This is a genomic window from Halorubellus litoreus (genome assembly GCF_055378595.1).
In genome coordinates this window covers 2,838,135-2,951,782 of sequence record NZ_AP043836.1, presented here as the reverse complement: position 1 = coordinate 2,951,782, position 113,648 = coordinate 2,838,135, and the positions used below count along the sequence as shown (strand labels likewise).

General features: G+C 66.3%; 103 protein-coding genes, 2 tRNA genes, 3 rRNA genes and 1 other RNA gene (2 of these 109 cut by a window edge). 53 read left to right on the top strand and 56 right to left on the bottom strand.

Going from position 1 to position 113,648, the window contains the following annotated elements; genetic code table 11:
- Positions 1-642, top strand: partial view of an amino acid permease gene (locus ACZ48X_RS18950; RefSeq protein WP_336352023.1) — the end only. 1,689 nt of this gene lie to the left of the window's left edge; the window shows 642 of its 2,331 coding nt (coding positions 1,690-2,331); its start codon lies beyond the left edge, outside the window; its stop codon occupies positions 640-642.
- A gap of 43 nt (positions 643-685) precedes the next feature.
- On the opposite strand, the gene ACZ48X_RS18945 is transcribed toward ACZ48X_RS18950, so the two are convergent.
- Positions 686-1,360: a DNA methyltransferase gene (locus tag ACZ48X_RS18945; RefSeq protein ID WP_336352022.1), complete on the bottom strand. Its 675-nt coding sequence runs from the start codon at positions 1,358-1,360 to the stop codon at positions 686-688.
- A 142-nt stretch (positions 1,361-1,502) separates the two neighbouring features.
- On the opposite strand from ACZ48X_RS18945, the gene ACZ48X_RS18940 reads away from it, so the two are divergent.
- Complete coding sequence (locus ACZ48X_RS18940) at positions 1,503-1,877, top strand: CBS domain-containing protein (protein ID WP_227130630.1); 375 nt, start codon at positions 1,503-1,505, stop codon at positions 1,875-1,877.
- Positions 1,878-1,893: 16 nt separating this feature from the next.
- On the opposite strand, the gene ACZ48X_RS18935 is transcribed toward ACZ48X_RS18940, so the two are convergent.
- Positions 1,894-2,325: an FAD synthase family protein gene (locus ACZ48X_RS18935; RefSeq protein ID WP_336352021.1), complete on the bottom strand. Its 432-nt coding sequence runs from the start codon at positions 2,323-2,325 to the stop codon at positions 1,894-1,896.
- Positions 2,326-2,847 (bottom strand): Mov34/MPN/PAD-1 family protein, encoded by a 522-nt coding sequence (locus ACZ48X_RS18930; protein WP_336352020.1) that lies wholly within the window; start codon positions 2,845-2,847, stop codon positions 2,326-2,328.
- Positions 2,848-3,185: 338 nt separating this feature from the next.
- Here ACZ48X_RS18930 and ACZ48X_RS18925 point away from each other — a divergent pair, with 338 nt between their 5' ends.
- Positions 3,186-5,084 carry a DHH family phosphoesterase gene (locus ACZ48X_RS18925; protein ID WP_336352019.1) on the top strand — a complete coding sequence of 633 codons (1,899 nt, stop codon included), beginning with the start codon at positions 3,186-3,188 and terminating at the stop codon, positions 5,082-5,084.
- 48 nt (positions 5,085-5,132) lie between these two features.
- On the opposite strand, the gene ACZ48X_RS18920 is transcribed toward ACZ48X_RS18925, so the two are convergent.
- The 3 genes from ACZ48X_RS18920 to ACZ48X_RS18910 all read right to left on the bottom strand — a co-directional run bounded on the left by ACZ48X_RS18920 (position 5,133) and on the right by ACZ48X_RS18910 (position 9,039).
- On the bottom strand, positions 5,133-6,884 hold the full coding sequence (locus ACZ48X_RS18920) for a phospholipase D-like domain-containing protein (protein WP_336352018.1): 1,752 nt from the start codon (positions 6,882-6,884) through the stop codon (positions 5,133-5,135).
- Positions 6,885-7,002: 118 nt separating this feature from the next.
- Positions 7,003-8,265, bottom strand: a complete 1,263-nt coding sequence (locus ACZ48X_RS18915; protein WP_336352017.1) for a HEAT repeat domain-containing protein — start codon at positions 8,263-8,265, stop codon at positions 7,003-7,005.
- 51 nt (positions 8,266-8,316) lie between these two features.
- A complete protein-coding gene (locus ACZ48X_RS18910; RefSeq protein WP_336352016.1) occupies positions 8,317-9,039 on the bottom strand; it encodes a protein sorting system archaetidylserine synthase in 723 nt (240 codons plus the stop codon).
- Positions 9,040-9,219: 180 nt separating this feature from the next.
- Here ACZ48X_RS18910 and ACZ48X_RS18905 point away from each other — a divergent pair, with 180 nt between their 5' ends.
- Positions 9,220-9,645 carry a plastocyanin/azurin family copper-binding protein gene (locus tag ACZ48X_RS18905; RefSeq protein ID WP_336352015.1) on the top strand — a complete coding sequence of 142 codons (426 nt, stop codon included), beginning with the start codon at positions 9,220-9,222 and terminating at the stop codon, positions 9,643-9,645.
- A gap of 153 nt (positions 9,646-9,798) precedes the next feature.
- Here the strand turns inward: ACZ48X_RS18905 and ACZ48X_RS18900 are convergent, their stop codons facing one another.
- The 4 genes from ACZ48X_RS18900 to ACZ48X_RS18885 are packed head-to-tail and all read right to left on the bottom strand — an operon-like array spanning position 9,799 to position 12,365.
- The gene (locus ACZ48X_RS18900; RefSeq protein WP_336352014.1) at positions 9,799-10,458 is read right to left on the bottom strand and encodes a 30S ribosomal protein S3ae; all 660 of its coding nucleotides are present in this window, start codon (positions 10,456-10,458) and stop codon (positions 9,799-9,801) included.
- Entirely contained in the window at positions 10,455-10,691 is a 237-nt protein-coding gene (locus ACZ48X_RS18895) for a KEOPS complex subunit Pcc1 (RefSeq protein WP_336352013.1), read from the bottom strand. The genes ACZ48X_RS18900 and ACZ48X_RS18895 overlap by 4 nt, the downstream gene beginning before the upstream one ends.
- A complete protein-coding gene (locus tag ACZ48X_RS18890; protein ID WP_336352012.1) occupies positions 10,688-11,884 on the bottom strand; it encodes an exonuclease RecJ in 1,197 nt (398 codons plus the stop codon). The genes ACZ48X_RS18895 and ACZ48X_RS18890 overlap by 4 nt, the downstream gene beginning before the upstream one ends.
- A 7-nt stretch (positions 11,885-11,891) precedes the next feature.
- On the bottom strand, positions 11,892-12,365 hold the full coding sequence (locus ACZ48X_RS18885; protein WP_336352011.1) for a 30S ribosomal protein S15: 474 nt from the start codon (positions 12,363-12,365) through the stop codon (positions 11,892-11,894).
- A 276-nt stretch (positions 12,366-12,641) separates the two neighbouring features.
- Between ACZ48X_RS18885 and ACZ48X_RS18880 the strand changes: the two genes are divergently transcribed.
- Positions 12,642-12,713: transfer RNA gene (locus ACZ48X_RS18880), tRNA-Ala, on the top strand.
- A 338-nt stretch (positions 12,714-13,051) separates the two neighbouring features.
- A complete protein-coding gene (locus ACZ48X_RS18875) occupies positions 13,052-13,192 on the top strand; it encodes a hypothetical protein (protein WP_336352010.1) in 141 nt (46 codons plus the stop codon).
- 130 nt (positions 13,193-13,322) lie between these two features.
- Here the strand turns inward: ACZ48X_RS18875 and ACZ48X_RS18870 are convergent, their stop codons facing one another.
- The 9 genes from ACZ48X_RS18870 to ACZ48X_RS18830 all read right to left on the bottom strand — a co-directional run bounded on the left by ACZ48X_RS18870 (position 13,323) and on the right by ACZ48X_RS18830 (position 23,449).
- Positions 13,323-14,126, bottom strand: coding sequence for a CheR family methyltransferase (locus tag ACZ48X_RS18870; protein ID WP_336352009.1), 804 nt, complete (start codon positions 14,124-14,126; stop codon positions 13,323-13,325).
- Positions 14,123-14,644 (bottom strand): chemotaxis protein CheD, encoded by a 522-nt coding sequence (locus ACZ48X_RS18865; RefSeq protein WP_323677444.1) that lies wholly within the window; start codon positions 14,642-14,644, stop codon positions 14,123-14,125. The genes ACZ48X_RS18870 and ACZ48X_RS18865 overlap by 4 nt, the downstream gene beginning before the upstream one ends.
- A 13-nt stretch (positions 14,645-14,657) precedes the next feature.
- Positions 14,658-15,899, bottom strand: a complete 1,242-nt coding sequence (locus tag ACZ48X_RS18860) for a chemotaxis protein CheC (protein WP_336352008.1) — start codon at positions 15,897-15,899, stop codon at positions 14,658-14,660.
- Positions 15,896-16,501: a chemotaxis protein CheC gene (locus tag ACZ48X_RS18855; RefSeq protein WP_227130614.1), complete on the bottom strand. Its 606-nt coding sequence runs from the start codon at positions 16,499-16,501 to the stop codon at positions 15,896-15,898. Before ACZ48X_RS18855 ends, ACZ48X_RS18860 begins: the two co-directional genes overlap by 4 nt.
- 13 nt (positions 16,502-16,514) lie before the next feature.
- Positions 16,515-20,069, bottom strand: coding sequence for an ATP-binding protein (locus ACZ48X_RS18850; protein ID WP_336352007.1), 3,555 nt, complete (start codon positions 20,067-20,069; stop codon positions 16,515-16,517).
- Complete coding sequence (gene cheB / locus ACZ48X_RS18845; RefSeq protein WP_336352006.1) at positions 20,062-21,186, bottom strand: chemotaxis-specific protein-glutamate methyltransferase CheB; 1,125 nt, start codon at positions 21,184-21,186, stop codon at positions 20,062-20,064. Before cheB ends, ACZ48X_RS18850 begins: the two co-directional genes overlap by 8 nt.
- Positions 21,183-21,545: a chemotaxis protein CheY gene (cheY, locus tag ACZ48X_RS18840; protein WP_227130611.1), complete on the bottom strand. Its 363-nt coding sequence runs from the start codon at positions 21,543-21,545 to the stop codon at positions 21,183-21,185. The genes cheB and cheY overlap by 4 nt, the downstream gene beginning before the upstream one ends.
- Before the next feature lie 184 nt (positions 21,546-21,729).
- Positions 21,730-22,302, bottom strand: coding sequence for a chemotaxis protein CheW (locus tag ACZ48X_RS18835; protein WP_336352005.1), 573 nt, complete (start codon positions 22,300-22,302; stop codon positions 21,730-21,732).
- 253 nt (positions 22,303-22,555) lie between these two features.
- Positions 22,556-23,449: a prenyltransferase gene (locus ACZ48X_RS18830; protein WP_336352004.1), complete on the bottom strand. Its 894-nt coding sequence runs from the start codon at positions 23,447-23,449 to the stop codon at positions 22,556-22,558.
- 142 nt (positions 23,450-23,591) lie between these two features.
- Between ACZ48X_RS18830 and ACZ48X_RS18825 the strand changes: the two genes are divergently transcribed.
- From ACZ48X_RS18825 to queC, 4 genes are all read left to right on the top strand, one after another.
- Positions 23,592-23,939 (top strand): helix-turn-helix domain-containing protein, encoded by a 348-nt coding sequence (locus ACZ48X_RS18825; RefSeq protein WP_336352003.1) that lies wholly within the window; start codon positions 23,592-23,594, stop codon positions 23,937-23,939.
- Positions 23,940-24,093: 154 nt separating this feature from the next.
- On the top strand, positions 24,094-24,552 hold the full coding sequence (locus ACZ48X_RS18820; RefSeq protein WP_336352002.1) for a 6-pyruvoyl trahydropterin synthase family protein: 459 nt from the start codon (positions 24,094-24,096) through the stop codon (positions 24,550-24,552).
- Positions 24,553-24,554: 2 nt separating this feature from the next.
- Entirely contained in the window at positions 24,555-25,367 is an 813-nt protein-coding gene (locus ACZ48X_RS18815; RefSeq protein ID WP_336352001.1) for a 7-carboxy-7-deazaguanine synthase QueE, read from the top strand.
- 17 nt (positions 25,368-25,384) lie between these two features.
- On the top strand, positions 25,385-26,191 hold the full coding sequence (queC, locus tag ACZ48X_RS18810; protein ID WP_336352000.1) for a 7-cyano-7-deazaguanine synthase QueC: 807 nt from the start codon (positions 25,385-25,387) through the stop codon (positions 26,189-26,191).
- Positions 26,192-26,295: 104 nt separating this feature from the next.
- Here the strand turns inward: queC and ACZ48X_RS18805 are convergent, their stop codons facing one another.
- The 9 genes from ACZ48X_RS18805 to aroA all read right to left on the bottom strand — a co-directional run bounded on the left by ACZ48X_RS18805 (position 26,296) and on the right by aroA (position 36,353).
- Positions 26,296-27,237, bottom strand: a complete 942-nt coding sequence (locus ACZ48X_RS18805) for a DMT family transporter (protein WP_336351999.1) — start codon at positions 27,235-27,237, stop codon at positions 26,296-26,298.
- A 99-nt stretch (positions 27,238-27,336) separates the two neighbouring features.
- Complete coding sequence (locus tag ACZ48X_RS18800; RefSeq protein WP_336351998.1) at positions 27,337-27,903, bottom strand: FAD-dependent oxidoreductase; 567 nt, start codon at positions 27,901-27,903, stop codon at positions 27,337-27,339.
- 78 nt (positions 27,904-27,981) lie between these two features.
- On the bottom strand, positions 27,982-28,461 hold the full coding sequence (locus ACZ48X_RS18795; RefSeq protein WP_336351997.1) for an SRPBCC family protein: 480 nt from the start codon (positions 28,459-28,461) through the stop codon (positions 27,982-27,984).
- A gap of 173 nt (positions 28,462-28,634) precedes the next feature.
- Positions 28,635-29,063, bottom strand: coding sequence for an HTH-type transcriptional regulator LrpA1 (gene lrpA1 / locus ACZ48X_RS18790; RefSeq protein WP_336351996.1), 429 nt, complete (start codon positions 29,061-29,063; stop codon positions 28,635-28,637).
- Positions 29,064-29,192: 129 nt separating this feature from the next.
- Positions 29,193-30,128, bottom strand: coding sequence for a thiamine pyrophosphate-dependent enzyme (locus ACZ48X_RS18785; RefSeq protein WP_336351995.1), 936 nt, complete (start codon positions 30,126-30,128; stop codon positions 29,193-29,195).
- A gap of 3 nt (positions 30,129-30,131) precedes the next feature.
- Positions 30,132-32,051 carry a 2-oxoacid:acceptor oxidoreductase subunit alpha gene (locus ACZ48X_RS18780; protein WP_336351994.1) on the bottom strand — a complete coding sequence of 640 codons (1,920 nt, stop codon included), beginning with the start codon at positions 32,049-32,051 and terminating at the stop codon, positions 30,132-30,134.
- A 211-nt stretch (positions 32,052-32,262) separates the two neighbouring features.
- On the bottom strand, positions 32,263-33,414 hold the full coding sequence (gene aroC, locus ACZ48X_RS18775; protein WP_336351993.1) for a chorismate synthase: 1,152 nt from the start codon (positions 33,412-33,414) through the stop codon (positions 32,263-32,265).
- A 242-nt stretch (positions 33,415-33,656) separates the two neighbouring features.
- A complete protein-coding gene (locus ACZ48X_RS18770) occupies positions 33,657-34,970 on the bottom strand; it encodes an alkaline phosphatase family protein (RefSeq protein ID WP_336351992.1) in 1,314 nt (437 codons plus the stop codon).
- 66 nt (positions 34,971-35,036) lie between these two features.
- Positions 35,037-36,353 carry a 3-phosphoshikimate 1-carboxyvinyltransferase gene (gene aroA, locus ACZ48X_RS18765; RefSeq protein WP_336351991.1) on the bottom strand — a complete coding sequence of 439 codons (1,317 nt, stop codon included), beginning with the start codon at positions 36,351-36,353 and terminating at the stop codon, positions 35,037-35,039.
- 141 nt (positions 36,354-36,494) lie between these two features.
- On the opposite strand from aroA, the gene ACZ48X_RS18760 reads away from it, so the two are divergent.
- The 6 genes from ACZ48X_RS18760 to ACZ48X_RS18735 all read left to right on the top strand — a co-directional run bounded on the left by ACZ48X_RS18760 (position 36,495) and on the right by ACZ48X_RS18735 (position 41,721).
- On the top strand, positions 36,495-36,989 hold the full coding sequence (locus ACZ48X_RS18760) for a DUF8009 family protein (RefSeq protein ID WP_336351990.1): 495 nt from the start codon (positions 36,495-36,497) through the stop codon (positions 36,987-36,989).
- A gap of 31 nt (positions 36,990-37,020) precedes the next feature.
- Positions 37,021-38,202 (top strand): Xaa-Pro peptidase family protein, encoded by a 1,182-nt coding sequence (locus tag ACZ48X_RS18755; protein WP_336351989.1) that lies wholly within the window; start codon positions 37,021-37,023, stop codon positions 38,200-38,202.
- A gap of 67 nt (positions 38,203-38,269) precedes the next feature.
- Positions 38,270-39,103, top strand: a complete 834-nt coding sequence (locus ACZ48X_RS18750) for a prephenate dehydrogenase (protein ID WP_336351988.1) — start codon at positions 38,270-38,272, stop codon at positions 39,101-39,103.
- A gap of 39 nt (positions 39,104-39,142) precedes the next feature.
- A complete protein-coding gene (locus tag ACZ48X_RS18745) occupies positions 39,143-40,579 on the top strand; it encodes a small ribosomal subunit Rsm22 family protein (protein ID WP_336351987.1) in 1,437 nt (478 codons plus the stop codon).
- A gap of 83 nt (positions 40,580-40,662) precedes the next feature.
- Complete coding sequence (gene surE, locus ACZ48X_RS18740) at positions 40,663-41,457, top strand: 5'/3'-nucleotidase SurE (RefSeq protein WP_336351986.1); 795 nt, start codon at positions 40,663-40,665, stop codon at positions 41,455-41,457.
- Positions 41,458-41,490: 33 nt separating this feature from the next.
- Positions 41,491-41,721, top strand: coding sequence for a SelT/SelW/SelH family protein (locus ACZ48X_RS18735; RefSeq protein WP_227130591.1), 231 nt, complete (start codon positions 41,491-41,493; stop codon positions 41,719-41,721).
- Here the strand turns inward: ACZ48X_RS18735 and ACZ48X_RS18730 are convergent.
- The 3 genes from ACZ48X_RS18730 to ACZ48X_RS18720 form a co-directional block, all read right to left on the bottom strand.
- A complete protein-coding gene (locus tag ACZ48X_RS18730) occupies positions 41,718-42,674 on the bottom strand; it encodes a hypothetical protein (protein ID WP_336351985.1) in 957 nt (318 codons plus the stop codon). The two genes, ACZ48X_RS18735 and ACZ48X_RS18730, sit on opposite strands and share 4 nt — an antisense overlap.
- Positions 42,667-46,068, bottom strand: a complete 3,402-nt coding sequence (locus ACZ48X_RS18725; RefSeq protein WP_464379823.1) for a PKD domain-containing protein — start codon at positions 46,066-46,068, stop codon at positions 42,667-42,669. Before ACZ48X_RS18725 ends, ACZ48X_RS18730 begins: the two co-directional genes overlap by 8 nt.
- A gap of 181 nt (positions 46,069-46,249) precedes the next feature.
- Complete coding sequence (locus tag ACZ48X_RS18720; protein ID WP_336351983.1) at positions 46,250-49,888, bottom strand: methyl-accepting chemotaxis protein; 3,639 nt, start codon at positions 49,886-49,888, stop codon at positions 46,250-46,252.
- A gap of 324 nt (positions 49,889-50,212) precedes the next feature.
- Here ACZ48X_RS18720 and ACZ48X_RS18715 point away from each other — a divergent pair, with 324 nt between their 5' ends.
- The 3 genes from ACZ48X_RS18715 (at position 50,213) to ACZ48X_RS18705 (ending at position 56,757) form a co-directional block, all read left to right on the top strand.
- On the top strand, positions 50,213-51,505 hold the full coding sequence (locus ACZ48X_RS18715) for a hypothetical protein (protein ID WP_336351982.1): 1,293 nt from the start codon (positions 50,213-50,215) through the stop codon (positions 51,503-51,505).
- Between the two features lie 99 nt (positions 51,506-51,604).
- Positions 51,605-52,591, top strand: coding sequence for a glutathione S-transferase family protein (locus tag ACZ48X_RS18710; RefSeq protein WP_336351981.1), 987 nt, complete (start codon positions 51,605-51,607; stop codon positions 52,589-52,591).
- A 284-nt stretch (positions 52,592-52,875) separates the two neighbouring features.
- Positions 52,876-56,757: a vWA domain-containing protein gene (locus ACZ48X_RS18705; protein WP_336351980.1), complete on the top strand. Its 3,882-nt coding sequence runs from the start codon at positions 52,876-52,878 to the stop codon at positions 56,755-56,757.
- Positions 56,758-56,775: 18 nt separating this feature from the next.
- Here the strand turns inward: ACZ48X_RS18705 and ACZ48X_RS18700 are convergent, their stop codons facing one another.
- Positions 56,776-57,198, bottom strand: coding sequence for an MBL fold metallo-hydrolase (locus ACZ48X_RS18700; RefSeq protein ID WP_336351979.1), 423 nt, complete (start codon positions 57,196-57,198; stop codon positions 56,776-56,778).
- 407 nt (positions 57,199-57,605) lie between these two features.
- Between ACZ48X_RS18700 and ACZ48X_RS18695 the strand changes: the two genes are divergently transcribed.
- A complete protein-coding gene (locus ACZ48X_RS18695) occupies positions 57,606-58,433 on the top strand; it encodes a hypothetical protein (RefSeq protein ID WP_336351978.1) in 828 nt (275 codons plus the stop codon).
- 39 nt (positions 58,434-58,472) lie between these two features.
- On the opposite strand, the gene ACZ48X_RS18690 is transcribed toward ACZ48X_RS18695, so the two are convergent.
- Both ACZ48X_RS18690 and ACZ48X_RS18685 read right to left on the bottom strand, forming a co-directional pair.
- Complete coding sequence (locus tag ACZ48X_RS18690; protein ID WP_336351977.1) at positions 58,473-59,336, bottom strand: DUF2250 domain-containing protein; 864 nt, start codon at positions 59,334-59,336, stop codon at positions 58,473-58,475.
- A gap of 295 nt (positions 59,337-59,631) precedes the next feature.
- Positions 59,632-59,706, bottom strand: a tRNA-Arg gene (locus tag ACZ48X_RS18685).
- Between the two features lie 92 nt (positions 59,707-59,798).
- Between ACZ48X_RS18685 and ACZ48X_RS18680 the strand changes: the two genes are divergently transcribed.
- The 3 genes from ACZ48X_RS18680 to ACZ48X_RS18670 all read left to right on the top strand — a co-directional run bounded on the left by ACZ48X_RS18680 (position 59,799) and on the right by ACZ48X_RS18670 (position 61,967).
- Positions 59,799-60,656 carry a geranylgeranylglycerol-phosphate geranylgeranyltransferase gene (locus tag ACZ48X_RS18680; RefSeq protein ID WP_336351976.1) on the top strand — a complete coding sequence of 286 codons (858 nt, stop codon included), beginning with the start codon at positions 59,799-59,801 and terminating at the stop codon, positions 60,654-60,656.
- Positions 60,657-60,807: 151 nt separating this feature from the next.
- Positions 60,808-61,443: an RAD55 family ATPase gene (locus ACZ48X_RS18675; protein WP_336351975.1), complete on the top strand. Its 636-nt coding sequence runs from the start codon at positions 60,808-60,810 to the stop codon at positions 61,441-61,443.
- A gap of 113 nt (positions 61,444-61,556) precedes the next feature.
- Positions 61,557-61,967: a CoA-binding protein gene (locus ACZ48X_RS18670; RefSeq protein WP_336351974.1), complete on the top strand. Its 411-nt coding sequence runs from the start codon at positions 61,557-61,559 to the stop codon at positions 61,965-61,967.
- A 72-nt stretch (positions 61,968-62,039) separates the two neighbouring features.
- On the opposite strand, the gene ACZ48X_RS18665 is transcribed toward ACZ48X_RS18670, so the two are convergent.
- Both ACZ48X_RS18665 and ACZ48X_RS18660 read right to left on the bottom strand, forming a co-directional pair.
- Positions 62,040-63,020, bottom strand: a complete 981-nt coding sequence (locus ACZ48X_RS18665) for a PLP-dependent cysteine synthase family protein (RefSeq protein ID WP_336351973.1) — start codon at positions 63,018-63,020, stop codon at positions 62,040-62,042.
- Between the two features lie 86 nt (positions 63,021-63,106).
- Positions 63,107-63,487, bottom strand: coding sequence for a DUF5798 family protein (locus tag ACZ48X_RS18660; RefSeq protein WP_336351972.1), 381 nt, complete (start codon positions 63,485-63,487; stop codon positions 63,107-63,109).
- Between the two features lie 156 nt (positions 63,488-63,643).
- Here ACZ48X_RS18660 and ACZ48X_RS18655 point away from each other — a divergent pair, with 156 nt between their 5' ends.
- From ACZ48X_RS18655 to ACZ48X_RS18630, 6 genes are all read left to right on the top strand, one after another.
- Positions 63,644-64,087 carry a DUF7548 family protein gene (locus ACZ48X_RS18655; protein WP_336351971.1) on the top strand — a complete coding sequence of 148 codons (444 nt, stop codon included), beginning with the start codon at positions 63,644-63,646 and terminating at the stop codon, positions 64,085-64,087.
- A 136-nt stretch (positions 64,088-64,223) separates the two neighbouring features.
- Positions 64,224-64,536: signal recognition particle sRNA (ffs, locus tag ACZ48X_RS18650), an RNA gene on the top strand.
- Positions 64,537-64,673: 137 nt separating this feature from the next.
- Positions 64,674-65,264, top strand: coding sequence for an AsnC family transcriptional regulator (locus ACZ48X_RS18645; RefSeq protein ID WP_336351970.1), 591 nt, complete (start codon positions 64,674-64,676; stop codon positions 65,262-65,264).
- Between the two features lie 123 nt (positions 65,265-65,387).
- Entirely contained in the window at positions 65,388-68,060 is a 2,673-nt protein-coding gene (locus tag ACZ48X_RS18640; RefSeq protein ID WP_336351969.1) for a heavy metal translocating P-type ATPase, read from the top strand.
- A 4-nt stretch (positions 68,061-68,064) separates the two neighbouring features.
- Positions 68,065-68,445, top strand: a complete 381-nt coding sequence (locus ACZ48X_RS18635; RefSeq protein ID WP_336351968.1) for an SHOCT domain-containing protein — start codon at positions 68,065-68,067, stop codon at positions 68,443-68,445.
- A gap of 60 nt (positions 68,446-68,505) precedes the next feature.
- Positions 68,506-69,177 carry a DUF4396 domain-containing protein gene (locus ACZ48X_RS18630; RefSeq protein WP_336351967.1) on the top strand — a complete coding sequence of 224 codons (672 nt, stop codon included), beginning with the start codon at positions 68,506-68,508 and terminating at the stop codon, positions 69,175-69,177.
- Positions 69,178-69,215: 38 nt separating this feature from the next.
- On the opposite strand, the gene ACZ48X_RS18625 is transcribed toward ACZ48X_RS18630, so the two are convergent.
- The 3 genes from ACZ48X_RS18625 to ACZ48X_RS18615 form a co-directional block, all read right to left on the bottom strand.
- Positions 69,216-70,067, bottom strand: a complete 852-nt coding sequence (locus tag ACZ48X_RS18625; protein ID WP_336352249.1) for a mechanosensitive ion channel family protein — start codon at positions 70,065-70,067, stop codon at positions 69,216-69,218.
- Positions 70,068-70,105: 38 nt separating this feature from the next.
- Positions 70,106-70,354, bottom strand: a complete 249-nt coding sequence (locus ACZ48X_RS18620) for a YhbY family RNA-binding protein (RefSeq protein WP_336351966.1) — start codon at positions 70,352-70,354, stop codon at positions 70,106-70,108.
- Between the two features lie 118 nt (positions 70,355-70,472).
- Positions 70,473-70,751, bottom strand: a complete 279-nt coding sequence (locus ACZ48X_RS18615; protein WP_336351965.1) for a ribonuclease P protein component 4 — start codon at positions 70,749-70,751, stop codon at positions 70,473-70,475.
- A 200-nt stretch (positions 70,752-70,951) separates the two neighbouring features.
- Between ACZ48X_RS18615 and ACZ48X_RS18610 the strand changes: the two genes are divergently transcribed.
- The gene (locus ACZ48X_RS18610) at positions 70,952-72,013 is read left to right on the top strand and encodes a glycosyltransferase family 4 protein (protein WP_336351964.1); all 1,062 of its coding nucleotides are present in this window, start codon (positions 70,952-70,954) and stop codon (positions 72,011-72,013) included.
- Positions 72,014-72,081: 68 nt separating this feature from the next.
- Complete coding sequence (locus tag ACZ48X_RS18605; protein WP_336351963.1) at positions 72,082-73,182, top strand: glycosyltransferase; 1,101 nt, start codon at positions 72,082-72,084, stop codon at positions 73,180-73,182.
- Between the two features lie 343 nt (positions 73,183-73,525).
- On the opposite strand, the gene ACZ48X_RS18600 is transcribed toward ACZ48X_RS18605, so the two are convergent.
- The 5 genes from ACZ48X_RS18600 to ACZ48X_RS18580 form a co-directional block, all read right to left on the bottom strand.
- Positions 73,526-73,936 (bottom strand): hypothetical protein, encoded by a 411-nt coding sequence (locus tag ACZ48X_RS18600; RefSeq protein WP_336351962.1) that lies wholly within the window; start codon positions 73,934-73,936, stop codon positions 73,526-73,528.
- A gap of 456 nt (positions 73,937-74,392) precedes the next feature.
- Positions 74,393-74,514: ribosomal RNA gene (gene rrf / locus ACZ48X_RS18595) — 5S ribosomal RNA — on the bottom strand.
- Positions 74,515-74,630: 116 nt separating this feature from the next.
- Positions 74,631-77,557, bottom strand: a 23S ribosomal RNA gene (locus tag ACZ48X_RS18590).
- Positions 77,558-77,900: 343 nt separating this feature from the next.
- A 16S ribosomal RNA gene (locus ACZ48X_RS18585) occupies positions 77,901-79,373 on the bottom strand.
- The 16S, 23S and 5S rRNA genes sit together here, the layout of an rRNA operon.
- Positions 79,374-79,741: 368 nt before the next feature.
- Positions 79,742-80,512 (bottom strand): DUF2797 domain-containing protein, encoded by a 771-nt coding sequence (locus ACZ48X_RS18580; RefSeq protein ID WP_336348270.1) that lies wholly within the window; start codon positions 80,510-80,512, stop codon positions 79,742-79,744.
- Between the two features lie 199 nt (positions 80,513-80,711).
- Here ACZ48X_RS18580 and ACZ48X_RS18575 point away from each other — a divergent pair, with 199 nt between their 5' ends.
- The 3 genes from ACZ48X_RS18575 (at position 80,712) to ACZ48X_RS18565 (ending at position 83,839) form a co-directional block, all read left to right on the top strand.
- Positions 80,712-81,902, top strand: coding sequence for a S8 family peptidase (locus ACZ48X_RS18575; protein ID WP_336348271.1), 1,191 nt, complete (start codon positions 80,712-80,714; stop codon positions 81,900-81,902).
- 201 nt (positions 81,903-82,103) lie between these two features.
- Positions 82,104-83,336, top strand: a complete 1,233-nt coding sequence (locus tag ACZ48X_RS18570; protein ID WP_336348272.1) for a S8 family serine peptidase — start codon at positions 82,104-82,106, stop codon at positions 83,334-83,336.
- 170 nt (positions 83,337-83,506) lie between these two features.
- Positions 83,507-83,839, top strand: a complete 333-nt coding sequence (locus tag ACZ48X_RS18565) for a BsuPI-related putative proteinase inhibitor (protein ID WP_336348273.1) — start codon at positions 83,507-83,509, stop codon at positions 83,837-83,839.
- A gap of 71 nt (positions 83,840-83,910) precedes the next feature.
- On the opposite strand, the gene ACZ48X_RS18560 is transcribed toward ACZ48X_RS18565, so the two are convergent.
- Together ACZ48X_RS18560 and ACZ48X_RS18555 are read right to left on the bottom strand one after the other, a co-directional pair.
- Positions 83,911-84,849, bottom strand: a complete 939-nt coding sequence (locus tag ACZ48X_RS18560) for an NAD-dependent epimerase/dehydratase family protein (RefSeq protein ID WP_336348274.1) — start codon at positions 84,847-84,849, stop codon at positions 83,911-83,913.
- Between the two features lie 96 nt (positions 84,850-84,945).
- Positions 84,946-85,860 carry an SDR family NAD(P)-dependent oxidoreductase gene (locus tag ACZ48X_RS18555; RefSeq protein WP_336348275.1) on the bottom strand — a complete coding sequence of 305 codons (915 nt, stop codon included), beginning with the start codon at positions 85,858-85,860 and terminating at the stop codon, positions 84,946-84,948.
- A 178-nt stretch (positions 85,861-86,038) separates the two neighbouring features.
- Here ACZ48X_RS18555 and ACZ48X_RS18550 point away from each other — a divergent pair, with 178 nt between their 5' ends.
- The 8 genes from ACZ48X_RS18550 (at position 86,039) to ACZ48X_RS18515 (ending at position 92,911) form a co-directional block, all read left to right on the top strand.
- Positions 86,039-86,818, top strand: coding sequence for a TSUP family transporter (locus tag ACZ48X_RS18550; protein WP_336348276.1), 780 nt, complete (start codon positions 86,039-86,041; stop codon positions 86,816-86,818).
- A gap of 69 nt (positions 86,819-86,887) precedes the next feature.
- Positions 86,888-87,481, top strand: a complete 594-nt coding sequence (locus ACZ48X_RS18545) for a tRNA (cytidine(56)-2'-O)-methyltransferase (protein ID WP_336348277.1) — start codon at positions 86,888-86,890, stop codon at positions 87,479-87,481.
- Positions 87,482-87,640: 159 nt separating this feature from the next.
- Entirely contained in the window at positions 87,641-88,165 is a 525-nt protein-coding gene (gene tfe / locus ACZ48X_RS18540; protein WP_323675223.1) for a transcription factor E, read from the top strand.
- Positions 88,165-88,839, top strand: a complete 675-nt coding sequence (locus ACZ48X_RS18535) for a DUF2110 family protein (RefSeq protein WP_336348278.1) — start codon at positions 88,165-88,167, stop codon at positions 88,837-88,839. Before tfe ends, ACZ48X_RS18535 begins: the two co-directional genes overlap by 1 nt.
- 3 nt (positions 88,840-88,842) lie before the next feature.
- The gene (locus tag ACZ48X_RS18530) at positions 88,843-89,607 is read left to right on the top strand and encodes a DUF5803 family protein (protein ID WP_336348279.1); all 765 of its coding nucleotides are present in this window, start codon (positions 88,843-88,845) and stop codon (positions 89,605-89,607) included.
- A gap of 130 nt (positions 89,608-89,737) precedes the next feature.
- Complete coding sequence (locus ACZ48X_RS18525; protein ID WP_336348280.1) at positions 89,738-90,430, top strand: competence/damage-inducible protein A; 693 nt, start codon at positions 89,738-89,740, stop codon at positions 90,428-90,430.
- 219 nt (positions 90,431-90,649) lie between these two features.
- Positions 90,650-91,738: an ATP-NAD kinase family protein gene (locus tag ACZ48X_RS18520; RefSeq protein WP_336348281.1), complete on the top strand. Its 1,089-nt coding sequence runs from the start codon at positions 90,650-90,652 to the stop codon at positions 91,736-91,738.
- A 141-nt stretch (positions 91,739-91,879) separates the two neighbouring features.
- Complete coding sequence (locus tag ACZ48X_RS18515; protein WP_336348282.1) at positions 91,880-92,911, top strand: phosphate uptake regulator PhoU; 1,032 nt, start codon at positions 91,880-91,882, stop codon at positions 92,909-92,911.
- Positions 92,912-92,974: 63 nt separating this feature from the next.
- Here the strand turns inward: ACZ48X_RS18515 and ACZ48X_RS18510 are convergent, their stop codons facing one another.
- Both ACZ48X_RS18510 and ACZ48X_RS18505 read right to left on the bottom strand, forming a co-directional pair.
- Positions 92,975-93,370: a DUF7528 family protein gene (locus ACZ48X_RS18510; RefSeq protein ID WP_379761968.1), complete on the bottom strand. Its 396-nt coding sequence runs from the start codon at positions 93,368-93,370 to the stop codon at positions 92,975-92,977.
- Positions 93,371-93,586: 216 nt separating this feature from the next.
- Positions 93,587-94,825 (bottom strand): LEA/WHy family protein, encoded by a 1,239-nt coding sequence (locus ACZ48X_RS18505; RefSeq protein WP_336348284.1) that lies wholly within the window; start codon positions 94,823-94,825, stop codon positions 93,587-93,589.
- A gap of 160 nt (positions 94,826-94,985) precedes the next feature.
- On the opposite strand from ACZ48X_RS18505, the gene ACZ48X_RS18500 reads away from it, so the two are divergent.
- The 5 genes from ACZ48X_RS18500 (at position 94,986) to ACZ48X_RS18480 (ending at position 98,371) form a co-directional block, all read left to right on the top strand.
- Entirely contained in the window at positions 94,986-95,234 is a 249-nt protein-coding gene (locus tag ACZ48X_RS18500; RefSeq protein ID WP_336348285.1) for a DUF7525 family protein, read from the top strand.
- 48 nt (positions 95,235-95,282) lie between these two features.
- Positions 95,283-95,507 carry a DUF7123 family protein gene (locus ACZ48X_RS18495; RefSeq protein WP_227134887.1) on the top strand — a complete coding sequence of 75 codons (225 nt, stop codon included), beginning with the start codon at positions 95,283-95,285 and terminating at the stop codon, positions 95,505-95,507.
- A 6-nt stretch (positions 95,508-95,513) separates the two neighbouring features.
- On the top strand, positions 95,514-95,951 hold the full coding sequence (locus ACZ48X_RS18490) for an SRPBCC family protein (protein WP_336348286.1): 438 nt from the start codon (positions 95,514-95,516) through the stop codon (positions 95,949-95,951).
- A gap of 10 nt (positions 95,952-95,961) precedes the next feature.
- Positions 95,962-96,822 (top strand): carbon-nitrogen family hydrolase, encoded by an 861-nt coding sequence (locus tag ACZ48X_RS18485; protein ID WP_336348287.1) that lies wholly within the window; start codon positions 95,962-95,964, stop codon positions 96,820-96,822.
- A 328-nt stretch (positions 96,823-97,150) separates the two neighbouring features.
- The gene (locus ACZ48X_RS18480) at positions 97,151-98,371 is read left to right on the top strand and encodes a hypothetical protein (protein ID WP_336348288.1); all 1,221 of its coding nucleotides are present in this window, start codon (positions 97,151-97,153) and stop codon (positions 98,369-98,371) included.
- Positions 98,372-98,488: 117 nt separating this feature from the next.
- Here ACZ48X_RS18480 and ACZ48X_RS18475 read toward each other — a convergent pair whose 3' ends face one another.
- From ACZ48X_RS18475 to ACZ48X_RS18465, 3 genes are all read right to left on the bottom strand, one after another.
- Positions 98,489-100,009 carry an aldehyde dehydrogenase family protein gene (locus ACZ48X_RS18475; RefSeq protein ID WP_336348289.1) on the bottom strand — a complete coding sequence of 507 codons (1,521 nt, stop codon included), beginning with the start codon at positions 100,007-100,009 and terminating at the stop codon, positions 98,489-98,491.
- A gap of 234 nt (positions 100,010-100,243) precedes the next feature.
- Positions 100,244-101,041: an RIO1 family regulatory kinase/ATPase domain-containing protein gene (locus tag ACZ48X_RS18470; RefSeq protein WP_336348290.1), complete on the bottom strand. Its 798-nt coding sequence runs from the start codon at positions 101,039-101,041 to the stop codon at positions 100,244-100,246.
- Between the two features lie 93 nt (positions 101,042-101,134).
- Positions 101,135-105,094: a DUF4350 domain-containing protein gene (locus tag ACZ48X_RS18465; protein ID WP_336348291.1), complete on the bottom strand. Its 3,960-nt coding sequence runs from the start codon at positions 105,092-105,094 to the stop codon at positions 101,135-101,137.
- A 245-nt stretch (positions 105,095-105,339) separates the two neighbouring features.
- Here ACZ48X_RS18465 and ACZ48X_RS18460 point away from each other — a divergent pair, with 245 nt between their 5' ends.
- Entirely contained in the window at positions 105,340-106,482 is a 1,143-nt protein-coding gene (locus ACZ48X_RS18460) for an acyl-CoA dehydrogenase family protein (RefSeq protein WP_336348292.1), read from the top strand.
- A gap of 52 nt (positions 106,483-106,534) precedes the next feature.
- On the opposite strand, the gene ACZ48X_RS18455 is transcribed toward ACZ48X_RS18460, so the two are convergent.
- The 3 genes from ACZ48X_RS18455 to ACZ48X_RS18445 all read right to left on the bottom strand — a co-directional run bounded on the left by ACZ48X_RS18455 (position 106,535) and on the right by ACZ48X_RS18445 (position 109,346).
- Complete coding sequence (locus ACZ48X_RS18455) at positions 106,535-106,918, bottom strand: hypothetical protein (protein WP_336348293.1); 384 nt, start codon at positions 106,916-106,918, stop codon at positions 106,535-106,537.
- Positions 106,919-107,047: 129 nt separating this feature from the next.
- On the bottom strand, positions 107,048-108,304 hold the full coding sequence (locus ACZ48X_RS18450) for a Glu/Leu/Phe/Val family dehydrogenase (RefSeq protein ID WP_336348294.1): 1,257 nt from the start codon (positions 108,302-108,304) through the stop codon (positions 107,048-107,050).
- Between the two features lie 157 nt (positions 108,305-108,461).
- On the bottom strand, positions 108,462-109,346 hold the full coding sequence (locus ACZ48X_RS18445) for an HpcH/HpaI aldolase/citrate lyase family protein (protein ID WP_336348295.1): 885 nt from the start codon (positions 109,344-109,346) through the stop codon (positions 108,462-108,464).
- A gap of 148 nt (positions 109,347-109,494) precedes the next feature.
- Here ACZ48X_RS18445 and ACZ48X_RS18440 point away from each other — a divergent pair, with 148 nt between their 5' ends.
- On the top strand, positions 109,495-109,665 hold the full coding sequence (locus tag ACZ48X_RS18440) for a hypothetical protein (protein ID WP_336348296.1): 171 nt from the start codon (positions 109,495-109,497) through the stop codon (positions 109,663-109,665).
- Between the two features lie 57 nt (positions 109,666-109,722).
- On the opposite strand, the gene gdhB is transcribed toward ACZ48X_RS18440, so the two are convergent.
- The gene (gdhB, locus tag ACZ48X_RS18435; protein ID WP_336348297.1) at positions 109,723-111,003 is read right to left on the bottom strand and encodes a glutamate dehydrogenase GdhB; all 1,281 of its coding nucleotides are present in this window, start codon (positions 111,001-111,003) and stop codon (positions 109,723-109,725) included.
- A gap of 284 nt (positions 111,004-111,287) precedes the next feature.
- Between gdhB and ACZ48X_RS18430 the strand changes: the two genes are divergently transcribed.
- Positions 111,288-111,545: a DUF5789 family protein gene (locus ACZ48X_RS18430; RefSeq protein WP_336348298.1), complete on the top strand. Its 258-nt coding sequence runs from the start codon at positions 111,288-111,290 to the stop codon at positions 111,543-111,545.
- Between the two features lie 54 nt (positions 111,546-111,599).
- Here ACZ48X_RS18430 and ACZ48X_RS18425 read toward each other — a convergent pair whose 3' ends face one another.
- The gene (locus ACZ48X_RS18425; RefSeq protein WP_336348299.1) at positions 111,600-111,809 is read right to left on the bottom strand and encodes a hypothetical protein; all 210 of its coding nucleotides are present in this window, start codon (positions 111,807-111,809) and stop codon (positions 111,600-111,602) included.
- A gap of 132 nt (positions 111,810-111,941) precedes the next feature.
- Between ACZ48X_RS18425 and ACZ48X_RS18420 the strand changes: the two genes are divergently transcribed.
- The 3 genes in view from ACZ48X_RS18420 to ACZ48X_RS18410 are tightly spaced (at most 3 nt apart) and all read left to right on the top strand, a layout consistent with a single transcriptional unit that may run on beyond the window.
- On the top strand, positions 111,942-112,130 hold the full coding sequence (locus tag ACZ48X_RS18420; protein WP_336348300.1) for a hypothetical protein: 189 nt from the start codon (positions 111,942-111,944) through the stop codon (positions 112,128-112,130).
- A complete protein-coding gene (locus ACZ48X_RS18415) occupies positions 112,127-113,617 on the top strand; it encodes a sulfatase-like hydrolase/transferase (RefSeq protein WP_336348301.1) in 1,491 nt (496 codons plus the stop codon). Before ACZ48X_RS18420 ends, ACZ48X_RS18415 begins: the two co-directional genes overlap by 4 nt.
- A 3-nt stretch (positions 113,618-113,620) precedes the next feature.
- A protein-coding gene (locus ACZ48X_RS18410; protein WP_336348302.1) for an asparagine synthase-related protein crosses the window boundary here: on the top strand, positions 113,621-113,648 show its 5' end (the start). Its footprint extends 1,916 nt past the window's final position; 28 of the gene's 1,944 nt are visible here — the first part of the coding sequence; the start codon lies at positions 113,621-113,623; its stop codon lies beyond the right edge, outside the window.

Here is a 113,648-nt window from a genome sequence, read left to right as displayed (position 1 = left end):
GTCGCGTTCGACATCGTGCAGACCGCGCGCGACGAACGCGCCGACCTCCTCCTCATGGGATACCCGGAAGACCGCCCGGACCTCACGGAAGCGGTCGAGTTCAAGGCGCCCTGTGACGTCGTGTACGCGGGCCGCGAGACCACCGTCGAAGACCTCGGCACCGTCAACATCGGCGTCGGCGGCGGCCCGCACCAGCAGGCCCTGCTCTCGCTCGCGGACGCACTCGGACACGCCGGCGCCGACGTGAACCTCGTGAACGTCCAACCGACCGGCGACGGTGGGACGCGAGAGGACCCCGCGCAATCGCTCTCCGAGCTCTCGCGCGTGGACGCCGTGGAGGTGGCGAACGTCACCGCTGGCTCCGTCGCGGACGGGCTCGTGCAGACCGCTGCTGAGAACGGCGGCGTGCTCCTCATCGGCGCGTCGCGCGACCGCCGACTCCGCCAGTGGGTGTTCGGGAGCACGCCGGACAGGGTCGTCGACCGCGCGCGAGCGTCCGGGACGCCGGTCCTCGTGTACGCGAGCAAGCAGCGGTTCCACGAGCGCCTGGAGGACTACCTCTTCCCGGTCTATCGGTACGTCCGCAGGCGCCTGCAACAGCCCGAGCAGGACGGGCGCTCGGCACCGTCGCACGCGGACTGACAGCGGACTCGCGAGGGCGCTATCATCGGCCACGCTGACGGTTCTATCCCGTGGCGTTCGTGAACGTCAGGCAGTACGAGTGGTCGTAGCCGTAGCCGAACGTGCCGTCGCCGTGGTCGCGGTCGGTGCCCGCGTCCCAGCCGACGACGACCTCGCCGTCGTAGTGGAGGACGTTCGAGACGCGGTCGGCGACGTCCCACGCGAGCGTCGTCACCCGCTCCTCGTACTTCATGTTGGAGACGTCGAGGACGACGCGAGCGCCGGGCGCGAGGACGGACTCGACGCGCGAGAACGCGCGCTCGATGTCCTCGAGGTACTCGTCGTACGTGCTCTCCCCGGCGTAGTTCTCGAAGGGGTTCCGGGTGTCCGTTCGCTCCATGAACGGCGGCGACGTGAAGCACACGTCGCACGCGGGAACCCACGTGTCGTCGAGGTCGAGGACGCTCCCGTGATGGACGACCTCCGCGTCCCCCGCCGCGTCGCGAGCGTGCTCGACGCGGTCGGCGTCGTACTCGATACCGTAACCCTCGCGGTCGAGTCGCTCGGCGACCGCGAGCGTCGTCCCGAATCCCGCGAACGGATCGAGAACGCGGTCCCCGGGCTCTGAGTACTCGCGGAGGAACCGTTCGACGAGCGCGTGCGGCGTCCGGAACTCGTCGTCGTGGTCCGCGGGGAGCGCGGTGTCGTGTGCGTACTCGAGGGACAGGAACGTTCTCACGAGCCAGTCATCCGGACTCTGCGGAATCAGTGTTGTGGACGCGTGCTACCGCGCGACACGACTGGGCCTGTCGTCGTGCCCGTTCCACGAAAGCGCTGCCACCGGCGGAAACACCATTACGGTGGTCGCCGTGAGTGTTCGTATGAATTCGTCCGACCGAGTGACCGTCGAGGACGTGATGTCGTCACCGCTGGAGACCGTGTCGAAGGACGCGACCGTCATGAAGGCGACCAAGCGCATGCGCGAACTGGACATCAACGCGCTCGTGGTGCCGACGAACCCGCGCGGTATCATCAGTAGCACGGACGTCCTGGACGCCGTCGCCGAGGGCCGGAACGTCTCCGAGCTCACGGTCGGGGACGTGATGACCGAGGACGTCGAGACCGTCAGCCCGGACCTCTACATGGAGGAGGTCGCTGCGATGATGACGACGTACGGCATCAAGCACCTGCCCGTGGTCGACGACGACTACGTCGGCATGATATCGTCGACCGACGTCACTGGCACCATCTCGTGAACCGCTAGTCGACCGTTCAGTCGCCGCGTTCGTCGAGGATGCGGTCGATGATGCGACCCGTCGACAGGAGTTCGTCGTCGTACCGCTTCTCGCGAGCGCTCGCTCGGCGAACCTCGCAGTCGATACCGCGATCCTCGAGTGCCGCCTGGATGCTCGATTCGTCGTGATGCTGGTCGTGCCCGAGCACGACGTAGTCCGGGTCGATGCGTTCGATGGGCACGAAGATGTCCTCGCGGTCCCCGAGGTGCGCTTCGTCGACGACGTCGAGCGCGGCGACCATGTCCCGGCGCTGGCGGTCGGCGAGTATCGGTTTCTCCTTGTGCGTGACGTTCCCGCGCCGTGCGATGATGACGTGGAGTTCGTCGCCGTACGACGCTGCGTCTTCGAGGTAGTGCACGTGCCCCGGGTGGAGGATGTCGAACGTGCCCTGTGCGATTGCTCGTGTCATCTAGTAGGTGTCTCCTGACCGTAATTCGTCGTCGATGTCGTACTGGTCGAAGTCGAAGAACGCTTCCGGGTCGTCGAGGTCGACGTCGAGGACCGGGAGCGTCGCCGGTTCGCCTTCCTGGTCGAACGCGCGCCAGTCGCTCGTCCGGTACGGCGCGCCCATGATGACGTGCACGCTCCCGGACGTGAACGTCGCCAGGTCGGCGTCACTCGGCCGGAGGACGCCGTTCGGATGCGAGTGAATGGACCCGACGGTCCGCATGTCGTTGGGAATCATGTTGTTGTCGACGGTCGCACTCATCTCGTTCGACGTCGTCCCCGGGATGACGAGGACGTCCGTCACCACGTAGTCGTCCGGGTGGATCTCTTCGCCGAGGTCGAACTCGCGCGCCGGCGTCCCACGCATGAACCCCATGTACTCGTTCGGGTGCGTGTCCTCGGCCGACGAGAGCGCGAACTCGAGCGTGTCCCGCGCGATACCCGCGACGTTTCGCGACCGGAAGAACCGGTCGAACAACCCCATGCCCGCATCTCGTCGTCTCGGCTACCTGAACGTTGCGGATGCGGACTCCACGAGCGTACGGCGGCCACCAGGCCGCCGTTTCCCCGGCGCGGTGTCGTTCGCGGTGCGGTAGTCCAGTCGGCCACGTCGCTGTCGTCCCGGTTGCGGATGCGGACTCCACGAGCGTACGGCGGCCTCCAGGCAGCCGTTTCGGCGGTGTGGTCGGGCGTGCGGTGGCTGCTGTGGTGGCGTTGTGAGTGCGAGTGGGGAGTGGGTTTGCAGGGTGGAAGTGGCGGTTTCTGGCGGGGCGGGGCGTCTTGGCAAGGATTAAACGGCGGCGGAGCAAATCCGGGGTTAACATGACTGCTGAATCTGCCGGCGGGGCGGAGCGTCCGGTCGTCTTCGATCTCGCTCCGGCGTGTACCGTCGACGACGTGGATGCGGACGTGCCGTACCTGGCGACGGTGAACGGTGTCGTCGAGTACGGGGTGTTCGTTGACCTGTCGGAGTCGGTGTCGGGTCTCGTGCACGAGTCGAACCTGGACGGGTCGTATTCGGTCGGTGACGAGCTCGTCGTGGAACTGGAGTCGGTGCGGGACAACGGCGACCTGTCGTTCGTGCTCGCCGACATTTCGGGCGAGTACGACGTGGAGCGTGCCTCGGAGGACGTGGCGTTGACGGCGACGAGTGCGTTGTCGACGCAGCTCGGTGATCGCGTGCACGTCGAGGGCGAGGTCACGCAGATCAAGCAGACGGGCGGGCCGACGGTGTTCCAGGTTCGCGACGAGCACGGCGTGGTTCCGGCGACGGCGTTCGCGTCCGCTGGCGTGCGCGCGCACCCCGAGATCGAGGTCGGTGACGTGGTGCGTATCGCGGGCGAGGTGGAGAAGCGCGAGGGCACGCATCAGATCGAGGTCGAGCACATCGAGACGCTCGAAGGCGACGACGCGGACGCGGTCTACGAGCGCTTGGAGAGCGCGATGCTGGATGCGGCGGAGCCGAACGACGTTGAGCCGCTCGTGGAGTGGGAGGCGTTCGAGAAGCTCCGCCCGGACCTGGAAGCGGTCGCGCAGGAACTCCGGAAGACCGTCATCGAGGGCCGCCCGATTCGACTGCGGCATCACGCTGACGGTGACGGGATGTGCGCGAGCGTTCCCGTGCAGGCGGCGTTGGAGGCGTTCATCGAGGACGTCCACGAGGACGCCGACGCGAAGCGCCATCTCTTCAAGCGCTTGCCGTCGAAGGCGCCGTTCTACGAGATGGAGGACGCGACGCGCGACCTGAACTTCGCGCTCGAGGACCGCTCGCGGCACGGCCAGAAGCTCCCGCTCCTCCTGATGCTCGACAACGGAAGCACGGCGGAGGACGTGCCGGCGTACGAGACGCTCGCGCACTACGACATCCCCATCGTCGTCGTCGACCACCACCACCCGGACCCGGACGCGGTCGACGACCTGCTGACGCATCACGTGAATCCCTACTTGTACGACGAGGATTACCGCGTGACGACGGGGATGATGTGCGTGGAGCTGGCGCGCATGATTCACCCCGAGTTCGCGGACAAACTCGACCACGTCCCGGCGGTTGCGGGGCTCGCGGACCGGTCGAAGGCCGAAGCGATGACGGACTACCTCGAACTCGCGAACGAAGCGGGCTACAGCGAGGACGACCTGCGTGACATCTCGGAGGCGCTCGATTACGGCGCGCACTGGCTCCGGTACAACTCCGGGCAGCACCTCATCGACGACGCGCTGAACGTCCGCTGTGACGACCAGGAGCGCCACGAGGAGCTCGTGGACTTCCTCGCGTCGCGGTCTCGCGAGCGCGTACAGACCCAACTCGACCGTGCGATGGAGCACGTCGAGCACGAAGAGCTGGAGAACGGCGCGCAGCTCTACCGAATCGACGTGGAGAATCACGCGAAGCGCTTCACGTACCCGGCGCCGGGGAACACGACCGGCGAGATCCACGACCGGAAGGTCAAGGAGACCGGTGACCCCGTCATCACGATCGGGTACGGGCCGGACTTCGCGGTGTTGCGCTCCGATGGCGTTCGACTGGACATCCCGAACATGGTGACGGAACTCACCGAGGAGGTCGCGGAAGGCGGCGTCTCCGGCGGCGGCCACCTCGTCGTCGGCTCCATCAAGTTCGTGAAGGGCCGCCGCGAGGAGGTTCTCGACGCGCTCGTCGAGAAGATGGCGGATGCGGACATCGACGAGGACGTCTCCAGTCTCTCCGCCGTCGACGACGTCTGAATCGGAATCGGTGAAGTCGGTGCGTCTCGCGGTCTCTCTTGTTCGCGGTCAGTTCTCGAAGTGGATGCGTCGCGCGAGCGCTGCGAGGAGGACGAGGACGGCGAGGGCGGTGGCGGCCGCGAGCCACGTGGGGAGGGGTGTCTTCGTGCCGCCTTGCCAGTCGCGGTCGAGGGCGTCGGCGTAGTAGTCGGCGACGGCGTCGCCGTGGAGGGCGACGGCGACCTCGCGGTTCTCGCGGAGCGAGTGGTCGTTCCAGTTGATTGAGCCGAGAACGACGGTGTCGTCGACGACGACGCCTTTCGCGTGTACCTTCCGGAATCGGCCGTCGGGGTCGACGAGTCGTGCGTCGAGCGGGAGCGATTCGCGGTCGGCGATGGCGTTGAGGGCGTCGACGACGGCTTGGTTCTCTTCGCGTGCGTACCACGCCGAGGAGAGGAGGATGCGGACGTCGACGCCGCGGCGGGCGGCGGCGATGGTCTCGCGAACGAGGACGCCGTCGCGGGTGGCGGTCATCTGGAGGACGTGCACGCGGTCGGTCGCGTTCCGGAGGCGCGCGGTGAGCGCCGCCTCGGCGTTGTCGGGCGCGACGAGCACGGTTACGCGCTCGGCGGTGACGTTCCGCGAACGGACCCGCGTGGGGTACGTGGCGTTCGCGGGCCGGGTGGCGGGGTCGCCGGCGTCGACCGTGACGGTCGTCCAGTTCCGCGCGTCGGGCGCGGTCCAGTCGCCCTCGAAGACGTCTTCGAGCGCGCTCGCAGTCTCGGCATCTCGGAGGACGACGCCCCAGCCGCGGTTCGCGTGGCCGCCGGTCCCCGAGGGTTTCCAGTTCTCCGTGAGGACGACCGCGACGTCGTCGGCGACGAGGTACTTCGCGTGATGGTAGTCGTAGCGGGCGCGGTCGCCGCCGAGTGCACGGACCGTGATGCCGGCGTCGGCGAGGTCCTCGAGGACGTTCACCTGGCGTCGGGTGACGCCGCCGACGGGTGCGTCGTCGACGAGCACGCGGACGTCGACGCCGCGGTCGGCGGCGCGTCCGAGCGCGGTCGCGACGCGTTCGGACGCGAACGTGTACCCGGCGAGGGAGACGCTCGTCGACGCGTTCCGGATGGGTTCGAGGGGGACGGCGACGTCCGGGGTGACGAACGCTCGCGCGTCGACGCTCGCTGCGGTCGCTGGCGCGTGGTCGGTCGCGCCGAGCGCTCGGAACGTGCCGTCGACGTACCGTTCGCCTTCCGGCGCGTCCTCGTACGCGACCGCGTGCGCCGTCGCGCCGTTCGGTCGGGCGAGCACCAGACGTTCGCCGCCGTTCGACAGCGCGAACCCCGCTGCGGTGACGCCGGGAACGTGCGGTCCGCTCGCCTCGCTCCCGTCGCTCTCGTTCGCTCGGGCGTGACTCGACGCTGACGCGCTCGCTCGGAGGCGGCGGGCGGCGGAGACGTTCGCCGCGACGAGCACGAACCCGGAGACGGTCCGGTTCGGGAGCGAGACCGTGGTCTCGCCGTCGGTTAGCGCCCAATCACCGACGTGCGTGCGCTCGGGGAACGACAGCAGGACGTACTCGCCAGCGTCCCCGTCAGCGACCGGGTTCGGGTAGACCGCCGCGACGCGCGGCCCGGACTCGTTCTTCCCGGGGGCTCCTGGTAGCGAGGACGCACTCACCCCCCCAGACGCCGCGAATGCAGCGGCTGGCGCGGATGTCGATTCGACATCTCCCACGGGGCCGGGACCGGTGCCGGTCGCTATCGCTGGCGCGACGAGCAGCCAGACCAGGGCTATCGCGAGCGCACGCCGTCGTGACACGCCGACCGTGGCCGCGGCTCCACATAAGAACCCTCGGGCGTAGCGGACGCTGTCGGGGTCGATGCACGAACGCGTCGAGAACCGTCCGTCGAACGCGTGGTGAGAACGAGCGACGCGTTCAGGCGACCTTCTCGGCTTCGGCCTGCACGATGAACGCGCGGTCGTCGACGTACCCGGAGACCTCCTCGAGCGCGGCCTCGGTCCCGATCTGGTTGAGTGCCCACGCGGCGCTGGCGCGCACGCGGTCGGCCTCGTCCTCGTCCGCGAGGACGTCCGCGAGCGGGCTGATGGCGCGCGTGTCACCGATGAGGCCGAGTGCGCGAGCGGCGCGCGAGCGCGTGTCCTCGCTGTCCGCGACGAGCTTGTTCGCGATCGGCTGGGTCGCCTCTTCGGTCCCGATCTCGCCGAGCGCGCGGAACGTCGCCTTCTGGAGCTCGGGGTCGGAGTCCGCGTCCACGTAGTCGACGAGCGTCTCCACGGGCTCCTCGCTCCCGATCTTCCCGAGGATGCGGATCGCGGCCTTGTCGCGACGCTGTGCGCGCTGACTCATCTCGTCGAGCGCCTCCTCGGGGCCGAGCTTCTCCAGGACCTCCATGCAGTGACGCTCCATGAAGTCGGAGTCCAGGCGGTCGAGGACGACGAGCACGCCCTCCGCGTCGAAGTTCTTCTCGTAGACCTTGAGCGCGTGCCACTCCGGCGGGAAGTCCTTCCGGTGGTCGACCTGGTCGTAGACGCCGTGGTAGTCGAGTTGCTCGCGGATGGAGAGGTCGTCCCACTCCTCGGCGTCCTCGACCGCGGCCTGGAGCGTCTCGGTGGCTTCCAGGAGCGTGGCGATGAGTTCGGCGTCGTCGTCCGCGTCGAGGCCGGCGCTCTCGATGGCGTCGGCGACCGCTTCGAGCGCGTCCGCGAGCGCTTCGGGTTCCTCGTCGTCGACGTCGAACGAGTCGTCGAGTGCGTCTCCGGCGTCGTCGACGAACGTCTCGACGGCTGCGAGGACGTCCTCGTGGCCGTCCTCCGTCCAGCGCGTGTCCGCGACCGTGCTCGCGACGTCCCCGAGGTCGCTCGCGACGTCCTCGGCGTACGGGCCGCGTGCCTCCTCGAGGTCGCTCTGGACGTCCTCGATGTCCGCGACGAGTTCCTCCTCGGGCGCGTCCTCGTCCTCATCGTCGGGTTCGGGGAGGTCGCTCGCCTCCACGTCCGCTTCGAGCGACTCGACGTCGGCCTCCACGTCGTCGAGGTCGGCTTCGGTCTCCGCGGCGTCGAGGAGCTCCTGGAGTTCCTCGAGTCGGTCGCGGAGTTCCTCGACGCTGTAGTCCGTCTGTTCGGCGTCGTCGGCTGCCTCGCCGTCGGCGTCGCCGTTCTCGGGTTCGTCCTCGCTCATGGGCGAACACCAGCCGTGTGAGTCATACGGGAACGTCGGGCCAGCGGTTTCCTAAGCGTTTCCATACAGGTTCGCGACCGCGGGGTCGTCATCGCGCCAGTAGAACCACGGCCCAGCCACGAGGTACGCGACGCCGAGCGTGAGGATAGCGTAGGGAAACGTCCGCCCGAACGCGTACGGGACGAGGACGGCGAGCGCGTGCACGACGCCCATGAGGAGTGCGTCGCGCGCGAGCAAATCCGGGTACGTGACCGTGGACACCATGAGGTAGACGAACGCGGCCGTGGCGGCGAGGAGGACGCGCGGGTCGGTGACGCCGGAGAGGACGGCGGCGGCGAGGATGGTCGCGGCGAGCGTCGTCTGCACGCCCTCGGTGTGGTCGTCGGCGGTATCGTACGCGGTGTAGAGGCCGAGGCGGACGACGCCCATCGCGACGAACAACGCCGGGACGGCGAGGACGAGCGCGAGAAGCGGCTCGGGATCGGTGACGCTGAGCGCCCAGGCGTCGCGGACGGTCACGTACACGACGACCGCTGGCGCGACACAGAACGACGCGACGTCCGCGAGCGAATCCAGGTACGGGCCGGCCGCCGACCCACCCGAGTAGCGTGCGACGACGCCGTCGAGGCCGTCGGCGATGCCGGCGAGGAGGACGAGTCTCGCCGCGAGTTCCGGGTCCGCGAACGCCACGACGACCGCGACGAACCCCAGGCAGGCGTTCGTCGTCGTGACGGCGTCCGCGAGACTCAATCGCCCGACGAACCGCGGCAACATATCGAACGACTGCGTGAAGCGCACCAATAGGACTTGCGTTCTCCCCGCCCGCAGGCGCGTCACTCCCTGCCCGGGGCCAAGCCACGCCGGATTCGCTGACCGGGCGGACGCGGTGGTTCACGGGTCGAACGTGCCCCGGGAACCGCGGTGCATTTGTCCGGGAGGCCCCAAGCGGCGCGCATGAACCGCCGTTCGGTCCTCGCGTCCGGCGCACTCGCGACAGCGGGCGCACTCTCGGGTTGCCTCGCGGTCTTCAACAGCACCGGTAGCGCGAACGACGACTTCGACGTCGGGATGGGTGACAGCGTCTACGAGCCCGCCGAGCTAACGGTCTCCGTCGGCGACACGGTCGTCTGGAAGAACACGAGCGGTCGTTCGCACACCGTCACCGCGTACGACACCGGCATCCCCGACGGCGGCGCGTACTTCGCCTCGGGGGGGTTCGACGACGAGCAAGCGGCGCGGGACGCGTGGACGCGCGGCGCCGGCGGCATCGTCTCCGGCGGCACCTACGAGCACACGTTCGAGACCGCGGGCGAGTTCGAGTACTTCTGCATCCCGCACGAGCGCCAGGCGATGGTCGGCAGCGTCGTCGTCGAGGAGTAGCGCCGGTACTCCGCGGGGAGGCGACCGACCGCGTCGTCACTCACTACTCCACTCACCACTACTCGCACCACTACACGTAGCACTACCCACACCACGGTTGCACGTGAAGAAAGGTGCCTCGGGCACGCGAACGCCGCGTTCCCGGGAGTTCGATTACTCCTCGTCGTCGGGTTCGATCTCGTCCGCGACCTCCTCCTCGTCGACGTCGACCGCCGTCTCCTCCTCGGCGGCGACCTCCTCGGGACGCGCCTCGAGCGTCATCTTCTGGATCTCGACGCGGCGCAGCGGGTAGATCGTCTTCGCGTCGCTGTAGATCGCCGAGGACATCCGGCCCTCGACGACGCTGTCGACGAGCGCCTCGAACGTGCGCTCCTCGGCAGCGGCCTCGACCTGGTCGATCATCGTCCGACGGATGGCCTTCTCCTGGCTCGCGTCCGCCTTCTTCGTCGTGAACGCCACGGGCTGAATCTGGACGCGGTAGTCGTCCGTCGACAGCACCGTGATGTACGCCTCGACCTTCGAGGCGCCACGGCGCACGAGACTACGGAGGTAGTCTCGCGTGAGTTCGTGGGACACGAACTCGGTGTACGCCGCGTCGCTCCCGACGTCGTTGATCTTGAACGTGAGCTTCGTGTTGTTCTCGCTGGCGTCCTGCTTGAGGTCGCCGAGCGTGGTTTCGATGGTGCGACCGAGCACCTGGTCCGGTTCGTCTGCGGGCGTGGTACCGAGTTCCTCGCGACCGAACTGCTCGGGCGCGTGAATCGTGTACCAGCGTTTCTGGTCCTTCTTACGGGAGACTGATCGTTCGCTCATGTGTTGTGGTTGGCTGGTTGGTTGGCAGTCTGTACGACCTGCTCCGCGACGCCGACGTTCACGACGTAGTCGTCGACGGTCGACTGGAGACCGCTCGTCGTCTCGCGCTCGATACGCGTCACGACGCGGCCGTCCTCGACCGTCGTCTCCATCTCGCTCGTGTTGTCCGGTGAGAGCGCCGCCGCAACGAGCGCGGCGTCGTCGTGGGTCGTCTCGATGGTCGCGGTTCTCATAGTGCAGCCCTCAGCGAGTCGACGAACTCGTCCGTGTCGCAGTCGATGGTCGCGTAGCCAGCGTCGGCGGTGCCGTCGTGCTCGCCACCGGTCTGCGTGGTGACGCGCGCGAGCACGTCGCCGACGCCCACGTCGGGCGTCCCGGCGACTGCGACGGCGTCTCCAGCAGGGTCGATGGCAGCGACGGCGGGTTCCGGCGAGCGGTAATCGCGGACGAGGCGCGCGGTCGTCGCGAGCGGCGCGTCCACGTCGTGGACGACGACGACGCCGTCGTGACGAGCGCGCTCGCACGACTCGACCGCCTCGTGGGCGGCCGTCGCGTCCTCGCGCCACGCCGACAACGCGCTCTCGCGGACGTCGTGCCCGAGCGCCACCGCGACGCCCGTGCCCGGGGCGCTCTCCGCGAGCACCGCGAGCACGTCCGCGTACCCGGCGACGGTCGCGAACGGCGCGTCCGCGTCCGCGAGCACGTACGGGCGGAGTGCACGCTCGACGGCGTCGCCCGAGCGCGCCGGCGCCTCCGCGGCACCGGTCGCGGCGATGGCGACGAACGACGCGACCCGTCGACGGTCGTCGTCGGACAGGTCGGCGTCGCCCGTGACCGCGTCCGCATCCACGGATAACGCACCGAGCGCGTTCCGCGCAGCGTCCTCGTCGCCCGAGAACGACGCGTGCACGAGCGTCGAGTGCGCGAGCGCGTCCACGACGTCGTCGACGGGACCCGCGACGCCGGGGCGACGGTCGAGCCGTCCCCCGGCCTCCGCGGACTCGACGAGTCGCGCGCTCGAGCCGGCACCGGGCGTCACGCCAGCAGCGGCGACGCCGACGAGCGCCAGCACCGAGTCCGCGGTCGCACCGAGTTCGCCAGCGAGCCGCCACGCCGCGACGCTCGCCGGCTCCTCGTCGGGGTCCAGATGCACGGCGTCGCTCGCACGCGAATCGCCGACGACGACCGTCACGTCGCCCGCCGAGGCGTCCTCGACGCGGCGCGTCCGGTCCTCGATGGTGCGTCCGACACTCACCTGGAACGGCGTCCCGCGAGCAGCGAGCACGCGACCGAGCAACCCAGCAGCCGCCACCGCATCGCCGCTCGCGCGAGCGACGACGCGCACGAACGGCGCGTCGGCTACCTCGGTCGCGATGCTCGCCGCGTCTAGCCCGCCATCGGTACCACTGCGACCTGACTGCGACATTCGACGATTAGTCGTCGTACCCGAGGAGTTCCTTCACTTCCTCGTGCTCGTACGTGAAGTCCTCGTCGAGGACGTCACCGCGATAGTACGAGACGAGTCGGCGCACCTTCGACTCCGCGTTCTGGAGCGCGCGCTTGTTCGACGCGTCCAGCGGATGCTCGTTCATGTGATCGCGGAGACGCACGGCGCGCTCCATGAGGTTCCGGAGGTCCTCCGGGAGCTCGTCCGTCGCATCGTGCTCCTCGAGGATCTCCGTGACCTTCTTCCCAGTCGCGAGTTTGACGTCAGGCACCGGCGTGCCCTGAACGCCCTCGTCGCGTAGCTTCATCCCAATCTGGGACGGGTCGTACCCTTGTTCTTTCAGTTCGACGACGCGGTCTTCGACAGCGTCCGCGTCGACGTCGCTCCACTCCGGCGGTTCGTCCGCCGCGGGCTTGTCCGAACCGGACGAGCCTCGACGGCGCGTGTGCATTCGAGCCATTGTTGAGGATAGGAACCGCAGCGGCGCAGATAGTTACCCGACCGCCACCCCACGCTGCGCGCAGGGCTCGCGGTCGGGACGCACTATCGCAATCCCAAGCCACCCAAGCGGGCAGCGAGTCAGATTTGCGACCGTGCCGTTCCCGCCAGAACCTCCGACGAGCGCGCCCAAAAGGGTTTCCAAACGAATCCCAGCACCACGGCAAACCCTCCCACGACAGCAACGCGATTCGAGGGGTTTATCAATCACCCACGGACAACGTAGTCATGCGAACGCGGGCTTGTAGATCAGCGGTAGATCATCCCCCTGGCACGGGGAAGGCCTCGGGTTCAAATCCCGACAAGTCCACTTCCTCCGTTCACTACGTTCACGGAGTCAGTGGGCTTGTCGTATCCCCACTCGCTCGCTGCGCTCGCTCGCGGGGATCCCGACAAGTCCACTACTTTTCGCGACGCCAACCGACGAGCGTAGCGAGTCGTCGGAGTCGCGGAAATAACTACGACGCAGTCGGGATTTGAAGTCCTACCAGTCGCGCGCAGCGAACGCAGTGAGCGAGCACGTCTGGTTTCGGGTTCGAATCCTCGGCGGGTTCACTCGCATTTTCGCGACGCTAACCGAAGAGGACAGCGTCGGCGCCGAACTGTTTTGCCCCGACGTACTCGTGGTGGCCTCGCGTTGGTTCGGGTATGTTCGGTAGTAAGCTCGTGCGGAAGGCCGCGAAGAAAGGGAAGGACAAGTACGGCTGGAAGGGCCTCGTCGCTGCTGGCGTGCTCGCGTTCGTCGGGAAGCGGTTCGCGAAGAAGAAGCTCAAACGCAAGGTCGCCTGACGGGAACCGTATCGGGCCGCATCCACCGGGAACCTGTTGGTGGATGCGAACAATAGAACTGTTGACGTTACTTCGCCGCCTCGTGGAATAAATACGTTCGTGGGCCGACACGAGTCGGTTTTGTACCTGGTTACTCGCGCCGGTAGATGCGGAGTCGGCCGTCGAGGACCTCGAAGGCCGACTTGAGCTGGGGCGGGATCGTCTCCGCCTTCCCGATGACGAGATACCCACCGGGCTTCAGCGAGTTCGCGATAGTGCGGAGGATGGGTTGCTTGTACTCGTTGTCGATGTAGATGAAGAGGTTCCGGCAGACGACGAGGTCGAACCCGCTCTTGGCCTCGCCGTTGATGAGGTCGTGCTTCGCGAACGTCACCTTCCGACGCACCTTCTCGCGCATCCGGAACGAGTCACCGTCCCGGTCCACGTACGCGTGGAAGTTCGAGAGGAACGACAGTTGTTCCTCGATGTCCACCGTCCGCGAACTGTTGTACTCGCCGTACTGCGCGGTCTGCAGGGACTCGTCGTTGATGTCGGTCCCGTAGATGTGGAACTTCTCCTCGTCGACGCGCGGGTCGTCGATGGCGAGCATCGCCAGCGAGTACGGTTCGCGGCCGTCCGCACACGCCGCACTCCAGACGTGCACGCGATCGTTGTTCTCCGAGAGGTCCCGGAGGACGCCACGGATACCCTCCCAGACGTCCGGATTCCGGAAGAACCCCGTGACGTTGATCGAGAACGAATCCAGGAGCGCCTGGGCTTCCTCGTCGTTGTCCTTCAGGAACTCGAAGTACTCCTCGTAGTCCGACACGCCCGTGCGACGCATCCGACTGGAGAGGCGCCGTTTCAGGTAGCTGTCGTTGTAGTGGCTCGTCGCGAACCCGATCTCGTCCTCGACGTACGCGGTGACTTGCTCGTAGGCGGCGTCACCGCTCACAGCTCGACCACTCCGTGATCGCCGTCGGCGGTTCGAACGGTGAGCGTGCCGGTGCTCGTGTCGAACTCGACCGTGCGACCACGCTGCCCGCCCGTATCCTCGGCGATGATCGGGACGCCGAGCTTCCCGAGTTCGTCCTTCGCAGCGGCGGTGTTGCGTTCGCCGACGCCATCGCCGAAGGACTCGAACTCGAACATGTCGCTCCCGCCCGCGATCTTCGCCTCGACGCTCGTGTACGCCGCGCCCTTCTCGACCATCCGCCGAAGCATCGCGCGGATCGCGGTATCGGCGTACTTCCCGGGCTTCTCGTCCGCACCGTCCGCGGCGTCGCCGTCGGGCAGCATCACGTGCGCGAGCCCACCGATCCCCGAGTCCGGGTCCCAGAGCGCGACCGCGAGACACGACCCGAGCCCATAGGACTTCAGGGTGTCTTCGGCGTCCCTACCGCGGACGACGAACTCCGAGATACCGACCTGCACCGGTTCCGGCGCGCCCGGTTCGCTCCCGTACGTCTTCATGCGTCCTCCATCGTCATGCGTTCTCCAGTTCGTCGATCGAGACGTCAGCTTTCGTCTCCGCGTCGGCGACCTTGTCGACGTCGAGTTCGTTCAGCGCGCGTTCCAGGTCGTCCTGGTTCGGGATGGCGTAGATCGAGCAGTCGAACTCGCGGTCGTTCGCACGCATCACGGTGTCGAACACGAACGCGAACTCCTGGTCTTCGCCGAGCTGGATGACGACCGGGTCGATGACTGCGGCGCCGTAATCGTGGATGTACTCCGGCGGCGAGTGGTCGATCGTCGTCCCGAGGACGTTCGCCCACCCGTCGATGAACCCGCTCGCCATGATGTTCCCGAGTTCCTTGATCGCGGAGACGCCGAGGTCACCGAACTCGTCGTCGGGTGGGCTCGGCACGGTCGCCTCCACGACCTCGCGCGCACTCGACTCATCGAAGAGGAAGAGGAGGTACCCGGATGGGTTCCCGTCGAGTTCGTGCGCGACGCCGACGAGCATCTCGTCGTCGATCTCCTCGGGGATGGCTTCGAGACTCGCGAAGTTCAGCTTCCGGACCTCGACTTCGGTCTCGATGCCGGTGAGCGTCGTGATGTTCGACGCCACCTCCTTCGCGCCCTGTTTCGCCATCTCGTCGAACGCGGCGAGTTTGTCGTACTCGATCCCGATCGAGTTCGGGTCGCGATGCCGGTCGAGGACCGCTGCCATCGACTCGCGTTCCGGGAACAGGTAGTGCCGGAACTCGATCTCCGTGTCGACCGCCTCGATCTTGCTCTGGAACAGGAGCGCGAAGTCGTCCGCGTCCGGCGCCTCGTCGAGGTCGCCGATGAAGTCCATGGCGGTCCGGCCTTCGACGAACTCGGGCGTCTCCACGTCGATACCGGTCTCGAGGACGTCCGCCCAGCCGTCGATGAACCCGGCGTTCATGATCTGGCCGACCTCGGTGACGGCGCTCCGGCTCATGTCGTCGAACTCGTCGCCGGTGTCGTCGAGGAGCGTGGAGACGACGCGCAGCGCGCTCTCGCGGTCGAACACGATGACGGAGTGGCCGTCGATGCCGTCGGACAGTTCGACGCGGACGCCGACCTTGTCGGTGTCGTCGTCGAACTCCTTCTGGATCTCCGAGCCCCGCATGAAGTTCAGTTTCGTGACGCCGACTCGCGTCTCGACGCCAGTCATCCGCGTCAGGCGGCCTGCGGCGAGGCCGGCGCCTTCGCGCGCCATCTCGTAGAACGTCCCAAGTGCCTTGATGTCCAGTTTCATTGGGGCCGTGCCTCGATCGCGTTGACCATCTCCACGAACTCCTCGAGGTCTGGGAACGCGTAGATCTCGGCGGCGATGTCGTAGCTCGGGACGGTCAGGTTCGAGTCGAAGAACAGCGCGAGGTCCTCGCCGCCCAGTCCCGCGGTCCGTTCGACGATGTCGCCCGCTGGCGCGTACACGAGCTGCGGTGTCGCGATGTCGATAGTGCGGCCGAGGACGTCGGCCCACCCGTCGATGAACCCGCTCGCCATCATGTTCCCGAGTTCTTCGACTGCGGAGCGCGCCATCTCGCCGGACACGTCACCCATGTCGTCCACCATATCGGACAGCATGAGCGCGGTCACCTTCTTCGCGGAGGATTCCGGGAAGAGGATGAGTACGTGCCCGTGTGGCGGCTCCATCAGCCGCACGCGGACGCCGACGCGCTTGCCATCGTCGAGCTGGGACTTGATGTCCTTCACGTCGATGAAGTTCGTCTTCGTCACCTCCATCTGGGCGTTCTCGCCCGTGAGTTTACTCATGTTCTCGGCGACGCCGTTCGTCCCCACCTTTGCCATTTCGTTGATGAAGCTAAGCTTCCGGATGTCGACCATCAAGCTCATGGTTTGTTCTCTCTCATAGCGTTTTCACGTCGAGGATGTTCACGACCTCGCCCTCCCCGAGGACGGTCGCGCCCGAGAGCCCGGGGATACCCCCGAGGACGTCGTCGTACGGTTTCACGACGACTTCCTGTTGGCCCTGAACGCGGTCGCAGTGCAGCGCCACGTCCCTGACGTCCCCGCGGACGTGCAGGAGCATGCCGCCGCCGTCCGCTCGGGCGCTCCCCGGCGTACCGAGTGCGTCTCCGAGGCGTACGAGCGGGGTCTCGTCCCCGTCGTCGGTTCGAACGACCTCGCGGCCGTCGCCTTGTTCCACCGCTGCGGCGGAGCCGATGTCCCGGACGACTTTCGTCGGGATACCGAACTCTTCGTCGCCGCATTCCACGAAGAGGACGTCGTCGATGGCGACCGACACCGGCAGCACGAGCCGTATCGTGGTGCCTTCGCCGAGTTCGCTCTCGATCTCGACCTCGCCGTCGAGGTCTTCGACCGTCGACCGGACGACGTCCATCCCCACCCCACGGCCACTGACGTCGGTGACCTCCGAGGCCGTCGACAGCCCCGGATGGAACACGAGTTCGTGTGCGTCGTTGTCGGATAGTTCGTCTGCTTCTTCGCGACTGAGGATGCCCTCCTCGACGGCTTCGTCGCGGAGGACGTCCGGGTCGAGGCCGCGGCCGTCGTCGCTGACTTCGACGACGACGCGGTCCCGTGCGCGTCGCGCTTCGAGCGTCACGGTTCCCGTGTCCGGTTTGTCGAGTTGCTCGCGTTCCTCGCGGGATTCGATGCCGTGGTCGACGGCGTTCCGCACGAGGTGCACGAGCGGGTCGCTGATCTCGTCGAGGATGGTGCGGTCCATCTCGACGTCTTCGCCTTCCAGCTCGAAGTCCACGGACTTCCCCTGTTCGCGCGAGACGTCACGCACGACGCGGGGGAGTTTGTTCGCGGTCATCTTGAGCGGGACGAGACGGATGTCCATCACGGTGTCCTGGAGTTCGCCCGTGATGTCTTCGAGTTCGTCGAGGTCGTCGTCGAGTTGCGCTGCGCCCGCGTCCTCCTCGACGGAGCGACGGAGGCGGACGCGGTTCGTGACGAGTCCCTCGACGAGGTTCAGGAGCCGGTCGACCTGGTCGACGTCGACGCGCACGGACTGCACCTCCCCGTCACCGCTTTCGTCGCCCGACCGCGGGAGCGTGGAGTCGACGAGCGCGCGTGCGTCGTCGGGGTCCATCTCGCCTTCGGGCGCCGCCGCGTCGGCGGCGTCCTCGGGGGCTTCGTCGAATCCGCCGGCGTCCATGCCGTCGTACTCGACGCCACTCGATGCGGCGTCGTCGAAGCCGGCGTCGGTGCCGAAGTCGCCGGTCTGCACGTCGCTGTCGGCGGTCGCCGCTTCGTCGCCTGGTTCGTCGAGCTGGAACTCGCCGACCTCGACGCTGTCGAGGTCGGCTTCGTCGACGTCCGCGAGCGGGCCGTCCGTCGAGGACGCTTCCGTCTCCGCGTCGACGTCGGGTGCGTCGTCCGCGCCGAAGTCGAGGTCCGCGTCGGTCTCGAACCCGTCGCCGGTCTCGACGTCGAACGAGTCGTCGGCCTCGACGGCGAACGAGTCGTCGGTGTCGAGGTCGCTGCCGGGGTCGTCGCTACCGACGTCAGCGTCGAACGAGTCGTCGGCGCTCGCGGGCGTCTCGGTGCCGTCGAACGGGTCGTCGACGTCGTCGAACGACGTGTCGCTGTCGGGGTCGGCAGCCCCGAGCTCGAACCCGTCGTCGTCGAGGCCGTCGCCGCCGGCGGCGTCCGCGGTCGCTGGGTCGTCGAACCCGCCGACGTCCGGCGCGTCCCCGAGCCCGTCGTCCGCGGCGGGTGCGGTATCGGCGGTATCCGCGTCGGCGGTCGCGTCTGCCGACTCGGGTACGTCCGCATCAGCGGTCGCGTCCCCCGTCTGCGCATCGTCGGGGGCGTCACCGGCAGCAGCGAACTCGTCGGCGACGCCGTCGTCCACGGCCGCGTCGACGTTCGACGCGTCGGCTTCGACGGCTTCCGCGTCCGCCTCGATGGCATCCGCGCCCGCGTCCGCCTCGACCGCGTCTGCGTCGGCTTCGACGGAGTCGTCGTCCGCGTCGGCTTCGTCGAACCCGGTGACGTCGTCGACGAGGATGTCGTCGACGTCGCCGTCGTCGACGTCCATCTCGTCGTCGCCGAAGAAGTCCTCGTCGCCCTCTTCGAAGTCGTCGCCGAGGAGTTCGTCGAACCCGACCTCCTCCTCGTCGCTGTACTCGTCGAACTCGAGTTCGTCCAGTTCGTCCTGGAGCTCGTCGAACCCGACGGGGTCGACCTCGTCCTTGAGTTCCGCGAACGTCGCCGCGGCGTCCTCGACCTGCTCCGGGTCCTCCGCGTCGCCGGCGTCGGCAGCGGCGTCGTCGCCGGTCGTCGGTTCGTCACCCGCGAGGTCGTCGTCTCCAGCGAGGTCGTCGCCGCCGAGGTCGAGCTCGTCGTCTCCAGCGATGTCGTCGCCGCCGAGGTCGAGCTCGTCGTCACCGGCGAAGTCGTCGCCGAGGTCGAGCTCGTCGTCACCCGCGAGCGGGTCGTCCGCCGGCTGGTCGTCCGCCTCCAGGTCCTCGCCGAGGTCGAGGTCGTCGAACGACCCGGCCTCGCCGAGGTCGTCGAACCCGGACACGTCGTCCATCTCCTCGACGAGCGCGTCCAGGTCGTCGTACTCGTCGAACTCGCCGAGGAGCTCGTCGACGCTCATGTCCTGCGCGACGTCCTCGTCGATCTCCGCGGCCGGGTCGTCCGGGACCGGACTCGCCGACGCACCCGCAGCACCAGCGGACGCGTCCGCGACTGAGTCCGCGTCCTCGTAGCGTGTCGTGACGTCCGTGATGATCCAGTCGTCGACGGCTTCCACGGGCTCCAGCGCCGCCTCGATGGCGCTCGGCGTCACCGCACTCCCGAACACCGCGTCGATGCGGCCGCTCGCATCGTCCGCCTCGACGACGTCCCGCGGCGGCGTCGTCCCGAGGAGGTCGAACGCGTCCTCGAGCGCGTCGACGACGAGCGCCGCGTTGTTCACGCTCTCGTCCTGCACGACCGAGAGCCGGACGTGATACACCGTGTGGTCCGGTTCGTCGAGGTCGTCCAGGCCGCGGACCGCGTCGTCGAGGTCGTCCCCGGACGGATCCGTGATACCGGGCGCGCCGGTCGCCGCCGCCTCCACCGCGCGAAGGCGGTCGATGGTGTCGCTCGGGTCCGTCCGGATCTCGCCGTGTTCGCGCACGTCGTCGAGCATCGACTCGAACTCGTCGACCGCATCGAACACGTCGTCCATCAGGTCCGCCGACACGGCCATCTGGTCCGCGCGAACCGCATCCAGCAGGTCCTCGATAGCGTGTGCGAGGTCGCTCGCCTCCTCGAACCCCATCGCGCCCGCGTTCCCCTTCAGGGTGTGCGCCATCCGGAAGATGCGGTCCATCGCCTCCTCGTCCCCGGGCTCGCGCTCCAACTCCAGGAGCGCGTTGTTCAGCTCGGTGACGTTCTCTTCTCCTTCCTGCACGAAGTCGCGTACGTACTCATCCATGGCTCGAAGCCTCCTGAGCGAACGCGTCACAGATAGCGCCCGGCACGTCCGTGGCCGACCGGACGTGGTCGACGCACCCCGTCGCGATCGCCTTCTCGGGGATGCCGAACACCGGACTGGACGCCTCGTCCTGCGCGATTGTCGTCCCGCCTGCTCGTTTGATCGCTTCGATACCCGCGGCGCCGTCCTTCCCCATCCCCGTCAACGCCACGCCGACGAGTGGGTCCGACACGCGCTCCGCAGCGGTCTGCATCGTCACGTCGATCGCGGGACGGACGCCGTGCACGCGCTCGCCCTCCGTCAACCGCAAGCGGAGGTTCCCGGCGACGTTCGACGTGACCTCGAGATGATAGCCGCCCTTCGCGACCACGACCTCGCCGTCCCGCACGCGCTGTCCGTCCGACGCTTCGGACACGTCGAACGGGAGGAACGAGTCGAGGCGCGCGGCGAGCCGGTCCGTGAAGCTCTCCGGCATGTGCTGGACGACCAACACCTTCGGGTCGAGCGTCACCGGGAGCGAACGCAGGATGCTCTCGAGTATCTTCGGGCCCCCAGTGGACGCCCCGATGACGACAGTGGGGTGCTCGACGAACGCACGGTCCGGTTCGACCGACGACTCGCTCGCACCGCCCGACCGGTCGGTCGCCGCCGGTCGACTGGACGGCGTCGTGCCCGTCGACCCCGCAGGGGCCGCGGCCCGACGTTCCGTCGGCGCTATCGAGGACAGGTCCGCGCCGGCGACCGCTTCGACCTTCTCGACGATGCGGTCGCCGAGCGATTCGAGCTCGCGCGTCACCTCACCGCCGGGTTTCGCGAGGAAGTCGACGGCGCCACGCGCGAGCGCGTCGAGCGTCGCCTCCGCGCCCTTCTGCGTGTGCGCGGACAACATCAATATCGGTGTCGGCTTCGACGCCATGATGCGCGACACGGCCTCGATCCCGTCCATCCCGGGCATCTCCACGTCCATCGTGATGACGTCCGGGTCGTGTTCGTGCACCATCTCGATGGCTTCCTGGCCGTCGCTGGCGCTCAGCACACGGTACCCGTGGTCCGCGACCACGTTCCCGATGACAGTGCGCATGAACTGCGAGTCGTCGACGACCAGCACGCTCGTCATGCAGGCACGACGTCCTTCAGCGCCTTCCTGACGCTGGGTTCCTCGAACGGCTTCGTCACGTACCCGTCCGCGCCGGCCTTGACCGCGAGCTTCATCTTCTCGCGCTGGCCGACGGACGTGCACATGATGACCCGCGAGTTCGGGTCGAGTTTCTTGATGGCGGCTGTCGCCTTGATGCCGTTACACTTCGGCATCACGATGTCCATCATGACGATATCCGGTTCCTGTTCTTTGTACAATTTCACCGCTTCGGCCCCGTTGGACGCCTCTCCGAGTATCTCGTAATCGTCCTCCAGAATCTGTCTGAGGAGATTCCGCATAAAATGAGAGTCGTCCACGATGAGCACCCCTGTCGACATTCGGTTAATACACCAAGCATCGTTAGACGAAGCAAAAACATAAATGCTATTGCCCGGTTATCATGCCCGATAATCGGCGTTATGGAGTCGCTACTCTCCGAGAGTAGGGTTTCAAGGGGTTCCTACCGATGCTGTCGCGACGTGGCTATGACACGTTCTCCCGCGCTCCGTCGTCGCTACCAGCTCACTGCGTCGGGCCGGACGCTTCGATGACGCCTTCGACGTCGACGAGGCCGACCGGCTCGGTTCGCTCGCCGTTCTCGACGCGGTGGAGGAGGCCGGCGACGAGCGGATGGTCGGCTGCCTCGTCCGTCGCGTCCTCGCTCGGCGTCACGTACTTGAGCGGGAACAGTTCGACGCCGTCGACGGTATCCACTCGGATGCCGGCGGATTGCCGGTCCTGGGGCATGTCGAAGACGATGATCCGCTGGTCGTTCTCGGGGGGTTCGTCGACGCGCGTCGGGAAGTGACTGCGCGCGTCGATTATCGCGGTGATCTCGCCGCGCAGGTCCATGATGCCGTCGATGGCGTTCGCGGCGCGCGGGACGCGCGTCAACTCGCCGACCTTGACGATGTTCTTCACGGCGTCGACGTTCATCGCGAGGCGGCGGTCGCCGACGCGGAACACGACGAACTGCTCGACTTCGTCGGGCTCCCCGTCGCCGCCAGCGCGCTCCGTCTCCGGGTCTCTGGTCTCCTCGTCGGACGGCGAGGAGACCTCGACGTCCTGTAGTTCGTCGGGGAGGTCCGCGGACATTCTCGTGTTCGCTAATCCGTATGCACGGATAAAAATCTGCCCCCCGACCGGTTCGTTCGGCGGGGTCGCGCGGTTCGGGTGAGGTCACGCGGTTCGGGTGAGGTCACGCGGTTCGGGTGAGGTCACGCGGTTCGGGTGAGGTCACGCGGTTCGGGTGAGGTCACGCGGTTCGGGTGAGGTCACGCGGTTCGGGTGGGGTCGCGCGCTTCGGGCGGCGTCCCCGGGTCGCGTGACTACGCGCAGGCGGCGTGGGTCACCACGCGCAGGCGGCGGTGAGGACGTACGCGAACGCGAGGACGACCATCGCGTGGACGGTCACGGCTGGCGATTCGACGCGCCCGTATCGGTGTGCGCCGACGACGAGGAGGACGATGGTTGGGGCGGCGAGCGCGAGGAGTTCGTGGGGCGCGAGTCCCGTGGCGACGAGCGCGGTGACGCCACCGAGACCGAGTATAGCGGTGAAAATATAGAGTCGTCTGAGCGTGCGCGCGTCGAGTGTGACGGCGAGCGTGCGCTTCCCGACCTGGGCGTCGGCGCGTCGGTCGGGCCACTGGGTGGCGAGGAGGTTCGTGAACACGATGGCGGTGAACGGGAGGAAGGTGAGGACGTCGACGACGTCGAGTGCCGTGCCGGTGACGGCGACGCCGTACAGGGGGAGTGCGAGGCCGCCGAGGAGGGCGTTCGTGAGTTCGCCGAGGCCGCGCCACGCGAGTCGCGGCCCGAGCGAGTACGCGACGCCGGCGACGAGGATGACGGCGAGGAGCGCGGTTGCGGTCGCTGGGAGCCCGGCGACGGCGCTCGCGAGGAGTGCGACGACGGCGAGTGCGCTCGCGCCGACGAGTGCGCGCCACGCGAAGGCTCTGTCCAGCCCGGTGGCGTGGAGGACGCCGCTGCCGCCGGAGTACGGCGTGCGGGTGGTGAGCGCGTCGGTCTCGTAGTCGGCGTACTCGTTCGCGTAGTGCACGGCGACCGCGACAGCGAGGAGCGCGCCGACCCCGACGAGGACGTTCGCGTGCTCGCCGCCGCGGGCGACCGCGACGAGCACGCCGAGCGCGTAAACGACGCAGATGAGCGCGAGCTGGTCGGGGCGCGCCATTCCGGCGAGCGCGACGGCGTACCGACGCCGGCGACTTCGACGCTCTGTCACGGTCGTCAATTGGGGCGAGACGACCGTATGCGTGTCGGCGAGTTGCGGAGTGGTGCCCCGCGGTGGCGGTCGTCGTGGACCGCCGAGACGCGCACCACACCAGTCGGAAGTTTCAACCGTGATAATCGTGAATGGGTTCGACATGAGTTCGAGTGGGCGGACCGACGACGTCGCCACCAGCGTCCTGACGGCCCTCGGCAACAAGTACAGCGCCGAGATCCTCTGTGCGGCGCGGACGCCGACGTCCGTCCAGGACCTCAGCGACGAGCTGGGCGTCCCCATCGCGACGTGCTATCGTCGCATCGAGGAGTTGGAGTCCGTGGGACTCCTCCAGTGCGAGGGCCGACAGCTCTCGGACGAGGGGCGGCGAACGAACGTCTACCGGCGGACGCTCGACGAGTTCGCCATCGAGTTCACGGGCGAGGGACCGACCCTGTCGACCGAGGACCGGTCGGCCGCGAAGAACCAGATTCAGGAGCAGATGGAGTGACCGCCGCCCAGCGTCACCGGACCGGCTGGTGACGGTGGCCGCGGTCCGCTCGCGACCGTGCTCGTGTCGTCGATTCCTTCGGGACGAACCTGCGACGAGCGACGCGCTCGCGGCGGATGAGCACGTTCAAGTGCACGTGGGAGAAGCGTGGAGTATGATTGAGCGAATACCGTCGGCGTCCGCGGAGCGTCTCGAGGACGCGCGACGGACGCTGTACGTGGGCCGGGACCGACCGTTACGCATCTCCGCCGGGCACCGCATCCAGCACCACGACGGGAAGTGCTCGCGCCCGCACGGCCACAACTACGAGATCGCGGTCGCGATCACGGGCGACGTCACCGAGGAGGGCTGGGTCGTCGACAAAGGCGACGTGACCGACGTCGTCGACGAGTGGGACCACCGGTTCCTGCTCGAAGCGGACGACCCGCTCGTCGACGCGTTCGAGGAGGCTGGCGACGGGGACGCGGTCGTCACGCTGGAGCGCCCGCCGACGGCGGAGGTCATGAGCGTCGTCCTGGAGACGAAGCTGCTGGACGCGCTCCCGGAGTCGGTCGCTGACGTTCGCGTGCAGGTCGCCGAGACGAGCGAACTCACTGGCGGCAGCCCGCTCTAGGGATGCCCGTCACCGACAGCATCGACGACGGCGACGACGGCGAGGACTCGGACGCGACGAGGGCTGCAGGCGACGACGCCACCGCCCCGGAGGGCGACGCGCTCCCGGTGAACGAGCTGTTCGAGTCCCTCCAGGGCGAGGGCAAGCTCGCTGGAACGCCGTCGGTCTTCGTCCGCACGAGCGGCTGTAACCTCCGCTGCTGGTACTGCGACTCCTATCACACGTCGTGGGAGCCGACGCACGCGTGGATGAGCCTCGACGACGTCGTCGCCGAAGTCGAATCCTTCGACGCCGACCACGTCGTCCTCACCGGCGGCGAACCGCTCGTGCACGACGCGAGCGAGACGCTCCTCGAGCGCCTCGCCGACCGCGGCTATCACACCACCGTGGAGACGAACGGCACCATCGCGCCCGACGCCCCGATGGACCTCGCCTCTATCTCGCCGAAGCTCGCGAACAGCGTGCCGACGCGCGAACGCGACCCGAAGGGCGACGGCGAGTGGGCCGACCGCCACGACGACCGCCGCATCGACCTCGACGCCCTGACCGCGCTCGTGGAATCGTACGACAGCCAACTGAAGTTCGTCGTCTCCGAGGCCGACGACCTCGCGGAGGTGAACGCGCTCGTCGAACGCATCCGTGACGCGACGACGGCGACCGTCCGCGACGCGGACGTCCTCCTGATGCCCGAGGGCGCGACCCGCGAGCGACTCGCCGAGACCCGCGAGCGCGTCGCCGACCTCGCGCTCGAACACGGCTACCGGTACACGCCACGCCTGCACGTCGACCTCTGGAACGACGCCCCCGAAACGTGACTCCCTACGAGCACGCCATGACCGACGACATCACCGACCAAGCGGACGCATCGAACGACGACCAGGACGCGACCGACGAGCGCGACGACGAGACCGCAGAGAACGACGCCGCGAAGACCGGAACCGACGAGAAGCGCGCGGTCGTGCTCGCGTCCGGCGGGATGGATTCGGCGACGGCGGCGTCCGTCGCCGCCGACCGCGGGTACGAACTCTTCCTGCTGCACACGTCGTACGGTCAGAACACGGCGGACCGCGAGTACGAGTGCGCTCGTGCGCTCGCCGACGCGGTCGACGCGGTGGACTTCCTGCACGTCGAGACCGGGCACCTCGCGGCCATCGGCGCGTCGAGCCTGACCGACGACGAGATGGCGGTCGCCGACGCCGACCTCGGGGACGACGAGGTACCGAGTTCGTACGTGCCGTTCCGGAACGCGAACTTGCTCGCGATGGCCACCTCGTACGCGGAGGCGAACGACTGCGAGGCGGTGTTCATCGGCGCGCACAGCGAGGACTTCTCGGGCTACCCCGACTGTCGCCCGGCGTTCTTCGATGCGTTCCAGGGCGTCGTCGACGCGGGGACGAAGGACGATACCGACGTCGAGATCCGCGCGCCGTTCGTCGAGTGGTCGAAGACCGACATCGCCGAGCGCGGCCTCGAACTCGGCGTTCCCTACGAGCACACGTGGAGTTGCTATCGCGAGAACGAACCGGCGTGCGGGACGTGCGACGCGTGCGCGTTCCGCCTGCAGACGTTCCAGCGCCTCGACGAACGCGACCCGATCGCGTACGCCGAGCGCCCGGACTACGTCGACGACGCTGACTGAGTCGGAGGCCGCAGAACGAGGGTGATAGCGCTCGACGACCGGTATTTCACTTGCACCGGGGGTGTGGGGTTCGGTCGCGACGCGGCCGCGCCCTGCCTCGCTCGCTACTCGCTCGGACTGGCCGTCGGGTCGTCCTCGGCCGGGCCGGCGTCGCGTTCGCGCGCGAGGACGGTGACGGCGATGCCGGCGAGCGCCACCGCGCCGCCGACGACGGTGAGCCACCCCGGGACCTCCGCGAAGATGACGAGCGCGAGCACCGCCGCGCCGACGGGCTCGCCGAGGAGTGAGACGGAGACGACCGCGGACTCGACGCGTTCGAGCAGCCAGTTGATGACGGTGTGCCCGAAGAAGCCCGGGCCGATAGCCATCGCGGCGAACAGCACCCACTCGACGGCTGGATAACCGAGGAGGTCGTGGTCCTGCGCGAGCGCGGTGACGAGGAGCGCGACCGTGCATGCACCGTAGACGACGGTCGTGTACGGGAACACGCGAACGCGCTGGCGGAGCGACCGCCCGACGAGGACGTACGCCGCGGCCATCACCGCGGAGGCGACGGCGAGCGCGTTCCCGAGCAGCGGGTCGGAGACCGTCGAGGACCCCGAGGCGTCCAGCCCGATGAGTGCCGCGCCGACGACCGCGACGACGATACCGAGAACCATCCGGGGCGTGATGCGGTCCGAGAGGACGAGCCACGCGCCGATGGCGACGAACACGGGCTGGGTCTGGACGAGCGTCGCGCTCGCGGCGATCGTGGTGAGGTCGATGCTGACGAACCAGAGCGCGAAGTGCGCGGCGAGCGCGACGCCCGCGACCACCGCGATCGCGAGGTCGCGTCGCGATATCTCGCGGAAGTCACCGGGATTCCGGTGGACTGCGAGCGGCGCGACGAGCGCCGTCATGAACAGCACGCGGTAGAACGCGATGACGGTACTGGGGGCGTCCTCGACGGCTCTGACGAGCGGCGCGCTCGTCGACACCGCGAGCACCGCGACGGCGAGGCCGACGACCGGTCGCTCCACGACCGCGCGCCGCACCCGACTGAACACACCTCCACGGTACGCGGACGGCCTCAAACCCGTTCCGGTACCGGCGAACCCGCGACCCCCGGTCCGGAGTCGGACCGCGGCCTCGCGGCGCGTGGCTCGCTACTCGGCGTCGCCGGGCGTGTCGAAGTCGTGGAAGTGCTCGCCCTCCTCCTTGCTCAGGACGTCGAGAGCCGCGGTCGCGCCGTCGCCGGCGGAGATGACGGCCTGCCACTCCTGGTCGCGGACCATCGCACCGGTCGCGTAGCAGTCCTCGATGGACGTCTCCATCGAGAGGGTCACGCTGACGGTGCCGTCGTCGTCGAACTCGCACCCCATCGCCTCGGCGAGGTCGCGGTCGGCGCCGGTCGCGAGCACGACGTAGTCGCCCTCGTAGCGACCGTCGACGTCCTCGGTCGTGTGGACGACGAACCCGTCCTCCGTGGTCTCGACGGACGTGACCGCTTCGCCCTGATGGCGTTCGACGCCGTACGAGTCCGCCTGTTCGCGAGATTCCTCGAGGAACCGCTCGCCGTCCATCGATTCGATGCCGAGATAGTTGAACAGGTGGGCCTTGTGAAGCCACGTCTCGTCCGTGTCGAACACCTTCGTCTCCTGCCCGTTCTTCGCGGTGAACAGCGCCGCGCTCAGGCCAGCGGGACCGCCACCGACGACGAGAACTCGTGCCATGCCATCACACAACGTGCGCTGGTGGAAAAAGCGTATCCGTCCCGGAACCGCGAGCGGGCCCCCTGCCGGTCCGCGTCGCTACTCGAGAAGACGCTTCGTGCGCTTGTGGCGGTCGCGGAACATCCCCTCGAACCCGACCTTCGCGAACGGCCCCGCGAGGTCGCCGAGCCCACCGAGGGGGAGCCGATAGTCGACGCGGTCGCGAACGACGGTGTCGTCGCCGTCGGCGTAGAACATGTGAGTGTGCCGCCACTCCCGGAACGGCCCGCCGCGCATCTCGTCGACGAAGTACGCCGACCCCTCGCTCTCCTCGCGCTCGACGATGACGGACGTCCAGGACTGCGCGGGCGTCACCCCGAACGGACGCATCCGCATCTCGATCTCCGCACCCGCCTCCAGGACGTCCGGGTCCACCTCGCCATCAGGTCCGCGGACCGCCAGCAACTCCAGTTCCATGAACGCCGGCGTCAACGCCTCCAGCCCCGACGCGTTCGAGTGGAACTCCCAGACAGCGTCGAACGGCGCACGAACCCGGACCTCCCGCGTGAACGTCGGCATACCCGGGAATTGACACCCGACGGGCATAACGCCGCTGGTCGGGGAACCCACGCCCACGACTCCTCGCGCGACCCAGAACACCAACCGCACCCAGAACACCAACCGCACCCAGAACACCAACCGCATCCAGCCCAACGACCTCTGCGACGACGCCCGACAGTCGACCCGCGTCGTTACTTCAATCGCTCCTGGAGGAACGACGGATGCGCTGCAGTCACGCCATCGATAGCGAGGATCTCGTCCTCGATGATCGCCCCGAGAGAGTCGCCGTCCTCCGCACGCACCTCCGCCATCAGCATGTGATCACCGCTGGACGTGTACAGCGACTCGACCGCGTCGAGCGCCTTCAACTTCCGAGTGTCCTCGACGTACTTCTCGCTCGCCACCTCGATACCGACGAGCGCGATCGACTGACTCGCGAGCTTCTTCGGGTCCACGTCCGCGGAGTACCCCACGATGACGCCCTCGGACTCGAGTTCCTTGATGTACTTCCGGACCGTCGGCTTCGAAACCCCCGCCCTCTCCGCGATCTCCGCGTGAGAGGCCTGCGCGTCCTCCTCGAGGATGGAGAGGATGCGGTCGGCGGTCGACTGCGTGCTCATATATGTAGAAGAAATTTGCGTCGGTGCGAAAGAAGCTTTCGGACCACCGAACTCCCCCTCGCAAGTCGAGAACCACGGCCTGCGAGCGCAGGCCGCGACCCGACCGATGGACGCGACGACGCAGCCGCGTTACGTGTGGCGGTCGAGCAGGTCGTAGCTCCGCTCCCACTCGTAGTCGTCGTCGAAGTACCGCTCCGCGAGCGGCTCCGCGGGCATCTCGCCGATGTCCTGCTTCTGCTGCTGGTAGGACACCGACTCGTCGTCGACGTAGAACCGACCCGTGAGGACCTCGCCCTCGTAGAGCGCCTCCTCGGCCTTCGTCATCATCTCCTGGGCTTCGGTGCGCGAGCCCAGGTCGAAGTCGTAGTCGTCGGACTCCTGGATGTCGATGTAGGGCACGTACTGGCGCGCGTCCTTGTTCCACGTCGGGCACTGCGTGAGGAAGTCGATGTGCGCGAACCCGTCGTGCTCGATGGCCTCCTTGATTATCTCCTTCGCCTGGTTCGGGTTCACCGCGGCCGTCCGCGCGATGTACGTCGCCCCGCTCGTCAACTGGAGCGAGAGCGGGCGGATCGGCGTCTTCGTGTTCCCGTGGGGCTGGGTCTTGGACTTGTGCCCCTTCGGACTCGTGGGACTCGTCTGCCCCTTCGTCAGCCCGAAGATCTCGTTGTTGAACACGATGTACGTCATGTCGTGGTTCTCGCGCGCGGTGTGCATCGTGTGATTCCCACCGATGCCGTACCCGTCGCCGTCACCGCCCGCCGCGATGACCTCGACGCCGGGGTTCGCGAGCTTCGCCGCACGCGCCACGGGCAGACTCCGCCCGTGGATCGTGTGGAACCCGTACGTGTCCAGGTAGCTGTTCAGCTTCCCCGAGCACCCGATGCCCGTCACCGTCAGGACCTCCTCGGGCGTCTTCCCGACCTCCGGGAGCGCCTGCTTCAGCGCCTTCAGGACGCCGAAGTCACCGCACCCCGGGCACCACGTCGGCTGGGGTTCGAGACCGGGCGTGAACTCCTCCCGGTCGATCTCTCGCTCGTCGTCGACTGCGTTGAATGCACTCATAGGTTAGTCACCTGCTGCAGGTTCGATGCGGACCTGCGCCTGCAGGTCCGACGTGTCGCCACCGTTGACGTTCGCTTCGAACCCCTCGACGACCTCCGCCGGCTCGAAGGGGTTCCCGTTGTACTTCAGGAGGCTGGTCATCTTGTCGCCGAACCGACCGAGCTCCTTCTGGGTGAGGCCGCGGAACTGCGCGGTCGCGTTCATCTCCACGACCATCGCCTCGTCCACGCTCTCCAGCCACGCCGTGACCTCCTCGACGGGGTACGGCATCATGTCCGACACGGACAGCGCCTTCACGGAGTGCCCGTTCTCGTTGAGCCGGTCGACGGCTTCCTTGACCGCGCCCTGACTCGACCCCCACGTGAGGATGCCGTACTCGGCTTCCTCGGGACCGAAGTACGTCTGCTGGGAGTCCTCGTCGAGTTCCGCGCGGATCGCTTCCTTCTTGCGCTTCCGACGGTCCATCTGTGCGACGCGGTTGTCGGGGTCCTCGCTGATGTGCCCGCTCGGGTTGTGCTCGTTCCCGCTGGCGAGATACCGGCCGTTCTGCTGGCCGGGGAGCGACCGTGGACTCACGCCCTCGGGCACGCCGTCGAAGTTCTCCTCGGGGTCGTGCTGGAACCGCTGGAACTTCCCGGAGTCCTCGTGGGCGGCCTCGAGGAGTTCCTCCTCGGTGAGCGTCGACCCGAGGTCGGGCGCGGGCTCGCGGTCGAAGAACTCGACGTCGACGTTCGTGTTCTCGCCGCCGAGCTTCTGGTCGTAGACGAGGATCGTGGGGATCTGGTAGTCCCATGCGATCTCGAACGCCTTCCGCGTCTGCTCGTAGGCTTCGCGGATGTTCCCGGGCGCGAACACGACGCGCTGGCTGTCGCCCTGGCTCGTGTAGAGGACGTGCTCGAGGTCGGCCTGTTCGGGCTTCGTCGGCATCCCCGTGGAGGGACCGGCGCGCATCGCTTCGACGAGCACGAGCGGCGTCTCGGTCTGCTCGGCGAGACCGAGGGGTTCGCTCATGAGCGCGAATCCACCGCCGGACGAACCGGACATCGCTTTCGCACCGTTGTGGCTGGCGCCCACGGCGAGCGCGGCTGCGGCGATCTCGTCCTCGACCTGCTCGGAGATGCCGCCCATCTCCGGAAGGTTCTGGCTCATGATGGTGAAGACGTCCGTCCACGGCGTCATCGGGTACCCGGCGATGAACCGGCAGCCGGCGTCGATGGCGCCGTACGCGATGGCGTTCGAGCCCGAGAGCAGCGCTTGCTCGCTCTCGTACTCGCCGGTGGGCGCACGGAGGTCGTGTGTCATCTCCGTGTTCTCCTTGACGTCCTCGTAGGTGTCCTCGAGGATGGTGACGTTCGCGTCGAGGATGTCGCCCGACATTGCCTCCTGCATGATCTCCTTGATGTGCTGGAGGTCCATGTCGAGGAGCGCGGCGGTGGCGGCGACGCCGGCGGTGTTCCGCATGACCTCGCGCCCGTGTTCCTTCGCGATCTCGCGGAGGTCCATCGGGTAGAGGTGCCAGCCGTTCTCCTCGGCTCGCTCCTCGAGGTCGAGTTCCGCGACGTCGTCCTCGTCGAGCAGGCCGGTGTCGTAGACGATGACGCCGCCCTCGCGGAGGTCGTCGAGGTTCTCGCTGAGTGGCTTCAGCTCCTCGTTCCCGTAGTAGGCGTTCTCCTTCGGGTTCCGCGCGAAGGAGTCGCCGAGGGCGAGGAGGAAGTTGTATCCGTCGCCGCGGGACCGCACGTCGTCGTCGGACGCGCGGATCTCGACGTACGTGTGGCCGCCGCGGATTCGAGAGGGATAGTGACGATGCGTGAAGATGTTCAGCCCCGAGCGCATCAGGGCCTTCGCGAAGTTCTGGCTCGTCGAGTCGATTCCGTCACCGGAACCGCCAGAGACGCGCCAGATGAGGTCGTCGTCAGTCATTGTTGGTAGTCACGGCCCATGCTGGACCTAGGTGTTTGGAGATTCACGAGAAACCGACTAAAGCCTTTGCTATCCATTAGCACACAATAATTGTGAAGAACCGGGGAACAGTTTCCGCGTTTCCGCAGACGGCGCCGACCCGGACTATTCCAAACGAACGTTCATCCGGGACGCGTCGACCTCTCGAAGAACCGACGAAAACGGGCGAATCCTACTCGTTACGCGGACTGCTCGGATGATAGTCGGTATCGTACTCGCCGACGTCGCCGTCGACCCGGTCGGGGTTAATGCGCCCCGAGAGGAGCATGAAGTCGACGAGCGTCAACGCGAGCATCGACTCGACGACCGGCACGCCCCGCGGCGGCAGCACGGGGTCGTGGCGGCCGATGACCTGCTCGGTCTTCTCTTCGCCCGTCTCCCAGTCCACGGTCTGCTGCTCTTTCGGGATCGACGTCGGCGCGTGCAGCGTCACCTCGCCGTAGATGGGTTCGCCCGACGAGATACCGCCCTGGATGCCGCCGTGGTCGTTCTCGACCGGGACCGGGTTGCCGTCGTCGTCGAACTCCCAGTCGTCGTTGCGCTCCTTCCCCGTCCACGTCGTCGCCTCGGTCCCGAGGCCGAACTCGAACGCGGTCGTCGCCGGCACCGCCATCATCGCCTGCCCGAGTCGCGCCGAGAGCGAATCGAACCGCGGCGCCCCCAGGCCCACGGGGACGCCCTCCGCGCGGAACTCGATGCTCCCACCGATGGAGTCGCCCTGTTCCTGGTACTCGTCGATGCGCTCGCGCATCGCCTCTGCGGTCTCGGGATGCCCGCACCGCACCGGGTTCTCCTCGCTGTGCTCGACCATCTCCGCGAAACTCACCGCTGGCGCCTCGATGTCGTCGATCTGATTCACGTGCGCCTTCAGCTCGACGCCCTCGCGAGCGAGGAGCTTCTTCGCGATAGCGCCCGCGGCGACCCAGTTCACGGTCTCGCGCGCCGACGACCGCCCACCACCGCCCCAGTTCCGCGTCCCGAACTTCGCAGAGTACGTGAAGTCCCCATGGGACGGCCGCGGCGCCGTGATGAACGGCTCGTACTTCCCGCTGCGAGCGTCCTTGTTCTCGATGACCATCCCGATGGGCGTCCCCGTCGTGTACCCGTCCTGGAGCCCGGACTTGATGGAGACCGCGTCCGGCTCCCCGCGACTCGTCGTGATCTTCGACTGCCCCGGCTTCCGCCGGTCGAGGTCCCGCTGGATGTCCTCCTCCGAGAGCTCCAAGCCCGCGGGACACCCCGAGACCGTCACGCCCATCGCCTCACCGTGGCTCTCGCCGAACGTCGTCACCTGGAAGAGCCGCCCGAACCGATTCCCGTTCATGCACGCCCCTACGCGCCCTACCCTTTCAACCCTGCCCTAGGTGCAATTCCGGCCCGCGTCCCAGACAACGGACCACTCACTCCGCAGCCGGGAATTCATGGGTGATGCCGCGGCAAGCGCCGGCATCGTCTGACCGACGCCGCCGGCGAGCCTGGACGGGAGCGTGACGACCTCGTCGGCGACCAGCAGCGACCGTCACCTGTCAGCCCATACGCCACGGAGACCCTCGAAGCGACCAGTCGCTACGATAGCGCCTCGGCGACGTCGTCGAGTCGACCCGCGGCGAACGGCACGAGCATCTCGTCGGGGTGGAGGCCGCCGTGCATCCCGACGAATCGCAGACTCTTCGCCGCCGCTCCCACGGCGCAGTAGACGCCGAGTTCGGGATGGAGAACGACGAGGTCGCCGACGCGACGCTCCGTCTCGGGACTCAGCGGGCCGTCCCCGTAGAGGTCCTGTGCGAGCGCGTCCTCGCCGTCAAGGACGAACGCGCCGACGTCGTTCTCGAGAACACGCCGAACGGCGGCCGTCGCGTCGTCGCGCACGTGCAGTTCGACGCTCCGCGGGCCGCCGGAGAGGTACACCGGCGACCCGTCACTGAAGCGTTCGAGGCCGTCGACGACCGTCGGGTACTCGGTGAGATCGACGTTCCGGTCCGGGACGGTATCTATCTGACCGTGGTCCGCGGTGAACGCGACGAGCACGTCGTCGTCGGCGTCGACCGCGGCCTCTGCGGCGGCGACCGCGTCCGCGACCGCGGTCCACGTCTCGTCCACGACGTCCGCGTACGCCGGGGAGTGGTTGCCGTCGTGGTGGCCGCTCCCGTCGATCTGCGGGAGGTAGACGTAGACGTAGGCCGGGTCGTCGGCGTCCTCGACGGCGTCCGCGACCGTCGCGGGGAGCGTCGCGAGGTCCTCGCCGTCGTACTGCGAGGCGGTTGCGCCCGAGTACGACGACGGGAACGGCGCGACCGTCCGGCAGTCGACGCCCCGTTCGTCGAGCCCGGGATACATCGCGTCGGCGGCGAACGCGTCCTCGGCGTCGTACGCGGAGACGTCGCTTCCGCCGGTGCCCTCGAACCTGAGCCCGAGGAACGAGGCGTCGAGAGCGGGGTCGTAGACGTCCCACCCGAGGACGCCGTGCTCGGCGGGATAGGCGCCCGTGTTGAGGGTCGTGATTGCGGCGGCGGTTTCGCTCGGGAACACGGACGTCAGCGGCGTCACCGTCGTCGCGCGCTCGACCGCCGAGACGACTGAGTGGTCGCGGTGGTCGTGCCACTGCGCGAGCCCGAACCCGTCGACGAGGAACAGGAGGACGTAGTCGACGTCCCGTTCGTCGTCAACCGAAACGCCAGGGACGTCGTCGTAGACGTCAGCGGGGAGGGCTCTGGTACCCGTTGGTTCGCCGAGCGCGCTCGTGAGCGTCCTCGGGACGTTCCCGAAGCAGTAGTCCTCGTACGCGGGGTAGAGCCGCGGCCCCTCCGTCTGGAACCGCTCGCGGAGGTCGGCCTCGACGTCGTCGCGGAGCATGTCGCAGCGAACGGAATCTGCGTACATGAAACCGACGCAGGCATGGGACTGTTTCACGAATTCCGCATCGCTCGGGGTCGTCCACGTACTCAGTCAGTCGAGGGGGTGAGCGTGCGCGCCGAGGTCCTCGAGGACCCCGAAGAATCCGGGGAAGGAGACGTCGACGTGCTCGCAGCCATGGATGGTGGTGTCGCCGTCGGCGACGAGTGCGGCGACGGCGAGCGCCATCACGATGCGATGATCGGCGCGGCCGTCGACGGTCGCACCCTCGAGGGTCGTCTCGCCGCCGTGGACGGTGAGCGCGTCCTGCTCTTCGGTGACGCTCGCGCCCATCTTCGCGAGTTCCTCCGCCATCGCGGTGACGCGGTCTGTCTCCTTGTACCGGACGTGCTCGGCGTTCTCGATGCGCGTGTCGCCGTCCGCGACCGCACCGAGGGCGGCGATTGTCGGGAGGAGGTCCGGCGTGTCGCCGACGTCGACCGTGACGCCCGCGAGGTCGGCCTGCTCGACGGTCACCGTACCCGCGTCGCGGTCCCAGTTCACGGGCGCACCCATCCGCTCGACGATGTCGATGATGGCGGCGTCTCCCTGCGCACTCGGGACCGCGCCTTCGACGGTGACCTCGGGGTCGCCGGCGACCGCGCCAGCCGCGAGGAGGTACGACATCGACGAGAAGTCACCGGGGACGCGGTACTCGCCGTCGGCCGCGGCGTACGGCTGCCCGCCGTCGACGTGGTAGCCGGCGACGGCGTCGGCGGTCTCGCCAGCGGTCGCTTCCGCCGCGACGCCGAACGCGTCGAGGACGTCGAGCGTGATGTCGACGTACGGCGCGGACTTCAACTCGGTTTCGAGGGCGACGTCGACGCCGTCGTCGGTGAGTGCGCCCGCCATCAGGAGCGCGGTGACGAACTGCGAGGAGACGTCCCCGGGGATGCTCGCCGTTCCACCCACCATCGGGCCGTCGACGACGAGCGGCGCCTGTCCGTTCGAGCGCGTGCTCCGCGCTGTCGCGCCGAGCTGTTCGAGCGCGTCCAGAAGCGGGCCCTGGGGGCGCGAGCGGAGCGACGAGTCGCCCGTGAGGACGGTCGTGCCGTCGACGAGTCCCGCGACCGCGGTGACGAGTCGCATCGTCGTCCCGCTGTTCGCGCAATCGACGACGTCGTCGGGCGTGCCCGGTGACCCGGAGAGGCCCTCGACGACCGCCTCGGTGCCGTCCTCGGCGAAGGCGACCGACCCGCCGAAGGCCTCCACGGCGCGAGCGGTCGCTCGCGTGTCCGCACTCACGAGCGGGTCGTGAACCGTGGCGCCGTCGCCGAGACCGGCGGCGAGGATGGCTCGATGCGTGTAGCTCTTCGAGGGCGGGGCGCGTGCAGTCCCCGAGACCGACGAGGGAGAGACGTGTGCGTCCATGCCCCAGCCGTGGACCCCAGGTGGGTTATGGGTACCGACGGCGACAACGTCCGCCGGTCCGGAAGCGCGACGGCACCCATCGCGTTCGAACCGGGTTCCGTCGGCGAGCGACCCAAGTTCGTCGGGCACCATCGTCCTCGTATGCCAGTGGAATCGCCGGATCCGCGGACCGTGGACGTCCTCGTCGTGCACGCCGACGACGTCGTCGCGGCGCTCGCGGCGACCGCGCAGGGGCGCGAGACCGTCCTCCGGGTGACGCCGCCGTTCCGACGACGACAACGTGCCCGCATCCACGTGCCCGGAGAGATGAAACCCAAACAGGCGGTACCGCCGGAGAGCAACCCGGCCGGGGAGACCGCGCTGAGCGACGGGACTGACGTCGACCCGCTCCTCGTTCCCGCAGACGCATTCGTCGACGAGCACGCCCCGTCGTTCCCCCGAGCACCCGACACAGAACCGAAACCAGCCGAATCCCCGGAGTACGACGTCGAAGAACACTTCGACCGTCACGAGGACGCGGTCGCCGACTGGCGAGAGCGAGTCCCCGAGCACTTCCGCGAACGAACTCACGTCACCGGGCCGAACGACGAGCGCTGCGAGTTCGAGGTGCGGTACCTCGGGGCAGTGAAACAGTAGACGTAAGCCCGACCGTTCCGAGGGTACGCGCATGGACCCGGACTTCGCCGCACTGGATGCGTACCTCGACGAGCACAACCTCGACGGGTACGCGTTCGCCGACGACGAGTCGAACTCCGACCTCTACTACACGACCGGTTTCGGCGCACCGGACCCGTTCGTCGGCGTGTACACGCCCGACGAGACCGCCATCCTCGTGTCGTCGCTCGAGTACGGTCGCGCGAAGAAGGAGGCGCGCGCCGACACCGTGAAGCGCCGCTCCGAGTACGAACCGCGCGAGAAGCAAGCCGAGTACGGCGAGGACCGCGTCCAGCAGAAGGTCGTCTCGGAGTTCCTCGCGGACGTCGGCGTCGAGTCCGTCGCCACCCAGCACGGATTCCCCGCTGGGCTCGCGGACGGCCTCCGCGAGGAGGGCGTCACGGTCGACCCCGAGTCGACCGCGAGCGGTGTCGTCACGGACGTCCGTGCGGTGAAGACCGAAGAGGAACTCGAGTACGTGCGCGAAGCCCAGAAGGCGAACGAGAACGCGATGGCCGCCGCGGAGGCACTCATCCGCGAGGCGACCGTCGAGGACGGCGTCCTCCAGTACGAGGGCGAACCGTTGACGAGCGAGCGCGTCACCGAGGAGATCGAGGTGGCGCTCATCCGCGAAGGGTGTGCGCTCGACGAGACCATCGTCGCGTGCGGCGCGGACGCCGCCGACCCCCACGACCGCGGGAGCGGTCCGCTCGAAGCCGGTGAGACCATCATCATCGACATCTTCCCGCGGAACAAGGCGTCGAAGTACCACGCCGACATGACGCGGACGTTCGTCAAAGGCGAGGCGACCGACACCCAGCGCGACTGGCACGCCGTCACCGACGAGGCGCGGAAGGCCGCCCTCGACGCCGTCGAAGCCGGCGCGACCGGCGAGGAGGTGAACCAGGCGGTCGTCGACGTCTACCAGGACGCCGGTCACCCGACCGTCTTCACCGACCCCGACACCGAGACCGGATTCATTCACTCGACCGGACACGGCGTCGGCCTGGACGTCCACGAAGCCCCCTCGATATCGCTGAACGGCGAGGAACTCGAAGCCGGACACGTCATCACCATCGAACCCGGCCTCTACGACCCCGCCGTCGGCGGCGTCCGCATCGAAGACATCGTCGTCGTCACCGAGGACGGCTACGAGAACCTCACTGACTACCCCATCGAGCTCGAAGTCGAGTAGGTCCCTGGACGTCGGCGAGTGGCGGTATCGAACGGCTTTTCTCCCGCGGTCGGCTACTCGCGTCCAGATGCGAGTACTCGTCGTCGGCGCCGGGACGATGGGTCGCTGGTTCGGGGGGCTCGTGGACGCACGCGTCGCGTTCGCGGACGCCGACCCCGCCGCGGCCGACCGCGCAGCCGCAGCCGTCGACGACGCCGAGACGGCACCGCTGGACCCGAACGACGCGGCCGCTAACGCAGACGCGGACGGGGCGCGGTTCGACGTCGTCTGCGTTGCAGTCCCGATGACGGTCGCACCCGACGTCATCGCCCCCCAAGCGAGTCGAGCGACCAGCGCGGTCGTCGACGTCGCCGGCGAGATGGGCGGCCCGGTGAGCGCGATGCGCGAGCACGCACCCGACCTGGAACGCCTGAGCCTCCACCCGCTGTTCGCCCCCGAGAACGCCCCCGGCTCGATCGCAGCCGTGCACGACCAGCCCGGTCCCGTCACCGATGCACTCCGCGACTCGCTCGCCGCGAGCGGGAACGACGTCTTCGACACGACCGTCGACGAGCACGACACCGCGATGGAGTCAGTGCAGGCCGCCACGCACGCCGCGATCCTCGCGTGGCGGCTCGCCACCGACGACGTCCGCGAGGAGTTCCACACGCCGCTCTCGCGCGAACTCGCCGACCTCGCCGCGCACGTCACGAGACAGGAACCACGCGTCTACGCCGACATCGCCGACCGATACGCGGCCGGCCGCCACGCCCTCGCGGACGCAGTCGCGCGGCTCGCCGACGCCGACCATGACGCCTTCCTCGACGCGTTCGCCGACGCCAGCGAACGCGCCCATGACGCCACAGACACCGCGCACGACGCCACGGACACCACCCACGACGACGTCACCGACCACCGATGACGAACGACGGACAACCGACGAGAGACACAGGGACCACCGATGACAGATAGAGACGCCATCCGGAACAACGCGAAGTACCTCCAGAACGTCCGCCCGATCGACCCCGAGGAGATCTGCGAGTACGTCGACGGCCACCCCCATCCCGCGGTCGTGAAGCGAATCCTCCACGAGGAAGCGGTCGACCTCGGACTCGTCCAACAGGCCGACGGCACGTTCGTGCCCGTCAACGAGAACCCCATCGAGTACCGCCGCGTCGACGTCGACAAGTTCCCCGTCGGGTACGCGCGAACGTTCGAGGACGAACTCGTCGCCGCGTACGGCCCCGACTGGCATCGCGGCGACAGCGGCGACGCGCTCCGCGAGACCATCCGCCGGATGAAGGACGACTACTACCACCAGCGCGACGTCACGTACGACCAGCAGGCCGCGCTCGCGTACGGCTGCTATCACCTCCCCGACTTCTACGCCGCCATCCAGTACGTGCTCGCCGACCTCACCGAGAAGAACCTGCTCGGTCGCGACCTCCGCGTCCTCGACGTCGGCGCCGGCGTCGGCGGCCCCGCACTCGGCCTCCACGACTTCCTCCCGAACGACGCGCTCGTCGACTACCACGCGCTCGAACCGAGCGCGAACGCGGACGTCCTCGAATCGATGCTCGACGAGACCGGCGACAACTTCCACACCACCGTCCACCGAGACCGCGCCGAAGACTTCGACCCTCGCGCAGACGCGGACCAAGCATGGGACCTCGTCGTGTTCGCGAACGTCCTCAACGAACTCGCCGACCCCGAAACCGTCCTCGAGACGTACACGAACGCGGTCGCCGACGACGGCGCACTCCTCGCACTCGCCCCCGCCGACCAGAACACCGCCACCGGCCTCCGAACCGCCGAACGGGCCGTCGTCGAATCGACGAACGCGACCGTCTACTCGCCGACCGTCCGCCTCTGGCCCGGCCACGAACCCACCGACCGCGGGTGGACGTTCGACGTGAAACACGACCTCGACGTCCCCGACTTCCAACGCCGCCTCGACGACGCCACCCCCGAATCCGACGCCGAGCACGCACCCGGCGAGTTCGTGAACGTAGACGTCCAATACGCGTACAGCATCCTCCGCCGCGACACCACCCGCCGCCTCGACGTCACCGCCACCACGAACAAGTACGCTCGCATGGCCGAGACCGAGACGCACGTCCCCAACCGCATCAAAGCCATCGCGGTGAAACTCTCCCACGACCTCACCGACCACGACGACGCCAACCCCCTCTACAAGGTCGGCGACGGCAGCGAGGCCATCGACCACTACGCCGTCCTCACGAACGAAACCGCACTCAACGACGACCTCCGGCGCGCCGACTACGGCGACCTCCTCACGTTCGACGGCGCCCTCGCCCTCTGGAACGACGACGAAGAAGCCTACAACCTCGTCGTCGACGAACACACGACCGTCGACCACGCACCAGCACCACTCTGAGCCCCCAGCGAACTCACCACACCACCCGACCGCGGACACCCGCGACCAGCACGCTTAACCACCATACACCCACAGACTGGGACATGACGGACGCCGAACGCTCCATCCTCCTCACGAACGACGACGGCATCGACAGCCCCGGCCTCCACGCGCTCGCCGACGCGCTCGACGACCACGGCGACGTCACCGTCGTCGCCCCAGCCACCGACCAGAGCGCCGTCGGCCGCAGCATGAGCACGACCGCGGAACTCACCGAGCACGAACGCGGGTACGCCGTCGAAGGTACACCAACCGACTGCGTCGTCGCCGGCCTCACCGAGTTCATCGACGACCCGGACCTCGTCGTCGCCGGCTGTAACCGCGGCGCGAACCTCGGCCACTACGTCCTCGGCCGCTCCGGCACCGTCTCCGCCGCCGTCGAAGCCGCGTTCTTCGACCTGCCAGCGATCGCAACGAGCCTCTACGTCCCCATCCCCGACGACGTCCAGTTCTCCGACGTCCAACCCGAGAAACGCGACTATCGCGAGGCCGCCACGGCGACCGCGTACCTCGTCGAACACGCGATCGACTCCGGCGTCTTCGACCACGCCGACTACCTGAACGTGAACGCCCCGATGCCCGAGAACGGCCCCGCAGACATGGAGATCACGCGCCCCTCGCACTCCTACCACATGGACGCCACGCACGAGGACGGTCGCATCGTCCTCCACGACCACGTCTGGGAACGCATGGCCGACGGCGACCTCCCCGACGAACCCGGAACGGACCGGCACGCGATCGTCAACGGGAACGTCAGCGTCAGCCCCCTCACCGCCCCCCACACCACCGAACACCACGAAGCCCTCGACGCACTCGCGAACACGTACACCGGACGATAACGCTTACGCCACCGACGACCCAACACACGCCACATGTCCACCGTCGAAATCGAATTCTGTCTCCCTTGCGGGTACCTGAACCGCGCCGAAGACGTCCAACACGTCATCCTCGAATCACTCGGTGAAACCATCGACGAGATTACGCTCGTCCCCGGCGACAACGGCGTCTTCACCGTCACCGTCGACCAACAGAAAGTGTTCGACATCGCAGACGACGACTACAACGTCGACCAGATCGTGCGAGACGTCAGGAACAACACCTAGACGCGCCGCCGACGCCGCCCCAACAAGACCCCGACGACGACTATCAGCAACAATAACACACCAACACCACCCAGAACACGTCTGAAAGCCTGGTCACTTACGCCGAACGCCCCGTTCTCAGACACGCTCTCGTTGACGTAGGTGTGTTCAGTAACGCGTTCAAGTTGTAGTGGCTCAAATGGGACCCTTTGGAATTGTACGTTCCCGGGACGACCATAGAATTCCACTTGAGTGCTTAATGGTCCAGTCTTATTCAGGAGCATAGCATGAGCACGTATTTCTCCTTCCACTGATTCGCCCTTATCTATCGGCAAAATTATTGAACTTCGTGTGATATTCTCTCCCTCCGTAGGTCGAACTTCAATATAATCTGCTTGAACGCCAGGTGTCCAGATTTGATAATAGATTGGATAATAATACTCCGAGTCCGAACGAACAGTAATCGTCAATCTCCCAGCGGTATGATTCAGACGCTCAAAATCTATCTTTTTGATTGTGGGACGTAGATATCGCCCGTTGTATTTTCTGGGCACGGTAAAATTATAAGCAATGCTAGCAACTTCGTTTCTCGTGTAGATTGTTAGGTTCCTATATATATCCCCCGCATAATAGTCATTAATAATTTTTTTCTTATATTTTTTTGTCTGCCCCTGGGACAAAGTCCACATTTGATTGGTTAATTGCTTATCGTTGAGGTAGAGAGCGAATCCAACGCTAGTTTGGTTATCAGCGAAGTGGTCTGCCTTCACACGAACGGTATGATTTGAGAGGTTCACACTGATCAAATATTCCGTACCACGACTTCGAAAGCTCCGCTCGATAACTTCCTCCGGTTCTGATTCTTGGACCACATTATTATCCGTACCCGTCTCATTAATCCCCGACGCTCCAGGTGCTGTAGGTACAGCAGCAACTACGAAAAGACCCAAGAGCAGGATGGATGTCTTATTCATTGCAGTCCTCGGTATCGTTGTCGCAGGCGGTGATTCGTGCTTTCGCGGCTTCGATCAGTTCTTGTTTCGTCGCGTGTTCAGTCATCTCGACAGTTATCGTAAATTGTCTTTTTTCATCTGGTCCTGGTCCGTGGACGAGCGTGCCGCTGACTGTGGCGTACGTCACCTGCACGTTTGATTTGTCGTCGTAGGTGTCGACCACCTCGGTGACGTTCCCTTCTTTCGTAAGTATCCACTTCGGGTGCTTCTCGATGCTCCCGATTCGCTTGTCTTCGGCTTTCACGATTCCACGAGCCTGGACGATTGTCGAGACGTTGGTGAACGCTGTCCACTCTTCTCGTGATTTCTGCACGGTCTTCGAGACCGAGTGCCGAGTCTTCGTCAGGGTGCGTTCCTTCGGAATCTGCACGAGGTACTCCGTGTGGTATCGCTTGGGTTCGGATCGGACCTGGCGAGTGTTCCCCGTCGCTGTATGTCCATTAGAGAACGCTTCTTTCGCCCAGTACTGGTGCTGGACTCTTCGGATGACCTCTCGCTCGACGGTTACTGTGCGTTCGACCATCTTCGTCTTCTTGACCGTGATCGTCCGTTCGCGGTAGTAACACCCGATACGCGGGGGACACACCTCCTCTTCGATCGTCTTCTCGACAGTGACAGTCACCGGGACCTTCTTGGTCACTTCCTTCTCGACAGTTACCTGCTTGGTCGTCCAATACCGGTACTGGCGTTCCTTCACGTAGGCGTTCGGATTAGAGAGGACCCGTCTCGACTGTCCTGTCGGCCTCCCCTCCGTTACATTCTGTTTCCACTCCGCAACGACCACCGTCTTCGTCTCTTCGTATCGTTCTTTCCCGGCATAGGACCACTCAGGTTTCGACGCAGCGAACTGTCTTGCGACGGACCCACGACTGAAGTTTCTCAGGTTCTCTTCGGTGTATGTTTCGCGCTCTCGGTTCTGGATGGAGACTGAATCGACGACCTGTATTCGCTTTTCGAACGACCAATCCTGACGAACTAGTTGTCGGTATCTACTCCGGTCAGTGAGTTCGATTTTTTGATTACCGCTGTCGTTCTTGACGCGATATGCTGTTCGTTTCAACGAAAGATTCCGAACCTTGTTCGAGAACCGCAACTTGACGTCTCCAAGTTCCTGAGACACGTGGATTCGTTCTGGATTCTCGACGTTGTAGAGCGTAACCCAGTTCTCACTCTCATTCAAGTCTCTCGCTTCCACGCGGACCGTCGCTACCCAGCGATGCAAGCGATGTTTGATTGCGTTATTCCCATCCACCTCGTTCGGCGGAATCTGTCGCTTCTCCACGGAGAGAATATCGACAGCACTCGAATTCGTCCGTGCACCGAGCGTGATGTTGTATCGCTTCGGATTCTTCGTGAACGCGTAGGAATCAGTCCGAACCTCAAGGACCACGTCCTCACTGCGATTGTACGGCCCACTAGTTGTCATTTGTTGGCCGGTTATTCTCGGGATATAATAGGGGAGGAAGCTACCAAGTTCTTCAGATGTAGCTCCCGTTTCGTCGATAATCCGAACACCAGCAGTGTCTGTGGGGGTAAGTTTAGCGGCCCAATTATTCATTTTCAGATGGTCTGCCCCGTCAAGCCAGTTAATCCGCATTGTATGACCATCTGGATCGAATGATTGGCTCGCGTCAACAATCATCCCCCAATTCTGAACTAGTTCTTCCTTGGTTCCTTCAGTAGGGGAAGTTAATCGTAGTTCAGGCGGACTCGCTGTGACATTAAAACCGGAACGAACTGTGGATGTAATCTGGTTCCTGATGAACAGCTTAGTGTTAACTTGGTATCTTCCAGGCGTGTCCCCTGCCCATTCCGTCTCAACAGTGAGGGTGTCCGACTCCTCGTCGTACGACCGTTCTTTCTCACCTAAACGGATTGATTTGGTTTTATCTGGCCTACTATTTATTGAGACTTGGTTAGGATTATACCCGTTGAGGTCGATTTTGACGACGTGGGTTGCGGTGTAGCGGTCTGGGTCGATTCGGGGGTGGTAGGAGTCGACGGGTGTGTCTTGGAAGCCGATGGAGACGATCTCTGGCCCCGTGGACGTATTGACTGTGTGGCTGGTGGTGCGCGTCTGGCCGCGGTCGTCGGTTGCTGTCAGTGTGACGGTGTAGGTCTGGTTCGGGGCGAGGTTCTCGTATCGGTAGTGGTCTCGGACTTGCTCGGGTTGGAGTCGTCTCATCGGCGGATAGCTGAGCTGGAAGTCGTTCTGGTCGCCGACGGTAACGGTGACGTCTTTCAGGTTGCCGTAGCCGTCTCGTACCTCGAAGTCGCCCGAGATGACGCTGCTTTCGGTCGTGGGGTCGTCGAGTATCGGGGTCGGTGCGGGGTCTGCGATGACGTCGGTGGTGCCGTCGCTGAACGTTGCTGTGTCGGTCGAGTCGTCCGTGTACGTGACTTTGGCTTCGAGTGAGTGGCGTCCTGCTGTCCAGGTGGCGTCGATGGCGGGGTTGGTCGTCTGTGGGTTGCCGTTGACGATCCATTCGATGCTACTGATGTCTTGGGGGTGGGCGTTGGACGCGATACCGTAGGATGCGTCGAGCGGATGGTCGCCCTTCACGAGTTGCGGGCCAGTGACGGTCGGGTCGAACTGGCTGGCGAGCGTGCCATCCGAACCGTTCGGCGTTCCGTCTCCAGGCGAAGAACCGTTCCCAGGGTCGGGCGTGGGTGTGATGATTGGTCCAGGGTCGCTTGCGTTCGGTGGGTTCGTGGGGTCGGTCTCGTTCCCATCGTTCGGTGGTGGTGTCGCGTTCGCTGCGTTGACGGTGACCTGGAGGCCGTCGGTGGTCGTCCGTCCGATTTCGTCTGTCACGATGACGGTGACGGATTGTTCTCCGGTGTCTGTGAACTGTCTCGTGATCGTTGTCGTGTTGTCGGCCGGGATGAGGGTCTCGTTGATGCGCCAGGTGATGTTTTGGACGGGTTCGCTCCCGGCGGTGACGTTCGCTTGGAACGTCGTGGGTGTCTCGGTCGTCGTTCGTAGTGGCCCGGTGACGTTCACGGTCGGAGGGTCGTCCGGTGTGACGGTGACGTAGAGGTAGTCGGTTCGCGTGGCACCGTCGTCGTCGGTGACGGTCAGTGACACGTTGTACGTGCCTTGGTTCGTCGCTCGGAAGCGTGTGCGTTCGCAGGTCGTGCAGTCGGGTTCGATCGTGTTGCCGTCCGGTGTGTCGATACGCCAGGCGTATTCGTCGATGGTGCCGTCGGGGTCGCGGCTGCCGGTTGCGTCGAGGAGGACGGTGCTGCCTGCGGTGACGTGCTGGTCGAGTCCAGCGTCGGCGTTCGGAGGTTCGTTCGCGGGCGAGTGGTGGACAGCGGGGAGTGTCGGTGTGGTGATGAGGAGAACCGCCACCACAATATTCCATGCCATCTGTGTCGGAATTAGATTCGTTCCTTGGTATAAATCCGCGGAAGTTACCAGAGACGATTCAAAATGGTAACGTGAAGGGGTGCGGCCGGCCGTCGTTACGGCTCGGGCTCGGTGAGGCGGGGAAAGACCGAAGAATCAGTCCGAATCCGCAGAGGGACCGTATTCAGTCGTCGTCGTCGTTGTCGGGGTTGCTCTGGGCGAACGAGAACATGTCGTCGGCGGTCGCGTCGTCCTCGTCGTCCTCGTCGTCCTCGTCGTCCTCGTCGTCCGCGTCGGTGCCGTCGGTTGTGTCCGACTGGTCGGCGGTGCCGTCCGCGTCGGCGTTTGCTGCGTCGTCGCCGATGGCGTCGCCGTCGCTCCCGAAGTCGAGGTCGCTGGCGCCGGCGAGCGGGTCGTCGTCGGGGATCTCGCCGTCGTCGGACGAGTCAGCGTCGTCGTCGCTGGGTTCGTCGTCGGCCAGCGGGTCCTCGTCGAAGCTCAGCGCGTCCTCGACGCCTTCGTCGAGGGCGTCGTCGTGCTCCACGTCGTCGGCGGCGTCCTGACTGTCGGGTTCGCTGGTCTCCGCGGGGTTCCACGGTGAATCGTCGACGTCGCTCGTCGCTTCGGACTCGTCGACACCAGTCGTCGCTTCAGCGGTCTCGGCGGGCCCTTCGCCACTCGACGTGCCGAGGTCGAGGTCGTTCGCGCCGGTGTCCTCTCCGAGGTCGTCGTCCTCGTCGGTCTCGCCCGCGAGGTCGTCGCTTCCGGAGTCAGCGGCGTCGGTTTCGTCCAGATCAATGGGCTCGCTGCTCTCGACGCTGTCCGTGCCACCGAAGTCGCTGGTGTCGAACGCGTCGGTTCCCAGGTCGCTCTCGACGTCATCGCTCGCCGCGTCGTCGACGTCGGACTCAGCGTCGAAGTCGGTGTCGTCGACGTCGGACTCAGCGTCGAAGCCGGAGTCGTCGATGGTGTTCGCGTCGTCTTCGACCGACGCCCCTGCTTCGGGTTCGTCCGCACGGGAGTCGATTGTGTCCGATTCGTCTGCCGAGTCCGGTTCGTCCGCGAGCGGGTCGTCGAGCGTCTCCTCGAACGATGGCGCGTCGTCGACCGTCTCGTCGACACCACTGAAGCCACCGTCGGCATCGTCGGCGTCGGTGGAAGCCTCGTCACCGCCGAACGCGTCGTCTTCACCGCCGAACGCGTCGTCTTCACCGCCGCCTGAATCGTCCTCGTCTTCGAACGTCGCGGGCGTCCCGAGACCGCTCTCGGAATCGTCCGCGTCGGACGCGTCGCCAGCGGGTTCGTCCGGGAGGTCGCCGAGCGGGTCACCGCCACCGACCCCACCTGCGGGGTCGGCGTCGTCGGACTCGCCCGCGGGCCCGTCAGAGAGGTCATCGAAGGCGCCGCCGGCGTTCGCGGCCGGTTCAGCGGACGCAGGCTCGGGGTCAGACGTAGCGTCGTCGGCCTGCTGGTCCGGGGCTTCGAGTTCGGGTGCGTCCGTCGCATCGCCACTGAGTTCGCCGACTGCCGCGGCCGCATCCGCTTCGACGTCCACGTCCGTCTGCGTGTCGGCCAGCAGTTCGGATTCGTCCACGTCGAACCCAGCTGCTTCGTCCGTCTCCGTGTCGAACCGGTCGAGTGCCTCGGACAGCCGCGACGCCTGGTTCGCCAGATCGCTCGCACTCCGAGACACCTCGGTAAGTGCCGTCGTCTGCTCCTCGGCGGCCGCGGCGACGTTCTCCGCCTCCGCGGTCGTCTCCTCGCTGATCGTCGCCGCGTCGTCGACCATCGCGACGACCTCCTCCGTCGACGCCGCCTGCTCTTCGGTCGCCGCCGAGATCTCCTGGACGCCCGTGTTCGTCTCCTGAGCGTACCCGGCAATCTCGTCGAGCGCTTCGACCGTGTCCTCGACGGCTTCGGTCGTCGCCGCGATCTGCTCGCTCGCCGCTTCGACGCCGCGAACGGACTGCTTCGTCTGGTCCTGGATGCGCTCGAGGCGCTTCTCGATGTCCTCCGCAGCGTCCTTGGTCTCCTCGGCGAGGTCCTTGACCTCGCCCGCGACGACCGAGAACCCTTCGCCGGACTCGCCGGACCGCGCAGCCTCGATGTTCGCGTTCAACGCGAGCATGTTCGTCTGCTCTGCGATCTCCGTAATGAAGTCGATGAGCTCGTCGATCTGCGCCATCTCGTCCTCGAGTTGGCCCATCTGGTCGGTGACGACCTCGCGCTCGTCCTCGAGCTGACTCATGCGGTCGATCGCTTCCTCGGCAGCGTCGCGGCCGTCGCGACCCGTCTCCGCGGTGCGTTCCGCGAGGTCCGCGACCTCGTTCGACGAGGACGCGATCTCCTCGATCGTCGTCGATAGCCCACTCATCTCCTGACTGACGTCCTGGAGGCTGTCGTTCTGGCGTTCCGCGCCGTCACTGATCTCCTGGATGGATTCCGTGACCTGCTCGCTCGCGGATCGCACCTCCTCGCTGGACGCCGTGACCTCCTCGCTGGAGGTCGCGACCTCGTTCGCGAAGTTCTTCAGGTGCGCGGTCGTGCGCTCGATCTCCGCGATCATCTCGTTAAACTCCTCGGCGATCTCGACCATCGCATCGCTCTCGGACTCCCCGTCGAGACGCTGCGTGAGGTCACCGGCCGCGCACGCCTGCATGACGTCCGCGTACTCGTCGGCTTTCCGCTCGAGGTGCCGGTTCATCTGCTCGGCTTCGGCGCGAGCGAGCTCCGCTTCCTCGCGAGCGTCACGCGCCTCCTGGATCTGATTCCGGAGGGCGTCACGCATCTCAGCGAACCCGTCGTAGAGCCGACCGATGCTGTCGATGCGTTTGGTCTCGAAGTCGACGTTCAGGTTCCCTTGCTCCATCTGGGAGGTCTTCGAGGTCAACCGGTCGATGGAGGACGCGGTGTTACGACCGATGATCATCCCGATGAGGAGCATCACTGCGATGGACCCGAGCGTCGCGAACAGCCCGTACTGGTTGACGGTCTCCACGAACCCGTACGCTTCGCTCTCGGGCGTGTGCGTGAGGACGTACCATTCGGGACCCTGCGTGTTCACGGACGCGTAACTCACGACGTACTCCTCTTGTTCGTACTCCGAGGGCACGAACTGGGCGAGGTCTCCGCTCGGAACTCCCAACGAGAGGACCTGGTTGCCGTCCTTCGTCGTGGCGTTCGACGTCACGCCGTCGACGATGTCCTGATTGTCGTACGTCGCGCCGACGAGTTCGCTCTCACTGGAGAAAGCGACCTCTCCGGTCCTGTCGTCGTAGACCGTCGTGAATTGCCCGTCGCCTTGCGTGAGCGTATCACTGAAGCTGTCGGTGTTCACGACGTAGACGACGACGAGGTTCGCGCGACCGGGGAGCGAGTGCGTGTACGCGAGTGCGCTCTCGTTCTCGCCGGTGAGCATGTAGTCGATGGTGTAGCGTTCGGTGACGGCGCCCTGGGTGCCGGAGATGTTCCGGTTCGCCCAGGGTTCGTCGAGTTCGCTCAGCCGCATCCCGTCGTACTGCGTGGTCGAGGACGCGTTGACGGTGCCGGAGCTGGTGTCGACGAAGTGGACGCGCATCCCGTTCGAGAAGTCGGAGACGCGGTCGCCGAGAACGTCGCCGATCTCGTCGTCCGACTGTGCGTCGTTGATGCCCTGTGATTGGATGAGTGAGGTGAGGACGGCTTGGTTCTTCTCGTGCCAGGACACGAGGTTCTGTGCTTGTTGGTTCGCGACGTTGTCCAGTCCGCCGTTGACTGACGTTCGGACTTCGTCGGTGATCTGTGTCGTGGCGCCAACCCCCACTGCCCCCACGACCACTCCCATCAACAGAAGTGCGATCCCGAATTTTAACGCATAACTTCTGCGGATAAAGTTCGGCGTAACTGTTCGCAACGGGCCCAGCATATGTGCAAAACGGTGGCCTTTGGGCTATAAAATCCCTCCGGCCGTTATCACCCATGAAAACCTTAGCAGGCTTGTAATTACAGGCAAAGTCATTATTTTTCAATGCTGTTAAATTGGAAGTCAGTTTGGCGTTACCGGCGGTCGAGTTGCTGCATCCGCGGTCGGGGTCTCAGGCACGGCGACGCCGTCGCCATCCGACTCGTGAGGAAGGTTGAAGCGCGGGAGTCTCGTACTCGCGAGCGAATGCAACGGGAGGCAGTTGCGTCGTTCGTCGACCGGGCCGCGGCAGCAATCGAGGCGACCCCGGCGATGGGGAAGCGTAACACGGAGTTACGCGTGGTGGAGCCGTTCCTCTCGATGCTGGGTTGGGACGTCCGTTCCCCGTCGGTAACGGCGGCGTACCCGGCGCCGAACGGGACGACGGTCGACTACGCGCTCTGCCCGGAGCGAACGACGGGCGCGTTCGTGCTGGTGTCCGCAGCCGAGGACGAACTCTCCGAGGAGCGCCGGCGTGCCCTCGTCGCGGCGATGCAAGCCGCTGACGTTCCTCGCGGGTTGTACACGAACGGTCGACGGTACGCGCTCGTCGCACTCGATGGTTCCGGGGTCGAATCTGGAAGCGATGCGGTTGGTCGCTCGGTGGAGCACGTGGAACTGGCGCTCGACGCGCTCCCGACCCGACTGGAGGCGGTCGACGCGTTGTCGTTCGACGCAGTGGCGGCGGCCGTCGGTATCGACAGGGCGGCTGTCGCGGAGGCACTCGTCGCCGCAGACCGGGACGCCGTGGATGCGGTCACCGAACGCGTCGTCGACGTCGCGCGCGAGCACGGTGGTGATTCCCCGTCTGACGCTATCTCGGATGGCGCTATGGATGCTGTGGCGTCGGACGTCCGACCGATCGCTCGCCGGTTCCTGCGTGCAGTCGTCGACGAGCTCGCTCCCGAGGGGGTCGACCCGGCGACAGATACGGACGCGCTCGGGGACGTTACGGTCACTGGACAGGACAGTGAGGCGTCGCCGGGGCTGGACGCGAGCGAGACGCAGGAGTCGACCGGCGAGAGCGTCGGGGACGACGCGTCGGACGGTCCTCGCGATGGCGTCACTGACCGGGACGGAGTCACCGACCGGGATGGAGCTGCCGACCGGGACGGAGTCACGTCGTTGTCGCGAGCGAGTGCGAGCGAAGGTGCGTCCACGGACAGCGAGTACGTCCTCCGGTTCTTCGAGGACGGCCGGTCGGTCGGTGCGGTCGGGAACCCGAACGTCGACGCTGCGCTCGCGCAGGGCGTCCGGTACCTGCTCGAGGAGCGCGGTATCGGGCCGCGAATCCAGTTCCCGTACGCGCCGACGGCCGACGACCGAGCGTTCCTGCATCGGGAACCGATGCATCCGGACGGCAGTCGGATGCAGTCTGCGATCGATATCGGCGGCGTCTACGTGGCTACTGGCCAACCGGTGAGCGACCTGCGGTCCGCGGTCGAAGCGCTCGCCGAACGCGGCGGCCTTCGCGTGATGTTCTCCGGCGACTGGGCGTGACCGGTGGAGCGCAGCGGATTCCAGATCGGTCCCCGAGTGGAAGCGGTCCGAATCGGGGGGAAGCGAGTGCTCTTGAGCACCGACGGACAAGGGACGGGTATGAACATGCTCGTGGAGGGCGAGTGGCGCGAGGACGCGTACGAGTCGACCGACGACGACGGCGAGTTCGACCGCCAGGAGACGAGTTTCCGGAACTGGGTGCGCGACGACCCCGACGCACGGTTCACGCCGGACGCGGGCCGGTACCACCTCTACGTCTCTCGGGCGTGCCCGTGGGCGCACCGCGCTGCGATGGTGCGGGCGCTCATGGGGCTCGAGGACGTCATCTCCATGGACGTCGTCGACCCGTACCGCGACGCCGACGGCTGGCAGTTCACGCCGTCGAAGGACGACTGCACGTACGACACCGTGAACGGCGCCGAGTACCTCCGCGACGTGTACACGGCTGCCGACGACGAGTTCACGGGACGGGTCACCGTCCCCGTGCTCTGGGACCGCGAGGAGGGAGTCATCGTGAACAACGAGTCCGAGGAGATAATCAAGATGTTCGCGGACGCGTTCGGCTCGTTCGCGTCGACAGACGTCGACCTCTATCCGCCGGCACTCCGCGACGACGTCGACGACGTCATCGACGCCATCTACGACCCCATCAACAACGGCGTGTACCGCGCCGGGTTCGCTGATTCGCAGGCCGCACACGAGCGGGCGGTGACCGAGTTGTTCGACGCGCTCGAGCACTGGAACGCGGAACTGGGGGACCGCCGGTGGCTCGTCGACGAGCAGTTCACGCTCGCTGACGTCTGCCTGTTCACGACGCTCGTGCGGTTCGACGAGGTCTACCACACGCACTTCAAGTGCAACGTCGCGAGAGTGACCGACTTCGACGCGCTCTGGGGACACACTCGCGACGTCTACCAGCTCCCGGGCATCGCGGCGACCGTGAACATGGCGCACATCAAGGAGCACTACTACACGACGCATACGGACGTCAACCCGAAGCGACTCGTTCCGCTCGGACCGGACCCGGCGTTCGACGCCGAGCACGACCGGGGCGAACTCCCGGGTGAGTCCCCCTTCGAGTCCTGACCGACGCGGTTTCGCGTACGTATAGCGCTCATTACCACCACCCATACCCATTGGCGCCCATCTGTCACAACCCACTTTCGAACAGGCACGAGTCCGATAAAACCTAGTCGATATTTGTTCGAAGAGACGCCAGCCGACGATCGGAGCGAACCCACCGCAGTATCCGACTTATCTGTATGAAAAGTCTTAATTTTTGCCCTTTATAATTGGTATGATACTAAGAACACGGCCAGCACACTTTTGTTATATCATGCTCTTAACGTGCGTAACAACTGATTACCAGTATGTATTCAACTCGCCCCCCCGGAGTCGGCACCGGCGATCGAGCAGCGTCCGCGATTGTCGGCCTCGTCCTCCTCTTCGGGCTCGTCATCGCGGGCGCCGGCATCATCTTCTGGGCGGGCATGGACGCCAAACAATCAGTCCAGTCCGCGTCAGAAGTCGACACCGCAGAGACGTCCCTCCAAGAGGTAAGTACGAAACTGTCCACGCTCGCGTTCAAAGGTGACGGCGCCGTCACCTCGTTCGACCTCAGCGGGAAGGACGCGAACGACGTCAGCATCGTCGACGACGGCGAGATACACTTCGAACTGAACGGGAAGTCCGCGTGCTCCGCGACGGTCGAACTCGGCTCTATCATCTACGAGAACGACAACGGACAGACCGTCGCGTACCAGGCCGGCGCCGTCTTCAAGAAGACGGATGGTGGCGTCAGCATCGTTCAATCGCCGTCCATGGAGTACCGGACGAAGGTCATCGACGGCACGAACGTCCGAACGCTCCGCTTCCCGATAACGAACGTCAGCGGCGACGTCCACAGTAGCGGGACCGTCACCGCAACCGCGAACACCTCGAAGTCCGGGCGATTCCAGAAGGACCTCTGCCTGACCGGCTCGAACACCGACGAGATAGAGTACGTCCGCGAGATCAAGATCACGGTCGACGGCAGTTCGTACTACAAAGCCTGGGAGCGGTACTTCCGCGAGGAGTTCGGCGCTGCCGGCACGATATCCGTCGACGACGCGAACCAGAAGGTCAGCGTCGTCGCACCGCTGGGTTCCGGCGTCACCCCAGACCAGTTCGAGATCGACGACGAGGAGATCTACGGCGCCATCTTCTCCGGCTCCTCGGCCGGCGAACTCCTCCTGCAGACCCAGCACGCGGCCGTGAACAGCTACGACAGCGCGGACGGCCCCTGGGGCGGCTCCGACCCGACGTACGGGAGCGAAGGGACCATCATCACGCGCGGTAACGTCGAAGTCCAGGCGAACGGCGCGATGGTCGACGGGAACGTGTACGCCGAAGGCGAGGTCGACCTCTCGAACTCCTGCGCCGGCGGCGCGGCGAACTGCGTCAGCGGTGACGTGTACGTGAACAACTCGACGGCCGGTGCTGGCGGCCCGACGACCGCGCTCTACCCGACGTCGAAGAGTCAACGCGAAGACGCCATCGGTGGCTCATGGGGGAACGGCACCATCGTCCCCGACGTCCCGACGATGGACGCGACCATCGACGACACGCTCTCGACCGTCGACGAGTACAACAACAACGACGACGTCAGCGTCGTCAACAGCGAGCAGATACAGTTCTCGAGCGGGAGCGCAACCGTGGAGAGCGGCGTGTACTACCTCGACGAGTTCACGGTACCGGACGGGAACACGCTCACGCTCGACACGTCGAGCGGCGACATCGTGTTCGCCGTCGACGGCGACGTCGACATCGGCGACGACGCGCGCGTCGAGGTCACTGGCCCCGGGCAGGTGCGGACGTTCATCGGCGAGAGCACCACGAGCGGGAACCAAGTGACCGTCGGCGGGAAATCGACGGTCACCGTCACCGACAGCGGAACGCCCACGTTCCGCTCGAACGCGTTCTTCCTCGCGTGCAAAGCAGGCTGTAACGCGAAGTTCGAGAAAGGAAACGGCGGGACGGACACGCGCTTCACGGGCGTCATCTACGGGCCCGGCGACGCCGCCGACGACGGCACCGTCGAACTCGGGAAGTTCACCGAGGTCTGGGGCGCACTCGTCTCCGGGACCGTCACGTTCGAACAGCAGTCCGAGTTCCACTTCGACACCACCCTGAAGAACAGCGAACTGGACGAAGACGGCGACGGCGTCCCCGACGTCATCGACGACGACAACGACTTCCCGGACGGCGACGGCGACGGCTTCAGCGAGAGCGAGGACGACTGCCCGAACGTCGCCGGCACCGGCGAGAACGGCTGCGCGGGCGTCACCGAAGACGAGGACGCGAACACGCTCATCGTCAACCAATCCAGCGCCACCATCACCGTCGTCGGCTCCCAGATCGCGAACGAGCGCGTCACCACCAAGCCCGTCGAGACCCGCCACCCGCTGAACGTCGAACTCGTCATCGACGACTCCGGGTCGATGTACTACGGGAACGCCGACCCCAACAATCCCTACCGCACCCAGTCGTTCGGTGACTGGAGCGACTGGGAGACCATCAACAAGGCCGACTACGCCGGCACGGGATACTACGAGGACAGCCCCGAGCCTGGCTACGAGTGGGAGGTCAAGTACGAGAGGTGCGAGAACTGGAAGGAGACCGGGAACGGTTGGAAGTGCACGAAGTACGAAGACGAGACCACCACGGAGATAATAACGGCCTTCGAGAGCCTTCCCGCGGCCGTCGACAAGCAAGACGAGGTCCGGCGTCACCAGCGCACGAGCTGGACGGTCACGGTCCCCGAAGACGAGGTGTACATCGGCTACACCCAGTATGGGGGCGGCGCCACCGAGCGGTTCTTCCCCGGAGACACGTTCTCGAACGCCGAGTACGAGTACTACTACGCCTTCGACATCGGGAGCGACCCGTACTACGAGCGCCTGGAAGCCGGGAAGTCCTTCGTCGGTCAGATGCAGTCCAAGGACCGCGTCGGCGTCCTCCAGTTCGAAGCCGACGTCACCCGGAAACACGGGCTTTCGAACGCCTGGACGACCATCAACGCCTCGATGAAGAAACCGAACTGGGGCGCCAGCGGGAGCACCAACATCACGGGCGCACTCATCAGAGCGACGAACAACCTGAACGACAGCGCCGACACCCGTGACGACCTCGCAGTGAACCACACCATCGTCCTCCTCACGGACGGCACGCAGACCGTCAGTCCCGGCGACGCGGACAACGACGGCGACTACGAGCCCGCCTGGAAGGAAATTCAGGGGCTCGCGAAGCAAGCGCACTCCGCGAACATCACCATCTACACCGTCGCACTCGGCGAGGGGAGTAACACGAACAAGACGCTCCTGAAGCAGATCGCGAACACCGGCGACCCCGTCACGGACGGCGAGTTCTATCACGTCGAAGACGCCGGCGACCTCGAAGAGAAGTTCGGAGAGATCGCGACGCGCGCGAAGACCGAGAAGACCCGGATGATACAGCACGCGAACACGACGACGACCATCCACCTCGGCGGCGACCAAGTGTCGTTCGACGGGAACACGAACCCCGAGAGCGGCTTCCCGTCGAAGACTGTCGACTCGAACCTCGAGCCCGGTGACGCCGTGCACTTCGCGACCACGATGTACAACTGTAACGGGAACACCACGTACGACACCATCACGAACACCACGAACGGGCAGACGTACAACGAGACGTACTGCACGAACAACGCCGGGACCGCCGAGGAGTCAACGCACGCGAGCGACTCCAAGCACCAGATCTTCACCGACGGCGACGCGATTCCGAGCGTCCAGACCGACGCCTGGTACAAGGACGACGCGAACAACACCGTCAAGGAGATGGTCGAGAACTACAACGCGTCGCTCGTCGACGGCGACGAGTTCACGCTCCCGGAGAACGACGCCATCATCCTCGTCAACATCAGCGACGACGAACCGAACGACCACGACTTCATGGTCATCCACTTCGACGCGAACGACCAGGCACCGCCGGACCCCGAAGACCAGGACGTCGACGCGCCCGACGACGATGACGACGACGACAGCGACACCGACGGGGACGGCACCTCGAACGACTACGTCATCTCGCTCCCCTCCAGCGACGTGAACGTCAGCGCCGGCAACCCCTCGCTCGCACCCGCGGCAGCGAGCATCACCGGACCGCAGGACGTCCTCGACAGCACCACGAGCACGCTACCGAACGCACCATCGGCACCGGCAGCCAGCGTCCGCGACTGACGGCGACGGGGAGTCGCCTCAACGGAGGGCGTTGCGCAGGTCGCGGGTCCACGGGTCTCCGTGCCCGGCCAATAGACGGATGTCCCCGAGATTTCTGAGGTTCGAACGCGACGCTCGTGCTTGGTCGTGGTCGGCGTTCCACCACTCTGGGAGGAGTTGTGGCGTATTGCCCCGCCACGTTTCGAAGTCCACGGTAGCCAGGGCATCGCCCCAGGACAGGACGTCGCGATCGGATAGATAGAAGGCGACCTGGCTCTCGGTGTAGTCGGGATGCGCGTGGGTGAGCGGACACGCCTCGATGTCGGCGCGGTCGTAGCCAAGTCCGTCGAGTTGCTGGAGAAACTCCTGCCAGTGCGTCGGGAACCCGGTATCGATCACCGTCAGCGCGTCGTCGTCCTCGATAAGATACCAGTTGACGCGAGCGCTACCGCATCGATACACGCCTTCGGTCAGTTCGGAACTCGTCGTACGAGTCTCCGAAGACCGAGCATCAGGCCGATGATGGCGAGCACGAACGCGGTCTGAAGGAGACCCCACCGCAGTGCCTTCCCGAACGACGCGTCGAGTCGGTCGGGATCGTGACTGCTCACACGGGCTAGTTCCGGTTGCGGAACGTGTTACGATTCGCCCATTGCGACGAAGCCACAATCGACGTCAGAGTCTTCTCGACTGGTGGTTGTAATATGTCGGTGGGGTTCGAAGACAGAGGGTATCGTCGTGGCCGGGTCGGGGATTTTTCTGAGAACCCCAAATAATAAATCAGTTGATGAGACAGGTCGGGTGTGTCCTTTGAAGAGTTAACGTATTCGAGACGTTCCGTTTTGAAAGCTGGTTTGATTGGGAGTCCAATGCTCACAGCAGGCTGCCTTCGACTCGATGAAGGAGACCAATCAGCTACGGCTACCTCGGAGACAGCGAGTGGGACCGCTCCTGAGTCGGAGACTGCAACCAGTGCTTCGTCTGTGTCGGATAGTGAGGAAGAGCCAGCATCAGGAACTGATGAAGGTGATGGGGCGTCGACTGAAGGCACTGCTGAGGAGCCGAATGGGTCCGTGGTTGTCCCTGATCAGGAGACTGACGGGAGCTACGTCTCGGTTGCTAAAGTCCAGACGAACGTCGAGGCGATCATTCAGGTGTATGACGGGAACGGTGACTTCCTTGCGAACCCCGGCATTCGTTTCGAGCCCGGTGAAACCCGGAACGACGTCAGGATTGATTTCGAGTCCACGCTTTCGGCCTCGACGGAGGTGACTGTCAGATTGTTCTGGTGTGAAGAATCCGGTCCGGACACCTGCAATGGCCCGACCATTGCGACGGATACTGCAACCCTGTCAGTCACAGGAACGAGTGCAACCCAGACAACGACAACCGCACCATCCGGCTTGGTCGTACTCGACGACCAGGAAACGGATGGAACCTACGTGACAGTCAGTAAAGTCCAGACGAACGTCGAAGCCATCATTCAGGTGTACGACGCGAACGGTGACTTCCTAGCCAATCCAAGGATCCGCTTCGAACCGGGTGAAACGCGGAACGACATCAGAATCGAATGGGAGTCCGCGCTCTCGAACACGCAAGAGGTGACCGTCAAGTTGTTCTGGTGTGAAGAGTCCGGGCCAAATACTTGCAACGGCCCTACTATCGCACGGGATACGGCGACCTTGACTGTGGACTGAACCGTCGTCACTCCGGAGGTATCTCAGAGGAGGAGCGTCTCAGTCTTCGGTCGTTCGAACCGCCTTCTCAGCGTGGTCCGTCGCCACGTAGTACGTGTGGTTGCGATGTGTTTCGTCTTCGGGCTTGACTTTCCGGTCGCTCCGTTTGTTCGTACTGCCATCTGACTCGGTGACCACCCCCGTCTGTCGCAGTGCGCGATACAGGTGGCGGACGCGTTCGAACTCCATATCCAACTCCTCGGCGGTCGTGCGCGGGCAGTCCGGGCCGGCGCGCGCGAGCCGTTCGACGAGCATCCGACCCTCGGGGAGATGCCGCAGGACGTTGACTCGCCCGTCGGGTTCGTCGAGGAACCGGAGCAGATGGTCACCGTCGCGCGACAGTCGGTAGTACGTGTGATGCTGACGGACTTCGTCGGCTTGCTTGGCTTTCACTCGACGTTGTTTGACCGTGCCGGATTCGACGCGTTCGAGCAGCCCTGCCGTTTCCATTTCCTGGCAGAGCGATTCGACGTGCTTGCGTTCTGCATCGAGGTGACCGGCCATCGACCGCGGGTAGTTCCCTTCGACGGCGTCGAGATGATAGCAGATGAGGTATGCGACGGGGTCGGCCGGGAGCGGCGCCAGTTGGTCGACGATTCGTTGTTTGCGTTCGAGGTGCGCTTCGAGTTCTTTCGCTCGCTCGTACCGAGCTTCCGCGTTTGTCGCGGGGTCGGCATCGAGATCGAGCGTGATGTCGATCGGGTCGCCTCGTGGTGTGTCGAGCGTGACGGTGAGGTCCCCAGACTCCCAGTGGTCTCCAGACTCGCTGTGAGCTTGCTCCAATGATTGCTGGACTCGCTGGTAGCGAGTCATGATCGTATCGGCTTCCAGGCGGAGGCGGTCGATCTCGGCCTGTGAGACCATGCTATCTGTGTGATGCCCGCCTTTCTGTTTGAAACCACCGTGTCCGCTGGCCAGCGGTCAGACCCGTGAACATGGCGGAATCAAATTGAGTTGGGTTTCTCGGGGGCGGTCTCTCGAACCCGGTCCTCGTACTGACCCATGGTTTATGTTGCTGTGCTGTCAATCAAATGTTGGCGAATCGCATGACATCGGCGACCCTCGTTCCGCGGCGTGATGAAATCACATCGGCGAAGAGGGGTTCCCTTTATAAACGCCGTACTGCCGTCTGCGAAATGGTGCCAGTCACGCAGAATCATGGGCGCTGCAGGATTTGAACCCGCGGCAGCTTGGTCCGAAGCCAAGTACTCTGTCCAGGCTGAGCTAAGCGCCCTGTGTCTATCGGGAGTCGGCAGAGCGATTTAAATGATGTGGTTTCGGGGCGGAATCGGGGTGCTTTTTGGGGGGCCGTGGGTGGACTGGGGTATGTCGAGTGTCGTCGAGACGGGCCGTGGGTTGGTGGAGTTGACGCGGCCGTCGAACTCGGTCGCCGCTGGCGTGTTGACGTTCCTGGGGGCGTTCGTCGCCGGTGGCGTCGGTGACGCCCCCGTGGCGACGGGTGCTGCGGTCGCGGCGACCGTGTTCGCGACGGGAGCCGGGATGGCCATCAACGATTACTTCGACCGGGAGATAGACGCCGTGAACCGACCGGAGCGAGCGATCCCGCGGGGCGCTGTGAGTGCGCGCGGTGCGTTGGCGTGGAGTGCGGTGCTGTTCGTCGGTGCGGTCGTCGCCGCGGCCGTCCTCCCCGTTCTCGCTATCGGTATCGCGGTGGTGAACCTCCTGGCGTTGATCGCGTACACGGAGTGGTTCAAGGGCTTGCCTGGGGTGGGGAATCTCGTCGTCGCGTACCTCACGGGGAGTACGTTCCTGTTCGGTGGCGCGGCGGTGGAGGCCCCGCTGGCTCCCGGTGTGCTGTTCGTGCTCGCGGCGCTGTCGACGCTGAGTCGCGAGATAATCAAGGACGTCGAGGACGTGGCTGGCGACCGCGAAGAGGGACTGCGGACGCTCCCGATAGCGGCGGGGGAACGAACCGCGTTGCACGTCGCGACGGTCGCGCTGGTGGTGGCGGTCGTCGCGAGCCCGATACCGTTCGTGCTCGGGACGTTCGGCGCTGCGTACCTCGCGCTCGTCGTTCCCGCTGACCTGGCGATGCTGTACGCGGCGTCCGAGGCGTACGAGGACGCGACAGTCGGCCAGACGCACCTGAAGTACGCGCAGTTCCTGGCGGTCGTGGCGTTCCTCGTCGGTCGAGTCGCCCCCTCGGGAATCGTCCCGACGTAACGGGGTTCCAGCGACCGACACCACCCCTCCTGTCAGCCGGCTAAGTGACCCAATCAAAACTTCTATATGCTGGATACTGTATTCTCTTATCAACCGAAGCGCCGTGGGCGCGCCGTGGTGGGGGCGACGTCTGCTGCGATAGTCATTCGCCATGTACGAACTGCCAGAGGAACTGTCGGACGCTCCATTGCCGGCTGGGACGAACCTCCTCGTCGCCGGGCCGCCATTGACGGGTAAGCGCGACATCGCATTCGAGATACTGGCGACCGGTGCGCGAGCCGGCGAAGGGTCGATCGTGGTGACGACGAAGGACGACGCGGAGAAGGTTCTCGAGGACTACGCGGGGTTCGTCGGCGACGTCGAGGACGTCGACGTCGGCGTCGTGGATTGCGTGACGAAACAGCGAGGGGTCGGGAGCGTCCGAGAGGACCCACGCGTGAAGTACGCGTCCTCGCCCGTCGACATGACCGGTATCGGTATCAAGCTCTCGGAGTTCCTGGAGGAGTTCTATCAGGTCCGCGGGCACGAGCAGAACCGCATCCTCCTGCATTCGATATCGACGTTGTTGATGTACTCGGACCTCCAGACCGTGTTCCGGTTCATGCACGTGTTCACGGGACGCGTGCAGAGCGCGGACGGCTTGGGCGTGTACGTCATCGACTCGACGGCGCACGACGACCAGACGATGAACACCCTCAAACAGCTGTTCGATGCGGTCGTCGAGGTGACCGACGACGGTGACGGCGAGCGAACCATCGAGACCGCTGGCTTCCCGAGCGTGAACTGACCGCGCGGACGAAGGCCGCGGTCCTCCGGGCGAACGCCCCAGATCAGAGGGGCGTTGTCCGTTGCGTGCACGACGGCGCTAGCCTTTTGCGGTCCGTGAGCGTCTATCTACACATGGCTGTCTCGACAGATTCGGCGTTGCGGGACGTACTGGACGTGGAGACCATCGCTGTCGTCGGCTGTTCGTCGACGCCGGGGAAGGCCGCGCACGACGTGCCGCGGTACCTGCTCGACCACGGCTACGACGTGATTCCCGTGAACCCGTACGCCGAGGAGGTGTTCGGTATCGACGCGGTCGATTCGCTCGCGGACGTCGACCGACGCATCGACCTCGTGGACGTGTTCCGGCCGGGCGACGAGGCGCCCGATATCGTGGACGCGGTTCTGGAACGCGACGACGTGGAGACCGTGTGGCTGCAACTCGGTATCACGCACGAGGACGCCGGCCGTCGCGTCGAGGAATCCGGGCGGAACTTCGTCCAGGACAGGTGCATCAAGGTCGAGCATTCGCGTCTCGTCGACTGACCGGACGTCGAAGACGCCGCGTCGCGCCGCACGTTCGCGCCCCGCGCCCCGCGCTTCGCGTTCGCGTCGCGGTCAGCCCTCCCACTCTTCGTAGTCGCGGTAGACGCCTTTCGAGAGGTAGCGTTCGCTGGAGTCCGCGAACACGGTGACGACGGTGTCGTGGGGTGCGTCGAGGTCCCCTGCGGCGATGCGGTCCGCTATCTCGCGGGCGGCGAGACTGTTCGCGGCGGCCGAGGACGCGACGAGCTGGCCTTCCTCGGCGGCGAGGCGCTGCATCTCCTCGTGAACGACGCGGTCGTCGAACGAGAGGAGTTCGTCGACGACGTCCGGGTCGAACAGCTCGTTCGTCGCGGGGTCGTGCGTCCCGATGCCTTCGACCTTGTACTCGCCTTCCTCGGGGTCCTCGCCGAAGAACGCCGAGTACATCGAACCCTGTGGTTCGACCGCGGCGACGACGACGTCGTCGTTCTGCTCGCGGAGGTACTGCGCCATCCCCATGAGCGTTCCAGCGGTCCCGCAGCCGGCGACGACCGCGCCGACCTCGCCGTCGAGCGCCTCGTGGACCTCCGGCCCGGTGGTCTCGTAGTGCGCTTCGACGTTCAGCGGATTCTTGAACTGTTGTGGGACGACCGCGTTGTCGAGCTCCTCGGCGAGCTGGTGCGCGCGGTCTATCGCGCCACCCATCCCGTCCTCGGTCGGCGTGTTGATGACTTCGGCGCCGAGTGCACGCATGAGCTGTTGCTTCTCGAGACTGAACCGTTCGGGGACGACGAACATCGCCTGCACGTCGAGTTGCGTCGCTGCGGTCGCGAACCCGATACCGGTGTTGCCGGCGGTCGGTTCGATGACGGTCCCACCGGGTTCGAGCGTGCCGTCGTCGAGCATCGCTTCGAGCATGTACTTCCCGATGCGGTCCTTGATGCTCGCGCCGGGATTGAACGATTCGAGCTTCGCGTACACGGGCACGTCGTCTGGCGAGGCCTGCACGCGGACGAGCGGCGTCTCGCCGACGGTGTCGTTCACCGACGCGAGGGGTTCGCGGTACGTGGTCATCGCGTTGGCAAACGTTGCCGGCTGTGTTATGTCCTTCTCATTCCGCGAGGCGACTGTCGGTCGTGACCTTCCGCGGCGGGGACGACTCAGGCGTTCGAGTTCCCGTCGGTCGTCGCGGCCGCGTCGTCGTGCGAGACGTCCGTCGCGTCGTCCTCGCTCGCTTCGACGCCCGTTCCCTCGTCGGTCGATTCGGCGCCCGTTCCCTCGTCGGTCGCATCGTCGGCGTCCTCGATGGCGGCCTCGGCGACGACCGCGTCCACGTCGATACCGCGGTCCTCCGCGAGCGCCTCGATGACGACGCGCTGGTGCTCGACGGCGTTCTCCAGTTCCTTCACGCGCACTTGCGTGTCGTCGACGGTGTCCTCGACGCTGACGACGCGCTCGTGGACCTCCTTCAGTTTCACGTACAGCTGTTCAGCTCGGTCGGCAAGCGTCTGGATCTTCTTCGCGGTCGAGCCGAGTCCCATGCGCGAGAGCAAGCGAGCCACGCAGTAGTGCCTTCCCCTTCGCGTTCACAGCCCGCACCGCACGCAACCAGTTCCAGCAGTTGACGCGACCGACCCGGCGAACGCCGACGGTTCGACAACGTGGTACTTAACGGGGTGCGGGGCGGACTCCCCGGTATGGTCGAGGTGGAAACGCCGGCGACGGTCGGCGTCGTGTCGGCGGCCGCGTACGCGGCCGGGATGATCGTTCCGTACGTCGCGGGTGGCGTCCCCGGGAGTGCCGTCCAGACGTACTACACGGAGTTCGGGGTCGTCGGCCCGCCGTACATCGCGGTGCTCGCGCTCGTCGCACTCATCGTCCTCGCAGCCGGTCGGCAGGGGCGGACGGCGCCGGACATCGCGGCGGGCGTTGCGCTCGTCGTCGGGTTCATGGTCGTACTCCTGACCGCGATGTGGGCGTTCGGCGGGGTCGCCGACCTCGTCGGGAGCCTCTCGACGGCGGCGTGGCTCGCGTACCACCGGTGGGTGCTGCTCGCCGCCGCGGTCGGCATCCTCGGCGGCGCGCTCTGGTTCGCGGACGCCATCGGCGTCCTCCGCCCGAGACCCGAGCCAGCGTCCTGACTCCCGACTCCGCCCGCTGCGGCCCGACTCGTGGCCGTCGACCGCGTCGAGTCGATAGCGCCGACGCCGACGTCGACGCCGGCACCGATTTCTCGCAGTGAGTCGAAAGGCACTTACCGGCGAGGCGGTTACTCTGGAGTGGACTAGGTCGGGCAGTTAGGCCCTGCTCGCTACCCCCGGTATGGTCTTCAGGGGGGACTGAACCCTGGGCGCGTGCGGACAGACCCGAGCGGGCCCCGGGAGCTGACATAGAAGCCTCGTCCGTCGGGGATGGCGGTCGTCGGGCGTCGTCCGCAGGGACGGCGTTCCCGACGTTAGTCGGTGGTAATGGGTCAGGCACGGAAGTGAGCAGCCCACCGCCGGACAGCGATCGCTCGACGGGTCGCGGGGTGGAGGAGGCAACCGGGACCCCCCGTTCGGGAACGCCGTGCAATCTCAGGCGTCCACATTCATACCGCTTCTACGACTCGCGAGCGGACGCTATGACCTCGGCAGTTCGTCCGGATGGGCATTGGATTCCAAAGCGAGCGTGCTCGCGAGCTTTCGCGGCCGAAGGTGTTTCTGTGCGTGGTGCGTCCGTGTTGGTATGCGCGACCTGGACGACATCGACATGGAGATCCTCGAGTTGCTCGCCGACGATGCGCGTCGCGCGTACAGCGACATCGGTGACGTCGTCGGGCGGTCTGGGCCGGCGGTCTCCGAGCGCGTCCGGAAGCTGGAGGAAGCGGGCGTGCTTCGGGGGTTCACGGTGGACGTGGACCGGTCACAGCTTCGGGACGGCGTTCAGGTGCTCGTCGACGTCACGGTTGCGTCCGGCCGTCGAGAAGCGGTCCGGGACGCGTTCCGAGCGACCGAACCCGTCGAGCACGTGTTCACGACCGCGAGCGGGGACGTCGTCGTACAGGCGTCGCTTCCGAGCTCGGACGCGTACCGCTGGGTGGAGGACGTGCTCGACCCGAGCGACTTCGAGGCGGTCGCGGTGACCCTCCTCGCGGACGTCGAGTGGACGCAGTCCGTGGGCGCGACCGACTTCGCGGTGTCGTGCGCGGAGTGCGGGAACACCGTCACGAGCGAGGGGACGAGCGCGACGCTCGGCGACGACAGCTACCGGTTCTGCTGTTCGTCGTGCGAGCGCGCGTTCGTCGACCGCTACGAGGACTTCAGCGACGCCGCCTGACGGAGAGCCGTCCCACGTGACCGCCGGTGACGCCCGGTGACTTTGGGTTCCTAAGTTCGAGCCCGCTGCGACGAACGGACTGGAAGAACAAACCGGTTGAAAGAGGAACCCGTACTAGTACCTATGACAGAACGAACCGTCCACGTCGACATCACGGGGATGTCCTGCGCGAACTGCTCGGAGACGGTCGCGTCGGCCGTCGAGGGCGTCGACGGCGTCGTCGACGCGTCGGTGAACTTCGCGACCGACGGCGGGCGCGTCACCTACGACGACGACGAGACGACGCTCGCGGCCATCTTCGACGCGATCGAGGACGCGGGCTACACGCCGATCACGGACACCGTCACGGTCGCGGTCACGGACATGTCGTGCTCGAACTGCGCTGACACCATCCACGACCGCCTCCTCGAGGTACCGGGCGTTGTCGACGCGTCGGTGAACTACGCGACCGACGAAGCGACCGTCGAGTACGCGCCCGACGCGGTCGACCGCGCCACGCTCTACGACGCCATCGAGGACGCCGGCTACTCGCCGGTCCGCGACAGCGCCGGGAGCGGCGACGGCGAGAGCGGCGGCGCGGACGGCGACGGCGAGTCCGGGCGCGGCGAGCGCGAGGAGTCCGCCGCGGACGTCGCGCGCCGCGAGGAGATCGAGCGCCAGAAGCGCCTCACGATATTCGGCGCGGTCCTCTCCACCCCGCTCCTCGGGATGCTCGCCGCGCACCTGTTCGCGCCCGACCTCCTCCCGGACACGATTCCCGGCCTCGGCATCCGGTTCGAGTGGCTCGGGTTCGCGCTCGCGACGCCCGTCCAGTACGCGCTCGGGAAGGAGTTCTACGAGAACTCCTACACCGCGCTCGTGAAGAACCGCACCGCGAACATGGACGTCCTCATCGCCCTCGGCTCCTCGACCGCGTACCTCTACTCGGTCGCGCGCCTCCTCGGGTTCCCCGGTGCCGGGTTCTACTTCGACACCGCCGCGCTCATCCTCGTGTTCATCACGCTCGGGAACTACCTCGAAGCGCGCTCGAAGGGCCAAGCCGGTGACGCACTCCGCGAGCTCCTCGAGATGGAGGCCGACACCGCCATCCTCGTCGACGACGACGGGAACGAACGCGAAGTCCCCGTCGAGGACATCTCCGTCGGCGACCGCATGAAGGTCAAACCCGGCGAGCAGATACCGACCGACGGCGTCGTCGTCGACGGGCAGAGCGCGGTCGACGAGTCCATGGTCACCGGCGAATCCGTCCCGGTCTCGAAGGAGCCCGGCGACGACGTCGTCGGCTCAACGATCAACGAGAACGGCGTCCTCGTCGTCGAAGCGACGAAGGTCGGCAAAGACACCGCCATCCAGCAGATCGTCCAGACCGTCAAGGACGCCCAATCCAGGCAGCCCGACATCCAGAACGTCGCCGACCGCATCAGCGCGTACTTCGTCCCCGCCGTCATCGTGAACGCGCTCTTCTGGGCGGTCGTCTGGGGGCTCGCCCCGCAGTTCATGGTCGACCTCGTCGGCGGCCTCCTCCCGTGGGGGCTCGTCGGCGGCGGCCCCGTCGCCGGCGCAGGCGGCGCCGGTGGCGTCGGCGTCCTCGAGTTCGCCGTCGTCGTGTTCGCGTCCGCGGTCCTCATCGCGTGCCCGTGCGCGCTCGGCCTGGCGACGCCCGCGGCGACGATGGTCGGCACCAGCATCGGCGCCAGGAACGGCGTCCTGTTCAAGGGCGGCGACATCCTGGAGCGCGTCAAGGACACCGACGCCGTCGTCTTCGACAAGACCGGGACGCTCACGAAGGGCGAGATGACGCTCACCGACGTCGTGGCACTCGACGACACCGGCGCACGCGCCGACGGCGGTGACGCAGCCGCCGACGGCGGAACGGTCGCCGCGAAGGACGAAGCGTCGTTCGACGAGGACGAGGTCCTCCGGCTCGCCGCGAGCGCCGAATCCGCGAGCAGTCACCCGCTCGCCGACGCCATCGTCGACGGCGCCCGCGACCGCGGCCTCGACGTCGCGGACCCCGAAGACTTCGAGAACGTCGCCGGGAAGGGCGTCCGCGCCACCGTCGACGGGCAGGACGTCCTCGTCGGGAACACGACGCTCCTCCGCGAGCACGACGTCGACCCCACGCCGGGCGACGACGCCCGCGAGGGACTGGAAGCCGACGGGAAGACCGCGATGCTCGTCGCCGTCGACGGCCGCCTCGTGGGCGTCCTCGCCGACGCCGACACCGTCAAAGACTCGTCGAAAGCCGCCGTCGCCGCACTCCACGACCGCGGCCTCGACGTCCACATGATCACCGGCGACAACGAACGCACCGCGCGTGCCGTCGCCGACGACCTCGGCATCGACCCCGGGAACGTCCGCGCGGGCGTCCTCCCCGAGGACAAGGCCGACGCCGTCGACGCCATCCAGGACGACGGCACCCGAGCGATGATGGTCGGCGACGGCGTCAACGACGCGCCCGCGCTCGCGACCGCGTTCGTCGGCGTCGCCATCGGGTCCGGGACCGACGTCGCCATCGAAGCCGCCGACGTCACCCTCATGCGCGACGACCCCATGGACGTCCTCAAAGCCATCCGCGTCAGCGAAGGCAGCCTCGCGAAGATCAAACAGAACCTGTTCTGGGCGCTCGGCTACAACACCGCGATGATACCGCTCGCCTCGCTCGGGTTCCTCCAACCCGTGCTCGCCGCCGGCGCCATGGCGCTGTCCTCGGTGAGCGTGCTCGCGAACAGCCTCCTGTTCCGTCGGTACGACCCCGACGAGGACTACGAACTACTGGGCTTCCTCAAACCCTGACACAATGCACCGAAACACCAAGCTCGCGCTCGCCGTCGGCGGTCTCGCACTGCTCGTCCTGTTCGCCGCACCGCTGCTCGCGTTCGCCCTCGGCGGCATGGGCGGCGGCATGTGGGGGATGCCGATGGACGGCTGGATGTGGGGCGGCGGAATGCACGACGGTCGCTTCGACGGCACCCTCCCCGTGTGGTTCGCGCTCGTCGGCATCGCATCCCAGCTCGCGTTCGTCGCGCTCGTCGTCGCCGGCGGCTACCTCCTCTACCGCGCCGTCACTCGCGACCAGCACGACCGCGCGCTCGACGAACTCCGTGCCGCGTACGCGCGCGGCGACCTCGACGACGACGAGTACGAACGCCGCAAGGACCGCCTCGAGAACGAGAACTGACCCGGCGAGCCTAGCCGCCTAGCACGAACCCAGTTCCGGCCGGCACCGCGACACGCGAACATGGCCGTCGAAGCACTGCTCCGCGACGTCCTCACGAACACCACCGCACTGTACGCGTGGGCGGTCGTCGTACTCGCCTCCCTCGCCGTCCTCTGGTACGACGTCCGCGAGAACAACGACGAGATCGCGAGCCTCATGCAGTTCGTCTGGACGCTCACCGTCCTGTACTCCGGACCGCTCGGCCTCGCCGTCTACGCGTGGGCCGGCCGGAAACAGATAGCCCGGGACTCGCTGTGGCGGCGGAGCGCGCGCTCGGTCGCACACTGCTACTCCGGCTGCGGCGCCGGTGAAGTCCTCGGCATCACGCTCGCCGCAGGCATCCTCGCACTCCACCAGCTCGGAGTCATCGCCGTCACGTTCACCGCCGCGTACACGTTCGGGGTCGCGCTCACCGTCGGCCCGATGATGCAGGACGGCGTCGCGTTCGGCGACGCCTTCCGCGACGCCATCATCACCGAGACACCGTCCATCACCGTCATGGAGGTCGCCGCCATCGGCACCGACATCTACCTCGCCGAAGGCGCGACCATCACCGAACCGCTGTTCTGGAGCGCGCTCGCGTTCTCGCTCACCGTCGGCCTCGTCGTCGCCTACCCCGTCAACGTCGCACTCGTCCACCACGGCGTCAAGGACGGCATGGCGAACCCGCGCGACCGCGCCACCCCCAGCTAGGGGCGTCGAACAGCGAAGAAAGACCGGTCGCAGCGCCGTCAGTCGTCCGCCGCCGTCACCACTTCCTCGGAGACGTCGAGCGTCCCCGACAGCTCGCGGTTCGGGAACGGGATGTCGATGCCCGCGTCGTCGAACCGCTCCTTGACCGCCTGCACGTACTCACCGCGCACCCGCACGAAGTCCGAGCGCGCCGGGTCCGCGATCCAGACGCGAGACTTCAGGCCGACCGACGAATCACCGAGCTCCGTCAATCGGACCGACGGCTCCGGGTCCGCGAGGATACCGTCGTGCGCCTCGGCCTCCTCGAGGATGATGTCCGTCGCCTCGTCGATGTCGTCACCGTACCCGATACCGAACAGGAACTGCATGCGGAGCTTGTCCTTCGCAACCGGATTCTTGATGACGCCGTCCGTGAGTTGCGAATTCGGTACCGTCAACAGCTCGTTGTCGAACGTCCGCACGCGACTCACGCGCAGACTGATGTCCTCAACGACACCCGAATGACCATCCCACTCGATCCAGTCGCCGATGCGGAACGGCTTGTCCGTGAAGATGAAGATACCCGCGACGAAGTTCGCGATCACGTCCTGCATCGCGAACCCGATCGCGAGCGTCGCCGCCGCACCGATCGTCGCCAGCGCCGTCAGGATGTTCCCGAACCCCGCGAACGCGAACGCCACGCCGAGCGCCGCGAAGTACACCGCGAAGTTCACGAGCTTCTTCAAGGGAACCTTCGCGTGCCGGTCCAGCCCGCGACGGTCCAGCAGTCGGTCGACCAACGGGAGCACGAGGACGCGCCCGACGACGACCACTGCGACGAACGCCACCACGAACAGGATACCGTCCGCAACCGTCTCCGCGTACGCCTCCGGAATCCCGAGGTCGTTCATCGTCTTCGCTAACCCCGACAGCCCAGTCTGCAGCTGAATCACCGATACAGCACCCCCGTGTTCCCGCGGGTCTCGAAGAGCTCCGCGTTCGTCAACTCCGCGAGCTCCTCCGCGAGCTCCTCGGTCGACGTCCCACCCCTCGCCGCCCGAAGGAACTTCACCTTCACCATATCGCGAGCCGCCAACTGGTCCGAGAGCTCGTCGACCACCGACTCGATACCTGCCTTCCCAACCCACACCGTCACGTCCAACTCGTGGGCCTCCTTCCGCATCTCCTCGTCGTTCATAGTCGTCTGGTAGCGTAAACGCGGGCGCGGCTTAAACCCTTAGCCGAATCAGTAGCAGGGACGCCCGCTGCCCACGCGGACGCTCACCCGTCGACGCACGCTTCCCGCCAGCACTCGCTCACTCGTCGTACGGATACCGCGCCTGCGACCCACAGTCACACGTCACCACGACGTGCCCGGACCGCGTGCGCACGCGAGCGTTCCGGCCCGGCCGGAGGAACGCATCGCAGTCGTCGCACGTGAACCGACGGAAGTCCCGCGGAAGCGACAACCGCTGGCGTTCAGCGAGCCGGCGCGCCAACCGCACGTACTCGCGAGCGCGCTCTGCCTCCCCCACAACCGTCGCCTCCCGCGCCAGCACGTGCAACCGCTCGATCCGCTCCGCAGCGACGTTCATACCACCAATACCAGACTCACCCGGGTAAACGTTCTTCCTCGCACCCGCCCGAATCACTCACACCCTTCGCTCAGACACGCATATACCACGGACACGTTCCGCTCAGACACGCATATACCACGGACACGTCGTCGCGTGGGCGCACGAGCAACGCAATCCGGAAAGACTACACGCACCCACCGACCAGCGACCACAAACGGATGCGCGTCCTCAATCACCTCGAACTCGAATCCCAACTCCATCGGTCGGGCATGGGTACCGCCGCCGCCCAACAACGGAAATCACTCGCACGCGCCGACGCCGACGTCGACGTCATCACGAGCCCCTGGCGAGACGGCAACGCCCTCGACGCCGCGTTCGCGAACCTCGCCTTCGAAGAATCGTTCTTCGAGGACTACGACGTCGCACACCTCAACATGGCCGGCCCCGTCAGCCTCGCACTCGCCCGCCACGCCAAAGCGAACGACGTTCCACTCGTCCTCCACACGCACGTCACCGCCGAGGACTTCCGCGACAGCTTCCGATTCTCGAACGCCGTCGCCCCCGCACTCAAAGCCTACCTCAAACGCTTCTACTCGCAAGCAGACCTCGTCCTCTGCCCGAGCGAATACACGAAAGGCATCCTCGAATCCTACCCCGTCGACGCCCCCATCGAACCGATCACGAACGGCATCGACGTCGACAGCCTCGACGGCCACGAACGCTTCCGCGACGAAACGCGCGACGAATACGACCTCGACGGCACCGTCGTCTTCGCCGTCGGGAACGTCTTCGAACGCAAAGGCCTCACCACGTTCTGCGAACTCGCGAAAGCCACCGACCACGACTACGCGTGGTTCGGGCACTACGACGACGGCCCGCAAGCCAGCAAGACCACCCGCAAGTGGACCCAGGACCCACCCGAGAACGTCACGTTCACCGGCTGGGTCGACGACAAACGCATGGCGTTCGGCGCCGGCGACATCTTCTGCTTCCCCGCGAAAGTCGAGAACCAAGGACTCGTCGTCCTCGAAGCGATGAGCTGCGGGAAAGCCTGCGTCCTCCGCGACATCCCCGTGTTCCGCGAGTACTTCACCGACGGCGAAGACGCCATCCTCTGCTCGGACTTCGACGAGTTCGTCGACGCCGTCGACCGCCTCGCCGACGACCCCGCCCTCCGCGAACGCCTCGGCGAGAACGCCAAGGAGACCGTCCAAGAGCACTCGCTCGACCACGTCGGGAACCGTCTCGTCGACGCGTACCGGCGCGTCATCGACGACTGACGCGTCGCCGACGTGACGGCTCGCGGACTATCGAAGCCACTAAGCCACCGAACACACTTTCGCCAACAATGACACGGGTCGCCGCCTTCACCGACACCTACCACCCCACGGTGAACGGCGTCACGTACACCATCGAAGCCTGGCGCGACCACTGGAACGACCACCACGGCCGCATGGACGTCGTCTACCCCGGGACCGACGAATACACGCCCAACGCACGCGAACACCCCGTTCGCTCCCTCCCGTTCCCGTTCTACGACGGCGTCCGCGTCGGCGCACCACGCGTCCCCAAGACCGTCCCACGCGCCGACGTCGTCCACGCCCACACCGCATTCGGGCTCGGACTCGCCGCCCGCCGATACGCGAAGAAACACGACCTCCCACTCGTCGCCTCCTACCACACCCCGACAGCCGAATACGCCGAATACATCTCCTCCAACGACAGCGTCCTCGCAGGCCTCTCCACCGCGAGCGAGACCTACGAACACTGGTACTACGAGCACGCCGACCTCGTCATCACCCCGAGCGAACCGACGAAACGCCACCTCGTCGACGACCTCGACGTCACCACGCCCGTCCACGTCGTCTCCAACGGCATCGACACCGACCGATTCCAACCCACCGACGGCGACGCCTTCCGCGAGCGCTTCGACCTCGACGGCACACTCATCGGGTACACCGGCCGCCACGGCTACGAGAAACGCCTCGAAGACATCATCGACGCCACCGACGGCATGGACGACGTCACCGTCGTCTTCGGCGGCGACGGCCCCGCCCGCGACGACCTCGAAACCCGCGCCAGAACGGCCGACGTCGACGTCCGCTTCCTCGGGTTCCTCGACCGCAGCGACCTCCCAGCGTTCTACACCGCACTCGACGCGTTCGCGTTCCCCTCACCCGTCGAAACGCAGGGGCTCGTCGCGCTCGAAGCCAACGCCTGCGGCACCCCCGTCGCCGGCATCGACGCCGGCGCACTCGCCGACACCATCGAACACGGCGAGACCGGCTACCACTACGAACCAGGCGACATCGACGGCTTCCAGACCGCCATCGAACGCACACTCGACGACCACGACCGCCTCGCAGCGAACTGCCTCGACCGCCGAGACACCTTCAGCATCGAACACGCCGTCACCGAACTCCGCACCCACTACCACACCATCACGTAGAAAACCCCACAGATAGACCGTCACGCGGAACTCACCGGGCGCGAACGACAACCCCACCGCGAGCCCCTCACAGAGCGCAAGCACACCAACCACCATCGCACACGTCGACACCACCACGAGCGCCCCGCTCGCACCAGCACCCACCACAGGACCCGCAACCACCACCGAGAACCCAACCACTCCACACGCTCCCGACACCGCGTACCACCGCGGCACCACCAGCAACACCACCCCCACCACCAACACGGACAACGACATCCTTCCCCACGACACACACCCCCACAGTAATAGCGCTGCCGCTAGATGTTAACGAACCGAGAAGAACGCGACCGCAGCCAGCGACTCAGTCGTCCTCGAGCGCGTCCGCGATCCGCTTCAGCGCACGCGTCTGATCACGCATCTCATCACGCATCTGGCGGATCTCCCGCACGAGCTCCTCGTTCCCCGAATCCTCCTGCGCACCAGGTCCACCACCCATCCCACCAGGACCGCCACCACCGGGACCACCACCCATCATCCCACCCATCATCTGCGCGAACGGATTCCCGCCACCGCCGCCCATCCCGCCGGGACCGCCACCCATCCCACCAGGACCACCTTCACCACCCATCATCTCCTCCATCCGCTCCCGTCGCTCCTCGTCACCCTCCTCCTCACGACGCTCACGGATCTCCTCCACTCGCTCACGGAACGACTTCTCCTCAGAATCCTCACTCGCCGCCTCATCACCGTTCTCAGAGTTCTCGTCTGCCATACCACACACTCCGCACTCCCCGCCGAAAAGGGTTTTCGTCCCCACCCATCCACCACCCACGAAACACAACCCCAACCACCGGCACGGCGCGCGAGCCGACCGCACCGTCGAGCCCACGGCGAGACGGTGCGTCGACGCGTGCGAGGGACACCGCCCGGGCCGGGCGAGCACCGCGAGCCCGGCCCCGCAGTGTCGGCTGGGGAGGACGAGGCCCACAGCTGTCCCCCACCACGCAACTTCACCGACAGCGTCGCCACTCATCGAACAACACACCCACGCACAACCCAGACCAGCATCGCCACTCATCGAACAACACACCCACGCACAATCCAGACCAGCATCACCACTCATCGAACAACACACACACGCACAACCCAGACCAGCATCACCACTCCCTCTGTAAAGACAAAAAGCCCACCACCCCACAACAGGGGTGGCAGGCTCAAAGTATGAATAGCGAGGCAGCGAACCGCGTTTCCCAGAGGCTCGCGCACTCCAGTACTCCCCGGTACGCAGATGGGCTTAACTTCCGTGTTCGGGATGGGTACGGGTGTCACCCCACCGCTCTGGCCGCCTCAACGCCGACCCACGGGAACGATCCATGGTACGCCAACGTCGGTACGTCAGCCGCAATGTAAGCACAATCCAGTTAACACCTGGACTCGCACAGCACGAGTCAGCACACAGTCCGAATGAATGGTGGCTCGAGTGATTAGTTCTCGCGGGCTCAACACCTCGTTGCCTTGGTGCGTACACCCCGAGTCTATCTACCTCATCTTCTATGAGGACTCTCAAGCGGAACCTCTTTTCCAGGTGGGTTTCGAGCTTAGATGCGTTCAGCTCTTACCCCGTGTGACGTAGCTGCCCGGCACATGCCCTCTCGGACAACCGGTACACCAGTGGTCACCACTCGTAGTTCCTCTCGTACTATACGAGCGTTCCCGTCAGGTTCCATAACACCCCCAGTAGATAGCAGCCGACCTGTCTCACGACGGTCTAAACCCAGCTCACGACCTCCTTTAATAGGCGAACAACCTCACCCTTGCCCGCTGCTGCACGGGCAGGATGGAGGGAACCGACATCGAGGTAGCAAGCCACGCGGTCGATATGTGCTCTTGCGCGTGACGACTCTGTTATCCCTAAGGTAGCTTTTCTGTCAGCAATGGCCCGCATCAAGCAGGCAAATTGGTTCGCTAGACCACGTTTTCACGTCAGTGTCACTCGTTGGGAATGACACTGTCAGACCACCTTATGCTCTTGCGCTCTTCATCGCGTCTCCGACGCGATTGAGGTGATCTTGGGGCACGCTCGATATCTTTTCAAGCGTGTACCGCCCCAGTCAAACTGCCCGGCTACCGGTGTCCTCCTCCCGGAGTGAGAGTCACAGTCATTAGTGGGTAGTATTTCACTAGTGCCTCGGTGGCCCGCTAGCGCGGGTACCTGTGTAACGGCTCCTACCTATGCTGCACACTAACGACCGTGTCTCAGCGACAGCCTGCAGTAAAGCTCTATAGGGTCTTCGCTTCCCCCTGGGGGACTCCAGACTCCGCACTGGAACGTACAGTTCACCGGGCCCAACGTCGGGACAGCGAAGCTCTCGTTGATCCATTCGTGCAAGCCGCTACTGAAGCGGCAAGGTACTACGCTACCTTAAGAGGGTCATAGTTACCCCCGCCGTTGACGGGTCCTTCGTCCCATTGTACTGGGTGTTCAGATACCCGCACTGGGCAGGATTCAGTGACCGTACGAGTCCTTTCGGATTTGCGGTCACCTATGTTGTTACTAGACAGTCGGAGCTTCTTGGTCACTGTGACCTGCCTCTCTCCGAGGCAGGCACCCCTTCTCGCGAACTTACGGGGCTAATTTGCCGAATTCCCTGACGTCGGTTGTTCCCGACAGGCCTGAGCGTTCTCGGCTAGAGCACCTGTGTCGGATCTCGGTACGGTTCGTATGCTTGCCTTTTCACGGGCCCCGGATACGGTCGACTTTCGCTATCCCGTGCTTCGTCCGCTTCCTGCCATTACGGCGTCCACGGATTTCCACGGTTCGACTGGGCGAAGGCCCAGCTCGACTGTCTCTAAGGCGTCGGCGTTCACTGCATACGAGCACTGGAATATTAACCAGTTTCCCGGTTCGTCCAAGTCGAATTACGGTTGGACTTAGGGCCGGCTAACCCTCGGCTGAACGGCATTGCCGAGGAACCCTTGCTCTTTCGGCCGTCGGGGGTCTAACCCGACTAACGCTGCTACTATGGCCAGGATTTTCGTCACTGTATGGTCCACGCGAACTCTCGTCCGTGCTTCCACCCATACAGAGCGCCAATCTACACGATCACCCATATGATGGGTGCGGCCAGGTCTCGGTGGTGGATTTGAGCCCCGATCATTTTGGGCGCCTCAAACCTCGGCCGGTAAGCTGTTACGCTATTCTTAGAGGGTAGCTGCTTCTAAGCTCACCTCCCGGCTGTCTAGGGCTTGAGACCACCTTCGATCGCACTTAATCCACACTTGGGGACCTTAACCCGGCTCTGGGTTGTCTCCCTCATGGTGCACAGGCTTACCCCGCACACCGGACTCCCTGCGTCGACGGCGCTCGTAGGTTTGGAGTTTGACAGGGAGGCCCACTTCTCTCGAAGTGGGATCTCCCAATCGGTCGCTCTACCCCACGAGCTACCTCAGCAGAGGTCATGCTTCGACATGTTTCGATTGGAACCAGCTGTTGCCAGATTCGATGGGCCTTTCACCCCTACACCTAGGTCACGCGAGGGTATTGAAGGACACCAACGCTAACAGGCCTCCACGTGCCTTTCGGCACGCTTCACCTTGCCCAGGCGTAGATCATCTGGTTTCGGGTCGCATCCGTTTGACTCCCCGCGCTTGAACACGGTGACCCTGGCCCCGAAGGGCTGCGGTCGTATCGGTTTCCCTGCGCCTTCCCAGCGAGAAGCTGGTTAGACTCGTCAGACAGATGCACTCCCTGGCTCGTTTTTCAAAACGCACGATGGAACACCGGCTTCCACGAGTTCCTACTGCGGGCTCGCGCCCGTGTCGTTTTCTCGTGGACCTTGTGTGCCCCATCGCTCTATCGCCAACTGATTTCAGGCCCTATTGCACCTCCCTTTGTGGGGTGCTTTTCAGCGTTCGCTCACGCTACTTGTTCGCTATCGGTCTTGAGGAGTGTTTAGTCTTCGCGGTCGATGCCCGCGTGGTTCACGAGGGATATCCAACCCCCGATACTCTGGAGCTGACGCCCAACGTACTAGTCTGTCTTACGGGGCTGTCACCCTGTGTCGCGCTCCGTTCCAGGAGACTTCGTGCAGATGTTCTGTTGTTGGTTGTCAGTCCGTACACCACATGTCCCGTGAGGGATTCGGTTTGGACTGGGTCGCGTTCACTCGCGGTTACTGACGACATCGCGGTCTTGCTTTCTTTTCCGGCCGATACTAAGATGTTTCAGTTCTCGGCGTTCCCCATTGCGCGAAGCAATTGCGGTGGGGATTCCCATTCGGAGATCCTGAGTTCTTACCCTCCGTGCGGGTCCCTCAGGCTTTTCGCAGCTTGGCACGTCCTTCGTCGGCTCTCAAGCCGAGCCATCCACCAGTTGGCACAGTAGCCACGTCTGTTGGAATGTTGTTGACTCGATGGTACGAGTCCAGTTTGTGTCTGGATTGTGCTTACACGCGACTTCGTCACGTCCCCTGGTAGTTGCCAGGCGGACGTTCGGTCCTTCCCACCCACACTCACGTGGGGTGGTGCATGTTTTCTGTCGGGACCCAATCGTTCTTCCTTGCCCCACTTAAGGGGCACGGTTCGTGATTGGGTTCCGGAGACGAGTTCGGTCGGGAGTCGAACCCGACACCCTCGTTGGGTATCCGGCATCGAACTCAGTGTATAGCCTCGACGGTTCGTTAGCGCCCGATCGGACGCGTCGATGGGCCAACCCGGTGTGGGTTGGTCCCGGTCAGTGGAGGTGATCCAGCCGCAGATTCCCCTACGGCTACCTTGTTACGACTTAAGCCCCCTTGCGGAGCCCAGATTCGACCACCGTTAGGTGGCCTCATCCGGACCCCACTCGGGTGCTTTGACGGGCGGTGTGTGCAAGGAGCAGGGACGTATTCACCGCGCTCTTCTGAAACGCGATTACTACCGAATCCAGCTTCATGCGGACGAGTTTCAGTCCGCAATCCGAACTACGATCGAGTTTCGGAGATTAGCGCCCCCTCTCGGGGTTGCATCCCATTGTCTCGACCATTGTAGCCCGCGTGTTGCCCAGCTCATTCGGGGCATACTGACCTACCGTTGCCCGTTCCTTCCTCCGCTTTAGCAGCGGCAGTCCACCTAATGTACCCAACCACCACAAGGGTGTTGCTGGCAATTAGGCGTGCGGGTCTCGCTCGTTGCCTGACTTAACAGGACGCCTCACGGTACGAGCTGACGGCGGCCATGCACCTCCTCTCAGTGGCTCAGGTAAGCTCATCACACTGACCGTCACTGCACACTGTCGGAGCTGGTGAGATGTCCGGCGTTGAGTCCAATTAAACCGCAGGCTCCTCCGGTTGTAGTGCTCCCCCGCCAATTCCTTTAAGTTTCATCCTTGCGGACGTACTTCCCAGGCGGCTCGTTTATCGCCTTCGCTACGGCACGGCACAAACTCGTAGTTTGCGCCACACCTAACGAGCATCGTTTACGGCTAGGACTACCCGGGTATCTAATCCGGTTCGTGACCCTAGCTTTCGTCCCTCACCGTCGGATCCGATCTACCGAAGTGCTTTCGCCATCGGTGGTCCGTCCAGGATTACGGGATTTCACTCCTACCCCAGACGTACCCTTCGGTCCTCTCGGTCCCAAGCTGACTGGTTTCCGCCGGACGCCTGCTCGTTGAGCGAGCAGATTTCCCAACGGACCTGTTCAGCTGGCTACGGACGCTTTAGGCCCAATAATATCGGCCATCACTTGGGCTGCCGGTGTTACCGCGGCGGCTGGCACCGGTCTTGCCCAGCCCTTATTCTTGTACCTCCCTACGGTACAGAAAAGCGAGGACGATATGCCCTCGCACTCGGAGTTCCCTTATCGCACTGTCGTGCAGTGTAAAGTTTTCGCGCCTGCTGCGCCCCGTAGGGCCCGGTATCTTGTCTCAGATACCGTCTCCGGGCTCTTGCTCTCACAACCCGTACCGATTATGGGCACGGTGAGCCGTTACCTCACCGTCTACCTAATCGGCCGCAGCCACATCCTATGGCGCCGTAACGTTTGGTGCTTCTCCCATTCCAGGAGGGAAGCGGTATCAGGAATTGGCCTCAGTTTCCCGAGGTTATGCCTGTCCATAGGGTAGTTTGGCCACGTGTCACTGAGCTATCTGCCACGAGTATGAACTCGTGCGACTAGCATGGCTAAATCGAACTCCGATAGCAATGGCCTCCGGCAGGATCAACCGGAATGGTCCCGAGCTCAAGGCTCGGGGGGTGGCGGGACACACTCGAATAGAGTGTGTTCCTCACATTGCAAATGGATCTGGTTCGACGCATCCGATCGGATGTCGCCGAACCGTCGAGGCTAACATCAGATTCCGTCTTGACGGCGGACCGCAGGGGCGGAATCCTCATACGTTGGCGCCCGGGGCGTCCCGGGGCGCCGTTCACATTATTTTGAAATGGCTGGTCCATACTTAACCCCGTTGTTTCGGTCGTGCGCCTGCTATCGGTTCCCATCCTCGAAGGTACCTAAGGGCGTCGTTTCGAGTACATAGTCGGTTGGTTTTGATGCAGTTCTTTGGCCTTCGAACGTATTTTTGGGGTGTTGTATATAGCTAGAAGCTGCCGAGGCTGGCTTGGATGTCGCGCGTTGCTGGTTCGGGCGTGACGTCGTGGCCGACGAGGTCGCGGAGGTCGGTGGCGTAGGTGGTGTCGTTGTGGTCGAGGACGAGGAGGCGGCCTTTGGTGCCGCGGATGGTGCCGGTGGCGAGGGTTTCGGCGACGGGTTCGGTGTCGAGTTGGGGGCCGTGGTCGTACGTGTAGGTGTCGAGTGGGTCGTGTTCGTCGAGGAGCGCGGTCCAGGCGTGGTCGTCGACGGTGGTGGCGAGACTCTGTCGTTTGGTGGGGGTGCGGACGCGGTCGGTGAGGGTGCTGGCGATTTCGGCTTCGAGTTGCCGCGCGATGCGGCCGTCGGGGACGGTGTTGATGTGCGCACCGCGGTCGGCGCCTTGTTCGTAGAGGCGTGTTTGGAGGCGCCAACTGCGTGTGACGCCGACTTTGAAGGTGTCGGGGGCGAACGCGGCGAGGTAGATGGCGTGTTCGTCGGTACAGGCGTCGAGTGGGAGGTTGCAGTCACCTGTGCAGCGCGCGCAGGCCCACGTGCGGGTGTGTTGGTGGCAGTGGGGGGCGTCGTCGTTGGGGCAGGGATGGTGACTGGTGTCGTCGCTGTGGCCGGCGCAGTGTCTGTCGTGGAGGGTGTACGCGAGTTCGGTCTTGGGTGTTAGTTCGAGGTGTTGGACGATGCCGCCGTCGGCGACGTGGAGGGTTGCGGGTTGGGCCGGCTGGTCGGTGGGTGGTCTTGCGGGGTCGTAACCGACGATTTGCACGCGTGGTGGTTGGGGTGGGTGTCGTTTAGCGGTACCGTTTGGGTGGGTTGGCTTGGGTTGTTCGGGTGGGGTTCGGTGTCGACGTGTTCGTCCGAGTGAAGATGCTGAAGGTTTTCTGGCGGTCGGTCGGGATTTCTTGCATGTGCCTTCGGAACCCATGGATAGTTTTAAATACCATTGGTTATCACCATTGGTGTGCATGTCTGGTAAGGACAAGCATACTTCGCGACGGGATGTACTGAAGGCGGCGACTGGTGCGCTCGCGGCGACGGGCATCGTCGGGATGGCCGAGGCGCGGCCTGCGGACAAGGTCGAAGTGAACGTCGGGTTCGACGACGTTCGTGGGAAAGCGGCTGTGGAGCGAAAGGCGGACTCGGTGGTGCGAGAGTTCAACTTCGACGCGATGACCGTCCGATTGCCGAAGAAGGCGGCGGACGCGCTCGGCCGGAACCCGAGCATCCGCTACGTCGAGGAGAACGGCGAGATGCACGCGCTCGCGCAGACGACACCGTGGGGCATCGACCGCACGGACTCGGAGGTTGCGCACGCGAACGGCGAGACGGGCTCGGGCGCGGACGTGGCCATCATCGACACGGGTATCGACTCCGACCATCCCGACCTGCAGGCGAACCTGGGTGCGGGGAAGTCGTTCGTCCAGTGTTCGACGAAGGGTGGGTGTCGGTACGGAGCGAAGCCGGCGGACAACACGTGTTACACGTCGTGGGACGACGACAACAACCACGGGACGCACTGTGCGGGCATCGCGGGCGGTGTCGACAACTCGGAGGGCGTCGTCGGCGTCGCGCCGGACGTGACGCTGCACGCGGTGAAGGTCCTCGACAAGTGTGGGTCGGGGTCGTTCAGCGACATCGCGGCGGGCGTGGAGTGGGTCGCGGACCAGGGCTACGACGTCGGCTCGATGAGTCTCGGTGGTTCCTCTGGGTCGTCGGCATTGAAGGACGCGGTCCAGTACGCGACGGACAAGGGCGTGTTCCTGGTTGCGGCGGCGGGTAACTCCGGACCCTGTAGCGACTGTGTCGGGTATCCGGCGGCGTACTCTGAGGTGATGGCGGTGTCTTCGACGGCGAGTGACGACACGCTCTCGGACTTCTCCTCGACCGGTCCGGAGGTCGAGATCGCGGCGCCGGGGACGGACATCTACTCGTCGGTCGCGAGCAACGGTGGGTACGACACGTATTCGGGGACGTCGATGGCGTGCCCGCACGTCGCGGGTGCGGCCGGCCAGTTGATGGCTGACGGCGCGACGGCGTCGGATGCGCGCGGTACGCTGAGGTCGAGCGCGGAGGACATCGGTCTCGGTAGTAACGAGTCGGGCGCGGGTCTGCTGGACGTCGCGAGCGCGCTCGGGCTCGATTCGAGCGACAACTGAGTCGGGCGCGCCCCAGGTCTGCAGCGGGAAACGAAGCCACCACCGGATTCTTTTCGCCGCCGAAGCTGCTAGATGTATGTTGCATTCCACTGGATTTTCTTTATTCCGTCCCCTTCCCACACAGATATTTTCATATTAGCTGGTTGTTTTCCGCGCTGACTGGGAAAGCTTTAATTACTATCCGCTATCACCGTTGGTTGTATGGTAGACAACGACAGGCGGGTGAGTCGGCGTCAGGCACTGAAAGTGGCGGGGTCCGCGGTCGTCGGGGCGAGCGCTGCGGGACTCGCGAGCGGGGAGCCGGCGGAGAAGGTCGAGGTGAACATCGGGTTCTCGGGGACGAGAGGGCGAGCGGCGGCGGAGAAGGCGGCGGATTCGGTGAGTCGACGGTTCGGGTTCGACGCCATCACAGCTGAACTTCCGCGCAAGGCCGCCAAGGGGCTTCGGAACAACCCGAACATCCGGTACGTCGAGAAGAATGACCTGATGCACGCCATCGACCCGGTGGAGTCCAGTGGCGGCCCGCCGGGGTCCTGTGACCCGTGGCCGGACTGTCGTGGGAGCGACGGCGGCGACGGCGGTGACACGAGTCAGACGCTCGAGTGGGGCGTCGACCGCGTCGACGCGGAGGTTGCGCACGCGAACGGCGACACGGGCGCAGGTGCGGACGTCGCCATCCTCGACACGGGCATCGACTCGGACCACCCGGACCTTCAGGCGAACCTAGGCTCGGGGAAGGCGTACGCGACCTGTAACGGCTGCAACGAGTCCTGGGACGACGACAACGACCACGGCACGCACTGTGCGGGCATCGCGGGCGCGGACGACAACACCGAGGGCGTCGTCGGCGTCTCGACGGAGGCGACGCTGCACGCTGTGAAGGTTCTCGACAGTCAGGGCTCGGGGTCGTTCAGCGACATCGCGGCGGGCGTGGAGTACGTTGCGGACCAGGGCTGGGACGTCGCGAGCATGAGTCTCGGCGCGTCCTCCGGGTCGTCGGCGTTGCAGGACGCCTGTCAGTACGCGGCCGACAAGGGCGTGTTCCTGGTTGCGGCGGCGGGTAACTCCGGGCCCTGCAGTGACTGCGTCGGCTATCCGGCCGCGTACTCGGAGGTCGTCGCGGTGTCCTCGACGGCGAGCGACGATTCGCTGTCGTCGTTCTCGTCGACGGGATCGCAGGTCGAGATCGCGGCGCCGGGCTCGGACATCCGGTCGACGATTCCGGGCGGGTACGACACGTTCTCGGGGACGTCGATGGCGTGCCCGCACGTCGCAGGTGCGGCCGGTCAGCTGATGGCGGGCGGGATGTCCGCGTCGAACGTCCGGAGCACGCTGAAGTCCAGTGCGGAGGACATCGGACTCGGCGGCAACGAGTCCGGGTCCGGCCTGCTGGACGTCGCGAGCGCGCTCGGCTACGACTCGAGCGACAACTGAGTCGGGGAGTGGCGCCCTGCGGACGCGCGAGAGCGCGTCCGCGCACACGCGAAATCGAGAATCTCTTCTTTCGAGGTGGCCGTCGTCGGACGGTGCGTCTCCCACCGAAGGCACCCGGTGATCGTGCTATGGGGGAAGAGTTTACGTCGCGTCCGCGGGTACGGCTGGGCATGACGCTTTCCGGGTCGTTGTCTGCGACGGTCGACGAGGGGACGGTCGAGTTCAGGTACGAGGTGACGAACACGGGTGATGAGGCGGTGGAGCTCCAGTTCTCGAACGCGCAGACCCACGACGTGGTGGTGTTCGAGGACGGCGAGGAGGTGTGGTCGTTCGCGGCGGGTCGGATGTTCGCGCAGATGCTCCAGTCGGAGGCGTGGGCGCCCGGCGAGTCGTCGTCGTACGGCGCGACGTGGGAGGATGCGCCGTCGGGCGAGTACGAGGCACGAGCGTGGCTCGCGTCGAACGACGTGGACGCGGAGGCGGCGACGTCGTTCTCGGTGTAGTCCGGGGGCTCTCGAAGCGGTCAGTTCCATCGTCGAGCCGCCGCGCTACTGCGTGCGGCGTGCTCGAAGGGTCAGTATTCGTCGCGGAGTTCGGCGGCGAGTTGGCGCGTCGCTTTCTCGACGGATTCGTCGCTGGAGCGCGGCGGTTCCCAGCCGAGCGCGCTGAGTTTCTCGATGGAGAGCCGCATCTTCGGGACGTCGCCGGTCCACCCGCGGTCGCCGCCGGTGTACTCGTAGTCGGGGTCGCAGTCGAGTTCGTCGGCGACGATGTCGGCGATGCGGTTGACGCTCGTGGTCGTTCGCGTGCCGAGGTTGTACGTGTTGAGGTCCGCGTCGGCGTGTTCGACGACGTGGATCATGGCGTCGATGCAGTCCTCGACGTGCATGTAGGACTTCTCCTGGCGCCCGTTCCCGAGTATCTCGAGGGTCTCCGGGTTCTCGAGGAGTTTCTCGATGAAGTCGGGGACGACGTTCCCGCGCTGGTTCGGGCCGACGATGTTCGCGAACCGGTACACCCACGCCTGGATGCCGTAGGAGTGCGCGTACGTGGAGATGATGGCTTCGTCGGCGAGTTTGGAGGAGCCGTAGATGCTGATGGGTTCGAGGGGTGCGTAGTCCTCGGGCGTGGGCATGGGCGCTTCGCCGTACACGGTCGAGGAGGAGGTGAACGCGAGTTTGTCGACGCCGACGTCGTGCATGCGTTCGAGGACGTTGTACGTCATCCCGCCGTTCTCCTCGAAGAGCTTGCGGTCGTCGTCGTAGTTCGTGTCGGTGTACGCGGCGAAGTGGAAGACGACGTCGACGTCGCCGGTGATGGTGTCGGCGACGTCGGCTTCGTCGGTCATGTCTCGCTGTCGGAATTCGACGGTCTCGGGGACGCGGTCGCGCGTGCCTTTCGAGAGGTCGTCGACGGCGAGGACGTCGTTGTCGGCGGCGAGTTCGGCGGCGAGGTGCGAGCCGACGAGGCCGGCGGCGCCGGTCACGACGACGCGCTTGTCGGTGAGGTCCATGCCTGGGACGTCGCCGGAGTCGCGTATGAGATTTGTGATGTTACGATGCGCTCGTAGCTGGCAGTGGGTGGGACAGTGGCTTCGGGCGGGTCGTGGTCAGTCGTCGCTGGCTGGCGTGGGTGGGTTGGCGATGAGGGATTCGGTGCGGTCCCAGAGTTCGCGGGCGAGGTCGTCGTCGCGTGCGGTCGCGGACGGTGTCTTCGGGTTGGTGTTCGAGAAGTACTCGCCGGTGACGTCGTAGTCGTCGGCGGCGGCGAGGTAGACGCTGGTGGCGGCGGCGGTCTCGACGGTGTCGGCGATCCGTTCGAGGACGAACGCGGGGAGGACGCCGAGTGCAGGCATGAGGGCGGAGACGGGGAAGGAGGCGTCGCGCCAGAGTTCGCTCCCGGGGACGAACCCGGGGTGCAGCGAGTTCACGAGCTTGTCGGGGTTGCGCGCGGCGAGTTCGCGCGAGAAGAGGACGTTCGCGAGCTTCGAGCGCGCGTACGCCTGGAAGCCGTCGTAGTCGTCGACGGTGGTGACGGCTTCGGTCGTGAGGTCGCTCGCGGTGGCGCGTCCGTGGACGGCGCTGGCGACGGTGACGACGCGCCCCTGGGGGGCGAGGTCGTCGAGGAGTTCCCGCGTGAGTTCGAACGGCGACAGGTGGTTGACGCGGAACGTGCGTTCGACGCCGGCGGCGAGGCTCGGGCCGTCGAAGTGCGCGCCGGCGTTGTTCACGAGGACGTCGAGTTCGTCGACGCGGTCGGCGACGGCGGCGGCGAGTTCGCTCGGCGCGTCGGGGTCGGCGAAGTCCGCGCGGACGAAGACGGGGTTGGCGTCGAGCTCGCGGAGTTCGTTCGCGAGGGCGCGCCCGGCGGTTCGGTCGCGGCCGTGGACGAGGACGCGCGCGCCGAGTCGGCCGAGCGCGAGTGCGGTCTCCCGGCCGACGCCGTGCGTGGCGCCCGTCACGAAGACGGTTCGCCCGTCGAGGTCGGCGTCGGCGACGCCGGCGACGGCTTCGGGTCGTGTCATGCCGGGGATTTCAATCGCTCGCGGGATAAGTCCCCGGTCGTGCGTCTGCGATGCAGCGGCGCGAGTGGTCATGCGTCGAGGATGCAGCGACGCTGGTGGTCGTGCGTCGGCGACGCCAGGCCGGCGTTCGTGCACGCGCGCCATCGGTATTTTGCCCGTTGGCGTCAAAAGGTGGGTCGTGTCGCTTTCGACGTCGACGGTCCTGTTGGTGCTGGTCGTGGTCGGCCTCGGCGGGGTCGTGAAGGGACTGGTCGGGTTCGGGTACGCGATCGCGGGGACGGCGGTGCTCGCGTCCCTGTTGTCGCCGACGACGGCGGTTGCGTTGATGATCGTGCCGATGCTCGCGGCGAACCTCCGGTTGCTCGGCGAGCTCACTGGGAGTGGGTTGCGGTCGTGCGTCGGCCGCTTCTGGCCGTTCGTCGCGGCGGCGGTCGTCGGGACGGTCGGTGGGATGGCTGTGCTCTCGGTCGTCCCGGGCCGCGTGGTCGCGACCGGGCTTGGGGCGTTCACGCTCGCGTACGTCGTCCTCCAGCAGGACCGCGTCCGCGTGCCGGGCGTCGCGGCGTTCGAGCGGACGTGTTTCGTGGAGACGACGACGATGAAAGCGCTCCTCGGGTTCGCGTCCGGCGTCGTGTTCGGCGTCTCGAACGCTGCGGTCCAGGTGGTCGCGTACCTCGACAGCCTCGACCTCGACCGGGAGACGTTCGCGGGCGTGCTCGCGATGATACTCGTCGGCGTCTCCACCGTCCGCCTGGGTGTCGCCTGGCAGTTCGGACTGTTCGAGGCGGGGAGCACGCTCTGGGTGTCCGCGGCCGCGGCCGTTCCCGGTGTCGCGGGCGTCGCGCTCGGCGAGCGTTTCCGTGACCGCGTCGACGACGCCGTCCTCGCGAGGGTGGCGCTCGCGCTGTTCGCGGTCATCGCCGTCCGCCTACTCTCGAAGGGCGTCCTCGGCGTGTGACCGGGAGCCTGCGCCGGTCGGTTCGCGCGAAGCGTAACCCGCTTACGCGCACCAGCCGAATCGTGCGGCATGCAGGGTGAACACGAGGTCGTCGTCTGCCGCCTGGAGCACCGGCCGGGGCGCGACGACCGGATGACGACGCACGTCGGGCTCACGGCGCGCGCGCTCGGCGCTGATCGACTCGTGCTCCCGGACAACGCCGCGCAGGCCGAGGAGACGGTCGTCGACATCACCGCGCGCTTCGGCGGGCCGTTCGACGTGGAATGCACCGAGGGCACGGTCGGGTTCGTCCGGAACTTCGAGGGCACCGTCGTCCACCTCACGATGTACGGCGAGCGCGTCCAGGACGTCGAGGACGACGTGCGAGCAGCTCACGCGGACGGCCCGGTCCTCGTCGTCGTCGGCAGCGAGAAGGTGCCGTTCGACGTGTACGAGCACGCGGACTTCAACGTCGGCGTCACGAACCAGCCCCATAGCGAGGTCGCGGGCCTCGCCGTCTTCCTCGACCGGCTCTTCGACGGCCGCGAACTCGACCGCGAGTGGGCGGACCCGGAGGCGGTCGTCCTCCCACAGGACACCGGGAAGCGCGTCGTCGACCCCGAGGACGCACCCGCCGACCGCGTCGCAGGGGGCGACCAGGTCGCGAGCGGCGACGACGAGTGACCACCCGACACCAGGCGACGCCCGTATGCTCGTGCGGGCGGGTCGTTCCGCTCGCCACACCCTCAACCAATGGAAACGGCCGCCTGGCGGCGGCCGTATGCTCGTGCGGGCGGGTCGTTCGGTAGTTTTAAACTCGCCAAGACCCGCTTTTCGTACAAGATGGCTTTTGAGGACCTCCTCGAAGACCCCGTGATACAGAAGTACCTCCACGAGTTGGTCGGCCCGAAGGGGATGCCGGTTGCGGCTGCACCCCCGGACGGCGAAGTGACCGACGAGGAGCTCGCCGAGGAGCTGGACCTCGAACTGAACGACGTGCGGCGCGCGCTGTTCATCCTCTACGAGAACGACCTCGCGGAGTACCGGCGGCTGCGCGACGAGGACTCCGGGTGGCTCACGTACCTGTGGACGTTCCACTACGAGAACATCCCGGAGAACCTCGAAGAGGAGATGCATCGCCTGCTGGAGGCGCTCGAGGACCGCGAGGAGTACGAGCGCAACCACGAGTTCTACCTCTGCGAGGTGTGCTCGATCCGCTTCGAGTTCGGTGAGGCGATGGACTTCGGGTTCGAGTGCCCCGAGTGCGGGTCGCCCCTGGAGTCGATGGACAACGACCGCCTCGTCACCGCGATGGACGACCGGCTCGCGGCGCTGCGCGAGGAACTGAACGTGGAGTCGGGCGCATAATGGTCGTTCTCGCGACGAAAGTCTACGTGTCCGGTGACGCTCGCGACCGCGTCGTCGACAGCCTCAAGAGCCTCGTGGGGAACGAGCTCGCGGACCTGGACGTCGAGTTCGACGTCGGCGTCCGTCAGGACGGCTTCCCGTCCGTGACGGTCACGGGCGAGGACGAGGTGGTGGCGCGGAACGTGCTCGCCGAGGAGTTCGGCGAGATAGACGCGCACATGGACGAAGGCGAGACGTACGTCGGCACGTTCGACTCGTGGAGCGAGGAGGGGTTCGTGCTCGACGCGGGCGAGGACGTGTACGTGCCGGCCGAGGACATCGGGCTCGGGCAGGGGACGCCGAGTCAGGTCCGCGAGCGGTTCGGGCTCGTCCAGCACATGCCCCTGGAGTTCGTGTACGGCGGCGAGGGGAAACCCAGTCGGTTGAGTGACGCGCAGCGCGACGAACTCTACGAGTGGACGCGCGGCGACGGGCGCGTGAACGTGAACTCGGCGACGCGCGCCGAGGTGCGTGCGACCGTGAACCGCGCGGGGCACGCGCGCGACATCGTGACCGTGGAACGCATCGGGCTCCTCGAGCAGAGCATCGTCTGTAAGGAGGGCACGGACCCGCCGGGGTTGCTCGCGGCGATCGGCGAGTACCTGCCGGCGGAGATCCGCTGCGTCATCCCCTGAGGTATGACTCGGAAACGACTCGTCCTCGCGGTGCTGTCGCTCGCAGCGCTCGCCGCTCTCGCGGGCTGTACGTCGCCGTTCGGTGGTGGCGTCAACGAGGAGCGCCTGAACGAGAACGCGACCTACGAGTGGAACGACTCCGCGGACGTCTACGTGAACGTCACGGGCGGCCAGTACAAGGCGGTGTACGACGTCTCGGGGTTCGAGGGCACCGAGTTCGAGCTGTGGCGACCGGGTATCGAGTCCCGGAATCCGCTCCCGATAGCGGCGCTCAAGTACCGATATCCGAACGGGACGACGGTGACGGCGGACAACCTCACGGTGGAACGCCGCGGCGGGGCGACGGTGGTGAACCTCCCGCAGTCGTCGGGGAAGGTGGCGTTCACGGCGCGGACCGACCAGAAGTCACTGTTGCTCCCGTCGTACCTCGAGGGGTCGTATCACGTGGTGCTCCCGGAGAACATGCGGGTCGGGTTCCCGCTGTTCGGGCAGGTGTCGCCGGGCGCTGACGAGCGGTCGCTCGACGAGGCGACGGGCCGCGTGCACCTGCGGTGGGACGAACTCTCGCGGAACATGTCCCTCCAGTGGTATCTGGCGCGGGACATCTGGCTGTTCGCTGGGCTCGTGCTCGTCCTCGGTGGTATCGGCGCGGTCGGCGTGTCGTACTACGTCTACCAGATACGGCAACTGGAGCAGAAGCGCGAGGACCTCGGGTTGGACGTGAGCGACCAGGACGACGGTCGCGACCCGCCGCCGGGGATGGGCTGACCGGTCGCCCGCGACCCGCCGCCGGGGATGGGCTGACGTCGGTGTCGACTCGCCTGGCGTCGACTCGGCGTCGGCGTTCTCTCTGTTGGGCGTCGCACTCGTTTTGAACCTCGACCGCCGAGGGGGAGGTATGGACGTAGCTGTGGTCACCGTCGGGGACGAGTTGCTCTCGGGGGAGACCGAGAACACGAACGCGACGTGGTTGTGTCGTCGACTCACCGAGCGTGGGACGCGCGTTCGACGGGTGATGACGGTCCCGGACGACGAGGCGGACATCGCGCGCGTCGTGAACGAGTTCCACGCGGAGTACGACGCGACGATAGTCACTGGTGGGTTGGGGCCGACGCACGACGACCGGACGATGGCGGGCGTTGCCGCGGCGTTCGGACGCGACCTCGAGCACAGTCAGGACGTGGAGGACTGGCTCGTCGAGCACGGCGGGTACGCCGCCGGCGACCTCGCTGCTGGGACGACCGCTGTCCCGGTGGACGCGCGCGTTCTCCACAACGTCGAGGGCGTTGCGCCGGGCGCGGTCGTGGAGTCGACGTACGTCCTTCCGGGCGTGCCGGGCGAGATGAAGGCGATGTTCGAGCTCGTCGCCGAGGAGTTCGAAGGCGAGCAAACGCACGTCGAGACGGTGTTCGCGGCGGAGCCGGAGTCGGCTCTCGTCGACCGCTTCGAGCGCGTGCAAGCGGAGTTCGACGTGACCGTCGGGAGCTATCCGGGCGACGGCGTCCGCATCCGCGTCTCGGCCACGGACGCTGACGAGGTCGCGGCGGCGGCGGCGTGGCTCCGCGAGCGCGTCGACGGCGGCGAGGAGTAGATCGACGGCGGGCGTTCGCTGTCGTTACTGGTAGATCTTGTAGAGCCAACCGGCGGTGATGGCGAGGCTGAGCACGAGGACGCCGAGGCCGAGTTGCGTGTTCGCGACGAGGTCCGCTGCGAGTGGAATCGGTGTCATGAACGGGCGTTGTGACCCCGGTGGCTTAAGCGTTGACAGAGGAACCGACTGCTTTTCCCGGCGACGGCCGTACGAGCGGGTATGCGAGTGGGCGTGGTCGTGAACCCCATCGCGGGGATGGGTGGACGCGTCGGGTTGAAGGGGACCGACGGGCTGGTCGAGGAGGCCCGCGAGCGGGGTGCCCAGCCGCGCGCGCCGGAGCGCGCGAGGACGGCGCTGTCGGCGCTCCGGGCGCGCCGCGACGACGTGACGATAGTGACGGCGAGCGGCGAGCTCGGCGCGGACGCCGCGGTCGACGCCGGGTTCGACCCGGAGGTCGTCTACGAGTTCGAGCCAGACGACGCGGGTGCGTCGACGACGTCGGCGGCGGACACGCGTGCGGCGGTGCGGGCGTTCGTCGACGCGGACGTGGACCTCGTGCTGTTCGTGGGTGGGGACGGGACGGCGGTGGACGTCGCTCGTGCGCTCGAGGCGGCGGGCGACGGGACGGCGGCGGTCCCGATGCTTGGCGTGCCGGCTGGCGTGAAGATCTACTCGTCGGTGTTCGGGGTGACGCCGAGCGACGCCGGCCGCGTCGTCGCGTCGTTCGATGCGGTCGAGGAGCGCGAGGTGAACGACATCGACGAGGCGGCGTACCGCGACGGCGAGGTGCGGACGACGCTGCGTGCCGTGGTGCCGGTCCCGGTGGCGGAGGCGGTGCAGTCCTCGAAGCAGGTCGCGGGCGGGAGCGTCGACGGCGTCGCCGCGGGGTTCGCGGGCGACGTCCGCGAGGGCGTGACGTACGTCCTCGGCCCCGGGAGTACGGTCGGTGCCATCAAGCGCGAGCTCGGGTTCGAGCCGTCGCCGCTCGGCGTGGACGTCTACCGCGACGGCGAGGTCGTCGTTCGGGACGGCACCGAGGACGAGATACTGGCGGCGCTCGGCGAGGAGAACGTCGTCGTGGTGTCCCCCATCGGCGGCCAGGGGTTCGTGTTCGGCCGCGGGAACCACCAGATATCGCCGCCGGTCATCGAGCGGTCGACGGTCGAGGTGGTGGCGTCGCCGAGCAAGCTCGACGACGTCGGCGTCCTCCGCGTCGACACCGACGACGAGGCCGTCAACGAGTCGCTCCGGGGCTGGCAGAAGGTCCGCGTCGGCCGGTACGAGCACCGGCTCCTGAAGGTCGTCTGAGCGCCGGCCGTCGCCGCCCAGTCGTTCGTTTTCTGTGACACCACTGTCGAGAATCGCGTGCAGAGACGACCTAGAAGACAGGTGAAGGTATATTATGGAACGAGGGGCAAATATAAGGTATACCGTTGCCTAGGCGGGGGCATGGAAACGCGTAAAGTGCAGCGGCTCGGGCCGTCGACGCTGGCGATGACGCTCCCGGCCGAGTGGGCGAAGGAACACGACGTCGAGAAGGGCGACGAGGTGTCCCTGCGGATGGGTGGCAAGGGCACGCTGACGGTGATGCCGGAGTCGGCGAACAGCGAGGAGACGGAGGCGGTCATCCACGCGGACGACCTGGACGCCGACGCCGTCGAGCGCGCGATCGTCGCGCAGTACGTGCTCGGACGCAGAGTCATCCGTATCGAGAACGAGTCCGGGGCGCTCGACAGCGAGCAGATCAACGCGGTCTATCGTGCGGAGACCCAGCTCATGGGTCTCGGCGTCATCGAGGAGACGCCGGAGAGCATCGCCATCCGGTGCTCGGTCGACCCGGAGGACTTCACGCTCGACAACCTCCTCGAACGCCTGGAGTCGACGGGGTCGACGATGCGCGGGGAGGCAGTGAAGGCGCTCGCGCACGGGAACCCGGACCTCGCGCAGCGCGCGCTCAACCGCGAGCGGCAGGCGAACAAGATCTTCGTCCTCCTCCTGCGCCTCATCTTCACGGCGTACCAGAATCCGAACCTCGCTCGCGCGGTCGGGCTCGCGGACGGCTTCCCGCTCATCGGCTACCGGAGCATCGCGAAGAACCTCGAACTGACCGCGGACAACGCCGAGGACATCGCCGAGATCGTCCTCGAGGCCGAGGGTCACACGTTGAACGTCGACCAGTCGACGATGCGGCGCATCCGGGAGTTCACCGAGCAAGTCGACGAGCTCACCGCGCTCGCGGTCGAGTCGGCGGTGACGCGGGACTACGACAAGACCATCGCGGCCCGCGAGCTCTTCCACGAGATCAGCGACCGGGAGCGCGAGATACTCAACGACCTCCCGGAGATGGACAACCAGGACCTCCTGCAGGTCCGCGAGGTCCTCGTGAGCCTCCAGCAGACCGCGCAGTACGCGATGCGGAACGCCGAGATCGCGGTGAACCTCGCGCTGAACGAGGAGTCCGACCACACGACCATCAACTGACCGCGTCTCACGCGACCGTCGACTGACTGCGCGAGCGGGTTCGCGAACGAACGCGAGACCGCGTCAGTCGCTCGCGACCACCTCTTCTCGGTCGCCCTCCCGTGTCTCGTGAGCGTCCGCGTCGGTCTTCCGGACGCGTAGTGGGCTTCGACTGGTTATCTCGCAGTCGAACGCGGGATGTTCGGCGAAGTGCCGGACGAGCATGTGGCGTCGCGACCCCGTGATGCCGGTCCGCGAGACGTCGTCGGCGTCGAACGTCTCGGGGAGGCGCTCGTAGAGGCGTTCGACGGCGTCGAAGTCCCGGAACACCTTCGCGTTCCCGGCGGAGTCGGCGCCGCGACGCCGGACCTCGTAGGAGCCGTCCTCGCGGTGGCGGCCGGCGGTCCGGAAGAACTCGCGGTCGGCGACGACGGCGTCACCCAGTTGCTCTTTGAGCGCGACGGCGTCGGCTCTGGACAGTTCCACGCAAGCATCGTCGACAGTAACCTGAATGCGCTCGCTCGATGCGTCGGTCGTTACCTCGGGCTCACCCGAGAAGAACTCGATCCGGAGAGTGAGTACTCCGTTCCATACGCTACGGGTACGCCGCCACCGTCAAAACACTTCCGCCGACGGGTCGCCGGGTCCGGCGCGTCGACCCGCGCCGCTTCGGCCGCGAGTCGCTTCGCCCGCGGGTCAACCGAGGCGAGCGTACTGCGGGTCGAGTGCGGGCAGGACGCCGCCGTCGTCGGTCGTCGTACTGTCGTCGCCGTTCGACGTCGACCCGCCGTCGTCGGTCGTGGTATCCTCGCCAGTCGTCGTGTCCTCGCCGGTCGTCGTATCCTCGCCGGTCGTCGTGCCGTCGTCGCCGTCACCGGCCTCGTCACCGCCGTCGTCGCTTCCGGTCTCGTCTGCGGCCTCGTTCCCCGGTGCGGTGTCGTCCTTCGTCCCGAACACGTCCGTCTCGATGGTCTCGCGGTGCGTCATCCCCTGGAGCGGGATGTCGAGTTCGGTGCCGGCGACCTCGACGCTCGCCGCGAAGTCGATGACGACGTCGGTGCGCTGGTTGCGCTCGACGTGAGTCACCCACCAGTCGTCGAGGTTCTCGTTCTGGATGTACGTCACCGTCCGCACCTGCGTGAGCGAGTTCGGCTCCAGTATCTTCTCGTCGGTGTTCTCGCCCGCGCCGACGCGCACGTCGTTCATCTCGATAGTGTAGTTCAGCTTCGAGACCGGTATCGCGTAGTCCTTCGGGTTGTAGATGTAGAAGTCGACGACGATACCCGTCCGCTCGCTCGTGACCTCTCCCCACTGCGCGCGCGTCTCGTTCACGTACAGGACCGGGTCGCTCACGAGCGGACTGCTCGAGTTCACCGGGCGCGTCTCCGTGGAGTTGAACGACGAGAGCATGTCCGTCTCGATGCTACGGGTCTGCGTGACCGGGACGGACCGACCGAGGAAGTCCGATTCCACGGTGGCGTTCACGTTCACGGTCGTCTGCTCGTCGTTCCGGACGTGACTCACCCACCAGTCGGGGATGCGGTCGTTGTCGAGGGACGTATCGAGGTCGATCGTCGAGTTCCCGGGCGGCATCGCGATGGCGCCCGTCGACCCGTTCGCCATGCGGAGGTCGTTCATCGCGATGGCGTACTCGCCGGAGACGCCGAGGAAGCTCGCCCCGATCGGGTTCGGGTTCGTCACCTCGATCGTCGACCCGATCGTCGTCGTCTCGTCGTTCACGCCAGTGAACTCGTTCTGGAACTCGTTCACCGCGGGGACGCCCAGGAATCCCGCGGCGAACGCGACGCCGACGGCGACGACGACCGCGAGCACGCCCGTTCCCACGATTCGGAAGAGACTCCCGAGGAACAGCGACCTCAGTGTCGCGACGACCGACGAACCTGTACCACCGTCTCCTGCGGAGTCGGCACCCATCTTGTTCCCGGTTCAATCGTCGAACGCTAAAGGTCTTGTCGCAAGACGATTTGGGGGCTACAGTCCGGCAGCGCCCACGAAGCACGCCGGTCGGTCCGTCGGGTCGCGGTCGCTGACCGGAGACGGTGGTACTAAGTCAGCCGCGTGGATACGAGCGAGTATGACTGCTACGGACACCGGTGGGTCGGACAAGGGCGTGGGGTTCACGATGCTGTTCGGCGCTGGCGCGGTGCTCGGCGCCGTCGTCATGGCGGCCGCGGGCTTCGTCGCGACGGGGTCGCTGCGCGGCGGTATCGACGTCCCGGAGGCGACGACCGCGGCGATGGAGGTCAACGCCTCGATAGGGTTCGCGCTCGCGATGGCGTTCGCGGTCCTGGCGGTCGTCGCGGTTCAGGTGTACGACGCCTGACGACCGGGAAACCGTTAATACGCTAAGTCACGTACCTCCGGCATATCGATGAGTGAGTATTCCGAAGAGGAACAGCGCATTCTCGCGTACCTCCGCGATAGCGTCTCGCGCGGACAGCAGTACTTCCGCTCGAAGAACATCGGGGACGCGCTGGGGCTCTCTTCGAAACAGGTGGGCGTTCGACTCCCGAACCTGGACGAGAAGTCCGAGGAGGTCGACATCGAGAAGTGGGGGCGTGCTCGCTCGACGACGTGGAAGGTCACGGTGAGTTAGTTCTCGATGACTGTGACCGTCGAGCGGACGTTCGCGTTCAAAGCGCCGCCTGAGGACGTCTGGGCGTTCATCTCCGAACCGGCGAAGCGAGCGGAAGCGATCAGCGTCGTCGAGTCCTACGACATCGATGCGGACGATCGCGGCGACAAAGCGACGTGGCACGTGAGCCTCCCGATTCCGGTTATTTCGCGGACGGCGGCGGTGGAGACGCGCGACGTGGAGCGTCGCGACGGCGAGTACGTGAAGTTCGTGGGGCGCTCGAAGGTGATGCGCGTGGTCGGCGAGCACGAGGTGGTGCCGACCGAGGACGGCTGCGAGCTCGTGAACCGGTTCCGCGTGGAGGGGAAGCTCCCGGGCGTGGAGCGGTACTTCAAGAAGAATCTCGACGGGGAGCTCGACAACCTCGAGGCTGCATTGCGCGCGGACCTCGGGCTCCCAGCATGAGGCGGTCAGCATGACGTCGACTGCCGGCGGCGGCGCGGGCACACGCGGCGACCCCCTTCGCGTTGCGCTCGTCCAGTTCAGTCCTGACGCGGGGAAGGTTGCTGCGAACGTCGAGCGTGCGCTCTCGGAACTGGACGCTGCGGTGGCGGCTGGTGCGGACCTCGTGGCGTTCCCGGAGCTGTTCGACGTCGGGTACTTCGCGTTCGATTCGTACGCGCGCCACGCTATCGGGTTGGACGGCGAGCGATTCCAGCGGTTCGCGGCGGCGGCGCGCGAGCACGACGTGTGGGTGCTCGCGGGGACGATGATGGAGGACCTGGCGGCGACGGCGGCGAGCGACGTGGACGTGCCGGTACCTGCGGCGGAGGGCTTGGCGAACACGGCGGTCGTGTACTCGCCCGACGGCGAACGCGAGCTCGTGTACCGAAAGCACCACCTGTTCGGGTACGATTCCGCGGAGGCGGAGTTGCTCGTTCCGGGGGAGCGACGGCCGACGGTGGACGTCGGTGGGTTCTCGCTGGCGGTGTCGACGTGCTACGACCTCCGGTTCCCCGAACTCTACCGGGAGTACCTGGACGCGGGCGCGGACCTCGTGCTGGTGCCGTCGGCGTGGCCGTACCCGCGCGTCGAGCACTGGAAGACGCTCCCGTCGACGCGCGCCGTCGAGAACCTGAGTTACGTCGCGACGATCAACGGCGCGGGCACGGTCGGCGGGACGGACCTCGTCGGGCGCTCCACGGTGTACGACCCGTGGGGGACGCCGGTGGCGACGACGGACGACCACGAGACGACCGTGTACGCGGACCTCGACCCCGAGCGCGTCGCCGACGTCCGCGAGGACTTCCCGGCGCTCGACGACCGCCGGCTCTGACGCCCGAGCGGCCGACGACGGAACCGGGCGCCACGACCCCGCCGTAATCGTGCCATACCGACGCATGCGATGGCGTCGCGAACGTTGTCGTGGAACCAACCATTTATAAGGCATGCGGCAGTAGTCCCTGTTGCCGGACGCAGACGCTTTTCACGTCTATTCCGGCACACAACGCCCGTCGCACCTACGCCCGCGCCCAACTGCGGCACCTCGGGGCTACCCGGGAGCCTATTCGAGGTGTCGCATCTCTCGTCCTCACCACTCGAAGTGACGACGTTCCTCGTCGCCAGCCGATAGGTTCACTGTCGTAACCGCTGAACGAGTGGCCATGCGCGTCCGTCAGGCCACGCTCCCGCTCGGGTTCTTCGTCCTGTCCAGCGTGTGGCCGGCACCATTGCTCCTCGTGGAGTTCTCCTGGTCGACCTTCGTCCTCGGTGGGTTGTTCTTCGGCGCGCTCGGCGGCGCGCCGAGCACGGTCGTCTTCCTGCTGCTCGTCGACGACTCGTCGACGCCACGCCGCGGTGCAGTCGCGGCCCCCCTCGCGACGCTCGTCGCCGCGATAGCCGGACTGCCCGTTTTCTCGTTCGCGTACTGGCTGGTCGAGACTATCGTCCTCGGCCGGGGCGTCGACTTCGGCCCGAACGTCCTCGTGGGGTCGATGCTCCTCGGCTGCGTCGCGCTCGTGCTCTCCCCGATCACGGCCGCGCTCGGCTACGGTGTCGCATCGGAGCCGTCGCGGATGCCTTCGCTCCCACGCCGCCTCGAAGCCGTCGACCGCGCGTGGCTCCGTCGTTCACCGAGCACGCGAGCGCTCGTCGTCGCGTTCGCAGTCCTCGCTGCCGGTGTGGGAGGCGCCGCTGGCGTCCAGTACGCAGACCCGACCACGGCCGACGTCGGCGACGCGCCTGCGTACGCCGGCCCCGCTGCCGCCGCCGAAGCCCAGGTCGAGCAAGCGCAGGCCCGCACCCGCTCGGTGTCCCACACCGTCGTCTGGACGGTGCCTGCCGATGGCGCGGACACACCATCGCGCATGGACGACCGACTCGTGCTCCGCCACGACATGCAACGCGACGTGCTCCTGTTCACGACGCGCTTTTCCGGCACGTACCAGACGAACCTCGTCACCGTCGACGGACACTGGTACTGGCCGGGGAACGAGACGACGCCACCGACGGCTGCAGCGGTGACGCGGCGCGACGAGGTGAGCGTGCTGTTCCCGCATTATACCCCTGTCGCGCTGGATGCACCGGCGTCGGTCACCGACCGAGGCGAGGGCTACGTCGAGATCGCGTACGAGGCGGCGGGTGGAACGTGGCACAACCCTGGGACGACCCTGAACGGGACGCGAACGGTCAGGATCGACACGAAAACTGGCCGGGTCGTCGCCGTTACCGACCGGAACGCGAACGGAACCGTCTTCGCGCGGATTCGCTTCGAGGACTACCGGGCGACGAACGTCGACCCGCCGTCGATGCCCGTCGGCTCCATCGAGCGCGTCGTCGAGGACCTCTTCCACGGACCACTCACCGGCGACGGAACGCTCTACTGACCCGACTCCCGGCGGACTGGCTCGTGTGCACCTGGCAATCTGCACCCGGCCCCGAACACCGAGACGTCGCTTCTCGACGAACGAGAACGAAGAGAAAGAACCGCTACCGGACTGCGCTTAGTCGTCTTCGGTCTTGATGTCCGCGGAGAGGCCCTGTGCCATCTCGATGTCCTTCGAGTTGTTGAGCGTCCACGCGGTGCGCTCGGTGACGGCTTCGATGGCTTCGCGCGCCGACGGGGCGCCCTTCCCGGACTTCTTCATGCCGCCGAACGGCAGCTGGACCTCCGCACCGATACAGGGGAGGTTGCCGTACGCGAGGCCGACCTCGGCCTTGTCGCGGTAGTAGTTGATCTGGCGGTAGTCCTCGCTGATGATGGCGCCAGCGAGTCCGTACGGGACGTCGTTGTGGATCTCGACGGCGTCCTCGATGTCGCCGCTGTACTTGACGAGCGCGACGTGCGGCCCGAAGCACTCCTCCTTGAGGCAGCGGAGGTCGGTGTCGTACTCGATCTCGTAGACGAACGGGCCGACCCAGTTGCCGTCCTCGTGGCCCTCGGGGATCTCGTCGTCGTCGAGGTCGAAGCGGTCGACGAGGACGTTCGCGCCCTCCTTGCGCGCCATCTCGTTGTGGCGCGCGATCTTCTCGACGTGCTCTTCCTCGATGGCGGGCCCCATGAACGTGTTCTCGTCGAGCGGGTCGCCGACCGCGACGTCCTGCGCGATGTCGACGTAGCGCTCCTTGAACTCGTCGTAGACGTCCTCGTGGACGATGAGGCGCTCGCTGGAGACGCAGCGCTGGCCGGTCGTCTTGAACGAGGACATCACCGCGGAGTGCACGGCGGTGTCGAGGTCCGCCTTCTCCGTGACGACGATACCGTTCTTCCCGCCCATCTCGCACGCGCGGTTCTTCCCGGGCATCCCGCCGACCTTCGAGGAGATCTCGTGGCCGACCTCGGCGCTGCCCGTGAAGAGGACGGTGTCGGTGATGTCGTTCTCGACGATCTCGTTCCCGGCGTCACCGAAGCCCTGCACCATGTTGAAGACGCCTTCCGGAACGCCGGCGTCCTCGAGCATCTCCGCGATGATCTGTCCGCACCACGGCGTCTGCTCGGCGGGCTTCCAGACGACCGTGTTCCCTTCGACGAGCGCGATGGCCATGTGCCAGAACGGGATGGCGACCGGGAAGTTCCACGGCGTGATGCAGCCGACGACGCCGTTGGGCTTGCGCCGCATGTACGCGTCCTTGCTCGCGATCTCGCTCGGGATGATGTCGCCGTGGGGGTGGCGGGCGTTCCCGGCAGCCCACTCGACCATGTGCCACGCCTCGGTGACGTCGGCTTTCCCTTCGCTGATCTCCTTCCCGCACTCTTTGGTGACGATCTCGCCGAGCTCCTGGTGTCGGTCCTTGAGCTCGTGGTAGACGTCCCAGAGGTACTCCGCGCGGTCGATGTGCGAGAGGTCGCGCCACTCCTCGAAGGCGTCTTCGGCGGCGTCGAGCGCTCGCTGTACGTCCTCGGGTGTGCCGCGGTGGAACTCGCCGAGCGTCTCCCCGGTCGCGGGGTTCTCGCTCGTGAACGTCTCGTCGCCGGAGCCGCTGGTCCACTCGCCGTCGATGTAGTGCTGGAAGGTGTCGGTCATCGTGTTCGGCAAAATTTTCGCGGGACGCCTTCAAAAAGCCACCCCTTCCATCGACGGGTTGGCGCGAGTTCTGCCGCCTATGGTCGGGTGCGGTTCGGGTGCGAGACCGTGGGCGTCGGGGCGCGACGCGGTGGTATGTGAGGAGCTAGCGCGTCTCGTTCCGCCGGCAGGTGCTCGGGTTCGACTCCCTGTGGGGGGGACGCTGGGGGATACGTTTATGTACGGCGTCCGGGGTCACGTCGCTGCCTTCTCTATCTCGCCTTTGAGCGCGTTCGCGTCGAAGTCGTGGTCGGGGCGGAGCGCGACGAAGTCGAGGAACTCGCGAGCGGCGAGGACGTCGCTGACGCTGTAGGCGCTGGTCGCCGCAGCGACGGCGTCCCGTGCGCCAATTCGGGGGGCGAGCTCGGCGAGTGCGCACGCGAGGTCGTACGAGCGCGCACCGACGAACCCTTCGTCGCGGACGGTCGTCGCGTCGATGACGTACAGTTCGTCGTCCTGGAGGAGGACGTTCTCGCCGCGGACGTCGCCGTGCGCGATGCGCTGGTCGTGCATCCGCGCGAGGAGCGCGAACAGGTCCGTGGCGTGCGAGCGCGCCTCGGCGTCGCTGAGGTCGTCGAACGTCCGGAAGTCGGGGAGGTACTCGAGGACGAGGACGCCGAGGCCGTCCACCTCGAACGCGTCCACTGGCCGCGGGACGTTCAGGCCGACGGCGTGCATGCGGCTGACGGCTTCGAGTTCGCGTTCGGCGAGCGCGAGCGGCGTGCCGACGTGGTCGAAGAACCCCTCGGTGCCGGCGCTGAACGCGCCGAGGTTCCGGCCGGCGGTGAACAGCGCGTGCACCACCGAGTTCTGCGGAGTGACGACCTTCACGAACCACTCGTCGTCGACGACCATCGGCGTCGACAGCCAGTTGTCGGCGTCGAGGAACTCGACGCGGACGCCGTCGCGGTCGTTCCGTTCGGCGACCGCTCGCGCGACTGATTCGAGTCGCGTCCAGTCGACGGTCCCCCTGAGGAACTCGCGGATGGCCACGGTCGAACGTCGTTCCCGGGGGTGAAAACTCTCTCGCCGCGGCCGCGCGTTACCGCGGAACGACCGTTCGAGGAACGGGCGCGGAAGCCGGCGTCAGGCGCCGGACTCGGTGACGGTGAGCGTGTACTCGCCGCTCCCGCTGTAGGCGTCGACGAGGATGCCGAGTTCGTCGTCGGGCGTGACGGCGTCGACGACGACGGTCTCGGTGCTGGATTCGCTCGTCCCGGCCGCGTCGTAACGCACGGTCGTGGGTCGGTGCCCGGAGCGCGTGACGTAGAGGTCGAAGTCGGCGTCGCTCGGGCCGTCGAGCGCGATCTCGACCTGGCAGGGGTCGCTCAGGTCGGTCGTGTACGTGAACGAGTCGTCGTCGTACCAGCCGGCGAGTTCGCCGCTCACGCTGTCGGCCGTGGTGACGCGCCCGCAGCCCATGTCGCCGTTCGCGTGGAACGGCTCGCGGAGCCCCCACGGGTCGGGACCGAAGTTCGTCGTCGTCGGGAGCGTCTCGTCGCCCGCGAGGTTGTTCGCGGCGTCGGTGACGGCAGTGTCGGAGAATCGGAGCGGGCTCCCGAACGCGTTCGCGATGGCGTTCAGGCGGTCGCGAGCCTCACTGGAGGCGTTCGCGCCCGAGGCGAGGACGACGGCGCCGCCGTCGGCGGCGAACGCGTACAGCGCTTCGAGTTCCGCGTCGGTGAACTCGGCGAGTGGCGTGGAGACGAGGATGGCGCGTGCGTCGTCGAGCGCGTCACTGGTGACGTCGTTGACGCCCGCGAGGTCGACGTCGAACCCTTCCAGGTATCGCTGGAAGTACGCGACGTCCTCCGCGGACAGGCCGGCGCTCGCGTTGAACTGGCCGTGCCCGCCTTCGACGAGCACGCGGCCCTCCGCGCGGTCGCTGAGGCCGTCCATGAGGTTCGCGACGAACGCGAAGTTGTCGTACGCGCTCGTGTCCTCGTCGAACCCTTCGGCTTTCTCGTAGCCCTCGTCGAGCACGAGCCCGCCGAGCACCGCGAGGTTGTGGTTCGGGTCGACGCCGACGAGCGGTGCGCGCGAGGCGGACGCGTCGCGGCTCGCGCGGATCGGCGCGAACGGTCCGTTCAGGCGGCCGCGCGTCGTCTCGACGCGAGTCGCCTTCGGGACGTACACCTCCTCGACGCCGTCGTTCCGGATCGTCGGCGTGAGGTTCGGGTTGCTGTTCGCCCAGATGCCCTTCGAGGCGTCGCGTGCCGCGTACTCGGCCGCCTGGAAGTCCTCGAGCTTCGAGAGGCTGGACGCGTACGAGCGCGCGTACCCCTCTTCGACGAGTTGCTCGTTGTAGAGCGTGTCGCGGCTCCCGGAGCCGTCGTCGTACTCGATGTACGCGAGCACGCGACCGAACGGGTCCTTGACGCCGCCGTTGAACTCGCTCCCGGCGGGGTCGAACGAGATGTCGACGGTCTCCCCGGCGAGCGCGTCCTTCGCGAACTGCGTCGCGAGCTCGGCGTGGTACGCGAGGTAGGGATAGTCGGCGTCCCAGAACTCCTCGACGTCGTCGACGCCCTGGCGCTTCGCGAACCACGCGCCGAACCCGCTCGCGTTCAGGTTCGTGGTCGCGGGCGCGAACGGCGCGCCGGCGTTGTTCTCCTCGTCGACGACCTGCGCGTCACCGAACCGGAACCCGAGGCCGAGCGCGTCCGCGATGGCGTTGAGGTTCCCGGTCTGGTCGTAGTCGTTGTAGTCGTCCTGGTCGTGGAGGAAGACCGCGCCGCCGTCGTCGACGAACGCGGAGAGTGCCGACAGTTCGCCCTCGCTGAACGCGCCCGGGGAGGTGACGACGAGCGCGTCCGCGTCGCTCGTGTCGCTCGGAATCGACGAGCCGGCTTCGAGCTCGAACCCGTTGTCCTCGGCGTACGCGGCGAACCCGCTGAACTTGTCGAGCGAGTAGAACTGGCCGTGGCTCTCGTCCCAGCGGACGGTCCCGGACCCGACGAGGTCGCTCCAGACGTTCAGGACGAACTCCTCGTTGTCCGCTTCGGTGTCGTAGCCGTCGGCCACGACGGGTGCGGGGAACCCGACGACGTTCCCGTCGCGCGCGACCAGCGGGACGTCGGTGCCCTCGGGGTAGGAGACGGCGTCGCCGTTCCCGTCACCGTCCTGGACGGTTGCGGGCGACTCCGCCCACACCGCGACCGAGGACGCGTCGGTGAGCGGTTCGCCGTTCGCGTCGAGCAGCGGTGCGGCGCCCTCGCCGAACACGAGCCGGGAGACGGGCTCGCCCTCGCCGCCGACGACGAGGTCCGCGCCGACGCCCTCGCGCGGCGCGAACACGTCGAACGCGGGGTTGAATCGCCGCGTGACGGGACGGAACGGCTTGCCGGTGTTCGAGGCCTCGTCGACGACCTGGTCGTCGTTGAACCGGAAGGGCGCGTCGAGCGTCTCGGCGACCGCGTTCAGGTCCTGAGTGGCGTCGTAGTCGTCGTAGTCAGCCTGGTCGTGGAGGAACACCGAGCCGCCGTTCGCCGCGAAGTCCGCGAGCGCGGACAGCTCGCTGTCCGTGTAGGATTCGCTCGTCGACGGGACGACGACCGCGTCCGCGCTCGACAGGTCGTTCGCGACGTCGCTCGTCGACTCGACCGTGTAGCCGTTCGAGCCCGCGTAGTCAGCGAACGTGGAGAACCCGTCGAGGCCGTTGTACTGGTTGTGCGTCTCGTCCCAGAGGACGGTCCCGGAGCCGCCGAGTTGCTGGTCCCAGACGTTCAGGAGCAGTTCCTCGTTGTGGAGGTCCGAGTTGTACTTGAGCGTGTCGTCGTCGACGAGCAGCGACCCGACCGCGACGACGTTCCCGTCGATCGCGAGCAGCGGGATGTCGCCGTGCTCGCCGTAGTCGACGGCGTCGCCGTTCCCGTCGGCGTCCTTGTTCGTCGCGGACTCCTCGGCCCACACTGCGACGACGGAATCGTCGAGCAAGCGGCCGCCGTCGGCGTTCAGGAGGCTACAGGTGGAGCCGAACTGGACGTCGGTGAGGCCGACGCGGTCCGCGAGTCCTTCCCACTCCTCGGGGCGCTCGTACTGGCCGTTACCCTTCTTCTCGGCGGTGTCGATGCCGAGCACGCGGATGGACTCCACGCGACCGTCGTCGAACTGGACGTCGACGGTGTCCCCGTCGGAGACGCCGACGACGTCGACCGTGTACGTCTTCGAGGGGTCGAGCGCGTTCGCCTCGTCGATGCCCGGTCGGTTCTCGAAGTAGCCCGCGAAGTCCGCGGTGTTGAAGTTCGCGGTCTTCGGGACGTAGTTCGCGCCGTTGTTGTTCGAACTGTCGACGACCTGGTCGTCGTTGAACCGGAAGCCCGCGTCGACGGCCGCGGCGAGCGCGTTCGAGTTCGCGGTCTGGTCGAAGTCGTTGAAGTCCGATTGCGAGACGAGCAGGAGCGTCCCGCCGTTCGCGACGAAGTCCGCGAGCGCCGTCTTCTCGGCGTCCGTGAACGCCTCGCTCGGTGGCGTGACGACGAGCGCGTCAGCGCCCGAGAGGTCGGCGGCGACGTCCGTCGTCGACTCGAGCGCGTACCCGTTCCGTTCCGCGTACGTCTCGAACTGCTTGAACCCGGGGCCGTTCCCGCCGTTCCCACTGGAGTCGAGCTGGTAGAACTGGCCGTGGCCGTCGTCCCAGAGGACGGTCCCCGAGCCGACGGTCTCGTCGAGCGCGTTCAGGAGGAACTCCTCGTTCCCGGCCTTGAAGTCCGTGTCGTTCGGGACGAGTGGACACCCGATACCGACGACCGCGCCCGCGTTCGATTCGTCGACGGCGACGAGCGGGATGTCCGTCCCGTCCGGGTACGTCGTCGCGTCGCCGTTCCCGTCGGAGTCCGTGTTCGACGCGGTCGATTCCGCCCAGACGGGGACGAGCGAGGCGTCGGTCAGCGGGTCGCCGTTCGCGTCGAGGAGGCTCGCCGTGGAGTCGAACGCGAGCGGGTCGACCGTCGCGGCGGCCGCACGCACCTGTTCTGCGCCCAGTACCCCGAGCCCGCTGGCGACCCCCGCGCCAGCGACCCCCGAGAGGAAGTTTCGTCGTTGCACACGGTGTAACCCCGCACACATTCTAATAAAACAAGCGAAATCGGGCAGTAAATTTACTCTCGTTGTACCGAGATATACTGTGGCATCGGTTCGCATTGATTGGCGGCCCGAAGGACCCCGGTCGCGGCGACCAGGTCACCGACGGGTCACGGCCGGGGTCGCCGATGGATCGCGTCTGAGTCGACGTCGAGCCAGCCGGGGGCGAGTGTAGAAGCCTTTATTTTCGGTCTGTGCAAGGTTTGCGTATGGACTTCGACCTGCCGACCGAGCACCAGATGATCCAGGAGGAGGTACGGCGGTTCTGCGACGAGGAGATCGAACCGATCGCCCAGGACATCGAGGACGAGCACCGGTTCCCGCAGGAGATCTTCGACCAGCTCGCCGACCTGGACGTCATGGGCGTTCCCATCGACGAGGAGTACGGCGGGCTCGGTGGTGACACGCTGATGTACGCGGTCGTCGCGGAGGAACTCGGTCGCGTCTCCGGGTCGGTCGCGCTCTCGTACGTCGCGCATACCTCGCTGGGCACGAAGCCCCTGGACCTGTTCGGCACCCCCGAGCAGAAGGAGGAGTGGCTGGAGCCGCTCGCGTCCGGCGAGGGCATGGGTGCGTGGGCGCTCACCGAACCCGGCAGTGGGAGCGACGCGAGCGACATGGACACGATGGCGGTCAAGGACGGCGACGAGTACGTCCTGAACGGCACGAAGCAGTTCATCACGAACGCGAACGTCGCCAACTCGGTGCTGGTGAAGGCCGTCACCGACCCGGGCGCTGGCTACGACGGCATCTCGACGTTCATCGTCGACCCGGAGAACGACGACGGCTTCTCGGTGTCGACCGTCTGGGACAAGATGGGCCTGAACGCGTCGCCGACGTGCGAGATACAGCTCGACGACGTCCGCATCCCCGAGGACCGCCTGCTCGGCAAGGAGGGCGAGGGCTGGAAGCAGACGATGAAGACGCTCGACGGCGGCCGCATCAGTATCGCCGCTATCTCCACGGGGCTCGCACAGGGCGCGTACGAGGCCGCGAAGTCCTACAGCAAGGAACGCGAGCAGTTCGGCCAGCCCATCTCGAAGTTCGACGCCATCCGCGACAAGATCGTCCACATGGAGCGCCAGGTCGAACGCGCGCGCCTCCTCACGCACAAGTCCGCGTGGCAGTACGACCAGGGCGAGTCCGTCACGAAGTCCAGTTCGCTCGCGAAGCTCGACGCGAGCGAGGCCGCGCGCAAGGTCGCGGAGGAGGCCGTGCAGGTCCTCGGCGGGTACGGCTACACGGAGGACTTCTCGCCGCAGCGGTTCATGCGCGACGCGAAGCTCATGGAGATCGGCGAGGGCACCAGCGAGATACAGCACCTCGTCATCGGTCGCGAACTCGGCCTCTAAGCGAGCGACGCTTCCTAGACTCCGCGGCGTTCGTCCGTACTACCGAGTGTTCTCAGAATCCACGACGCTCGTCCGTGTTGCGGACGTTCTCGCGGGCGGCCTGGGCGTTCGCGACGGTGACGAGGATGACGCCGCCGAGCATCGCGATGCCGCCTGCCAGTCCGAGTCCCTCGTAGCCGTTACTGTACAGCCACGGCATGACGAGGAACCCGTAGAGGAGGACGGCGCCCGTGAATATCCGCTTGTGCTCGACGAGGACCGCGGTGAGCTTGTCGACGAGCGGCGGGTCGTCCTGCTCGTCGGGTGCGTCCGCCCGTGCTTGGGCGGCGGCTTCGTCCGCGCGCGGCGGTGGACCACCCTCGTCGCCGCCACCGCCACCCCACGCGGCGTTCAGTCCGTCGCCCGCGTCGGTGTCGTCGTCGCGGTCCGCTGGCATACTGCACGGTCACGGCCGAATCCTGATAAATCCACGCAGACGCGCCGCTGTGGAGGGCGACGACTGCAGCAGTTGACGGATCGGTGATCCCGAGAACGAAGAAGCGTCGAGAGTCCGCGGAGCGCCCAGTTACGGCCAGTTACCGGCGTCCTCGTACGCGTTGAGGACGCGCTGGATGGCGTTGACGTAGCACGCCGTGCGGAGGTTCGGCGTGTCGAAGGACTCGTAGGCCTCGGTCATGCGGTCGAACGCGTTCACGATAATCGTCTCGAGTTCGTCGTTCACGCGGGCCTCGTCCCAGTAGAAGCGCTGGCGGTTCTGGACCCACTCGAAGTAGCTGACGGTGACGCCGCCGGCGTTCGCGAGGATGTCCGGGACGACGTGGACGTCGCGCTCGGTGAGGACGTCGTCGGCGTCGGGCGTGAGCGGGCCGTTCGCGGCCTCGACGATGACATCCGCGGAGACCTCGCGCGCGAGCTCCTCGTCGATGGCGTTCTCGAGTGCGGCGGGAACGAGGAGGTCGACGTCCATCGTGAGGAGGTCCTCGTTCGTGAACTCGTCGTCGGCGTCCTCGTAGCCCGCGACGGAGCCGGTCTCGCGCTTGAAGTCCTTCACGGCGACCGGGTCGAACCCGTTCGGGTTGTGGATGGCGCCCGAGGAGTCGCTGACGGCGACGACGTCCGCGCCGAGCTCGTCGATGAGCTTCGCCGCGATCCAGCCGGCGTTCCCGTACCCCTGCACGGCGACCTTCGCCTGCGAGATGTCGCGGTCGAGGTAGTCGAAGACCTCGCGCGCGGCGAGCATCGTCGACCGGCCGGTCGCCTCGACGCGACCCTCGCTCCCGCCGGACTCGATGGCCTTCCCGGTGACGACGCCCGGCTCGGTCTTCCCTTCGAGCGTCTCGTACGTGTCCTTGATCCAGTTCATCTCGCGCTGGCCCGTGTTCACGTCGGGCGCTGGGATGTCCTCGTCCTCGCCGACGAACGGGCGGAGTTCCTTCGCGAACGCTCGCGTGACGCGCTCGACCTCGCCCGCGGAGTGCTCGCTCGGGTCGATGACGATGCCGCCCTTCCCGCCGCCGTAGGGGATGCCGACGGTCGCGCACTTGTACACCATCCAGCCCGAGAGCGCCTTCACTTCGTCGCGGTTGACGCCCGGGTGATAGCGGATGCCGCCCTTGTAGGGACCGCGGTCGCCGTTGAACTGCGATCGGAACGCCTTGAAGCGCCCCGTCGTCCCGTCGTCCATGTCGATGGTGAGGTTCGTCTCGAGGACGCGCTCGGGGTGCTTCAGGCGGTCGATGACGTCGTCGTCGGCGTCGATGTACGCCGCCGCGTCGTCGATCTGCTCCTGGAGGCTCTCGAAGGGGTTCGCTTCTTGGGTCATCGAGTGAAGAAACTCGAAGCCCCGGGTTAAGCGTGGCGGAATTATAGGACTGAATACGACTTATAGCCAATGAAGGGTCCTTATATGGAGTGTGCTAGCATGACTGTGGCTCTGGATGGGTGAGTTCACCGGGGGAGTTGGCGCCAGGGCCGTGCGTTCAGGCGTCGTCGGCGGCGCGAGCGCGGTCGACGATGCGTTCGGCCTGCGCGACGAGCGGTGCGTCGATCATCTCGCCGTCGACCTGGAAGACGCCGCGGCCCTCGGCGTCCGCGTCGGCTTTCGCGTCCAGCACGCGTTCGGCCCAGTCGACGTCCTCGGGGTCGGGCGTGAACGCGTCGTTGATCGGGTCGACCTGCGAGGGGTGGATCGCCATCTTCCCGTCGAACCCGAGCTGGATGGCGAACGCGGTCTCCTCGCGGAGCCCCTCGGTGTCCGAGAAGTCAGTGTAGACGGTGTCGATGGCGTCCACGTCGGCGCTCGCGGCGGCGAGCACGACGTGTTCGCGAGCGTAGAGCACCTCCGTGCCCTCGCTCGTGCGGGTCGCGCCGACGTCCGCGGAGAGGTCCTCGGCGCCGAAGACGACGGCGTCGGTCGCGTCCGCGGTCGCGATGGATTCGGCGTTGAGGACGCCGCTGGCGCTCTCGACGAGCGCGAGCACGGGCGGTGTCTCCCGCGGGAAGAGGTAGTCGAAGCTCCGGACGTCGTCGCCGCTCGCGCACTTCGGGAGCATGAACGCGTCCAGTCGCGCGTCGTCGAGGTGCGGTTCGAGCGCGTCCACGTCGGCTTCGGCGGTCGCGTCGGCCTCCTGGCTGTCCGAGCCCTCGTCGTCGCCGACGGGGTTGACGCGGACGCACACCTCGCAGTCCGGGTCGAACGCGTCGTCGGTGAGGACGTTCGCGACCGCCTCGCGCGCTTCGGACTTGCGAGCGGGTGCGACGGCGTCCTCCAGGTCGAAGACGACGACGTCCGCACCCGTCGCGGGCGCTTTCCGCATCAGTTCCGGTCGGTCCCCCGGCGAGAACAGCACGCTACGTCGAGCCATACGACCCCGTGCGTCGTGGACCCCCGTAAGTGTCCGCGATTCGACGCCGTTCTGGCGGTCGAGTCGACAGGTCACCGCCGCTCGAGCGGGAGAATCAGTGGCGTCGAGGGCAGGCAGATATATCCGTTCGCTGGCCGAACCTGTTGGCGTGCTCGATAACTCTCGCCGGGACGTCCTGAAGAACGCGCTCCTCAGTCGGCCGCGGGACTTCTTCGTCGGCGCTGCGACCACGCTCGTCGTCCGCCTCACCGGTATCGAAGCGCTCGAGGACGACGAGAGCGAGTCCACCGACGACGAGAGCGAGTCCATCGACGAGTGACGTTGCGGGCGACGTGCCGAGCGGCGTTCGGCCGCTCGTTCGACGGTGTCGCCGCGGTCAGGGCCAGAGTCCGCGGGCTTCGTGCGCGTCGGCGACGCGGGAGAGTGCGACGACGTACGCGGCGTCCCGCCACGTGCAGTCCCGGGCCTCGACCTCCTCGCGGACGGCGTCCCACGCTTTCAGCATCTCCGTCTCCAGTTCCTCGTTGACGCGTTCGAGACTCCACTTGCGGCGGTTGATGTCCTGCAGCCACTCGAAGTAGCTGACGGTGACGCCGCCGGCGTTCGCGAGGATGTCCGGGATGACCTCGACGCCGCGTTCTTCGAGGACGCGGTCGGCGGCGCTCGTCGTCGGCCCGTTCGCGCCCTCGACGACGATGTCCGCCTTCACGTCGTTGACGTTGTCGGCGGTGATGACGTTCCCGACGGCGGCCGGGATGAGGACGTCGACGTCGAGTTCCAGGAGGTCGGCGTTGTCGAGCGAGTCGGCGTGCTCGTACCCCGAGACCATCCCGGGGCGTTCGTCGTGGTCCTGGACGTCGCGCGTGTCGAGGCCGTCCGGGTCGTAGATGGCGCCGTCGACGTCGCTGACGGCGACGACGTCCGCGCCGCGGTCGTCGAGGTAGCGCGCGGCGTTCGCGCCGACGCTCCCGAACCCCTGCACGGCGACGGTGACGTCCTCGATGTCGTAGTCGTAGTACTCGATGGCTTCCTTCGCGACGATGCCGACGGAGCGCCCGGGCGCCTTCTCGCGGCCGTAGCTCCCGCCGACGACGGGTGGTTTCCCGGTGACGACGCCGGGCGTCGTCTCGCCTTCCTGCATCGAGTAGGCGTCCATGAACCACGCCATCTCCTGCGGGCCGGTACCCATGTCTGGCGCGGGGATGTCGTGGTTCGGGCCGATGGAGTCGCGGAGTTCCTCGGCGAACCGGCGCGTGAGACGTTCGACCTCGTCCTCGCTGAGGTCCTTCGGGTCGACGACGATGCCGCCCTTCCCGCCGCCGAAGGGCAGGTCCATGACGGCGCACTTCCAGGTCATCCACATCGAGAGCCCGATGCACTCGTCCTCGCTGACCTCCGGGTGGAAGCGCAGGCCGCCCTTGAACGGACCGCGGACGCTGTCGTGCTGGGCGCGGTAGCCCGTGTAGACCTCCCACGAGCCGTCGTCGCGTTCGAGCGGGACGCTCACGCGCTGGACGCGGTCGGGGTGTTCGAGGCGCTCGATGACGCCGTCGTCCACGTCGAGGTGGGCGGCGGCGCGTGCGAGCTGGCGGCGCGCTGTTTCGAGGGCGGTCTCTTCGTCGGTGTCGTCGGGTTTGGTATCGGTGGCTGTGGCCATGTGGTCACCTCTGGCGCGACGTGCGTGCTCCCGGACCGTAACCGACCGACCGACCGTGAGAGGTGTTCGCACACGCCGCGCCGAGAACTGCCGGCGTCGGATACGCGTCAGGTGCGACGCCGGGCATCGCCTCCGCCTACCCCGCTCTCCGAGTTAACCCTTGTGATAAGGATTCGGGTCGTGCCAGTATCTGCCAACGCGGCGTGGTAACACGCCACCACCAGCCGCCTGCTGCACGTGGGAAGGCAACGCATGGCTAAGTCCGTCGGGAGCGTAGGGAGAGTATGCAAGAGAGCGTCAAACTCGGCGAACTGGATGCGGTCATCGACGACCTGCACTACCCGACCGACCGGGACGGCGTCCTCGACAGCTACGGCGAACTACGCCTCCAGCTCGCCGATGGCGAGGTCACCGTCCGGGAGGTCCTCAGCGAGTCGAGCGTGACGCGCTTCGAGAACGCCACGGAACTCGCAAGCGAGGTGTTCGCGTTCCTCCCCCGCGAAGCCGTCGGCGAACCATACCAGGCCGAGGGCGAGGGCTAACGCGCGGTCGCGGGCAGAAACCCCCGCGCAGTGCTCACTCCCCCAGCGCAGTGCTCACTCCCGCAGGAGGGTGACGACGGGTCCTGCGCCGAGCGTCAGGAGCACGCCGAGCGCCCACGCGATCAGGTCGGCGTTCGACGACCCGTGCTCGCGGTCCGTCGTCTTCGCCGGTTCGTCGGTCGGCTCGGCGGTCGTCGCGGTCTCGTTCGCGCCGCCGGCCGTCGACGCGGCCGCTGTGGCGACGCCGCCGCCGAGCGAGACCAACTGGGCCGCGACGGCCGCGTCGACGCGGGATTATGGCACCGATAATCCCGGTGCCGGCTGCGGATAATCGACCGCCAAACCCCGCTTACGGCCTTCATAATAATCCACTCGTGGGGCGACGGTCCCGACAGCATGGACTCTAGCACACAGGACCGAACGCGCACGCGACAGTCCCGCGCTCGGACGCCACCGAGCGTCCACGTCGAGCGCGTCGGATCGACGTCGACCGTCGAGCACGGACGCGCCGATGGCGAGCGGCGTCGCGACGTCGTGGTCGTGCCGCGCGTCCCGTCGAACGTGGAGGGCGAGGTCGACGCGTGACCCGGAACGTCGCACTCGTCGTCCTCGACACCGTCCGGAAGGACACGTTCGACGAATACGCGCCGCGACTCCGACGTCGCTCCGGGAGCTCGTTCGAGCAAGCGCGCGCCGCGAGCTCGTGGAGCACGCCGAGTCACACGAGCATGTTCACGGGCGACCTGCCGTCCGAGCACGGCGTGCACGCCGAGCACTTCGACTCGACCTTCGACTTCTCGGACTTCGACGTCGACGACACGTTCTACGGCGACCTCCCCGAGCACCGCCGCGTCGGTCTGAGCGCGAACTCCTACATCAACCCGCACTTCGGGTACGACGAACTGTTCGACTCGTTCCACGACTTCTCCATCGGCTCGCACACCGCCGAATCCCTGTTCACGGAGGGGAAGACCGTCCAGGAGTACATGAAGCGCACGGACGAACCGAGCGCCGCGAAACGCCACCTCGGGTTCCTCAGGGAGTGCATCGAGCACGACCGGCCCGCGAAGAGCGTCGCGAACGGCGTCTGGGCGCTCCTCGGACCGAAACTCAAGCAGTGGGACGTCCCGTTCCCGGAGTTCGTCGACGACGGCGCGAGCGTCATCACGGACACCACCGTCGAGGAAGCCGAGCGCGGCCCGGAACCGACCGCGTTCTTCCTGAACTACATGGACGCCCATACGCCGCTCCGGAACCTCTACCAGCACGACGACGGCATCCACGACGTCCCGAACTCGTGGAGTTCCACCGAGATCGACAAGTGGGAACTGAACGAGGACGGGCTCGCGACCGACGAGTACGCCGAGAACTACCGCGACGTCTACCGCGCCGCCGTCGACTACCTCGACCGCACGGTCGTGGACCTGATCGACCGCGTGCAAGCCGCGACCGAGCGCGAGACGACGTTCGTGATCGTCTCCGACCACGGCCACAACCTCGGGTACGACGCCGACGACGGCCTCTGGCACCACACGGGGAGCATGAGCGAGGGCGTCATGCACACGCCCCTCGAGATAGTGAACCCGCCCAAGGGGTACCACGAGACGGAGGACCGGTTGTTCTCGCACCTCCACCTCGGCGACCTCCTCGTCGACCTCGCGAACGAACGCCCGCTCGACGACACATACTTCCAGGACCGCATCCCCGCGGAGACCGTCGGCCTCCTCGGCGGCGACAACCGAACGTGGGGGCGCGAGTTCAGCGAGGAGACGTTCGCGTGGTGGGACCGCATGATGCGCGTCGTCTACGGCGAGCCGTCGGCCGAGAGCGACAGGACCGCGCCCGTCAAACGCCAGTGGAACTCGCTCGGCGAGCGCTTCCGGTACCGGCTCGACCGCGACCGCCCGAGCTGGCAGGAACTCGCCGCGGAGGACGTCGACGTCCCCGCCGCGGACCGCGCGCTGTTCGCGGAGCCCCTCGAGGAGTACAAGCGCGCGGCGGCCGCGACCGAGCAGGACACCGACTTCGACGAGGACGTCGAGGACCACCTGAAGCAACTCGGGTACCTCTGAATCATGGTCGGGATCGCTGGCGTCCTCGGCG

Bases quoted from the DNA above. Each gene is read 5' to 3' on its own strand.
- ACZ48X_RS18890 (WP_336352012.1), bottom strand. From the start codon at position 11,884: ATGTCGCAGTCAGGTCGCAGTGGTACCGATGGCGGGCTAGACGCGGCG.
- ACZ48X_RS18660 (WP_336351972.1), bottom strand. From the start codon at position 63,487: ATGGGACTCGGCTCGACCGCGAAGAAGATCCAGACGCTTGCCGACCGA.
- ACZ48X_RS18610 (WP_336351964.1), top strand. From the start codon at position 70,952: ATGCGCGTCCTCAATCACCTCGAACTCGAATCCCAACTCCATCGGTCG.
- ACZ48X_RS18670 (WP_336351974.1), top strand. From the start codon at position 61,557: ATGGCTGTCTCGACAGATTCGGCGTTGCGGGACGTACTGGACGTGGAG.
- ACZ48X_RS18495 (WP_227134887.1), top strand. From the start codon at position 95,283: ATGAGTGAGTATTCCGAAGAGGAACAGCGCATTCTCGCGTACCTCCGC.
- ACZ48X_RS18875 (WP_336352010.1), top strand. From the start codon at position 13,052: ATGTTCGGTAGTAAGCTCGTGCGGAAGGCCGCGAAGAAAGGGAAGGAC.
- gdhB (WP_336348297.1), bottom strand. From the start codon at position 111,003: ATGGCCACAGCCACCGATACCAAACCCGACGACACCGACGAAGAGACC.
- ACZ48X_RS18430 (WP_336348298.1), top strand. From the start codon at position 111,288: ATGCAAGAGAGCGTCAAACTCGGCGAACTGGATGCGGTCATCGACGAC.
- ACZ48X_RS18560 (WP_336348274.1), bottom strand. From the start codon at position 84,849: ATGGACCTCACCGACAAGCGCGTCGTCGTGACCGGCGCCGCCGGCCTC.
- lrpA1 (WP_336351996.1), bottom strand. From the start codon at position 29,063: ATGAGCACGCAGTCGACCGCCGACCGCATCCTCTCCATCCTCGAGGAG.
- ACZ48X_RS18570 (WP_336348272.1), top strand. From the start codon at position 82,104: ATGGTAGACAACGACAGGCGGGTGAGTCGGCGTCAGGCACTGAAAGTG.
- ACZ48X_RS18460 (WP_336348292.1), top strand. From the start codon at position 105,340: ATGGACTTCGACCTGCCGACCGAGCACCAGATGATCCAGGAGGAGGTA.
- ACZ48X_RS18730 (WP_336351985.1), bottom strand. From the start codon at position 42,674: ATGAATAAGACATCCATCCTGCTCTTGGGTCTTTTCGTAGTTGCTGCT.
- tfe (WP_323675223.1), top strand. From the start codon at position 87,641: ATGGCTTTTGAGGACCTCCTCGAAGACCCCGTGATACAGAAGTACCTC.
- ACZ48X_RS18800 (WP_336351998.1), bottom strand. From the start codon at position 27,903: ATGGCACGAGTTCTCGTCGTCGGTGGCGGTCCCGCTGGCCTGAGCGCG.
- aroA (WP_336351991.1), bottom strand. From the start codon at position 36,353: ATGGACGCACACGTCTCTCCCTCGTCGGTCTCGGGGACTGCACGCGCC.
- ACZ48X_RS18780 (WP_336351994.1), bottom strand. From the start codon at position 32,051: ATGACTGACGACGACCTCATCTGGCGCGTCTCTGGCGGTTCCGGTGAC.
- ACZ48X_RS18520 (WP_336348281.1), top strand. From the start codon at position 90,650: ATGCGAGTGGGCGTGGTCGTGAACCCCATCGCGGGGATGGGTGGACGC.
- ACZ48X_RS18745 (WP_336351987.1), top strand. From the start codon at position 39,143: ATGACAGATAGAGACGCCATCCGGAACAACGCGAAGTACCTCCAGAAC.
- ACZ48X_RS18710 (WP_336351981.1), top strand. From the start codon at position 51,605: ATGAACATGCTCGTGGAGGGCGAGTGGCGCGAGGACGCGTACGAGTCG.
- ACZ48X_RS18665 (WP_336351973.1), bottom strand. From the start codon at position 63,020: ATGACCACGTACCGCGAACCCCTCGCGTCGGTGAACGACACCGTCGGC.
- queC (WP_336352000.1), top strand. From the start codon at position 25,385: ATGACCGACGACATCACCGACCAAGCGGACGCATCGAACGACGACCAG.
- ACZ48X_RS18720 (WP_336351983.1), bottom strand. From the start codon at position 49,888: ATGGGAGTGGTCGTGGGGGCAGTGGGGGTTGGCGCCACGACACAGATC.
- ACZ48X_RS18705 (WP_336351980.1), top strand. From the start codon at position 52,876: ATGTATTCAACTCGCCCCCCCGGAGTCGGCACCGGCGATCGAGCAGCG.
- ACZ48X_RS18905 (WP_336352015.1), top strand. From the start codon at position 9,220: ATGAACCGCCGTTCGGTCCTCGCGTCCGGCGCACTCGCGACAGCGGGC.
- ACZ48X_RS18935 (WP_336352021.1), bottom strand. From the start codon at position 2,325: ATGACACGAGCAATCGCACAGGGCACGTTCGACATCCTCCACCCGGGG.
- ACZ48X_RS18500 (WP_336348285.1), top strand. From the start codon at position 94,986: ATGACTGCTACGGACACCGGTGGGTCGGACAAGGGCGTGGGGTTCACG.
- ACZ48X_RS18915 (WP_336352017.1), bottom strand. From the start codon at position 8,265: ATGAGCGAGGACGAACCCGAGAACGGCGACGCCGACGGCGAGGCAGCC.
- cheB (WP_336352006.1), bottom strand. From the start codon at position 21,186: ATGACGAGCGTGCTGGTCGTCGACGACTCGCAGTTCATGCGCACTGTC.
- ACZ48X_RS18770 (WP_336351992.1), bottom strand. From the start codon at position 34,970: ATGTACGCAGATTCCGTTCGCTGCGACATGCTCCGCGACGACGTCGAG.
- ACZ48X_RS18485 (WP_336348287.1), top strand. From the start codon at position 95,962: ATGACGTCGACTGCCGGCGGCGGCGCGGGCACACGCGGCGACCCCCTT.
- ACZ48X_RS18600 (WP_336351962.1), bottom strand. From the start codon at position 73,936: ATGGCAGACGAGAACTCTGAGAACGGTGATGAGGCGGCGAGTGAGGAT.
- ACZ48X_RS18930 (WP_336352020.1), bottom strand. From the start codon at position 2,847: ATGGGGTTGTTCGACCGGTTCTTCCGGTCGCGAAACGTCGCGGGTATC.
- ACZ48X_RS18735 (WP_227130591.1), top strand. From the start codon at position 41,491: ATGTCCACCGTCGAAATCGAATTCTGTCTCCCTTGCGGGTACCTGAAC.
- ACZ48X_RS18835 (WP_336352005.1), bottom strand. From the start codon at position 22,302: ATGTCCGCGGACCTCCCCGACGAACTACAGGACGTCGAGGTCTCCTCG.
- ACZ48X_RS18750 (WP_336351988.1), top strand. From the start codon at position 38,270: ATGCGAGTACTCGTCGTCGGCGCCGGGACGATGGGTCGCTGGTTCGGG.
- ACZ48X_RS18455 (WP_336348293.1), bottom strand. From the start codon at position 106,918: ATGCCAGCGGACCGCGACGACGACACCGACGCGGGCGACGGACTGAAC.
- ACZ48X_RS18475 (WP_336348289.1), bottom strand. From the start codon at position 100,009: ATGACCGACACCTTCCAGCACTACATCGACGGCGAGTGGACCAGCGGC.
- ACZ48X_RS18555 (WP_336348275.1), bottom strand. From the start codon at position 85,860: ATGACACGACCCGAAGCCGTCGCCGGCGTCGCCGACGCCGACCTCGAC.
- ACZ48X_RS18815 (WP_336352001.1), top strand. From the start codon at position 24,555: ATGCCCGTCACCGACAGCATCGACGACGGCGACGACGGCGAGGACTCG.
- ACZ48X_RS18855 (WP_227130614.1), bottom strand. From the start codon at position 16,501: ATGAGCTTGATGGTCGACATCCGGAAGCTTAGCTTCATCAACGAAATG.
- ACZ48X_RS18860 (WP_336352008.1), bottom strand. From the start codon at position 15,899: ATGAAACTGGACATCAAGGCACTTGGGACGTTCTACGAGATGGCGCGC.
- ACZ48X_RS18545 (WP_336348277.1), top strand. From the start codon at position 86,888: ATGCAGGGTGAACACGAGGTCGTCGTCTGCCGCCTGGAGCACCGGCCG.
- ACZ48X_RS18690 (WP_336351977.1), bottom strand. From the start codon at position 59,336: ATGGTCTCACAGGCCGAGATCGACCGCCTCCGCCTGGAAGCCGATACG.
- ACZ48X_RS18640 (WP_336351969.1), top strand. From the start codon at position 65,388: ATGACAGAACGAACCGTCCACGTCGACATCACGGGGATGTCCTGCGCG.
- ACZ48X_RS18420 (WP_336348300.1), top strand. From the start codon at position 111,942: ATGGACTCTAGCACACAGGACCGAACGCGCACGCGACAGTCCCGCGCT.
- ACZ48X_RS18715 (WP_336351982.1), top strand. From the start codon at position 50,213: ATGCAACGGGAGGCAGTTGCGTCGTTCGTCGACCGGGCCGCGGCAGCA.
- ACZ48X_RS18655 (WP_336351971.1), top strand. From the start codon at position 63,644: ATGGTCGAGGTGGAAACGCCGGCGACGGTCGGCGTCGTGTCGGCGGCC.
- ACZ48X_RS18925 (WP_336352019.1), top strand. From the start codon at position 3,186: ATGACTGCTGAATCTGCCGGCGGGGCGGAGCGTCCGGTCGTCTTCGAT.
- ACZ48X_RS18450 (WP_336348294.1), bottom strand. From the start codon at position 108,304: ATGACCCAAGAAGCGAACCCCTTCGAGAGCCTCCAGGAGCAGATCGAC.
- ACZ48X_RS18825 (WP_336352003.1), top strand. From the start codon at position 23,592: ATGAGTTCGAGTGGGCGGACCGACGACGTCGCCACCAGCGTCCTGACG.
- cheY (WP_227130611.1), bottom strand. From the start codon at position 21,545: ATGTCGACAGGGGTGCTCATCGTGGACGACTCTCATTTTATGCGGAAT.
- ACZ48X_RS18565 (WP_336348273.1), top strand. From the start codon at position 83,507: ATGACGCTTTCCGGGTCGTTGTCTGCGACGGTCGACGAGGGGACGGTC.
- ACZ48X_RS18480 (WP_336348288.1), top strand. From the start codon at position 97,151: ATGCGCGTCCGTCAGGCCACGCTCCCGCTCGGGTTCTTCGTCCTGTCC.
- ACZ48X_RS18910 (WP_336352016.1), bottom strand. From the start codon at position 9,039: ATGTTGCCGCGGTTCGTCGGGCGATTGAGTCTCGCGGACGCCGTCACG.
- ACZ48X_RS18885 (WP_336352011.1), bottom strand. From the start codon at position 12,365: ATGGCTCGAATGCACACGCGCCGTCGAGGCTCGTCCGGTTCGGACAAG.
- ACZ48X_RS18635 (WP_336351968.1), top strand. From the start codon at position 68,065: ATGCACCGAAACACCAAGCTCGCGCTCGCCGTCGGCGGTCTCGCACTG.
- ACZ48X_RS18630 (WP_336351967.1), top strand. From the start codon at position 68,506: ATGGCCGTCGAAGCACTGCTCCGCGACGTCCTCACGAACACCACCGCA.
- ACZ48X_RS18625 (WP_336352249.1), bottom strand. From the start codon at position 70,067: ATGAACGACCTCGGGATTCCGGAGGCGTACGCGGAGACGGTTGCGGAC.
- ACZ48X_RS18895 (WP_336352013.1), bottom strand. From the start codon at position 10,691: ATGAGAACCGCGACCATCGAGACGACCCACGACGACGCCGCGCTCGTT.
- ACZ48X_RS18515 (WP_336348282.1), top strand. From the start codon at position 91,880: ATGGAAACGCGTAAAGTGCAGCGGCTCGGGCCGTCGACGCTGGCGATG.
- ACZ48X_RS18490 (WP_336348286.1), top strand. From the start codon at position 95,514: ATGACTGTGACCGTCGAGCGGACGTTCGCGTTCAAAGCGCCGCCTGAG.
- ACZ48X_RS18785 (WP_336351995.1), bottom strand. From the start codon at position 30,128: ATGAGTGCATTCAACGCAGTCGACGACGAGCGAGAGATCGACCGGGAG.
- ACZ48X_RS18795 (WP_336351997.1), bottom strand. From the start codon at position 28,461: ATGCCGACGTTCACGCGGGAGGTCCGGGTTCGTGCGCCGTTCGACGCT.
- ACZ48X_RS18525 (WP_336348280.1), top strand. From the start codon at position 89,738: ATGGACGTAGCTGTGGTCACCGTCGGGGACGAGTTGCTCTCGGGGGAG.
- aroC (WP_336351993.1), bottom strand. From the start codon at position 33,414: ATGAACGGGAATCGGTTCGGGCGGCTCTTCCAGGTGACGACGTTCGGC.
- ACZ48X_RS18575 (WP_336348271.1), top strand. From the start codon at position 80,712: ATGTCTGGTAAGGACAAGCATACTTCGCGACGGGATGTACTGAAGGCG.
- ACZ48X_RS18900 (WP_336352014.1), bottom strand. From the start codon at position 10,458: ATGAGCGAACGATCAGTCTCCCGTAAGAAGGACCAGAAACGCTGGTAC.
- ACZ48X_RS18615 (WP_336351965.1), bottom strand. From the start codon at position 70,751: ATGAACGTCGCTGCGGAGCGGATCGAGCGGTTGCACGTGCTGGCGCGG.
- ACZ48X_RS18680 (WP_336351976.1), top strand. From the start codon at position 59,799: ATGTCGAGTGTCGTCGAGACGGGCCGTGGGTTGGTGGAGTTGACGCGG.
- ACZ48X_RS18850 (WP_336352007.1), bottom strand. From the start codon at position 20,069: ATGGATGAGTACGTACGCGACTTCGTGCAGGAAGGAGAAGAGAACGTC.
- surE (WP_336351986.1), top strand. From the start codon at position 40,663: ATGACGGACGCCGAACGCTCCATCCTCCTCACGAACGACGACGGCATC.
- ACZ48X_RS18535 (WP_336348278.1), top strand. From the start codon at position 88,165: ATGGTCGTTCTCGCGACGAAAGTCTACGTGTCCGGTGACGCTCGCGAC.
- ACZ48X_RS18620 (WP_336351966.1), bottom strand. From the start codon at position 70,354: ATGAACGACGAGGAGATGCGGAAGGAGGCCCACGAGTTGGACGTGACG.
- ACZ48X_RS18445 (WP_336348295.1), bottom strand. From the start codon at position 109,346: ATGGCTCGACGTAGCGTGCTGTTCTCGCCGGGGGACCGACCGGAACTG.
- ACZ48X_RS18675 (WP_336351975.1), top strand. From the start codon at position 60,808: ATGTACGAACTGCCAGAGGAACTGTCGGACGCTCCATTGCCGGCTGGG.
- ACZ48X_RS18530 (WP_336348279.1), top strand. From the start codon at position 88,843: ATGACTCGGAAACGACTCGTCCTCGCGGTGCTGTCGCTCGCAGCGCTC.
- ACZ48X_RS18940 (WP_227130630.1), top strand. From the start codon at position 1,503: ATGAATTCGTCCGACCGAGTGACCGTCGAGGACGTGATGTCGTCACCG.
- ACZ48X_RS18865 (WP_323677444.1), bottom strand. From the start codon at position 14,644: ATGAAGACGTACGGGAGCGAACCGGGCGCGCCGGAACCGGTGCAGGTC.
- ACZ48X_RS18760 (WP_336351990.1), top strand. From the start codon at position 36,495: ATGCCAGTGGAATCGCCGGATCCGCGGACCGTGGACGTCCTCGTCGTG.
- ACZ48X_RS18755 (WP_336351989.1), top strand. From the start codon at position 37,021: ATGGACCCGGACTTCGCCGCACTGGATGCGTACCTCGACGAGCACAAC.
- ACZ48X_RS18645 (WP_336351970.1), top strand. From the start codon at position 64,674: ATGCGCGACCTGGACGACATCGACATGGAGATCCTCGAGTTGCTCGCC.
- ACZ48X_RS18605 (WP_336351963.1), top strand. From the start codon at position 72,082: ATGACACGGGTCGCCGCCTTCACCGACACCTACCACCCCACGGTGAAC.
- ACZ48X_RS18505 (WP_336348284.1), bottom strand. From the start codon at position 94,825: ATGGGTGCCGACTCCGCAGGAGACGGTGGTACAGGTTCGTCGGTCGTC.
- ACZ48X_RS18695 (WP_336351978.1), top strand. From the start codon at position 57,606: ATGCTCACAGCAGGCTGCCTTCGACTCGATGAAGGAGACCAATCAGCT.
- ACZ48X_RS18820 (WP_336352002.1), top strand. From the start codon at position 24,094: ATGATTGAGCGAATACCGTCGGCGTCCGCGGAGCGTCTCGAGGACGCG.